The organism is Kitasatospora sp. NPDC036934, from assembly GCF_055608425.1.
The window spans coordinates 112211-224669 of sequence record NZ_JBVJQR010000001.1 but is presented as its reverse complement, the minus strand read 5'-3'; the positions used below and the strand labels follow the sequence as shown (position 1 = coordinate 224669).

The 112459-nt window shown below is 73.4% G+C and carries 106 protein-coding genes, 2 pseudogenes and 1 riboswitch (2 of these 109 cut by a window edge); of the genes and pseudogenes, 56 read left to right on the top strand and 52 right to left on the bottom strand.

Going from position 1 to position 112459, the window contains the following annotated elements; genetic code table 11:
- The 5 genes from ACZ7BZ_RS01045 to ACZ7BZ_RS01025 all read right to left on the bottom strand — a co-directional run.
- Positions 1–516: the start of a Wzz/FepE/Etk N-terminal domain-containing protein gene (locus tag ACZ7BZ_RS01045; protein ID WP_470356493.1), read on the bottom strand. It extends 933 nt beyond the left edge of the window; the window shows 516 of its 1449 coding nt (coding positions 1–516); the start codon lies at positions 514–516; its stop codon lies off the left edge, out of view.
- The gene (locus ACZ7BZ_RS01040; protein WP_470356492.1) at positions 513–1793 is read right to left on the bottom strand and encodes a glycosyltransferase family 4 protein; all 1281 of its coding nucleotides are present in this window, start codon (positions 1791–1793) and stop codon (positions 513–515) included. Before ACZ7BZ_RS01040 ends, ACZ7BZ_RS01045 begins: the two co-directional genes overlap by 4 nt.
- Positions 1783–3099, bottom strand: a complete 1317-nt coding sequence (locus tag ACZ7BZ_RS01035; protein WP_470356491.1) for a nucleotide sugar dehydrogenase — start codon at positions 3097–3099, stop codon at positions 1783–1785. The genes ACZ7BZ_RS01040 and ACZ7BZ_RS01035 overlap by 11 nt, the downstream gene beginning before the upstream one ends.
- Positions 3100–3175: 76 nt before the next feature.
- The gene (locus ACZ7BZ_RS01030; protein ID WP_470356799.1) at positions 3176–4663 is read right to left on the bottom strand and encodes a sugar transferase; all 1488 of its coding nucleotides are present in this window, start codon (positions 4661–4663) and stop codon (positions 3176–3178) included.
- A 634-nt stretch (positions 4664–5297) separates the two neighbouring features.
- Complete coding sequence (locus ACZ7BZ_RS01025; protein ID WP_470356490.1) at positions 5298–6023, bottom strand: hypothetical protein; 726 nt, start codon at positions 6021–6023, stop codon at positions 5298–5300.
- 113 nt (positions 6024–6136) lie between these two features.
- On the opposite strand from ACZ7BZ_RS01025, the gene ACZ7BZ_RS01020 reads away from it, so the two are divergent.
- Positions 6137–6571, top strand: coding sequence for a universal stress protein (locus tag ACZ7BZ_RS01020; protein WP_470356489.1), 435 nt, complete (start codon positions 6137–6139; stop codon positions 6569–6571).
- A gap of 155 nt (positions 6572–6726) precedes the next feature.
- Positions 6727–7941 (top strand): saccharopine dehydrogenase family protein, encoded by a 1215-nt coding sequence (locus ACZ7BZ_RS01015; RefSeq protein ID WP_470356488.1) that lies wholly within the window; start codon positions 6727–6729, stop codon positions 7939–7941.
- A gap of 43 nt (positions 7942–7984) precedes the next feature.
- On the opposite strand, the gene ACZ7BZ_RS01010 is transcribed toward ACZ7BZ_RS01015, so the two are convergent.
- Complete coding sequence (locus tag ACZ7BZ_RS01010) at positions 7985–8617, bottom strand: TetR/AcrR family transcriptional regulator (protein WP_470356487.1); 633 nt, start codon at positions 8615–8617, stop codon at positions 7985–7987.
- 209 nt (positions 8618–8826) lie between these two features.
- Here ACZ7BZ_RS01010 and ACZ7BZ_RS01005 point away from each other — a divergent pair, with 209 nt between their 5' ends.
- On the top strand, positions 8827–10563 hold the full coding sequence (locus ACZ7BZ_RS01005; protein WP_380455516.1) for an amidase: 1737 nt from the start codon (positions 8827–8829) through the stop codon (positions 10561–10563).
- Between the two features lie 139 nt (positions 10564–10702).
- On the opposite strand, the gene ACZ7BZ_RS01000 is transcribed toward ACZ7BZ_RS01005, so the two are convergent.
- Genes ACZ7BZ_RS01000 through ACZ7BZ_RS00985 form a run of 4 tightly spaced genes read right to left on the bottom strand, consistent with a single transcriptional unit; the run spans position 10703 to position 14432 of the window.
- A complete protein-coding gene (locus tag ACZ7BZ_RS01000) occupies positions 10703–11665 on the bottom strand; it encodes a 1-phosphofructokinase family hexose kinase (RefSeq protein ID WP_470356486.1) in 963 nt (320 codons plus the stop codon).
- The gene (locus ACZ7BZ_RS00995) at positions 11662–12582 is read right to left on the bottom strand and encodes an ROK family protein (RefSeq protein WP_470356485.1); all 921 of its coding nucleotides are present in this window, start codon (positions 12580–12582) and stop codon (positions 11662–11664) included. The genes ACZ7BZ_RS01000 and ACZ7BZ_RS00995 overlap by 4 nt, the downstream gene beginning before the upstream one ends.
- On the bottom strand, positions 12579–13451 hold the full coding sequence (locus tag ACZ7BZ_RS00990; RefSeq protein ID WP_470356484.1) for an SIS domain-containing protein: 873 nt from the start codon (positions 13449–13451) through the stop codon (positions 12579–12581). The genes ACZ7BZ_RS00995 and ACZ7BZ_RS00990 overlap by 4 nt, the downstream gene beginning before the upstream one ends.
- 54 nt (positions 13452–13505) lie before the next feature.
- The gene (locus tag ACZ7BZ_RS00985) at positions 13506–14432 is read right to left on the bottom strand and encodes an ATP-binding protein (RefSeq protein ID WP_470356483.1); all 927 of its coding nucleotides are present in this window, start codon (positions 14430–14432) and stop codon (positions 13506–13508) included.
- A gap of 309 nt (positions 14433–14741) precedes the next feature.
- On the opposite strand from ACZ7BZ_RS00985, the gene ACZ7BZ_RS00980 reads away from it, so the two are divergent.
- Positions 14742–16313 carry a sialidase family protein gene (locus ACZ7BZ_RS00980; protein WP_470356482.1) on the top strand — a complete coding sequence of 524 codons (1572 nt, stop codon included), beginning with the start codon at positions 14742–14744 and terminating at the stop codon, positions 16311–16313.
- 72 nt (positions 16314–16385) lie between these two features.
- Here ACZ7BZ_RS00980 and ACZ7BZ_RS00975 read toward each other — a convergent pair whose 3' ends face one another.
- Positions 16386–16922 carry a DUF3995 domain-containing protein gene (locus ACZ7BZ_RS00975; RefSeq protein ID WP_470356481.1) on the bottom strand — a complete coding sequence of 179 codons (537 nt, stop codon included), beginning with the start codon at positions 16920–16922 and terminating at the stop codon, positions 16386–16388.
- Between the two features lie 232 nt (positions 16923–17154).
- Here ACZ7BZ_RS00975 and ACZ7BZ_RS00970 point away from each other — a divergent pair, with 232 nt between their 5' ends.
- Together ACZ7BZ_RS00970 and ACZ7BZ_RS00965 are read left to right on the top strand one after the other, a co-directional pair.
- Complete coding sequence (locus ACZ7BZ_RS00970; RefSeq protein ID WP_470356480.1) at positions 17155–17661, top strand: RNA polymerase sigma factor; 507 nt, start codon at positions 17155–17157, stop codon at positions 17659–17661.
- A gap of 29 nt (positions 17662–17690) precedes the next feature.
- Positions 17691–18227 carry an SRPBCC family protein gene (locus ACZ7BZ_RS00965; RefSeq protein WP_470356479.1) on the top strand — a complete coding sequence of 179 codons (537 nt, stop codon included), beginning with the start codon at positions 17691–17693 and terminating at the stop codon, positions 18225–18227.
- 525 nt (positions 18228–18752) lie between these two features.
- Here ACZ7BZ_RS00965 and ACZ7BZ_RS00960 read toward each other — a convergent pair.
- Positions 18753–20732: an N-acetylmuramoyl-L-alanine amidase gene (locus ACZ7BZ_RS00960; RefSeq protein WP_470356478.1), complete on the bottom strand. Its 1980-nt coding sequence runs from the start codon at positions 20730–20732 to the stop codon at positions 18753–18755.
- A 236-nt stretch (positions 20733–20968) separates the two neighbouring features.
- Here ACZ7BZ_RS00960 and ACZ7BZ_RS00955 point away from each other — a divergent pair, with 236 nt between their 5' ends.
- Complete coding sequence (locus ACZ7BZ_RS00955; protein ID WP_470356477.1) at positions 20969–21244, top strand: hypothetical protein; 276 nt, start codon at positions 20969–20971, stop codon at positions 21242–21244.
- A gap of 95 nt (positions 21245–21339) precedes the next feature.
- Here the strand turns inward: ACZ7BZ_RS00955 and ACZ7BZ_RS00950 are convergent, their stop codons facing one another.
- Complete coding sequence (locus tag ACZ7BZ_RS00950) at positions 21340–22053, bottom strand: IclR family transcriptional regulator (protein ID WP_465743443.1); 714 nt, start codon at positions 22051–22053, stop codon at positions 21340–21342.
- 201 nt (positions 22054–22254) lie between these two features.
- A riboswitch (SAM riboswitch) is annotated at positions 22255–22397 on the bottom strand.
- 128 nt (positions 22398–22525) lie between these two features.
- Between ACZ7BZ_RS00950 and ACZ7BZ_RS00945 the strand changes: the two genes are divergently transcribed.
- Positions 22526–22783, top strand: a complete 258-nt coding sequence (locus ACZ7BZ_RS00945; RefSeq protein WP_470356476.1) for a hypothetical protein — start codon at positions 22526–22528, stop codon at positions 22781–22783.
- Positions 22784–22853: 70 nt separating this feature from the next.
- Here ACZ7BZ_RS00945 and ACZ7BZ_RS00940 read toward each other — a convergent pair whose 3' ends face one another.
- On the bottom strand, positions 22854–23645 hold the full coding sequence (locus ACZ7BZ_RS00940; RefSeq protein WP_470356475.1) for a class I SAM-dependent methyltransferase: 792 nt from the start codon (positions 23643–23645) through the stop codon (positions 22854–22856).
- A 278-nt stretch (positions 23646–23923) separates the two neighbouring features.
- Between ACZ7BZ_RS00940 and ACZ7BZ_RS00935 the strand changes: the two genes are divergently transcribed.
- The 15 genes from ACZ7BZ_RS00935 (at position 23924) to ACZ7BZ_RS00865 (ending at position 43833) form a co-directional block, all read left to right on the top strand.
- Positions 23924–25165, top strand: coding sequence for a hydroxymethylcytosylglucuronate/cytosylglucuronate synthase (locus ACZ7BZ_RS00935; protein ID WP_470356474.1), 1242 nt, complete (start codon positions 23924–23926; stop codon positions 25163–25165).
- 55 nt (positions 25166–25220) lie between these two features.
- On the top strand, positions 25221–26222 hold the full coding sequence (gene blsE / locus ACZ7BZ_RS00930) for a cytosylglucuronate decarboxylase (protein ID WP_470356473.1): 1002 nt from the start codon (positions 25221–25223) through the stop codon (positions 26220–26222).
- Positions 26210–27250 carry a CGA synthase-related protein gene (gene blsF, locus ACZ7BZ_RS00925; RefSeq protein ID WP_470356472.1) on the top strand — a complete coding sequence of 347 codons (1041 nt, stop codon included), beginning with the start codon at positions 26210–26212 and terminating at the stop codon, positions 27248–27250. Before blsE ends, blsF begins: the two co-directional genes overlap by 13 nt.
- 34 nt (positions 27251–27284) lie before the next feature.
- Positions 27285–28445 carry an arginine 2,3-aminomutase gene (gene blsG / locus ACZ7BZ_RS00920; RefSeq protein WP_470356471.1) on the top strand — a complete coding sequence of 387 codons (1161 nt, stop codon included), beginning with the start codon at positions 27285–27287 and terminating at the stop codon, positions 28443–28445.
- Positions 28442–29623, top strand: a complete 1182-nt coding sequence (locus tag ACZ7BZ_RS00915; RefSeq protein ID WP_470356470.1) for a DegT/DnrJ/EryC1/StrS family aminotransferase — start codon at positions 28442–28444, stop codon at positions 29621–29623. Before blsG ends, ACZ7BZ_RS00915 begins: the two co-directional genes overlap by 4 nt.
- Positions 29620–31026 carry an ATP-grasp domain-containing protein gene (locus tag ACZ7BZ_RS00910; protein ID WP_470356469.1) on the top strand — a complete coding sequence of 469 codons (1407 nt, stop codon included), beginning with the start codon at positions 29620–29622 and terminating at the stop codon, positions 31024–31026. Before ACZ7BZ_RS00915 ends, ACZ7BZ_RS00910 begins: the two co-directional genes overlap by 4 nt.
- Positions 31023–32363, top strand: a complete 1341-nt coding sequence (locus ACZ7BZ_RS00905) for an MFS transporter (RefSeq protein ID WP_470356468.1) — start codon at positions 31023–31025, stop codon at positions 32361–32363. The genes ACZ7BZ_RS00910 and ACZ7BZ_RS00905 overlap by 4 nt, the downstream gene beginning before the upstream one ends.
- A 52-nt stretch (positions 32364–32415) precedes the next feature.
- Positions 32416–34272: a hypothetical protein gene (locus ACZ7BZ_RS00900; RefSeq protein WP_470356467.1), complete on the top strand. Its 1857-nt coding sequence runs from the start codon at positions 32416–32418 to the stop codon at positions 34270–34272.
- Positions 34273–34294: 22 nt separating this feature from the next.
- Positions 34295–34972, top strand: coding sequence for a class I SAM-dependent methyltransferase (locus tag ACZ7BZ_RS00895; protein WP_470356466.1), 678 nt, complete (start codon positions 34295–34297; stop codon positions 34970–34972).
- 5 nt (positions 34973–34977) lie between these two features.
- The gene (locus ACZ7BZ_RS00890) at positions 34978–35463 is read left to right on the top strand and encodes a nucleoside 2-deoxyribosyltransferase (protein WP_470356465.1); all 486 of its coding nucleotides are present in this window, start codon (positions 34978–34980) and stop codon (positions 35461–35463) included.
- Positions 35464–35517: 54 nt separating this feature from the next.
- A complete protein-coding gene (locus tag ACZ7BZ_RS00885) occupies positions 35518–36882 on the top strand; it encodes a M1 family metallopeptidase (RefSeq protein WP_470356464.1) in 1365 nt (454 codons plus the stop codon).
- An 88-nt stretch (positions 36883–36970) separates the two neighbouring features.
- Positions 36971–38737, top strand: a complete 1767-nt coding sequence (locus ACZ7BZ_RS00880; protein WP_470356463.1) for an RNA ligase family protein — start codon at positions 36971–36973, stop codon at positions 38735–38737.
- A complete protein-coding gene (locus ACZ7BZ_RS00875) occupies positions 38737–41613 on the top strand; it encodes an RNA repair domain-containing protein (protein WP_470356462.1) in 2877 nt (958 codons plus the stop codon). The genes ACZ7BZ_RS00880 and ACZ7BZ_RS00875 overlap by 1 nt, the downstream gene beginning before the upstream one ends.
- Before the next feature lie 319 nt (positions 41614–41932).
- Positions 41933–42541 (top strand): ArsR/SmtB family transcription factor, encoded by a 609-nt coding sequence (locus ACZ7BZ_RS00870; protein ID WP_470356461.1) that lies wholly within the window; start codon positions 41933–41935, stop codon positions 42539–42541.
- Between the two features lie 32 nt (positions 42542–42573).
- A complete protein-coding gene (locus ACZ7BZ_RS00865) occupies positions 42574–43833 on the top strand; it encodes an MFS transporter (protein ID WP_470356460.1) in 1260 nt (419 codons plus the stop codon).
- 17 nt (positions 43834–43850) lie between these two features.
- Here ACZ7BZ_RS00865 and ACZ7BZ_RS00860 read toward each other — a convergent pair whose 3' ends face one another.
- A complete protein-coding gene (locus tag ACZ7BZ_RS00860; RefSeq protein ID WP_470356798.1) occupies positions 43851–43904 on the bottom strand; it encodes a hypothetical protein in 54 nt (17 codons plus the stop codon).
- Entirely contained in the window at positions 43892–44083 is a 192-nt protein-coding gene (locus ACZ7BZ_RS00855; RefSeq protein WP_470356459.1) for a hypothetical protein, read from the bottom strand. Before ACZ7BZ_RS00855 ends, ACZ7BZ_RS00860 begins: the two co-directional genes overlap by 13 nt.
- A 267-nt stretch (positions 44084–44350) precedes the next feature.
- Between ACZ7BZ_RS00855 and ACZ7BZ_RS00850 the strand changes: the two genes are divergently transcribed.
- The gene (locus tag ACZ7BZ_RS00850) at positions 44351–45748 is read left to right on the top strand and encodes a pyridoxal phosphate-dependent decarboxylase family protein (RefSeq protein ID WP_470356458.1); all 1398 of its coding nucleotides are present in this window, start codon (positions 44351–44353) and stop codon (positions 45746–45748) included.
- Between the two features lie 338 nt (positions 45749–46086).
- Positions 46087–46515 (top strand): PPOX class F420-dependent oxidoreductase, encoded by a 429-nt coding sequence (locus ACZ7BZ_RS00845; protein WP_470356457.1) that lies wholly within the window; start codon positions 46087–46089, stop codon positions 46513–46515.
- A gap of 156 nt (positions 46516–46671) precedes the next feature.
- Here ACZ7BZ_RS00845 and ACZ7BZ_RS00840 read toward each other — a convergent pair whose 3' ends face one another.
- Entirely contained in the window at positions 46672–48129 is a 1458-nt protein-coding gene (locus ACZ7BZ_RS00840; protein WP_470356456.1) for a sensor histidine kinase, read from the bottom strand.
- 1 nt (position 48130) lies between these two features.
- A complete protein-coding gene (locus ACZ7BZ_RS00835; protein ID WP_380458355.1) occupies positions 48131–48817 on the bottom strand; it encodes a response regulator transcription factor in 687 nt (228 codons plus the stop codon).
- Between the two features lie 63 nt (positions 48818–48880).
- Here ACZ7BZ_RS00835 and ACZ7BZ_RS00830 point away from each other — a divergent pair, with 63 nt between their 5' ends.
- Both ACZ7BZ_RS00830 and ACZ7BZ_RS00825 read left to right on the top strand, forming a co-directional pair.
- On the top strand, positions 48881–50080 hold the full coding sequence (locus ACZ7BZ_RS00830) for a UDP-N-acetylglucosamine--N-acetylmuramyl-(pentapeptide) pyrophosphoryl-undecaprenol N-acetylglucosamine transferase (RefSeq protein ID WP_470356455.1): 1200 nt from the start codon (positions 48881–48883) through the stop codon (positions 50078–50080).
- Positions 50081–50148: 68 nt separating this feature from the next.
- Positions 50149–51168 (top strand): SDR family NAD(P)-dependent oxidoreductase, encoded by a 1020-nt coding sequence (locus ACZ7BZ_RS00825; protein ID WP_470356454.1) that lies wholly within the window; start codon positions 50149–50151, stop codon positions 51166–51168.
- A 92-nt stretch (positions 51169–51260) separates the two neighbouring features.
- Here ACZ7BZ_RS00825 and ACZ7BZ_RS00820 read toward each other — a convergent pair whose 3' ends face one another.
- From ACZ7BZ_RS00820 to ACZ7BZ_RS00805, 4 genes are all read right to left on the bottom strand, one after another.
- Positions 51261–51518, bottom strand: a complete 258-nt coding sequence (locus tag ACZ7BZ_RS00820) for a hypothetical protein (RefSeq protein ID WP_470356453.1) — start codon at positions 51516–51518, stop codon at positions 51261–51263.
- An 89-nt stretch (positions 51519–51607) separates the two neighbouring features.
- Positions 51608–52399, bottom strand: a complete 792-nt coding sequence (locus ACZ7BZ_RS00815; RefSeq protein WP_470356452.1) for a putative protein N(5)-glutamine methyltransferase — start codon at positions 52397–52399, stop codon at positions 51608–51610.
- A gap of 239 nt (positions 52400–52638) precedes the next feature.
- Positions 52639–54741 carry an NAD-dependent DNA ligase LigA gene (ligA, locus tag ACZ7BZ_RS00810; protein ID WP_470356451.1) on the bottom strand — a complete coding sequence of 701 codons (2103 nt, stop codon included), beginning with the start codon at positions 54739–54741 and terminating at the stop codon, positions 52639–52641.
- 260 nt (positions 54742–55001) lie between these two features.
- Positions 55002–55730: a ScbR family autoregulator-binding transcription factor gene (locus ACZ7BZ_RS00805; RefSeq protein ID WP_470356450.1), complete on the bottom strand. Its 729-nt coding sequence runs from the start codon at positions 55728–55730 to the stop codon at positions 55002–55004.
- A gap of 360 nt (positions 55731–56090) precedes the next feature.
- Between ACZ7BZ_RS00805 and ACZ7BZ_RS00800 the strand changes: the two genes are divergently transcribed.
- Complete coding sequence (locus ACZ7BZ_RS00800; protein WP_470356449.1) at positions 56091–56582, top strand: ArsR/SmtB family transcription factor; 492 nt, start codon at positions 56091–56093, stop codon at positions 56580–56582.
- A complete protein-coding gene (locus ACZ7BZ_RS00795) occupies positions 56582–57076 on the top strand; it encodes an SRPBCC family protein (protein WP_470356448.1) in 495 nt (164 codons plus the stop codon). Before ACZ7BZ_RS00800 ends, ACZ7BZ_RS00795 begins: the two co-directional genes overlap by 1 nt.
- 52 nt (positions 57077–57128) lie before the next feature.
- Here ACZ7BZ_RS00795 and ACZ7BZ_RS00790 read toward each other — a convergent pair whose 3' ends face one another.
- Positions 57129–57533, bottom strand: coding sequence for a RidA family protein (locus ACZ7BZ_RS00790; RefSeq protein WP_470356447.1), 405 nt, complete (start codon positions 57531–57533; stop codon positions 57129–57131).
- A gap of 208 nt (positions 57534–57741) precedes the next feature.
- Between ACZ7BZ_RS00790 and ACZ7BZ_RS00785 the strand changes: the two genes are divergently transcribed.
- Positions 57742–58404 carry a C40 family peptidase gene (locus ACZ7BZ_RS00785; protein WP_470356446.1) on the top strand — a complete coding sequence of 221 codons (663 nt, stop codon included), beginning with the start codon at positions 57742–57744 and terminating at the stop codon, positions 58402–58404.
- Positions 58405–58462: 58 nt separating this feature from the next.
- Here ACZ7BZ_RS00785 and ACZ7BZ_RS00780 read toward each other — a convergent pair whose 3' ends face one another.
- A complete protein-coding gene (locus ACZ7BZ_RS00780) occupies positions 58463–58957 on the bottom strand; it encodes a MarR family winged helix-turn-helix transcriptional regulator (protein ID WP_470356445.1) in 495 nt (164 codons plus the stop codon).
- Positions 58958–59024: 67 nt separating this feature from the next.
- On the opposite strand from ACZ7BZ_RS00780, the gene ACZ7BZ_RS00775 reads away from it, so the two are divergent.
- Positions 59025–59435, top strand: coding sequence for a VOC family protein (locus ACZ7BZ_RS00775; protein WP_470356444.1), 411 nt, complete (start codon positions 59025–59027; stop codon positions 59433–59435).
- Between the two features lie 99 nt (positions 59436–59534).
- On the opposite strand, the gene ACZ7BZ_RS00770 is transcribed toward ACZ7BZ_RS00775, so the two are convergent.
- The 6 genes from ACZ7BZ_RS00770 to ACZ7BZ_RS00745 all read right to left on the bottom strand — a co-directional run bounded on the left by ACZ7BZ_RS00770 (position 59535) and on the right by ACZ7BZ_RS00745 (position 64217).
- Positions 59535–60077, bottom strand: a complete 543-nt coding sequence (locus tag ACZ7BZ_RS00770; protein ID WP_470356443.1) for a hypothetical protein — start codon at positions 60075–60077, stop codon at positions 59535–59537.
- Between the two features lie 138 nt (positions 60078–60215).
- Complete coding sequence (thrS, locus tag ACZ7BZ_RS00765; protein ID WP_470356442.1) at positions 60216–61484, bottom strand: threonine--tRNA ligase; 1269 nt, start codon at positions 61482–61484, stop codon at positions 60216–60218.
- Positions 61485–61712: 228 nt separating this feature from the next.
- Positions 61713–62447: a leucine-rich repeat domain-containing protein gene (locus ACZ7BZ_RS00760; protein ID WP_470356797.1), complete on the bottom strand. Its 735-nt coding sequence runs from the start codon at positions 62445–62447 to the stop codon at positions 61713–61715.
- Between the two features lie 206 nt (positions 62448–62653).
- The gene (locus tag ACZ7BZ_RS00755) at positions 62654–63172 is read right to left on the bottom strand and encodes an RICIN domain-containing protein (protein ID WP_380458329.1); all 519 of its coding nucleotides are present in this window, start codon (positions 63170–63172) and stop codon (positions 62654–62656) included.
- Positions 63173–63246: 74 nt separating this feature from the next.
- Complete coding sequence (locus ACZ7BZ_RS00750) at positions 63247–63690, bottom strand: hypothetical protein (protein WP_470356441.1); 444 nt, start codon at positions 63688–63690, stop codon at positions 63247–63249.
- A gap of 125 nt (positions 63691–63815) precedes the next feature.
- The gene (locus ACZ7BZ_RS00745) at positions 63816–64217 is read right to left on the bottom strand and encodes an SH3 domain-containing protein (RefSeq protein WP_470356440.1); all 402 of its coding nucleotides are present in this window, start codon (positions 64215–64217) and stop codon (positions 63816–63818) included.
- 186 nt (positions 64218–64403) lie between these two features.
- Between ACZ7BZ_RS00745 and ACZ7BZ_RS00740 the strand changes: the two genes are divergently transcribed.
- The 3 genes from ACZ7BZ_RS00740 to ACZ7BZ_RS00730 all read left to right on the top strand — a co-directional run bounded on the left by ACZ7BZ_RS00740 (position 64404) and on the right by ACZ7BZ_RS00730 (position 69128).
- A complete protein-coding gene (locus ACZ7BZ_RS00740) occupies positions 64404–67691 on the top strand; it encodes an AfsR/SARP family transcriptional regulator (protein WP_470356439.1) in 3288 nt (1095 codons plus the stop codon).
- Positions 67692–67776: 85 nt separating this feature from the next.
- Positions 67777–68430 carry a M15 family metallopeptidase gene (locus ACZ7BZ_RS00735; protein ID WP_470356438.1) on the top strand — a complete coding sequence of 218 codons (654 nt, stop codon included), beginning with the start codon at positions 67777–67779 and terminating at the stop codon, positions 68428–68430.
- Positions 68431–68582: 152 nt separating this feature from the next.
- A complete protein-coding gene (locus ACZ7BZ_RS00730) occupies positions 68583–69128 on the top strand; it encodes an RNA polymerase sigma factor (RefSeq protein ID WP_470356437.1) in 546 nt (181 codons plus the stop codon).
- Positions 69129–69190: 62 nt separating this feature from the next.
- Here ACZ7BZ_RS00730 and ACZ7BZ_RS00725 read toward each other — a convergent pair whose 3' ends face one another.
- Positions 69191–69574: an SH3 domain-containing protein gene (locus ACZ7BZ_RS00725; protein WP_470356436.1), complete on the bottom strand. Its 384-nt coding sequence runs from the start codon at positions 69572–69574 to the stop codon at positions 69191–69193.
- Between the two features lie 169 nt (positions 69575–69743).
- On the opposite strand from ACZ7BZ_RS00725, the gene ACZ7BZ_RS00720 reads away from it, so the two are divergent.
- The gene (locus ACZ7BZ_RS00720; RefSeq protein WP_470356796.1) at positions 69744–70943 is read left to right on the top strand and encodes a C40 family peptidase; all 1200 of its coding nucleotides are present in this window, start codon (positions 69744–69746) and stop codon (positions 70941–70943) included.
- Positions 70944–71160: 217 nt separating this feature from the next.
- Here the strand turns inward: ACZ7BZ_RS00720 and ACZ7BZ_RS00715 are convergent, their stop codons facing one another.
- Positions 71161–71712 (bottom strand): carboxymuconolactone decarboxylase family protein, encoded by a 552-nt coding sequence (locus tag ACZ7BZ_RS00715; protein WP_470356435.1) that lies wholly within the window; start codon positions 71710–71712, stop codon positions 71161–71163.
- A gap of 56 nt (positions 71713–71768) precedes the next feature.
- On the opposite strand from ACZ7BZ_RS00715, the gene ACZ7BZ_RS00710 reads away from it, so the two are divergent.
- Positions 71769–72752 (top strand): pirin family protein, encoded by a 984-nt coding sequence (locus ACZ7BZ_RS00710; protein WP_470356434.1) that lies wholly within the window; start codon positions 71769–71771, stop codon positions 72750–72752.
- A 748-nt stretch (positions 72753–73500) separates the two neighbouring features.
- On the opposite strand, the gene ACZ7BZ_RS00705 is transcribed toward ACZ7BZ_RS00710, so the two are convergent.
- From ACZ7BZ_RS00705 to ACZ7BZ_RS00695, 3 genes are all read right to left on the bottom strand, one after another.
- Positions 73501–73848, bottom strand: a complete 348-nt coding sequence (locus ACZ7BZ_RS00705) for a hypothetical protein (RefSeq protein ID WP_470356433.1) — start codon at positions 73846–73848, stop codon at positions 73501–73503.
- A gap of 374 nt (positions 73849–74222) precedes the next feature.
- Complete coding sequence (locus ACZ7BZ_RS00700) at positions 74223–74615, bottom strand: hypothetical protein (RefSeq protein WP_470356432.1); 393 nt, start codon at positions 74613–74615, stop codon at positions 74223–74225.
- Positions 74612–75013: a DEAD/DEAH box helicase family protein gene (locus tag ACZ7BZ_RS00695; RefSeq protein ID WP_470356431.1), complete on the bottom strand. Its 402-nt coding sequence runs from the start codon at positions 75011–75013 to the stop codon at positions 74612–74614. Before ACZ7BZ_RS00695 ends, ACZ7BZ_RS00700 begins: the two co-directional genes overlap by 4 nt.
- On the opposite strand from ACZ7BZ_RS00695, the gene ACZ7BZ_RS00690 reads away from it, so the two are divergent.
- The 3 genes from ACZ7BZ_RS00690 to ACZ7BZ_RS00680 all read left to right on the top strand — a co-directional run bounded on the left by ACZ7BZ_RS00690 (position 74997) and on the right by ACZ7BZ_RS00680 (position 78702).
- The gene (locus ACZ7BZ_RS00690; RefSeq protein ID WP_470356430.1) at positions 74997–75155 is read left to right on the top strand and encodes a hypothetical protein; all 159 of its coding nucleotides are present in this window, start codon (positions 74997–74999) and stop codon (positions 75153–75155) included. The two genes, ACZ7BZ_RS00695 and ACZ7BZ_RS00690, sit on opposite strands and share 17 nt — an antisense overlap.
- A gap of 145 nt (positions 75156–75300) precedes the next feature.
- Positions 75301–77409, top strand: a complete 2109-nt coding sequence (locus tag ACZ7BZ_RS00685) for an FG-GAP repeat domain-containing protein (RefSeq protein WP_470356429.1) — start codon at positions 75301–75303, stop codon at positions 77407–77409.
- 378 nt (positions 77410–77787) lie between these two features.
- Positions 77788–78702: a hypothetical protein gene (locus ACZ7BZ_RS00680; RefSeq protein ID WP_470356428.1), complete on the top strand. Its 915-nt coding sequence runs from the start codon at positions 77788–77790 to the stop codon at positions 78700–78702.
- Here the strand turns inward: ACZ7BZ_RS00680 and ACZ7BZ_RS00675 are convergent, their stop codons facing one another.
- Entirely contained in the window at positions 78703–78867 is a 165-nt protein-coding gene (locus ACZ7BZ_RS00675; protein ID WP_470356427.1) for a hypothetical protein, read from the bottom strand.
- Between the two features lie 246 nt (positions 78868–79113).
- On the bottom strand, positions 79114–79305 hold the full coding sequence (locus ACZ7BZ_RS00670) for a hypothetical protein (RefSeq protein WP_470356426.1): 192 nt from the start codon (positions 79303–79305) through the stop codon (positions 79114–79116).
- 300 nt (positions 79306–79605) lie between these two features.
- Between ACZ7BZ_RS00670 and ACZ7BZ_RS00665 the strand changes: the two genes are divergently transcribed.
- Both ACZ7BZ_RS00665 and ACZ7BZ_RS00660 read left to right on the top strand, forming a co-directional pair.
- Entirely contained in the window at positions 79606–80757 is a 1152-nt protein-coding gene (locus ACZ7BZ_RS00665) for a DNA gyrase subunit B (protein WP_470356425.1), read from the top strand.
- An 850-nt stretch (positions 80758–81607) separates the two neighbouring features.
- Positions 81608–82492, top strand: coding sequence for an LLM class flavin-dependent oxidoreductase (locus ACZ7BZ_RS00660; protein ID WP_470356424.1), 885 nt, complete (start codon positions 81608–81610; stop codon positions 82490–82492).
- Positions 82493–82560: 68 nt separating this feature from the next.
- Here ACZ7BZ_RS00660 and ACZ7BZ_RS00655 read toward each other — a convergent pair whose 3' ends face one another.
- Positions 82561–83010, bottom strand: coding sequence for a hypothetical protein (locus tag ACZ7BZ_RS00655; protein ID WP_470356423.1), 450 nt, complete (start codon positions 83008–83010; stop codon positions 82561–82563).
- A 76-nt stretch (positions 83011–83086) separates the two neighbouring features.
- The gene (locus ACZ7BZ_RS00650; RefSeq protein WP_470356422.1) at positions 83087–83584 is read right to left on the bottom strand and encodes a hypothetical protein; all 498 of its coding nucleotides are present in this window, start codon (positions 83582–83584) and stop codon (positions 83087–83089) included.
- A 548-nt stretch (positions 83585–84132) separates the two neighbouring features.
- Here ACZ7BZ_RS00650 and ACZ7BZ_RS00645 point away from each other — a divergent pair.
- Positions 84133–84288 (top strand): hypothetical protein, encoded by a 156-nt coding sequence (locus ACZ7BZ_RS00645; protein ID WP_470356421.1) that lies wholly within the window; start codon positions 84133–84135, stop codon positions 84286–84288.
- A 3-nt stretch (positions 84289–84291) separates the two neighbouring features.
- Here ACZ7BZ_RS00645 and ACZ7BZ_RS00640 read toward each other — a convergent pair whose 3' ends face one another.
- The 4 genes and pseudogenes from ACZ7BZ_RS00640 to ACZ7BZ_RS00625 form a co-directional block, all read right to left on the bottom strand.
- On the bottom strand, positions 84292–84789 hold the full coding sequence (locus ACZ7BZ_RS00640; RefSeq protein ID WP_470356420.1) for an RICIN domain-containing protein: 498 nt from the start codon (positions 84787–84789) through the stop codon (positions 84292–84294).
- Positions 84790–84926: 137 nt separating this feature from the next.
- Positions 84927–85082: pseudogene (locus ACZ7BZ_RS00635) on the bottom strand (transposase); the annotation flags it as partial.
- A gap of 22 nt (positions 85083–85104) precedes the next feature.
- The gene (locus ACZ7BZ_RS00630) at positions 85105–85761 is read right to left on the bottom strand and encodes a DUF6461 domain-containing protein (protein ID WP_470356419.1); all 657 of its coding nucleotides are present in this window, start codon (positions 85759–85761) and stop codon (positions 85105–85107) included.
- A gap of 385 nt (positions 85762–86146) precedes the next feature.
- Complete coding sequence (locus ACZ7BZ_RS00625; protein ID WP_470356418.1) at positions 86147–87103, bottom strand: proline dehydrogenase family protein; 957 nt, start codon at positions 87101–87103, stop codon at positions 86147–86149.
- Between the two features lie 134 nt (positions 87104–87237).
- Here ACZ7BZ_RS00625 and ACZ7BZ_RS00620 point away from each other — a divergent pair, with 134 nt between their 5' ends.
- Positions 87238–88197 (top strand): GlxA family transcriptional regulator, encoded by a 960-nt coding sequence (locus ACZ7BZ_RS00620; protein ID WP_470356417.1) that lies wholly within the window; start codon positions 87238–87240, stop codon positions 88195–88197.
- Positions 88164–88602 (top strand): annotated as a pseudogene (locus tag ACZ7BZ_RS00615) (ISL3 family transposase); the annotation flags it as partial. The gene ACZ7BZ_RS00620 and the pseudogene ACZ7BZ_RS00615, both read left to right, overlap by 34 nt.
- Before the next feature lie 30 nt (positions 88603–88632).
- Here the strand turns inward: ACZ7BZ_RS00615 and ACZ7BZ_RS00610 are convergent.
- The 6 genes from ACZ7BZ_RS00610 to ACZ7BZ_RS00585 form a co-directional block, all read right to left on the bottom strand.
- Positions 88633–89094 (bottom strand): hypothetical protein, encoded by a 462-nt coding sequence (locus tag ACZ7BZ_RS00610; protein WP_470356416.1) that lies wholly within the window; start codon positions 89092–89094, stop codon positions 88633–88635.
- A gap of 44 nt (positions 89095–89138) precedes the next feature.
- Positions 89139–89504, bottom strand: coding sequence for a cyclic-phosphate processing receiver domain-containing protein (locus ACZ7BZ_RS00605; RefSeq protein ID WP_470356415.1), 366 nt, complete (start codon positions 89502–89504; stop codon positions 89139–89141).
- A 253-nt stretch (positions 89505–89757) separates the two neighbouring features.
- Positions 89758–89928 carry a hypothetical protein gene (locus ACZ7BZ_RS00600; RefSeq protein ID WP_470356414.1) on the bottom strand — a complete coding sequence of 57 codons (171 nt, stop codon included), beginning with the start codon at positions 89926–89928 and terminating at the stop codon, positions 89758–89760.
- Between the two features lie 111 nt (positions 89929–90039).
- Positions 90040–90429, bottom strand: coding sequence for a MarR family winged helix-turn-helix transcriptional regulator (locus tag ACZ7BZ_RS00595; protein WP_470356413.1), 390 nt, complete (start codon positions 90427–90429; stop codon positions 90040–90042).
- 150 nt (positions 90430–90579) lie between these two features.
- A complete protein-coding gene (locus ACZ7BZ_RS00590) occupies positions 90580–90825 on the bottom strand; it encodes a hypothetical protein (protein ID WP_470356412.1) in 246 nt (81 codons plus the stop codon).
- Positions 90826–90896: 71 nt separating this feature from the next.
- Complete coding sequence (locus ACZ7BZ_RS00585) at positions 90897–91724, bottom strand: helix-turn-helix domain-containing protein (protein ID WP_470356411.1); 828 nt, start codon at positions 91722–91724, stop codon at positions 90897–90899.
- Between the two features lie 113 nt (positions 91725–91837).
- On the opposite strand from ACZ7BZ_RS00585, the gene ACZ7BZ_RS00580 reads away from it, so the two are divergent.
- From ACZ7BZ_RS00580 to ACZ7BZ_RS00570, 3 genes are all read left to right on the top strand, one after another.
- Positions 91838–92614 (top strand): alpha/beta fold hydrolase, encoded by a 777-nt coding sequence (locus ACZ7BZ_RS00580; protein ID WP_470356410.1) that lies wholly within the window; start codon positions 91838–91840, stop codon positions 92612–92614.
- Positions 92615–92675: 61 nt separating this feature from the next.
- Entirely contained in the window at positions 92676–92813 is a 138-nt protein-coding gene (locus tag ACZ7BZ_RS00575) for a hypothetical protein (protein ID WP_470356409.1), read from the top strand.
- A gap of 528 nt (positions 92814–93341) precedes the next feature.
- The gene (locus ACZ7BZ_RS00570; RefSeq protein ID WP_470356408.1) at positions 93342–94583 is read left to right on the top strand and encodes an IS110 family RNA-guided transposase; all 1242 of its coding nucleotides are present in this window, start codon (positions 93342–93344) and stop codon (positions 94581–94583) included.
- A 186-nt stretch (positions 94584–94769) separates the two neighbouring features.
- On the opposite strand, the gene ACZ7BZ_RS00565 is transcribed toward ACZ7BZ_RS00570, so the two are convergent.
- Both ACZ7BZ_RS00565 and ACZ7BZ_RS00560 read right to left on the bottom strand, forming a co-directional pair.
- Positions 94770–95372, bottom strand: coding sequence for a CBS domain-containing protein (locus ACZ7BZ_RS00565; protein WP_470356407.1), 603 nt, complete (start codon positions 95370–95372; stop codon positions 94770–94772).
- A 9-nt stretch (positions 95373–95381) separates the two neighbouring features.
- Positions 95382–96077, bottom strand: a complete 696-nt coding sequence (locus ACZ7BZ_RS00560) for a CBS domain-containing protein (RefSeq protein WP_470356406.1) — start codon at positions 96075–96077, stop codon at positions 95382–95384.
- Between the two features lie 161 nt (positions 96078–96238).
- Between ACZ7BZ_RS00560 and ACZ7BZ_RS00555 the strand changes: the two genes are divergently transcribed.
- From ACZ7BZ_RS00555 to ACZ7BZ_RS00525, 7 genes are all read left to right on the top strand, one after another.
- A complete protein-coding gene (locus ACZ7BZ_RS00555; RefSeq protein WP_470356405.1) occupies positions 96239–97687 on the top strand; it encodes an MBL fold metallo-hydrolase RNA specificity domain-containing protein in 1449 nt (482 codons plus the stop codon).
- A gap of 494 nt (positions 97688–98181) precedes the next feature.
- The gene (locus tag ACZ7BZ_RS00550; protein WP_470356404.1) at positions 98182–98412 is read left to right on the top strand and encodes a DUF1918 domain-containing protein; all 231 of its coding nucleotides are present in this window, start codon (positions 98182–98184) and stop codon (positions 98410–98412) included.
- 12 nt (positions 98413–98424) lie between these two features.
- Complete coding sequence (locus ACZ7BZ_RS00545) at positions 98425–100965, top strand: cation-translocating P-type ATPase (protein ID WP_470356403.1); 2541 nt, start codon at positions 98425–98427, stop codon at positions 100963–100965.
- Positions 100966–101698: 733 nt separating this feature from the next.
- Positions 101699–102574 (top strand): universal stress protein, encoded by an 876-nt coding sequence (locus ACZ7BZ_RS00540; RefSeq protein WP_470356402.1) that lies wholly within the window; start codon positions 101699–101701, stop codon positions 102572–102574.
- Between the two features lie 107 nt (positions 102575–102681).
- On the top strand, positions 102682–103527 hold the full coding sequence (locus ACZ7BZ_RS00535; protein WP_470356401.1) for a universal stress protein: 846 nt from the start codon (positions 102682–102684) through the stop codon (positions 103525–103527).
- Positions 103528–103618: 91 nt separating this feature from the next.
- Positions 103619–104152, top strand: a complete 534-nt coding sequence (locus ACZ7BZ_RS00530; RefSeq protein ID WP_470356400.1) for a flavodoxin family protein — start codon at positions 103619–103621, stop codon at positions 104150–104152.
- A 544-nt stretch (positions 104153–104696) separates the two neighbouring features.
- Complete coding sequence (locus ACZ7BZ_RS00525; protein WP_470356399.1) at positions 104697–105308, top strand: hypothetical protein; 612 nt, start codon at positions 104697–104699, stop codon at positions 105306–105308.
- A gap of 4 nt (positions 105309–105312) precedes the next feature.
- On the opposite strand, the gene ACZ7BZ_RS00520 is transcribed toward ACZ7BZ_RS00525, so the two are convergent.
- On the bottom strand, positions 105313–106467 hold the full coding sequence (locus tag ACZ7BZ_RS00520) for a Rossmann-fold NAD(P)-binding domain-containing protein (RefSeq protein ID WP_470356398.1): 1155 nt from the start codon (positions 106465–106467) through the stop codon (positions 105313–105315).
- A 128-nt stretch (positions 106468–106595) separates the two neighbouring features.
- On the opposite strand from ACZ7BZ_RS00520, the gene ACZ7BZ_RS00515 reads away from it, so the two are divergent.
- Entirely contained in the window at positions 106596–110162 is a 3567-nt protein-coding gene (locus ACZ7BZ_RS00515; protein WP_470356397.1) for a hydantoinase B/oxoprolinase family protein, read from the top strand.
- 207 nt (positions 110163–110369) lie between these two features.
- Positions 110370–112459, top strand: partial view of a cation-translocating P-type ATPase gene (locus ACZ7BZ_RS00510; protein ID WP_470356396.1) — the 5' portion only. Its footprint extends 868 nt past the window's final position; 2090 of the gene's 2958 nt are visible here — the first part of the coding sequence; the start codon lies at positions 110370–110372; its stop codon lies off the right edge, out of view.

Here is a 112459-nt window from a genome sequence, read left to right as displayed (position 1 = left end):
CCGCCCCGGGTCGGCCGAGGCCGCCAGGTCGGTGATCCGGCGGCTGGCCTGCACCACCAGCTGCCGCAGCGCCTCGGGCTGCGACGCCTCCGGGTCGCTGCCGTCGCCCGCGACCCGGGCGGCGAACGTGACGAACTGGTGGGCCACCTGGTCGGCGAGCTGCTGGGCGCGCTCCGGGGTGTCGGCCGTGCCCGAGATCTTGACGATGTTGCCGTCCGCGGCCGTGGCGCTCACCCGGTCCTGCAGTTCGGTGCCGCTGACCCCGGGCCAGCCGAGCGAGGCGGCCGCCTGGTCGAGCACCACCGAGCTGGTCGCGATCTCCGCCTGGGTCAGCAGCTCGCGGTCCTGCCACACGCCCGGCAGCAGCACCGACGCGGACGTGGTGTAGCTCGGCGGGAACAGCAGCGAGGTGCCGTAGCCGGCCAGCGCCCCCACCAGGGCGAGGACGGCGAGCAGCCGCCAGCGCCGGCGGAGGATCCGGCCGACCGCGGCCAGGCGTATCGTGTCGTCACTCAACGGGGCGGCCTTCTGCGCACCCGGGCCGGGCGGCCCGCCGCTGCCGGGGCGCCGTCACCGCAGGCGGCGGCGTAGGCGGCGAGCAGCGCCCGCTGGGAGTTGCGCCAGGCGAGCGGCCCGTTGATCCGTTCCTGGCCGATTTTGCCCATCCAGGCCCGCTTCTCCGGGTCGTCCAGCAGCTGCGCGACCAGCCCGGCGAACGCGGACTCGTCGTTGGCGGGCGCGTAGAGGGCGGCGTCGCCGGCGGAGACCCGGGCCTCCCGGAGGTCGAAGGAGACGATCGGGCGGCCCATCACCATGTACTCCAGGACCTTGTTCATGGTCGACACGTCGTTGAGCGGGTTGCGCGGGTCCGGGGACAGGCAGACGTCCGCGGTGGACAGGTAGCGCACCAGGTCGGCGTCCGGGACGCGCCCGGTGAACTGCACCTGGTCCGCGAGCCCGAGCCGCCGGGACAGCTCCACCATGGCGTCGAAGGTGTCTCCGCCGCCGACGAACACCGCGTGCCAGTCGGTCCGGCCGAGTTCGTCGCGCAGCTTGGCGAGCGCCCGCAGGGCGTAGTCGACGCCGTCCTGGGGGCCCATGACGCCCAGGTAGCACAGCAGATGGGGCTTGCCGCGCTTCAACTCCGGCTCGGCCGGCACCGGTCGGAAGCGGTCGGTGTCGGGCGCGCTGCGCACCACGAAGACGTCCTCGGGCCGCCTGCCGCCGCGGCGCAGCGCGACGTCCCGGTAGCTCTCGTTGGTGGCGAGCACGATGTCCGCGGCCCGGTAGGTCCGGCGTTCCAGGGCGCACACGGCGCGGTAGAGCAGGTCCTCGCCGCGGTCGAACCGGGAGAGGTACAGCTCGGGCACCAGGTCGTGCTGGTCGAAGACGAAGCGCGCGCCGCGCCGCTTGAGCCACAGGGCGGGCAGGAACAGCAGGTCGGGCGGGTTGCAGGCGTGCACCACGTCGACCGGGCCGACCCTGCGGGCCAGCCGGGCCGTGTGCCAGAGCGCGGATCCGTACTCCTGGAGGTAGCCGGCCGGGCCGCCGGTGGCCGCACGCAGGGGGTAGCGGTGGATCCGCACCCCGTCGATCAGCGCCTCCGGTTCGGTGTCCCGCTTGCTGCCCTGCGGGCAGATGACGTGGACCGTCCAGCCCGCGTCGCGCAGCGTGGTGCACTCCTGCCACACCCGCCGGTCGAAGGGGACCGACAGGTTCTCCACCAGGATCAGCGCGCGGCGGCCGCGCCCGTCGCCGCCGGCGGTCTCGTTGAACTCCGCGTCACCAAGCAAGGCCCGTGTACCCCGGTTCGGCCCGGCGCGCCTCGGCGTCGGGGAGGCGGACGAGATCGACGATCGCCGGACTGCCGCCGTGCGGCAGGGCCGACAGGACGGCCGGGTCCTTCGTCCCGACCACGCACACCTCGGCGTGCTCCAGCACCTCCTGGACGGAGTCCACGAGCAGCTGGGCGAGGTGCGGCAGCCTGGTCTCGATGTACTCGCGGTTGGCGCCGAGCAGCCGGGACAGGTTCACGTTGGGGTCGTGGATCCGCAGGTCGTAGCCCTTGCCGAAGAGCTGCTCGGCCAGCTCGACCAGCGGGCTCTCGCGCAGGTCGTCGGTGCCCGGCTTGAAGGACAGGCCGAACAGGCCGACCCGGCGCTTGCCGGTGCGCTCGACCAACGCGACCGCGCGCTGCAGGTGTTCGGCGTTGGACGGCAGCACGTGGGAGAGGATCGGCACCGCGACGTCGGCCCGGTGCGCCGCGTGGACCAGGCTGCGCAGGTCCTTGGGCAGGCAGGAGCCGCCGAAGGCGAAGCCGGGCCGCAGGTAGGCGCGGCTGATGTTCAGCTTGCGGTCGGCCAGGAAGACGTCGATCACCTGGTGCGAGTCCACCCCGAGGGCCTGGCACACCGCGCCCAGCTCGTTGGCGAAGCCGATCTTGAGGCCGTGGAAGGCGTTGTCCGCGTACTTGATCGCCTCGGCCGTCGGCACGGGCACCCGGAACACCGCGCCGGGCAGCCCCTCGTAGAGTTCCTCGACCACGTCGCCGCTCGCCGGGTCGAGTTCGCCGATGACGGTCTTCGGCGGGTCGAAGAAGTCCCGCACACTGGTGCCCTCGCGCAGGAACTCCGGGTTGACGGCCACCCCGAAGTCCACTCCGGCGGTGCCGCCGGTGTGCTTCTCCAGGATCGGAACCAGCAGGTTCAGACAGGTGCCCGGGAGCATGGTGCTGCGGAACACCACGGTCTGCCGCCCGCCCCGCTCGGCCACCGCGGCGCCGATCTGTTCGGTGACCCGCTCCAGGTAGTCGGTGCACAGGCTGCCGTTGGGCTCCGAGGGCGTGCCCACGCAGACCAGCGACACCTCGCTGCCCATGATCGCCTCACGGACGTCGGCGGTGGCGCGCAGTGCCCCGCTCGCCACCACCTCGGCGATGAGTTCGCCGATCCGCTCCTCGACCACCGGGGCCTTGCCGCCGTTGACCAGGTCGACCTTGACCTGGTTGACGTCCACCCCGATGACCTCGTGGCCCAGGCTGGCCAGGCACGCGGCCGACACGCAGCCCACGTAACCGAGCCCCAGGACACTGACCCTCATGACCCGTTCCTCCCCTCGGGCAGGCCCTTGTGGCCGGCCGTCCGCACGCCGTCCGGACGGACGGCGCCCCCACCCATCAGTAGGCCCCCTGCCCCTGGAGCACGGCCCGCAGCGTCTTCCAGAGGATCACCGTGTCCAGGGCGAGCGACCAGTCCTCCACGTACCGCAGGTCCAGCCGGACGGCCTCCTCCCACGGCAGATCGCTGCGCCCGCTGATCTGCCACAGGCCGGTGAGGCCGGGCTTGACCAGCAGCCGCCGCCGGATGTCCGGGCCGTACGCCGCGCACTCCTCCGGCAGCGGGGGCCGCGGGCCGACCAGTGACATCGAGCCGGTGAGCACGTTGACGAGCTGCGGGAGCTCGTCCAGCGAGTACCGGCGCAGCACTCCCCCGACCCTGGTCACCCGGGGGTCCCGGCGGAGCTTGAACAGCAGGCCGGCGCCCTCGTTGCGGTCCGCCAGCTCGGCCCGGGCCCGGTCCGCCCCCGGGACCATGGTGCGGAACTTGACCAGGGTGAACGGGCGGCCGTCCTTGCCGACCCGGTGCTGCCGGTAGAGCACCCCGCCCCGGCTGTCCGCCGCCACCAGCAGGGCGACCAGCAGCATCAGCGGGGCGAACAGCACCAGCAGGACGGCGGCGCCCAGCCGGTCGACGACCTCCTTGACGGCCCGGGGGCCGCCGGTGAAGGCCGGCATGCTGACCCGCAGCATCGGTATCCCGAGCACCGCGTCGACGTGCAGCCGTGGACCGGCCACCTCCATCAGCACCGGGGCGACCACCATCTCGGCGTCGCCGCCCTCCAGGTTCCAGGCCAGCCGCTGCAGCCGGTCCGGGGTCCAGTACGGGTCCGGGGTGACGGCGACGACCCGGTAGCCGTCCCGGCGGACGTGGTTGGCGACGTCCGCCAGTCGGCCGACGACCGGCACCCCGTCCAGCCGGTCGGCGCCCCGGCCGAGGGTGTACGGCGTGCACACCGCCTCCACCCGCCAGCCCAGGTGCGGGAACTTGCGGGTCCGGGTGATCAGGTCGCGCACGGTGGCCGGGCTCCCGGCGGCGAGCACCGGGCGCAGGCACCGCCCCTGGTTGCGCTGCTCGTGCAGCCACAGCCGCAGCAGGTACCGCTCGGTCATGGTGACGACCGTGATCGCCGGGATGGCGACGAAGATCCAGAGCCTGATGTTGTGCGAGCCGAGGGCGATCCCGCCGAGCGCCAGCACGACGGCGGCCGTGAAGAGCGAGCGCCCGAGCCGGCGGAACTCCTCGGCGCCCTGACCGAGCACGGCCGCGGCCCACGCCCGGCTCGTCGCCAGCGCCCCCAGCACCAGCAGTTCGGTGCCGAAGGCGAGGATGCCCCACTTCTCGTGCCAGTTGGCCGCGTCCCGGACCCCGAAGAACCCGCCGATCGCCGCCACCACGAAGGCGGTGGCCACGATGTCGCTGATGATCACGGTACGGCGGTACCGCTGCTCCCAGTCGCTCTCGGACCGGCCGATCGTCCCGTTCGCCACCGGACGCCTGCGCACCGAGGGCGACGGGCCGGCTAACTCTCCCTCCCCCTGCTCCACATCCCCCTTCAACTCACCGCTGGGTTCGACGTGTTCGCTCCACACGGTTCCTCCCCCCAGGAGGCTCGCGCCCCTGCCCTGTCCCTCCCCGGGAGACCCCGCCTCCCGTGTGCCGCGCTGTTCCTGACCGCCGGGAGACCCCTTCCCGGCGAATGGCAGATGGCGAATGCGAATGGCGAATGGCAAGTTGCAAACGGCGAATCGGCTCGGTGCAGCGCTACCTGAAACGTCCCACCCGGGCAGCGGCGGACTCGCTCGTCCTGCCGGATCCCCTGGGTGCGCGGGAGACCGTCGACGACTGCGCCCCGCACTCGTGGCCCCGTCCCGGGCCAGGATGATCACAGTCCGTCGTCACCCCGCTTCCGTCCGTGCGGGGCGAAAATCAATGTAGAGCATCCGGGCCGCCCAATGAGGGGGATGTGTGAAACGCGTGCTCCGAATCTGAACTGCGGGTGATCGAACAGCGGCTGCCCGTGGGCATGTTGGGGGTGCGGACGGGCACCGTGACCTGCCCGTACGGGAGTTCGGCGATCACCGGACCAAGCCGCCCCGGGAGATCGACCGACTGATCGTCAGGGTCGGTTTCACGCAACGGCGTTCGTATTCGGCCACCCGCCCGGCGACCGCTCCCCGCTCACCCGCTCGGCGGGTTCCGGTCCAGGAAGCGGAGGCCCTGCCGGAGGTGGGCGCGCGGGTTGGTGGTCAGGTGGCGCGCCCAGTCGGGTCCGGTCTCGCCCCGCCGGTGGGCGTAGCAGGCCAGTGCGTACCCGAGCATCCGCTCGCTCAGGTAGCCCAGCCGCGAGGTCGACCGACCCCGGCCGTTCCGGGTGAGGTCGACGGCGGAGTTGGCGGTGAACACGCCGAGGCCGAAGTGGACGGTCAGCAGGTCGGTGAGCGGCTCGTGGTCCCGCCGGACCGTGGTGATCCGCCGCTCGTCCAGCAGGCGGACGTGGCCCAGCTCGTGGGCGATGGTGGCGACCAGAGCGACCGGACGGGCCGCCAGGCGCCGGTCGATCGCGATCACCGGGCGCCCGCCCTCCCGCCGGTAGTGCCCGGTGGCGGAGCGGGACCGGTAGCCGAACCCGAGAGCGTCGGCCATGGCCCGCTCGCCGTCGTCCGGCTCGATCTCGACGGTCAGCCGCTCGGGCGCCACCTCCAGGTACCCGCAGAGCCGGGCGACCACCCGCCGGATGTCCCCCTCGGAGCCCGCGTACGGCCCCGGGAAGAACTCGGCGGTCGGCAGCACGGGGGCCCGGTCCAGCACCTCGCGGCCGAACTCGGCGGCCAGCCAGGCCATGGACTCCTCGATCCAGACCCGCTCCTCCGGCCCGACCGGGCACTTGGGTGCGAACAACGGCATGACCGCCATCATCCACCACCGCCCTCCGTCACCCGAGTGCCGGGCCATACTGGCGGCGGCAGCGCACTGCCCGCACCGTGGTCGGAGGGGCGATCAGCACAAGGACGGTCAACATGGGCACGAACGACTCCGCACCTCGCGTCGTGGTGGGTGTCGACGGCTCCCCGTCGTCGTACGCCGCACTGCGCTGGGCGATCCGGCACGCCACCCGGATCGGCGGCGTGGTCGACGCGGTGGGCGCTTGGGAGCCGCCGAGCCACTACGGCTGGTCGGCACCGGTGGTCGACACGTCCTTCGACAAGGACCTCGCCCAACAGCGCTTCGCCGACGAACTCCGCGACGTGCTCGGCCCGGACCGGCCGGTGCCGGTACAGGAGCGCCTGGTGATGGGCGACCCCTCCGACGTCCTGCTCGACGCGGCCCGGGGCGCCGAGCTGCTGGTGGTCGGCAGCCACGGCCGCAGCGGCTTCACCCGCGCCCTGCTCGGCTCGGTGAGCACGCGCTGCGCGCAGCACGCCGACTGCCCGGTGGTCATCGTCCGCGCGTAGTGACCCTCGCCCTGCTCCCTCGTCCTGTTCATCCCGCCCTGCCTTGATCGTCCTTCTTGTCGAGAACGCTCTCCGTCGGACGGCCGAGGCCGTTGACACCGTCAGGGCGGGCTCCTAGCGTGGCGCAATCGATTACCCATGAGTAGGGACCGTTGATGGCCGCGCCCCGCCCGTACGACCTCGTCCTGTTCGGTGCCACCGGGTTCACCGGCGGACTCACCGCCGAGTACCTGGCCCGGACCGCCCCTGAGGGGTGCCGCTGGGCCCTGGCCGGGCGGGACGAGGACAGGCTCGCCGCCGTCCGGGCGCGGCTGGCGCGGATCGATCCGCGGTGCGCCGACCTCCCGCTGCTGGTCGCGGACGCCGCCGACCGCGAGGCGCTGCGGGCCGTGGCCGCCCGGGCCCGGGTGGTCATCTCCACGGTCGGGCCGTACCTGCGCTACGGGGAGCCGCTGGTGGCCGCCTGCGCGGAAAGCGGCACCGACTACGTGGACCTCACCGGCGAGCCGGAGTTCGTCGACCGGATGTACCTCCGGCACCACGAGCGGGCGGTGGCCAACGGCGCGCGGCTGGTGCACGCCTGCGGCTTCGACTCGGTGCCGCACGACCTCGGCGTGCTGTTCACCGTCCAGGAGTTGCTGCGCCGGGGCGGACCGGCGGCCCGGGTCTCGACCGAGGGCTTCGTCCGGGTCGGCGGCACCTTCTCGGGCGGCACCTTCGCCTCGGCGATGACGGCCTTCTCCCGGCCCCGCGCGATGGCTCGGGCCGCCCGGGCCCGCCGGGCGGTGGAGCCCCGGCCGAAGGGGCGGCTGGTCCGCACCCCGGTGGGCTTTCCGCACCGGTCCCGGGCGGCCCGGGCCTGGGCGGTACCGATGCCCTCGATCGACCCGCAGGTGGTGTCCCGCTCGGCCGCCGCACTGGCGGAGTACGGCCCCGACTTCGGCTACGTCCACTACGCGGCGGTGCGCCGACTGCCGATCGCCCTGGGCGGCGTCGCCACGGTGGTGGCGCTCGCCCTCGCCGCCCAACTGCCGCTGCTGCGCCGGGCGCTGGGGCGACTGTGGCAGCCGGGTGACGGGCCGTCCGCGGAGCAGCGGGCGCGCTCCTGGTTCGCCGTCCGGTTCGCGGCGCGGGCCCATGACGGGCGGACGGTCCTGACCGAGGTGTCCGGCGGCGATCCCGGCTACCAGGAGACCGCGAAGATGCTGGCCGAGTCGGCGCTCTGCCTCGCGTACGACGATCTGCCGCCGGTGGCGGGGCAGCTGACCACGGCGGTGGCGATGGGCCGCCCGCTGATCGACCGGCTGATCGCCGCCGGCCTCTCCTTCCGGGTGCTGGACACCGCGCCGAAGGCCGCACCCGGCCGGTAGCGGCCGGGGAGAAAGGTAGCGGCGGTCGCCGCACGCCCCGCCGTCACGCCCCGCCGGTCGGCCTGAGTTCGCGTTCCAGCGCCGCGAGCGCGAAGGTGTACGCGGACATCCGCTGCCAGCGCGGCCGCCCGAACATCACGTCCTCGGACAGCCCGTTGAGCATGGCCACCGACCTGATGACGAACTCGGGAAGGTCCACCTCGGCGAACTGTCCCAGCGCCCGGCCCTCCAGGATGACGGCCTCCAGGCGTTCCTCCCAGGCGTCGGAGAGCGCGGTGAGGACGTTCCGTCCCTCGTCGTCATGGCGCTGGGCCAGGACCTGCGTCCACAGCGCGTAGCGTTCGTCGCCCGGCTGGCGGGGCAGGTAGAAGCGGACGTACAGCGCCAGCTTCTCGGCGGGGGACGCGGCCCCGGCCGCGGCCTGCTGGAACCGCGCCCCGAGGTCCGCCTCGCTCCACACCAGGACTTCGAGCAGCAGGCGGTCCTTCTTCCCGAAGTGGTACAGGATGTGCCCGGTGCTCATGCCGGCCCGCTCGGCGATGTCGGACATCCGCACGGCCGCGGCGCCCTTCTCGGCGATGGCACTGATGGCGGCCCGCATCGCCCGGTCCCGCGCCCCGTCGCCGCTGGGCGTGGCCAGCAGGCGCGGCGGCCGCGCGGGCTGGGGCTCCGACATCGCCATGTCCTCGTCTCGCTCTCACCGTCTCGACTGCCCAGACCGGCTCGACCAGCTCGGCCGTCTCGCTTCTGGGCATCTAGATCGCTAGTCTAGACTGAAAATCTAGTCAGCGAGACTGGGGGCCGCACGCCCGCACGATCGCCCGCACGATCGGCCGGACGACCAGCGGTCCGCCCGGCCCACCCGAACAGCCAGGAGGCATCCGCATGACGCGGGGATTCGACGTCGTGGAGACCAACATCGCCGACCTGCGCGCGGCGCTGGAGAAGGGCGAGACCACCGCGGTCGGGCTGCTCGACGCCTACCTCGCCCGGATCGACGCGTACGACCGGCCGGGCACTCCCACCGCGCTCAACGCGATGGTGGTGATGAACCCGAACGCCCGCGCCGAGGCAGAGGCCTCCGACGCCCGCCGCGCCCGCGGCGAGACGCTCGGCCCGCTGGACGGCATCCCGTACACCGCCAAGGACAGCTACCTCGCCGAGGGCCTGACCGCCGCGGCCGGTTCGCCGGCCTTCGAGCACCTCGTCGCCCAGCGCGACGCCTTCGCCATCGAGCGGCTGCGGGCCGGCGGCGCCGTCCTGATCGGCCTGACCAACATGCCGCCGATGGCCAACGGCGGCATGCAGCGCGGTGTGTACGGCCGCGCCGAGAGCCCGTACAGCGCCGACTGGCTCACCAGCGCCTACGGCTCCGGCTCCTCCAACGGCTCGGGCACCGCGACGGCCGCCTCCTTCGGCGCCTTCGGCCTCGGCGAGGAGACCTGGTCCTCGGGCCGGGCGCCCGCGTCCAACAACGCGCTGTGCGCCTACACCCCCAGCCGCGGCGTGATCTCGGTACGCGGCAACTGGCCGCTGGTGCCGACGATGGACGTGGTCGTCCCGCACACCCGCACCATGGCCGACCTGTTCGAGCTGCTCGACGTCATCGTGGCCGACGACCCGGAGACCCGCGGCGACCTGTGGCGCGCCCAGCCGTGGGTGGCACTGCCCGCGGCCTCGCAGGTCCGCCCCGCCTCCTACCCGGCGCTCGCACCCGCCGACCCGGCCGCGGCCCGCGCCGCGCTGGCCGGCAAGCGCGTCGGCGTCCCCCGGATGTACATCAACGCCGACCCCGAGGCCGGCACCAACCCCGAGGGCGGTATCGGCGGCCAGACCGGCCGGCGGATCGACACCCGCCCCTCGGTGATCGAGCTGTGGAACGCCGCCCGCCGCGACCTGGAGGCGGCCGGCGCCGAGGTGGTCGAGGTCGACTTCCCGGTGGTGTCCAACTACGAGGCCGACCGCCCCGGCGCGCCCTCGCTGTTCACCCGTGGCCTGGTTGGCCGCGACTTCCTCACCGTCGAGATCGAGGACCTCTCCGCCTGGGCCTGGGACGACTTCCTGCGCGCCAACGGTGACCCGCGGCTCGCCACCCTGACCGAGGTCGACGGCGCCCTCATCTTCCCCAAGCAGGAGGGTGAACTCCCGGACCGCTACGAGGGCTTCGACGACGCCATCGGCGAGTACCCGCGCTTCGTCCGCGAGCGCCCGTACGCCTCCTTCACCGACATGCCGCACCTCGAGGAGGGGCTGCGCGCGCTGGAGGAGACCCGCCGGGTCGACCTGGAGCTGTGGATGGACGAACTGCGCCTGGACGCCGTGGTGTTCCCCACCGTCGCCGACGTGGGGCCGGCCGACATGGACGTCTCCGAGGCCTCCGCCGAGCTGGGCTGGCGCAACGGCGTCTGGGTCGCCAACGGCAACCTGGTCCCCCGCCACCTCGGCATCCCGACGGTCACCGTGCCCATGGGCACCATGGCGGACATCGGCATGCCGGTCGGGCTGACCTTCGCGGGCCGCGCCTACGACGACAACGCCCTGCTGACCCTCGCCGCCTCCTTCGAGGCGACGGGCGACCGCCGGACGGTCCCGCCGCGCACCCCGCGCCTGCCCGCCGAGTGACCTGACGGCGCGCGGCACCACCGAGCGCGGTGCCGCGCGCCGTCGCGCCCATCCCTCCGGGCGGCCTCAGGCCGGATGACGTCGAAGGCGCCGACGCCGTGCCGGCCGAGGGCGGCCGGTCCGACGATCGAGCCGGTGGCTACGAGGGGCATGGTGCTCCTTGAGCGGAGGAGGGCGGGGGTGCCGGGTGCACCGGCCGGACCGTCACCTCGCCCAGCAGCCGCTGGTGGTCGGCCGGGGCGAAGCTGCCGGCGAGCGGGGCGAGGACGGTCGCCGCGGCCAGGGCCACGGCGTGGGCCAGGCGTTCGGGCCAGGGGGTGCCGGCCACCAGGCCCGCGGTGAGGGCGGCGACGACGGAGTCGCCGGCCCCGGTCGGGTTGCCGCGCACCCGCTGCGGGGGCCGGGCCCGCCAGTCGCCCTCGGGGCTGCTGAGCAGCAGCCCGCCGGGGCCGAGGGAGACGGCCACTGCCCGGGCACCGGCCGCACGCAGCTTGCGGGCCCCGGCGAGCGGGGCGACCGGGCCCGCGGTGGCGACGAGTTCGGCCGCGTTGGGCTTGACGAGCGCCGGACCGGCGGCCAGTCCCGCGAGCAGCGCCGGACCCTCCGCGTCCAGCACGGCGGGGACGCCCGCGTCGACCGCGAGGGCGACGAGGGTCCCGTACGCGTCCGGCGGGACGCCGGGGGGCAGCGAGCCGGACAGCACGACCGCCTCCGCGGTGCGCAGCAGTCGGCGGTACCGGGCAGTGAACCGGGACCATTCGTCGCTGCTGACGACGGGCCCCGGTTCCAGGAAGACGGTCGCGTCGCCGGCCGACTCCTCGACGACCGTCACGGTGCGCCGGGTCGTCCCCCCGATCGGGACGAACTCCTCGCGCAGCCCGGCCTCGGCCAGGTCGGCCCGCAGCAGGTGTCCGGTGGCACCGCCCGCGAAGCCGGTGGCGACGGCGTCGTGGCCGAGAGCGGCGAGCACCCGGGCGACGTTCACCCCCTTGCCTCCGGCCCGCTCGGCCACCGTCGTGACCCGGTTGCTGCCGTGCCGGGCCACCCGGTCCAGGTGGTAGGTGGTGTCGACGGCCGCGTTGAGCGTGACGGTGAAGATCACCGGGCACCTCCGGGGGCCAGGTCGAGGGCGAGCAGCGCGGCGCCCAGGCTGCCGGCCCGGTGGCCGAGTTCGGCCCGTACCAGGTTCGGCGGGGGCCGGAAGGTCAGCCGCTCGGCGAGTGCCCGGCGGAGCGGGCCGAGCAGGTCCTCGCCGGCCCGGGCCAGGCCGCCGCCGACGACGACCCGTTCCGGGTCGAGTAGGCTGGTGGCGGCGGCCAGTCCGTCGGCGAGCGCGTCGACCGCCTCGGCCCAGACCCGTACGGCCGCCTCCTCGCCGGCGCGCAGCTCCCGGTGCACGTCCTGGGCGGTGGCCGCGGGACGGCCCGTGCGGCGGGCGTACCGGCGGGCGACGGCGGCGGCCGAGGCGACGGTCTCCAGGCAGCCCCGGTTGCCGCAGGCGCAGTGCTCACCGCCGGGCCGGACGACCAAGTGGCCGAGTTCCCCGGCCGCGCCGAGTGCGCCGGTGACGGGCCGGCCCTGGTGCAGGACGGCGGCGGCGATGCCGGTGCCGACCGGGACGAAGAGGAAGGAGTCGCTGTCGCGGCCCGCCCCGAGCAGTGCCTCCGCCAAGCCGCCGGCCCGGACGTCGTGCCCGAACGCGACCGGCAGGCCGAGGTGTTCGGTCAGCCACGGACGGATCGGGACGTCGTACCAGCCCAGGTTGACGGCGCGCAGGACCGTCCCGGTGCGCTCGTCGACCACTCCGGGGACGACGATCCCGGCCGCCACCGGCGGGGTGTCCGCCCGGCGGGCGGCGTCGGCCAGTTCGCCGGCGCAGTCGAGGACGGTGTCGATGACGGCTCCGGGGCCCCGGTCGGCGCGGGTGAGCCAGCGTTCGGACCGGAGCACGGCGCCGTCCTCGGCCACGACGGCGCCCTTGATCTCGGTGCCGCCGACGTCCACGGCGACGACGGTCACGGCTGGGTGAGGATGATCGAGCGGGTCAGGTTGCGCGGCCTGTCGGGGTCGACGCCCCGGGCGTCGGCCAGCGCGACGGCGAGCCGCTGGGCGCGGATCAGTTCGGCCAGCGGGTCCAGGTCGGAGTGCACGACGGTCGCTCCGGTCGCCCGGACCTGGTCGAGCAGTCCGGCCGGCGGCTCGCCGAGGAACCAGACGACCCGGCCGGGGGCGCTGATGCTGACCGGGCCGTGCCGGTACTCCATGGCCGCGTAGGACTCGGTCCAACTGCCCGATGCCTCGCGGACCTTGAGGGCCGCCTCGTGGGCGAGGCCGGTGGTCCAGCCGGTGCCGAGGAAGGTGAACTGCTCGGCGGTGACCACGCCCTCGGGCAGGTCGCGGCGGAGCGCGAGCCGGGCCTGCTCGGGCAGTTCGGCGGTGGCGAGGCCGAGGTGGCCGCGCAGCAGGGCGAGGGAGGTGGTTGCGAACCGGGTCTGCACCACGGACTTCTCGTCCGCGAAGGAGAGGTCGACGATCGTGTCGGCCGCGCCGGTGACCGGGGTGTCGAGGTCGCCGGTGATCGCGGTCGTCGGGGTTTCCGAGGTGCGCCGGAGGGCGTCTAGCACCTCGGTCGTGGTGCCGGAGCGGGTGATCGCGAGCACCCGGTCGTAGCGGCGGGCCCGCGGGAAGGCGGAGGCGGCGAAGGCGTCGGTCTCGCCGAGGCCCGCGTCCTCGCGCAGGGCCGCGTAGGACTGCGCGATGTAGAGGGAGGTGCCGCAGCCCAGGACGGCTACCCGCTCACCGGGGCGGGGCAGGCCTTCGGGCTTCGCTTCCAGTGCCCGCGACCAGCATGCGGGCTGGCTGGCGATCTCCACGGCGACGTGTGACATGAAAACTCCTGCGCAAAGTTGCAGTGTTCTGCTTGAAGATGAGCACAACATAGACTAATCAATCAGAAATGAACACAGGCCCTCGACTGGCCCCAACCGCACCAGCCAACCGCGCAGTCGGTCGCCGAGCGTGTCGCTCGGAGAGCAGCATCCGCTTGGGGTACACCCGGTGCGCGGCCGGGACGGCCGGGTTGGTCGGGTTGGTCGGGACGGCAGGACGAAGACCACGCCGCGCAGGCCCGCCTCGGCCGCGGCCACGTCGACCACGTCGAAAGGCATGAAGCCGAAGACCTCCTTGCGGCATGCCTCCAAGCGGGCCCGGCGGCCCGGCTCGCCCTCGCCCTCGCCCTCGGGGCGGTCCCAGGGGGCGGGGCCTCCGGTGACCGGGGCACCGTCCACGGTGACCGGGTGCGGGAGGCGGGCGCCGTAGTGGGTGACCCGTTCGGTCACCGCCCGGCGGGTGAGCAGGTGCTCGCAGCCGGGCCGGGGCCGCAGGGTGACGGTGGTGCCGGTCTCCGGGCGCTGCTCGCCGGCGGGCGCGGGCTCCACCGAGTAGGCGCCGTCCGAGCGCCCGTGCCAGCGCACGGTGGGCCGGCCGGCCCGGCGAGTGGTGACCCCGGAGACCATGAAGCAGGACAGCAGGCCGATGCCGAACCGGCCCGTGAACTCGTGCCGGGCGAAGCCGAGGTCGTCGCGCTTGGAGCTGCGCCCGATCGTCGCCGGCAACTCGTGCACCTGCGCCTCGTCGAGGCCGATGCCGTTGTCGCTGACGGTCAGCGAGCCGTCGCCGGTCGCGTCACTGGACGTGATCTCGATCCGCGCGTCCGGCGACGCCGCGCCCGCGTCGCCCGACTGCCGGGCCGTGATCGCGTCCACGGCGTTCTGCGGCAGCTCGCGGACGTACACCTGCGGGCTGGTGCACAGGTGGTGGCTCAGGAGGTCGACGATCCCGCGCAGGTCGACGCGAAAGGTCCGGCTCAACGGACTCTCCCGGTTCGTGTCGGGAGCACCTGGAACGGGGGGTGCGACACCGCGGCCGAATATCCGCGCGAGCGGCGGCTGGGCGGTCGAACGACTGGGCGGCAATCCGACGGTGAGGGGATCACCGCAGGTCAGCGACCTGGTGATGGCCAATGGTTCGGACAGGGTAAGGAGCGCGCGCGGATCGTTGGCGCGCCCCCCGAGGCTGGATAGACTCGCCCGCCCGACCGGACGTCAGCTCCCGGCCGGCACCGGAGCGACGCCACACCACCCCGCAGGCACCTCCCGCCGACGACCATGGGGGTCTCCATGCAGTTCCGCACCAGGACGTCACTCGCCACCGCGGCCCTCGTCCTCGCCGCCCTCACCGGCGGCACCCCGGCCGGCGCGACCACCGCCGGCGCGCCGCTCGCCCTGATCTCACCCGGGGATCCGTACGCCGCCTGCAACCTCGCCGCCGACGGCCCCGGCACCAACTCCCCGGCGGCCGAGGACGAACCGTACGCCGCCGCCAACCCGCTCGACCCGACCAACGCGATCACCATCTACCAGCAGGACCGATGGTCCAACGGCGGCGCCCGGGGCCTGAGTTCGAGCTACACAACGGACGGCGTGCACTTCACCCAGACCGCCCTGCCGTTCACCCACTGCGCGCCGGGCGGGCTGGCCTACCAGCGGGCCTCCGACGGCTGGGTGAGCTTCGGCCCGGACGGCACCGCCTACGCCAGCGCCCTGGTCTTCGACGCCACCACACCGCGCGGCGCCGTGGCCGCCGCCACCTCGACCGACGGCGGGCGCAGCTGGCAGCACGTCACCGAGCTGATCGCCGACGACGACCCGGCGATCACCGACGACAAGAACGCCGTCACCGCCGACCCGGTGCACCCGGGCGTCGCCTACCAGGTCTGGGACCGGGTGGACCAGGCCGCCGGCCCGACGCCGGTCTTCGACGGACCGGGCTACCTCTCCGTCACCCGTGACCACGGCCGCACCTGGTCCCCGGCGAAGCCCTTCGTGATCACCGGCACGACGCCGAACACCCAGACCATCGGCAACCAGATCGTGGTCGATCCGCGGACCGACACCCTCTACGACTTCTTCGACTGGATCACCTTCACCGACGCCACCGCCACGACGGTCAGCGATGTGCACTTCGGCATGGTCAGCTCCACCGACCAGGGCCGTACTTGGAGCCGACCGGTCCGGGTGGCCGCCGACACCTCCGTCCCCGAGGTCGACCCGAACGCGCCGGCCGACGCCTCCAAGTCCCTCCGGGCCGGCGCCGGCCTGCCGAGCGTGGCCATCGACCCGACGTCCGGCGAGCTCTACCTCGCCTACGAGGGCTCGGAGTTCACCGGCGGCCGGTACGACGCGATCCAGCTGGTGCACTCCACGGACGGCGGCCGGACCTGGAGCGGTCCGACCCGGCTCAACCAGGCCCCCGGCTCCCCGGCGTTCACCCCGTCCATCACCGTGACCGCCGACGGCACCGTCGCCGTCAGCTACTACGACCTGCGCTACCTCACCCCGGGCAACACCACCACCCTGCCCACCGCCGCCTGGCTGCTCAGCTTCCCGCGCGGCGGCGAGGACAGCCCGGTCGAGCGGCAGATCACACCGGTCTTCGACTGGCTCCAGGCGCCCGACGCCGGGGGGCACTTCCTCGGCGACTACCAGGCGCTGATCAACGACGGCCGCCAGGTGCGCCCGGTGCTGGTGACCGCCAACAGCGCCGCCCCGCTGAACTCCACCGACGTGTACAGCGGCCGGTTCCAGCCCGGCACCCTGCGCAGCCCGGCCGCCGGCGTGCCGAGCGCACCGGACGCGCACGCCGCGGCGCCCACCACCACCGCGCGCGCCGTCCAGCACCTGCGGCGCTGAGCCGCCGCACCCGGCGGACGGACGGTGTCCTGCGGCCCGTGGAGCCGCGGGGCGCCGTCCTCGTTCGGGAGGTCAGGCCCGCACCGTCCGGGGCCGGTCCACGGGGGCGACCACCGCCGCCGGGTCCGCCGCCGAGAGCTGCCAGGCGGCCCGGCCGAGCAGCAGGCAGAGCGGGGTGTACACCAGCAGGTTGAGCCAGTAGAAGGTGTCCCCCGGGTCCGCCCAGGCACCGGTCACCCAGACGAGTCCGGCCGCGCCGCGGGCGAGCAGTCCGGCGGCCACCGCCCGGCTCGCCCAGCGCGGCAGGACGGCGGGCAGCCGGGCGGCCAGGGCCGGCAGCCGTCCGCCCTGAGCCAGCACCAGCGCGGCGCCGGAGAGGAGCGTCCCGGCGAGCGGCACCAGGACCTGCGGGGTGAACGGCACCTGGGCGTTGAGCACCAGCTGGGAGAGCCGGACGGTGCCGTCCACCGGCCAGGTCCGTCCGGTGGCCCAGTAGAGGTGGACCAGACCGTCCACCGCCAGCACCGCGCCGACCGCGGCGGCCCTGCCGCGGTTCCTCGTCGACTTCCCCGTCGAGTGCGTCGTTGCCGTCTTCGTTTCCGTCTTCATCGCCGTCTTCATCCCAGCCTTCATTGCCGTCTTCATCCCAGCCTTCATTGCCGTCACCTCGCGGAGTGTCAGGGCGCTTGGACACCCGGAGGAGCCCCCCGCCCGCCGATCCGTTCCTGTGACGAGGAACACTGCCGCCGGACGGAAACCGCGTGGAACCTTTCGCCCTCCCGCGGCCTCCCTCCACGGACCCCCTCGTTTGCCCGTCGACGGAGAGAGCGGAGAGCGCACCATGCAGGAGCCACCGCCCGGCCTTGCCGAGCTGGTCCGGGCCGCCCAGGGCGGCGACCAACTCGCGGTCGGCCGGCTGCTGGACCTGCTCACCCCGTACGTCCGCCGGCTCTGCGGCCCGATCGCCCTGGAGGACGGCGCGGACGCGACCCAGGAGGCGCTCATCGTGGTCTTCCGCAAGCTGCGCCAACTGGAGGAACCGGCCGCCCTGTTCGGCTGGGTGCGGGCCATCGCCGTCCGGGAGGCCGTGCGGTACGCCACCCGGGCGGCGCGCTCGCGGCCCGCCGAACTCGGCGAGGTGCCCGCGCCCGGCGACCCCCAACTCGGCGCGGACATCCGCGACGTGCTGTCCCGGCTCTCCCCCGAGCACCGCGCGGTGCTGCTGATGCGCGACCTGGAGGGCCTCGACGAACGACAGACCGCGGCGCTGCTCGCGGTCGCTCCCGGCACGGTCAAGTCCCGGCTCTCCAGGGCCCGGCTCAGTTTCCGAAAGGCGTGGCAGCAGTGACCGGTACCCCGACGCCGAAGGAGCCGCAGATGCCTCTGGTCCCTCCTGTGCCACAAGAGCCGAACGAGCCCCAGGAGCCCCAGTGGCCCGTCGCCGGCTTCGACCCGGTCCGGCGGCTGCACGTGATCGCCGCGACCGCGCCCGGATCGGCGCGGATCGGCGAGACCGTCCTGGACGCGCCGTTCGAACGGGTCTGGGCCCTCGCCCAGGACCTGGAGCGCACGATGCCGCTCTGGATCCCGGACGTCCGCACGGTACGGCTCTCCGCTTCCGAGCGGGCCGACGGCGCGCTGCTCCGAACCGCCTCGCTACAGGCCCGGATCCACGGCCGTTCCCGCCTCCGGGCCACCTTCGGCATCGACCTCGCCCCCGGCTGGTGCCTGATGCAGAGCCGCCTGGTCCTCGGCGGGATGGCGGCCCGCCCGGAGTCCGACCGCACCACCCGCTTCGCCTTCCTCGGCGGCCTGACCTTCCCCGGGGCGCGCCTGCTCGCCCCCGCGCTGCGCCCGTTCACCGGGGATCCGCTCGCCCGGTTCGCCGCCCTGCTGGAGGAGGCCGGGGCGTAACACCCACCACGACCACCGGACCGGCCCCGCGACCCGTCGCACCTCTCGTTCCTCGGCTTCCACCCGCTGGCCGGCCGTGGACAGGATGCCGTTGACGAGGGCGTCGACGTTCCGGCCTCGGGTCGATGCCCGAAGGTCGTGGGGCCGTGCGATCCGACCGGCATTCCAGGCCCTGTCCGCTCGCTCCGCTCCGCCTCCCAAGGGAGTTGACGATGGCCCCCTGTCTTGGGGCATGCGCGTTCTTGCCGCCTCCGCCGTCGCCGCGACGGTGGTCCTCACCCGGGCGGGAACCGCCGCCCTCCCCGCAGCCGCCCTCCCCACTACGACCCGTCCCACCGTGGCCCGCCCGTGGCCGGTCCGGACCGTCCGGACCGCCGGGGTTACCGCATCGTGGACCTCCGCACCCTCCTGAACGCGCCGGCCCCGTAGCCCCGCCGGGCCGGTCGTGGCCACCGTCCCACGGCCGGCCCCGCTCCGGCTCACCCCGCCGGCCTGCTCCGTCCCACCACCGGCCCCTGTTCCCGCTCACCCCACCCCCGCAGCGGGCGGGAGCACCTGGACGTCGGCGGCCCGCAGGAACGCGAGCCGGTGGTTGAAGCGGATGGTGTAGTAGGTGTCCTGACCGACCACCAGGGTCCGGTCGTTCGGCACGCTCCCGTCGATGGTGCGTTGCTGGAAGAAGTCGGCGGGCCGGGGCGTGCCGTCGACCGCGACGTACGCCTGACCGGCGGCGATGGACGCCCGCAGCGCCACCACCGGAAGCGGCCCGATGCCCGGGTACGGGGCGTACGCGGACGCCTCGGGGTAGGCACGGCCGTACACCGGGACCGTCTCCAACCCCGGTCTCGGCGCGAGCAGCGTTCGAACGGTTCCCCCGGGGCCGGACGGCGCGGCGGGCCACCGGTCGCGGCGGGTCCGGCGGCCACCCGGGTCGAGGAACCAGCACTTCTGCCCGTCGTACCAGATCGCCGTCCAGTCCCCCGTCCGGTCGGCGACCACGTAGCTGGCGCCGGTGACCGCCGTGTCGCTCCAGTCGTCGAGCGCGGTGCTCCCGCCGTTGACCAGCGGGGCATCGGCGGACGGTCCCGTGTGCAGCCGGACGATGGTGCGCGGCTCGCCGTTCGCGACCGGTGCGGACGGTGCGGACGGTGCGGACGGTGCGACCGGTGCGGATGGTCGGCCGGTCTCCTCGGTGGCCGAGGCGATGGTCACGGTGTCGCCAGGGCGCGGCGGACCCTGGTCGGGGCTCGTCGGGAGCGCCGCGCCGAGCAACTCCAGGTAGTGGTCCCAGTCCCAGAAGGGGCCCGGGTCCGTGTGCATGCCGGACACCGCCTCCTGGGTCGGCGCCGGGACCTCCTCGTGGCCGATGACGTGCTGCCGGTCCAGCGGGATCCCGAACCGCTCCGCCAGGTAGCGCACCAGCTCAGCGGAGGAGCGGTAGAGCTGCTCCGAGTACCAGGTCGGGCGGTCGGTGGGGAGTGCGAAGCCCTCGTGCTCGATCCCGATGCTGTGCATGTTGACGGTCTTGTTGCCCGAGTGCCAGGCGATGTCCCGCGTGCGCACCAGCTGCGCGACATGGCCGTCGGAGGCGCGCACGAGGTAGTGCGCGCTGACCTGCTCGCGCGGGTCCTGGAAGGTGTCCACCGCCGAGGTGTAGCTGCCCTCGGTGTCGTGCACCACGATGTGGCGGATCTGCAGACCGTCCGCCGGCCGGTCGACCGGGTTGTAGTTCCCGTACGAGGAAGGGTCCTTGGGATCGATCAACGCGTACGCGGCGGGCACGAACTCGCAGTCGAGGTGTTCGGGGCACTCGGCGGCCGGCCCGGCGGCTCGGCGCGACGGCGGTCGGGTCCGCTCCGGCGGCACGAGGTCCGGGTCGGCGGCCAGCCGAATCCGGGCGCCCTCGGCGGTGGTCCGCGCCGCGCCCGTGCGCATGGTCTCGAACACCCGGTCGGCGAGCAGACCGCCGCCGCCGCCGTCGCCGCCGCCGTCCGCTCCCCCGTCGGCCGGGGCGCCCCTCCCGAAGGCCGTCACCGCCCCGTACCAGTCGCCCGGCCCGCCGCCTGCCGAGCCTGCGCGGGTGCGCCGGAACGACGCCAGCAGGGCGGCGCCGCCGCGGAGGTTCTGCAGGGTGTCGCGCCTCAACTCCTCGGCCGGGCGGCCGATCAGCGCGGCCGCGGCGCGCAGCGTGTGCAGCGCGGGCGAGTCCTTGCCCCGGGCTGCCGCGAGGTCGACGTCGGTCAGGCCCAGGACCCCGTAGTTCCCCGTGGTGCTCGGCCTGCCCTGGTGGGACTCCCAGCGGCTCTCCTGGTAGGCCAGCGCCAGGAGCACCCCCACCGGCACTCCGAACTCCGCTGCCGCCGAGGCGAATTGCTCCTGCAATCGGATCTGTCGGCCGTCGCCCGGCACTTCGTGGGCCGCGCCCGATGCGACCTGCGGGGCCGCGCAGACGGTGGCGAGCAAGGCGGACAGGACGCCCAGGACGGGTCTCACGATGACAGTCACCACTCCGGTTTCAGCGGACCCTGAAGCTGCGCAGCACGCCGTAGTGCTCGCCGCCCGGGCCCAGGACGAGGGTCTGATGGGCGCAGTCCGCCCGGTCGTGCAGTCGGTTCTGCGGGCGAGGACGCCCAGTGTGCCGGCCCCGACCGGGCGCCGGGGGGCTGACCTCACCCGCGCTCCGGTGACCCCCAGATTTCTAACACGCGGCCGCGCCCCGCGGAGGCCCGCGGTGTCCCCGCGTGTCGGTCCTGGACGGCAGCCCCGGTGCGCCCGCATCTGCAACCACGGCTGGCCCCGTCCGCGCCAACCCCGGCACCGACGTGATCGTGGACCGGGTGCTCACCGGGGCCCGGACCGGCTCGATCGTCCTCAACCACGACGGCTTCCTCACACCCGAGTTCGTCCCGGCCCCGGGCGGACCGGCCGACCGCTCCCATACCGCCGAGGCCGTCCACCACTACCTGCCGCGGCTCCGCACGGCCGGCTACCGGTTCACCGTCCCCGGGGACTCCTGACACCCGCCTGACCGCCGCAGCGGAGCGGTGCACCGCAGTGCGGGACCACGGCGCACCGTCGCACTATGGCAGGTCGCAGCTCGCAGGTCGGCAGATCAGGGGCGGCGCAGCGCCTCGCTCAGCTGGCCGGCCGCCTCGACCACCGCCTGGGAGAGGCGGGCGCCGGGGTGCCGGGTGAGCCGTTCGATCGGGCCCGAGACGGAGACGGCGGCCACCACCCGCCCGCCCGGACCGCGCACGGGCGCGGCGACGGAGGCGACGCCGGGCTCGCGCTCGCCGACGGCCTGGGCCCAGCCCCGGCGCCGGACCCCGCTGAGGGCGGTGGCGGTGAAACGGGCGCCCTGGAGCCCCCGGTGGAGGCGCTCGGGCTCCTCCCAGGCGAGCAGCACCTGGGCGGCGGACCCGGCCTTCATCGGCAGGGCCAGGCCGACCGGAACGGTGTCGCGCAGGCCGAAGAGGCGCTCGGCCGCCGCCACGCAGACCCGGACCTCGCCCTGCCGGCGGTAGAGCTGGGCGGTCTCACCGGTGACGTCGCGCAGCTGGGTGAGGATCGGGCCGGCGGCGGTCAGCAGGTGGTCCTCACCCGCGGCCACCGACAGCTCGGTGAGCCGCGGCCCGAGGACGAACCGGCCCTGCAGGTCACGCCCGAGCAGGCGGTGGTGTTCCAGTGCGACGGCGATCCGGTGGGCGGTCGGCCGGGCCAGGCCGGTGGCGTCGACCAGGCCGGCCAGGGTGGCCGGTCCGGCCTCCAGGGTGCCGAGGATCGAGGTGATCTTGTCGAGCACGCCGACACCGCTCGTGTTCTCCATGGACGGGTACTCCAGTCTCAGATCCCGTGGCCGTGGATGGGTTCGGCTCACGGGCGCTCCGGTGGGGGGGTGGGAGCGGGGCGGTCAGCGAGGAGGGGCCTGCGAAGCGGGCCGATTGCCTGCGCCGGACACGAGATGGGTACGCGAAAGGGCCGGGGCGGGAAGCGCCCGGACGAAGGACAGCACAGAGAGCACCGTGTCTCCTCATCTTCCCCGCGCCACGTTGGCGACAGGCCGGAGTTGGCACTGACCCCGAACGGCACGGCGCGTACTTCGGACGCCGGGTCGAACGGGGAGTTGCCGGGGCTTCGTAGGGCCGGTCCCTCCACCCCTCTGGATGATTCGCGGAGAACCATACAAGATTTCCGGGGCATCCCGCCAAACCTTTCCCGCACCTCCACACCCGGAACCCCAGGGACCGACGCACCGGGACCGGTCGGCGGGGTGGCCGGGACGCGGAAGAATACGACGGGTGACCAGCACTCAGCCGCCTCCCCGGGGCCTCACCGCCCTGATCCCCGACGCCCGCGCCAGGGCCACGCCCGGTGAACGGGCCGCCTCCCAACTCCTGCACCTGCGCGAGGCGACCGTGCCGGTTCCGGTCCTCGCCGCGGCCGCCGAGCTGATCGCCCCTCAGCTGCAGGACCCCGACCCGGCCACCCGCGCGGCCGCCACCGCCGTGCACACCCGCCTGCTCGCTGCCATCGAGGACGCCGGGCCGGGCCGGTAGACCCTGCCAGGCCCGGTGACCGCCACCCGACCGAGCGACACCGGTCCCCGGGCCCGCCGGGCCCGGGGGCTCAGGGCAGGGCGCCCGACGCGCGCCGAACGGTGAGCATGTCCTGGGTGTGGCCGATCGCGTAGCTGCCGTCGGGCTGGGCGAAGTGCTCCCGGACGTAGGCGGTGAGGGCGGCCCGGGTGGGGAGGGGGTCCAGGGCGGCGAGGTCGGCGACGTTGACCATGAACTCGGCGACGTCGACGGCCTCGGCGAGGTGGGGCGTGCGGTAGTGGAGGTCGAGGGTCTCCAAGGCGTAGCTGTGGGCCGGGCGGTGGGCGCGCAGGCCGTCGAGGAGGGCGCTCAGGTCGTAGCGCACGCCGGTGAAGTGGGCGGCCATCCTCATGCAGGGGCTCTCGGGGTTCTGCAGGACGACCAGCAGGGTTCCGCCGGGGGCCGTCCACTCGATGGCGCGGGTGACGGTGGGGAGCCAGTCGGGCTCCGGGACGTAGTAGAGCACGTGGGAGAGGTGGACCAGGTCGGCCGGCTCGGACGGCTCGGCGCGGTCCAGCGGTTCGGGGAGGACGACGGCGCCCGGGCAGGCGGCACCGAGCTTCTCCCGCATGGCGGCGCTCGGTTCCACGGCGATCGTGCGGTCGAAGTACCGGGCCAGGTGGGCGGTGGTGCGGCCGTCGCCGGCGCCGAGGTCCAGCAGGACCCGGCGGTGCGGGAGAGCGGTGGCGACCTCGGTCAGCCTGGCGTGGGTGCGGGGCTTCTCGTCGGTGCCGGCGAGGAAGAGGTCGAAGGCCCGCCGGTAGTCGGTGCCGGAGGTCTCCAGCACGCGGACCGGATCGGTGTCGTCCGCCAACTGTTCCATCTGGTGCCCCTCCTGGGGATCGATACGGCCGAGGTGCGGATTTGGATGGGCGCCCATTGCAGCCCGCCGCCTCGACCATCGGGCGCAGGCACGTTCCTGCCCGCGTGTTGCGCGTACATCAGATTGACTGCCCGTCGTCAATTCACCGAAGACCAATTTCACCTAGTGGGGTGGTTAGCTTCCGTTTTTCCGTAGGTAGTCGAACCGACCCACGATCTCAGGCCTGGTACGAATACGGAACGACAGGAAATCAGGAACGGGCGGGGGAGTTGGTACGGATGACGACGAGAACGACGTCAACGACGGCGAGGACGGAGACCCGGACGGTCGCCGTGGCCGGGGTCGAGTTCGGCTGGGGCAGTTCCGGCAAGCTGAGCGCGGTGCTGTCCGCCCTCCGGGGCCGCGACGGCGACCGGCTGAGATTCATCGGGCTGGCCTCGGGGCTGGGCAGGCCGGTGCTCGCCGAGCACCCGGTGGAGCGCTGGTTCGACCTGCCGGAGCACCGGTCGGCGGAGGAACTGACCCGGATCGTCCGGACGCAGCGCGTGCAGGCGGCGCTGGTGGTGCTGGACGGCGGCCTGGCGAAGGCGCTTCGGGCCTGCGGGGTCCCGGTGGTGTTCGTGGACAGCCTGCCGTTCCTCTGGACGGACGGCGACCGCCCCGACCTCCCGCTGGACACCGAGGTCTACTGCGCCCAGCGGTGCGTGGCGCTGCCGCCGGAGGGTGCCCGGGTGCTGGCCGATGTCCACCGGCTCCGCTGGGTGGACGCCGTGATCGCCGACGGCGGAGCCGCCCGCGGCAGCCCGCCGACACCCCGCCCCCGGCGCGCCCTGCTCAGCCTCGGCGGGCTGCGCGCACCCCAACTCACCGACTGGGCCAGCTATCCCCAGCTCGTGCTGCCCGCGGCCCTGGAGGCACTCACCGCCAGCGGGGTCAGCGAGGTCCACATCGCGGGCAACCTGCCCGCCTGGCTGGCCGCGCAGCTGGTGGACTCCTGCGCCCACCCGGCCACCACCACCGTCGGCGCCCTGCCCCACGAGGAGTTCCTGCGCCGCCTCGCCGAGTGCGACGTCCTGCTCACCTCCCCCGGCCTCACCACCCTGCTGGAGGCGGGCCGGCTCGGGACACCCACCATCTGTCTGCCCCCGCAGAACCTCAGCCAGATCTTCAACGGCCGCTTCCACAGCCAGGCGCTGGGCACCGACACCCGCGTGCGCTGGCCGAAGGAGGTGTTCGACGAGGACGAGGCGCTGGCACTGCGCGCCCACGGCGAGGGCAAGGCCCTCGACGTGATCTACGGCGGCATCGCCCGCGCCGCAGACCTCGGCCGCCACCGGGCGGCGACGCCCGTACGGGAGGCCCTGGTCGAGCAGCTCGGGCGCCTGGCCACCGACCATCCCGGCACCGACTGGACGGCGCTGACCAGCGCGGTCGGCACGGCCGGCGCGGAGCAGGTCGCCGACGCCCTGGTCCGGCTGCTGGCCGAACAGCCCCCGGGGGCCGCCGATCCGGTCCGCTGATGTGCCCGTGCCACCGACGGAATCGATCCCAGACGGAAAGGCCCCAGGTGTCCTCGTGTCCCCCACCACGCATCCGCGCCCGCGCTACCTGTTCATCCGCATCCTCGAAGCCTGCAACGCCGACTGCTTCATGTGCGACTTCGCACTCTCCCGCGACACCTTCCGCTTCTCCTCCACCGACTTCGCCGAACTGCTGCCGAAAGCCCGCGCGGCCGGAGTCGCGTACATCCGGTTCACCGGCGGCGAACCGCTGATGCACCCGGAGGTGGTAGCGCTGGTCCGGGCCGGCACCGAAGCCGGGATGAAGATGTCGGTCATCACCAACGGCTCCCTCCTCCCCAAGTACGCCAAGGACCTCTCGGCGGCCGGGCTGGCCCAGGTGATCGTCAGCCTGGACGGCTCCTCGGCCGAGACCCATGACATCTACCGCCGCTCCCCCGGCATGTTCGAGGCCGGACTGCGCGGGCTGCGGCTGGCCGCCGAACTCGGCGTGCTGCCCCGCGTCAACACCGTGGTCGGGCCGCACAACTACACCGAAATGCCAGCCCTCCAGCGGGTGTTGACGGACGCCGGGGTCCGCCAGTGGGAGCTGTCGGCGCTCAAGCTGGACCGCACCATCCGCTACCCCGACCCGGACCACGTGCGCGCCGTCTGCGACCCGCTGTACCGGGCCGACCCGGCGGCCGTCCTGGTCCCGATGGGCAAGCGCTTCTACGGGGACACCCCCGAGGAGCAGTGGCAGTACTTCGAGGACTCCACCCCGCCCCGGGCCTCGCTGCCGCTCTGCCACGTCACCGACGACGTGATCTACATCGACGGCAAGCGCGGCCGGATGCACGCCTGCAGCTGCATCCCGCACCGGGACGACGGCGATGGCCTGGGCGGCGCACCGCTGCGCGAGGGCGGGGTCATCCTGCTGGACACCCCCGCCTTCCGGACCCACGCGGACCACTTCCGCGACCGCGGCCCGCAGGTGTGCAGCGGCTGTTCGACCACGGCGGCCGGCTACAGCGACGACGTCGCCCGACTGGGGACGGTGACGCCGTGGCAGTACTGACCGGCGGCCGCGCCGTCCTGCTCACCTGCCGCGAGGAGCAGCTGGACTCCCTGCTCGCGCTGCGCCGGATCGCCGCCCACCTCGGGGACCTCCCCCGACTCGGGCGCGAGGACGCCCGGCAGCCCGACGCCCGGCGGCCGGGTGCCGCCCTGGTCTGCGACGACGAGGCGGCCACCGCCCACCTCGTCCGCCTCGGGGTGCCGGTGCTGCACCTGTCCTCGGCCCCGTTCACCGCCGCCGGCCCGCCCGGTGCCCTCGCCCGCGCCCACTGGCCCGACTGGCTGGACCGCCCGCCCGGCGTCCGCCCGACCGGCCTGCTCGCCCCGACCAGGCTGACCCGCAACCGCGACCGGCGCGGTGCCCTGCTGCTGCTCTCGCTCTGGGGCGTCCCCGTGGCGGAGGCGGAGTCCTTCACCGCCGACCGGCTGCCGGCCCTGATCGACGAAGCCGTCCGCCGCACCGGCTGCTGCACCGTCGTCTGCGACACCGCGCTCGACCTGGTCCGCGCCGCGGCCACCGGCCGGCCCGGGGCGAGCGTCGCCCGCGCCGCCGACACCAACGTCGACGCCCGGCACGCCGAATCCGAACTCCTTCTCGCCTCCCCCACCATGGCCGCGCTGGCGCTGGCCCGCGCCCGCCGCGCCCCGCTCTCCTTCCTGCCCCCGCTCGGCCCCGCCCAGCGGGCCCTGGCCGGGCAGCTCGCCCGGCTCGTCCCTATCCCGACCCTCGACCAGACGGGCCTGACGGCACCGCCGCCCCCGACGCCTCCTGCGGGCCCGACGGCCCCAGCCGACCTGGTGAACCCAGTCGGCCGGACCGGCTCAACGGCACCGGTCGGCCCAACGGCACCGGCCACCTCAACGACACCGGCCGCCCCGGCCGGTCCCGCCCACCCGGCCGGTCCCGCCGTCTGGCTGCCGCCCTCACCCGAGGTCCAGTGGGCCCCGCTCGGCCCGGAGCTGGACGACCTGCGCGGCGCCCAGGCCGTCGCCCGTACCGTCCGCCAACTGCTGCTCGCGCCGCTCTAGTCGCCCGACACCCGCCTCCCCGTACGGAGCCACCGTGTCCCACACCGCCCGAACCGAACGAAACCTCAGCACCGTCGAGCCCCAGCCCACCCCCGCCGAATGGGACGACTGGCGCTGGCACATGCGCAAGCGCATCAACACCGCCGAGAAGGCCAGGCAGTGGATCAACCTGACCGCCGACGAGGAGCGCGCCATCGCCGGGGTGGCCGGCCGCTACCGCTGGAGCATCACCCCGTACTACGCCTCCCTGATGGACCGGGACGACCCGCTCTGCCCGGTCCGCCAGCAGGCCGTCCCGGCCGCCGAGGAGCTGCTGGAGTTCCCGGGCGCCGAGGTGGACCCGGTCGGCGACACCCTCTACCGGCGGACCAACCGGGTGGTGCACAAGTACCCGGACCGGGTGGTCCTGCTGGTCACCGAGGCCTGCCCGGTCTACTGCCGGCACTGCACCCGCAAGTTCCACACCACCGACCTCGAGGGCAGCTACTTCCGCGACGACGAGGGCGGCGCCTACGACGAGGACCTGCGTTACATCGCCGATCACCCGGAGATCCGGGACGTGCTGCTCACCGGCGGGGACCCGCTCTCCTACCAGGACGGCCGGCTGGAGGAGATCATCGCCGGCCTGCGGGCGATCCCCAGCGTCGAGATCATCCGGATCGGCTCCCGCTTCCCCGTCCTGCTCCCCCAGCGGATCACCGACGAGCTGTGCACCATGCTCGCCCGCTACCACCCGGTCTGGCTGAACACCCACTTCAACCACCCCAAGGAGATCACCCCCGAGTCCGCCGCCGCCGTCGACCGGCTGCTGCGCCACGGCATCCCGGTCGGCAACCAGACCGTGCTGCTGCGCGGCATCAACGACGACGTGCCCACCATGCGCCGGCTGATGACCGAGCTGCTGCGGATCCGGGTGCGGCCGTACTACCTGTACCACTGCGACAACGTCACCGGTGTCGCGCACTTCATGACCTCCGTCGAGAAGGGCTGGGAGATCATGGACGGCCTCCTGGGCCACATCACCGGATTCGGCGTGCCGCAGTACGTCCTGACCACGAAGATCGGCAAGATCCCGGTCTCCCGTCCCTCCTTCACCGAGACGCCCGACGGCGGGCTGCTGCTGCACAACTTCCGCGGCCAGCAGCTGCGCGTCGACGCCGCCACGCACCCGATCACGGAGGCCGACGCCCGATGACGCTCCACGACCGCCAAGGCCAGCGCTTCCTCCCGTACGGCGCCAACTACCTCGACTGGCAGGACATGGCGGAGCTGCGGGAGGTGATCGACCACCAGGTGCTGTTCCGCTACCAGACCGAGCAGGAGAGCATGGCCTCCCGGCTGGAGCGTCTGGTGAGCGAACGCCTCGGCGTCGCCCGCACCCTGGCCGTGCACAACTGCACCGAGGCGCTGCGGCTGGCACTGATCTCCACCCGCCCCTCGGTCGGCGACCTGGTGTACATCCCGGCGGTCACCTTCGTCGCGGTGGCCGGCGCGGTGCTCTCCTGCGGGCTGATCCCGGTCCTGGTGGACGCCGACGAGTCGTTGTCGATGGACCGCACCCTCCTCCCGGCGGACGCCCGGCGGGTCGTCGTGGCCCACATGGAGGGCTCGGTCGCCGCCCTTCCCGAGAACGTGCCGTACGTCATCGAGGACTGCGCGCAGACCCTCGGCGGGCGCTTCCCCGACGGCCGGGAGGCCGGCACGGCGGGCTACGCCGGGGTGTACAGCTTCCACCACAACAAGGTGCTCACCTCCGGCGAGGGCGGGCTGGTGGTCAGCCACGACGAGCAGGCCTGGGCGGCGATGCGCTGCTACCACGACCACGGCTCGGCGCGCGTTCCCGGCCGCTACCCGACCTGGGACCAGGACGCCTACTACGGCGAGAACTTCGTCACCAGCGAGGAGGTCGCCGCGATCCAGTGCCAGCAGTTCCGGCACCTGGACGAGGTGCTGGCCGGCCTGGAGCGGATGTACGGCCTGGCGATGGAGGCCCTGCCCAACCGCACCGACCTCCAGGTGCTCCCGCGCGCCCGGGGCGACGTCAAGGTCAGCCTGCGGTTCCGCTGCGAGTCCCGCGAACTGCGCGACGCCGCGGTGGCCGCCCTCACCGCCGAGGGCATCGCCAACTGGACGCTGGGCAAGTACCTGCTGCCCGAGCACCCGGTGCTGACCGGCCGCCGCTCGCTGTACGCCGACGGCTTCCCGTGGAACCTCGCCCCCGAGGGCCGGCCGCTGGCGCTCAGCCAGGACGGCTTCGCCCGCACCCGCGACCTGCTGGAGCGCACCCTGTGCGTGCCGCTGTCCCCCGAACTGCCGCAGGAGCAGCAGGCCGTGGCGGTCAAGGCGATCCGGCGCGTGCTGGAGGCGGTGTGAACACGAACCCCGCGAACCCCGCGACCGCAGCACCCTCCGCACGCGGCGCCCCGTCCGAGGCGCCGGTACTGCTCCTGGTGGACGACCGGCCGTCCTCCTTCACCCGGTACGCGGCCCGCACCCTCCCGGAGCACCTGGTGCTGCTCCGCTTCGAGGAGCTGCGCGGCGACCTCTCCGAGGACCACCTGCGCCGCACCGCGCACCTGCCCGCCTTCTGGGTGCGCGCCGACGTGCCCCTGGCCCGGGAGGCGGCGCGCTACCGCGCGTGGGCGGACGGACTGCCCGTAGCGCCGACCACCTTCTGCAACCCGAGCGAGCCCCGCCAGGCCCTCGCCCACCGCTTCGCCGAGCTGGCCGGGCTGCCGCACCTGAGCAGCCGGCAGGTCACCTGGGTGCGCGACAAGGCCGAGATGAAGCAGCGCTTCCGTGAACTTGGCCTGCGAACCGCCGAGTTCACGCGGGTCCGGACGGCCGCCGAGATCAACCGGTTCGCCACCGCGCACGGCTGGCCGCTGGTGCTCAAGCCGGTGGACTCCTTCGCCTGCGTGGACACCCACCGGCTGGACGGCCCCGGGTCACTGGTCGGCATCGACCTCACCTCCCGGGACTGGATGGTCGAGCAGTTCCTCAGGGGCACCGAGTGGGAGGTCTGCGCGATCATCCACCGGGGCGAGGTGCTGGACGCCTGGCCGAGCGCCATGCCCTGCCGCCCGCTGGACATCGTGGACGGCGCGATGAACGCCAACATCAGCGTCGGCACGGACGAGGCCCCGCCGGTCGACCTGCGCGCCCTGGTGCAGCGGATCGTCACCGGCATGGGCATCGACCACGGATACGCGCACATGGAGTTCTTCCTGATCGACGGCCGGCTCTACGCCGGGGAGATCGGCCTGCGGCTGGCCGGCTGCGAGATCCCGGCCAACCACGGGCACGCGTACGGCTTCGACGTCTTCGGCGCCACCCTGGACGTCTACCGGGGCATCCGCCCGGCCCTCGAGTACCGCCGCCGCCAGTGCGCCGGGGACCTCCTGCTGCCGCTACCGGGCTCCGGGACGGTCCGGCGGATCACTCCGACGGAGGAACTGCTGCGTGTCCCCGGGGTGGTCGAGGCCGTTCTCAAGGTGGGTGTCGGCGACGCGGTGTCCGCCCGGCGGGCCTCACACAACGCCTCGGGGTACGTCCATGTGGTCGGCGCCTCGATCGAGGAGGTGGAACGGCGGATGCGCGAGGTGCTCGGCGCGTTCACCATCGAGCTCGGCCCGGCGACGGACGGCCCGGCGACGGACGGCCCGGCGGCCGAGGGCGCTACGGCCGAGGGCCCGGCCCGGAGCGGCACAGCCGACGGCGACGCGGTCCCGGGCGGCGGCGCAGCCGGGAGCCCGGCGATGGAAGGCGCCCGGTGAGCGACACTCCGACCGACGGGACCGCACCCGCTCCCACCCCGCCGAGCCCGCCGGCCCCGGCGGGCGACACCCTGGCCCGCCGCCTCGGCGCCCTGCTGCACCGCCCCCACGTCCCGGCCGTGGCCGGGTGGAGCGTGGTGTCCCGGCTACCGGTCTACCTGATGTCGCTGGCCACCGTCCTGGTGGTGCGCGAGCAGGGCGGCAGTTTCGCCCAGGCCGGGCTGACCAGCGCGCTGTACACCGCCGGGATGGCGGCCGGCGGTCCGCTGGTCGCCCGGCGGCTGGACCGCACCGGGCGCCGGCCCGTACTGCTCGCCACCGGCCTGCTCTACCCGACGGCCCTCACCGCGTTCGCCTGGGCCACCAGGCCGGGCAGTTGGGCCCAGCTGGTCGTCGTCGCCCTGGCCGGGATCGCCCTGCCGCCCGCCAACGCCTGCATGCGCTCGCTCTGGGCCCGCCTCCCGCTGGCCGACACCGAGCGGGACACCGCCTACCTGTGGGAGGCGGTCCTCGCCGAGGTGCTGGTGATCGGGGCGCCACTGATGCTGGCCGCGCTGATGCTGGCCGGATCCGCCGCGCTGGCGTTGACCGTCGTGGCGGCGCTCGGCGGCACCGGCGCGCTCGGCCTGGCCCTGGTCCGGCTGCCCAGCGGGACGGACCCCGCGCCCTCCACCGGGCGCCGCGACCTGCTCGGCCCGCTGCGCAGCCCGGCCATGCTGGCGCTGACCGCCGTGATGGCGGCCTGCGCGGTGCCGATCGGGCTGCTCACCCTGGCCATCCCGGCCTTCGTCTCCGCCCACGGGTCCCCCGGCGGCACCGGCGCGGTCTACGCCTGCTGGGGCGTGGGCAGTGCGCTGGGCGCCGTCTGGCTGGGCCGCTCCCAGTCCGACGTCCCGGCGCCGGTGCGCTTCCCGCGCCTGGTGCTGGCGTACGCACTGGGCACCGGTCTGACCCTGGCCGCCACCTCCCAGCCGCTCCTGGCGCTGGCGCTGGCGGTCGGCGGCGCGCCGATCGCGCTGGTGTCGGCGGTCGAGATGACCCTGGTCGGCGCGGTGGCGGACGGCCGTTCGCTGGCGGAGGCCTTCACCTGGGCCTCACTGGCCACAGTGCTGGGCGACGCGGCGGGCCAGCAGACCGGAGGGCTACTGGTGGAGCCACTCGGGCCGCGCGGGGTGTTCGCGGTCGCCTTCGGCACGGCGCTGGCGGCGGCCGTCCTGGCCTTCGCCTGCCGCCCGCTGCTCTCCCGCACGACCGCCACCACCGCCACCACCGCCGGGGCCGACGCCGACGCACCCGCACCGGTGGGAGCCGCCCCCGAGCCGGAGCGCACCACCTGACCATGCGAGCCACCCTCCCCGCCCGTCCCCGAGGTCACCGAGGTCACCGACGATGAAGTCCGCAGGCCCGCTGTTCCGGCCGGTCAAGTTCGCCCAGTTCCCCACCGCCGTCAAGGAGTTCCTCGAGTTCCTGGAGTTCCGCGACGTACCCGACGATGCGCAGGTCCCCGTCCCGGTCGAGGGCCGGGACGACCTCGCGCAGAGCGTCGAACTCGCTGCCCGCCTCTACACGGCGCTCCAGCACCCCCGCGCCCTCGACCACGGAGTCCTTCTCGGCGCGGAGCAGCTCCCGGACGGCCTCGCCGACCTGGTTCGCCCGCTCGCCGACAACTGGCTGGCCGAGGAGCAGCTCGCCGACGCCCCGGCCTTCCTGCGCGACCACCCGGGCGGGCTGCTGCTGGTCGGCTGCTACGACCGACTCACCCTCGACCCGGTGCGCTCGCTGCTGCTGGCCACCTACCGCACCCGCACCCACGCGCTGACCCTGCTCAGCGGGCGCGACGCCGCCTCACTGGCCTGGAGCATCGCCAAGCAGTACGCCGTTCCGGACCAGGAGGTGGCGGCGCTGGGCCTGTTCACCGACACCGACCGGCCGCCGCACCTGCCCGGAGTGCAGGTCTTCGACGACCGGGACTTCGAGCGGGTGGACATCCAGTCCGCGATCCTCGGCAGCCGCTGGCGCAAGGTCGCCTTCCAGGGCCACGGCAAGGACGACAGCGTCAACCTGGGCGAGTTCACCATCTGCGGCCTCAACCCGGCCGCGCCCGCCCGGCCCGGCCTGCTGGGCCCGCGCTGCGCGTACGGACTGCCCTGCTACAAGCCGGAGGACAAGCTCGTCCCGCTGTACCGGGTGCCGGCCGTGGAGGTGGTGCTGAGCGCCTGCAACAGCGGGCCGCTGGCCGATCTCGCGCTCTACGACCCCAAGTACCAACTGCTGCTCAACGCACTGGACGGCCCGGCCCGTACCGTCGTCGCGGCGGTCTCGGTGCACGATTCCGACCGGCCGGAGAACGTCGCCTGGATGCGTTCGGCGCTGGTCGGCGGCGACACCGTGGACACCCTGAACGCCAGCCTGGCCGGCTCGCACCCGTACCCGGCCTTTCTGCGCTTCGGGCTCCCGGACCGGGCACCGGCGGCAGCCCCGCCCGCCTTCGCCGAGCACCGCCCCGATCCGCTGCTGCTCACGGTCGGGCGCCGGCTGACCGCCCTACTCGGCTCCGAACTGCTGCCGCACAACCACGCGTTGCGGCCGCGCCTGACCAAACTGGCCCGCAAGGTGGACCTCTGGGTGGCGCGCCCGACGCACCTCGCCGACCAGTCCGCCGAGGAGGTCCGCAGCTCGCTCACCGCCGACCTCCAGTCGCTCGACCACGTGATCGCCGGGCAGGTCGCGGCGAACCCCGAGGACGAGCTGATGAACTACCCGGCGCACTTCGGCGACCGCAGCTCGCTCGATCCCGAGGTCCGCGAGGTGACCTGCCACTGCGGCCGGCCCTCCCAGGAGTTCACCCGGCGCGGCCTGCTGCCGAACGTGCTCGACACCACCTGCGCGGTCTGCATGCGCTGCGGGGACGTCACCTTCCGGCTGCCCGAGGCGCCCGCCCTGCTCGCGTACGGCGCGGACGAGGTCCGGCAGGGCGAGGTGCTGGAGGTGCGCGCCGTCCTCACCGCCCCTCGCGGCGGGCCGGTCCGGCTCGGCCTGTTCGTCCCGAGCTACCTGCGCGAGGAGGCCACCGTCGAGCCGGAATTGGCGAAGGTGCGGGCGGTCGGCGGCCAGCCGCAGGACGTCGGCTTCCGGATCCGCTTCGCCCCGGACACCGCCCCGCAGGCGTACTACTTCACCGTCTTCGCCGTCCAGGACCTCGCCGTCTCCACGGCCCGGCGCCACTTCGGCGTACTGCCCCGCTGACCCCCGACCCGAGGACAGTGCCATGACCACCACCCCCGCCACGCCTACCACCCCCACCACGCCTACCACCCCCGCCACTCCCGCCTCCCCCACCGGCAAGCCGGAGATCCGACTCATCGAGCAGCACGGCGAGGTGACCCTCAGCATCGGCGGCGAGCAGGCCATGCAGGCCTGGGAGCGCGACCTGATGTGGGCCAGCGCCGACCTGCTGTGCGAGTACGGGCAGGACTTCTACGAGGTCGGCCTCGGCCTCGGGCTGTCCGCCCTGCGGATCGCCGGGAACCCGGGCACCCGCAGCCACACCGTGCTCGAACTCTTCGACGAGGTCGAGGAGTTGTTCCGGGCCCAGCACCCCGAGCTGCCCGCCAACCTGGCCATCGAGCGCGGCGACTTCTTCCGCCGGATCTTCGAGCTGCCCTCGGAGAGCGTCGACGGCATGTTCTTCGACCCCGCCCTGGACATGGAGGTGTGGACCGACACCGAGCTGTGGGCCCGCACCATGCCCGAGGTGGTCCGGGTGCTGCGCCCCGGCGGCGTGTTCATCCCGTTCTTCAGCACCAAGCCCGAACTGCGCTGGCAGTACACCCCGCACTTCCGCCGGATCCGGGTGGAGCGCCACCAGTACACCGCGTACGACACCACCGAGTACACCTACGGCACCAGCGGCGACGCCTACATCCAGTGCTTCCTGAAGGACTGAACGCCATGACCCGACCCACCGGCGCCACCCCGCGCTCCCTCTTCCTGGCCGGCCCCTTCATCCAGTTGCTCGACCCGGCCACCGGCGAGATGCCGGCCGACGCCCGAGCCCCCTTCGACCTGCTGATCAAGCACTTCGAGGCCCAGGACATCGCCGTCCACAACGCCCACCGGCGGGAGGCCTGGGGCGCCGAGCTGATGCGGCCCGAGCAGTGCACCGCGCTCGACCAGGACGAGATCCGCAAGGCCGAAGTGTTCGTCGCCCTGCCCGGCTCCCCGGCCTCACCCGGCACCCACATCGAGATCGGCTGGGCCAGCGCCTTCGGCAAGCCCATCGTGCTGCTGCTGGAGCGCGGCCGGGAGTACACCTTCCTGGTCCAGGGCCTGCACACGGTGGCGACGGTCGAGGACGTGGTCTACACCGACCTCGCCACCGCGCTGCCCGCCGTCGACCGGGCGGTCCAGCGGGTGCTGGCCCGGCACCGCGGCTGACCCCACTGCTCCACCCCGACCCCAACCGCCCTGCCACCGACAGGAGTTCACGGCGTGCGACGCCCCCTCCCGCTCTTCGCCGTGCTCGCCGTGCTCCTGTCGGTGGCCGCCGCCCCGGTAGCGGCGGCCCCGGCCGCTCCGGTGATCCCGGCGCCGCCCGGCCTCGCCGCCGCCGACCCGGCCCGCACCCCCGACGCCCCCGTCTACACCGTCGACCTGCGCAGTGACGCCACCGGCGCCCACTGGCGCGGCCACGAGCGGATCACCTTCACCAACACCTCGCCCGACCCCCTCCAGGAGCTGTACCTGCGACTCTGGGACAACTTCCGCGGCGGCTGCGCGACCCCGTCCGTCCGGATCACCGGGCTGGACGGCTCCCCCGAGGTCGACTGCACCGCCCTGCGCGTGCCACTGGCCCGTCCGCTGGCCCAAGGCGCCACCGCCACGGTCGAGTTCGACCTCGCCATCGACGTCCCGGACGGCATCGACCGGTTCGGCCGGGACGGCGCCTACAGCTTCGTCGGCAACGCCCTGCCCGTCCTCGCCGTCCGCGACGAGGCGGGCTGGCACCTGGACCCGTACAGCCGGCTCGGCGAGTCCTTCTACGGCCTCGCCTCCGACTTCGCCGTCACCCTGGACCACCCCACCGACGTGCTGGTCCCCGCCACCGGCACGGCCGTCGACACCCCCGGCGAGCCGGGCCGCACCAGCACCCGGATCGGCGCCCGGAAGGTCCGCGAATTCGCCTGGGCCGCAGGGCCGTTCCACCGGGTCGAGGGCCGCTCCGCGGACGGCGTCCGGGTCTCCGTCTACTCCGTCGCCAACGTCACCGCGGACGACGCCCGCGCGATGCTGGACCTCTCCCTGCACACCATCGACGACCACTCCGCCCGCTACGGCGCCTACCCGTACGGAGACATCGCGACGGTCCTCGACGACGCCTTCGAGTTCGGCGGCATGGAGTACCCGGGGCTCGTCCTGGACCGTATCCGCCCCTCCGCGGTGGTCCACGAACTGGCACACCAGTGGTGGTACGGCATCGTCGGCGACGACCAGTACCACGCCCCCTGGCTGGACGAGTCCTTCGCCGAGTACGCCATGGACGTGGAACTGGGCAGGACCAAGGAAGGATGCACCGCCGCCACCCCCTTCCAGAGCGCCGACGAGCGCCTCACCGGCCCGATGAGCTACTGGGACACCCACCCCGACCGCTACGAGGCCGTCATCTACGACCGCGGCTCCTGCGCCCTGCACGAACTACGCCGCCTGATCGGCCCGGAGACGATGTCCGCCCTGCTGCACGACTACGCCCGGGCGCACTGGTACGGCGTCTCCACCACCGCCGAGTTCAAGGCCGCCGCCCAGGCCGCGACCCGCGTCGACCTGACCCCGTTCTGGCGCGAGCACCGAATCGACTGAACCCGCCCCCTCTCCGTTAATCGATGGCCAGGCCCGTTCACCGGCTCCTACAGTGTCCGCCGGATCAAGGACGTCCAGGGAGCCTGACATGCGCGTGCACTACCCCCGGACGCCGCATCTCCCCTGGTCGCCGGGGGCGGCGGCGGACGACGTACGGACCGGGGACGTCTCCGGCCTGGCCGGGGCCGAGGTCGTCGTCACCGAGAAGCTGGACGGCGAGAACACCACGCTCTACGCCGACGGCCTGCACGCCCGATCGCTGGACTCCGCCCACCACCCGTCCCGGGCCTGGGTCAAGGGCCTGCAGCACCGGATCGGCGCCCGGATCCCGGCCGGCTGGCGGATCTGCGGCGAGAACCTGTTCGCCCGTCACTCCATCCCGTACACCGCCCTGGACAGCTGGTTCTACGGCTTCTCGGTCTGGACGGACCAGGACCACTGCCTGGGCTGGGACGACACCGTCCGCTTCCTGCGCCGCCTCGGCGTCCCCGCACCCCGGGTGCTCTGGCGCGGCCGCTACGACGAACGGGCCCTGCGCGCCCTGCGGTTGGACCTCGACCGGCAGGAGGGCTACGTCGTACGGACCGTCCGGGGCTTCCCCCGGGCCGAGTTCGGCGAGCGGATCGCCAAGTGGGTCCGCCCTCAGCACGTCCGCACCGACACCCACTGGATGCACGCCGCCGTGGTGGAGAACGGTCTCGGCCCCAACGCCGCGCTCTGGGACGTCCGTTCGGGCCGATCGACGGACCTCCCGCTGCTGGCCGGAGCCCTGGGCCTGAGTGCGGACGAACTCGACGCCAGACCGGAGGAGTTGGCCGAGGTCTCGGCGCGGCTGGACGAACTCGGCCGCACCGGCGACGCCCGGCTGGCCGGCGTCCTCGCCGCCGCGCTGCGCACCACCCCCCGGGACCCGCTGGCGCCCCAGCCCGCACCCCCGCCCGCACCTCAGCTCGCACCCCGACTCGCCGACCGGCTCGGCCTGCCGCTGGCCCGCCGGGTCGCCGACCTGGTCGGCCTCCACCCCGGCCTCCACCAGCCGTACCCGGACGAGGAGCGCCGCGCCGGACTGGTCCGGCTCGCCGGCGCCGCCGACCTCGGCGTGCTGCACGCGGTGGCCGCGGCCGCCGCCCCCGGGCGGGCCGAGCGCGAACAGGTCGCCTGGTCCGCCCTGCACGCCGAGGACGCCGGACTGCTCGAAGCCGACCCGCTGGCCTGGCTGCGCACCGGCCTGCGCGAAGCCATCGCCGACCTCGACCCCGTCGCCGCCGACCGCTGCTGGGCCCAGGCCCGCGAGGCGTACGCACTCGGCCGGATCAGCACCGTCGAGGAGGCCGTCGCCGCCACCTGGCGCTGGCGGGACGGCCGCTTCCCCCGGCTGGTCCACCTGAGCGGCCCGTCCGGCAGCGGCAAGAGCACCTTCGCCGCCACCCTGTCCGGCGTCTCCGCCCGGATCAGCCTGGACGACCTGCGCGCCGCCAACGGCTCCCGCGCCGACCAGCGCAACAACCCCGAGGTGCTGCGCACCGGCCTGGCCCGGCTGGACACCGCCCTGGCCGACCCCGCCGCCACCGTGGTCTGGGACGCCACCTCGCTCAACCCCGAGCAGCGCTCCCACGTCCATGCCATCGCCCGGCGCCGTGACGCCCTGCTCACCCAGGTGGTGCTGCTGGTCGGCGAGCCGGAGCTGCTGCGCCGCAACGCCGTCCGCCCGCACCCGGTACCGCCCGAGGTGCTCACCGCCCAAGTGCACCGCTACCGCCCGCCCCACCCCGGCCAGGCGCACCGCACCTGGTACGTCGGCCCGGGTGGCACCGTGGAGGACACGGCGGGCATGCTCGACTCCGAGGAGGAGTGATGCGGCCCATCGAGCAGATCTGCCAGCGCATCCGCTGGGACGCCCGCTTCGACCCGGCCCGGTTCACCCTGGGCGTGCGCCAGCGCGACGACCGCACCAAGCGCGTCCCACTGGAGGCCTTCACCGCCTCCGGCGAGATCCCCTGGCACCGGGTGCGCTGGGTCGAGGCCGACGGCGTCGTGGTGTGGGACCGCACCACCGGCGTGGACCTCCTGGACACCACCACGGCCGGGCACCGCACCGAACCGCGCCGACTGCCCTCGCCCTTCTTCACCGCCACCACCCCGTACGCCTGGCGGCCGGACGTCGGCTGGGGGCCCGGTGCGGCCGACACCACCGCCACCGGCGGGGACACCCTGCGCGTGGTCACCTGGAACACCCTCTGGGACCGCTACGACGGCGACCGGATCGACACGGCCCGACGCCGGCCACTGCTGCTCGCCGAGCTGGCGGCCGCCGACGCCGACGTCATCGCGCTCGAGGAGGTCGAGCCGACCCTGGTCGTCCAGCTCCTGGCCCAGCCCTGGGTCCGCGAGGGCTACACCCTCGGCGCCGACCCGGCCGGCCGCGACGTGCCCGAGTACGGCCTGCTGCTGCTCAGCCGCCTCCCGGTGCTGGAAGCCGGCCTGCACGTGCTGGGCCCGCACAAGGCCGTCACCGCCGTCACCCTCCGGACCGCCGACAACACGCCGCTCACCGTCGCCGCCGTCCACCTGAGCAGCGACCACTCGACGGACGGCCCCGCCCGTCGGCAGGCCGAACTCGCCCGGCTGGCCGAGGGACTGGCCGGCGTCGAGGGCGAACTGCTGCTGCTCGGCGACTTCAACGACGCCCGCTCCGGGCCGGCCGGCCCCGCCGCCGCCCTCGGACTGCGCGACGCCTGGAGCGAGGTGCACGGCCCGGCCGACGACACCCCCACCTTCGACCCGACGGTCAACCCGCTCGCCGCCGTCTCCTCGCTCACCGGCCGGCCCGGCCGGATCGACCGCGTCCTGAACCGCTCCGACCGGGCCCGCGCCACCGCCGCCGTCCTGCTCGGCGACCAGCCGACCACCGACGGCCTCCACCCCTCCGACCACTACGGCCTGGCCGTCGACCTCGCCCTCGGCGGCGCCCACGCCCCGCGGACCCTCGATGCCGCGCCCACCGCCCGCACCGCCGTCGCCTGGCTGCCGCCCGAGGAGCTGTGGCCACCGATCCAGCGGCTGCGCGCCGCCTACGACCCCCAGCTGCACCGCTGGCCCCCGCACGTCAACCTGCTGTTCGGCTTCGTGCCGGAGTCCGAGTTCGACCGCGCCCTGCCGCTGCTCGGCGCGGCCGCCGCCGAGGTCGCGCCGTTCACCGCCCGGCTGGAAGGCGTCCACACCTTCGGCCACCGCGAGGACGCCACCATCTGGCTGGACCCGGCCGCCGCCACGCCCGAACCCTGGGCCGCACTGCGGCACGCCCTGGAACGCCGCTTCCCCCGCTGCCGCGGCCGCGGCCTCGCCGAGGGCTACACCCCGCACCTGAGCCTCGGGCGCAGCGACGACCCCCAGCGGGTGGCCGCCGACTGCGCCGCCCGGCTGAGCGGCCTGGTCGCCCGGGTCGGCGAGCTGGTGGTGCTCTCCCGGCGGGGCGACGAGCCGATGCGCCCGCGTGCGGTGGTCACCCTGGGAACGGGCGAGGTGCGGGAGCTACCGGAGGAGCCTCCGGCGCCGCTGCGACCCGAGCCGGCCGAACGTACCGCCCGCGCCGCCGAGTTGGCCAGGCTGGTCGCCTCGACCCTGCCGGAGGGGGTGGTGCACACCGTCGGCTCACGCCGCTTGGGCTGCCAACTGGACGGCAGCGACCTGGACTTGGTGGCGGCCCTGCCCGGCCCGGCCGACCTGCCCGGGGTGCTGGCCCGGGTCGCGGCCGCCCTGCCGCAGGCCCGCCGACTGCGCGAGGTGCGCGGCGCCCGGGTGCCGGGGCTGCGGTTCGAGGCGGACGGGCTGACGGTCGACCTCGTCGTGGTGTTCACCGGCACCCTCGACCCCGCCCAAGCGGTGCCCCGACGCGCCGAGTTGAGCGAGGCGGCGGCCATCGCACTGAGCGCCGTCACGGACGCCGAGGCGATCCTCTCGACGCTCGGGGACTCCACGCTCGGGGACTCGACGCCCGGGGAGCGGCACGCCCGCTTCGTCCGGCTGGCCCGGCAGGTCAAGTCCTGGGCCCGAGCGCGCGGCCTGGACGGCGCGCCCTTCGGCCAACTGCCGTCGCTTGCCTGGTCGGTGCTCGCCGCCCGGACCGTCCTCGACGCCTCCGACACCGCCCCCGACACTGCCCCCGACACCGCCGCCGGGGACGATCTGTTCCAGCGCTTCACCGCGACCTGGGCCTCCTGGGACTGGCGCCAACCCGTCAGCCTCACCGGCGAGTTCGGCGATCAGCAGCCGGCCCCGCTGACCGTCCTCACCCCCTCCGCCCCCGTCCGCAGCTGCACCACCCAGGTCGGCCCGGACACCCGCGACCTGCTCACCGAAGAGCTCTACCGTGCCTGGGAGCTCACCACCACGAGCCCCGACCCGTGGCCCGCCCTGCTCACCCCACCCCCACTGCACCGCCGGCACGCAGCTTGGGCCGTGGTCACCGCCGACCCGGACTCCGTCGGCCCCGCCCGCGGCCGCCTGCGCGCCCTGCTCAGCGCGCTCGAAGAAGCCGGCGCCACCCGCCTTCACGCCTGGCCCCAGCCCTACCGCACCCGCGACAACCGGACCCACTTCCCGATCGGCCTCGGCACCACGCCACTCCCCCGCGCCCGGCTCACCCCCGTCGCCACCGGCTGGTCCCGCAGCCTGCCCGGCGTCCACGTCGAACACGTCGAGTGCGGCGCCGTCCCGACCCTGCCCCGCTGACGTCCGTCCGCCTCTTGGTGGCGCGGTGCGGGTGCGGCGCCGGGGGCCGGAGCAGGGGCGCGGAGGGCCCCGCACGAAAACCCTGAAGAACGTGGATTCGCGCAGGCGGATGCCGTCGTCGGCCAGGAACGGCGCGCTCCAGTTCAGGGGCTTGCCGAGGACGTCGATCCGGTAGGCGCCGGGCTCGCAGTTGAGAGCGGCCTGCGCGCTACTCACGGCGGCCTTGGGCAGCACGTCCGGTCACACACCCGGAGAGATCAGAAAGTTTCCTTGCGCAGTTTTCATTGCGCAACTTTTCTTTCGGACCTACCGTAGAGCCATGGACCAGCCGACCCCCCCGCAGCACGCCGAGACGGAGCGGATCACCGACCTCTCCCGACTCAAGGCCTTCACCAACCCGCTGCGCATGCAGCTCTACCGGCTGCTCTACGCCGCCGGCACCGCCACCGCCTCCCGGCTCGCCGAGCAGGTCGACCAGGCACCGTCGCTGGTCAGCTACCACCTGCGCAAGCTCGCCGAGCACGGCTTCGTCACCGTGGCGACCGGGCAGAGCTCCGACGGGCGGGAGCGGTGGTGGCAGGTCTCCTCCGAGGAGGGCTGGGGCTTCCGCGAGTCCGATCTGACCGGCACGCCGGAGGGTGCGGCCGCGGTCGGCGCGGTCACCCGGGGACTGGTGGACAGCCGGGCCGCCCAGTACCGCACCTACCTGGACCAGAGCGCAGCCTGGGGCGCAAAGTGGACGGACGCCGCGTTCACCTCCGAGTGGCTGCTGGACCTCACCCCGATCGAACTCGCCGAGATGAGCGGAGAGCTTCAGGCACTGGCCCGACGCTGGCGTGAGCGCGGCAAGGCTGCCAAGGCGGCCGGCGACACCGAGGGCCGCGAGCACGTGTCCGTGCACGTCTACGGCTTTCCCTTCCGGCCATGACTCAGCCGGCTTCCGACTCACTGGAGCGAACCATGGCCGCCCAAGAGACGCTCCTGCCCGAACGCGCCGCTCACCCGGCTCACCGGGACGGCATCGTGCTGCGCTGGCTCACTGCCTACACGGTCTCCCTCATCGGCGACAGCGTGTACTTCGTCGCCCTGGGCTGGTCCGCCCAGAAGGTCGCCGGTCCGGCCGAGGTCGGACTCGTCATGGCCTCCGGCGCGCTCCCGCGAGCGTTACTGATGCTCGGCGGGGGTGTGGTGGCCGACCGGTTCGACCCCCGGCGGGTGATTCTCGGCAGCGATGCGCTGCGCTGCCTCCTCATCCTGGCGGTGGCCGTCGGCATCGCACTGACGGCGCCCGCCCTGTGGCTGCTGGTGGCGGTCGCGCTGGTCTTCGGCGCCGTGGACGCGCTGTTCGTCCCCGCCGTGGGCGCCCTGCCGCCCCGGATCACCAGCCCGGACCAGCTCGCCCGGGTCACCGGCCTGCGCTCGCTCGCGGTGCGCCTCGGCCAGATCGCCGGCCCGCCGGTCGGCGGCCTGGCCATGGGCCTCGGCGGCCCGGCCGTCGCCTTCACCGTCGCGGGCGCACTGTTCGCCCTCTCGCTGCCGCTGCTGCTGTCGATACGGATCCAGCCCCTCGACCCGGCCCCGCACCCCGGCACTGCCGCCGAACCAACCGGCCCCCGAGCGGACTTGGCGGACGGCCTTCGCTACATCCGCCACCACCGCCTGCTCGCCCCGCTGCTCCTCACCGGGGCGGTCTGCGAACTCGGCCTGACCGGGACCCTCAACGTCGGCATGGTGCTCCTCAACGCCGAGCGCGGCTGGGGTCCGTCCGGCTACGGCCTGATCGTCGCCTGCTTCGGCGCGGGTGCCGCCGCCAGCGCCGCCCTGCTCGCCGTCGCCGGCCGGCTGCCCCGGGCCGGCGTCACCATGGCCGTGACCCTGCTGCTGGGCAGCGTCGGCGCGGCCGCGCTGGGCCTGGTCCCCGCCCTGTGGTCCGCTGCCGTGCTCGCCGCACTGGTCGGGCTGAGCGCGGGCGTCTTCGGCAGTCTGGACGGCGCCCTGATCCAGACCACCGCCGACCCGCGCTACCTCGGCCGGGTCACCTCCGTGGCGATGCTCACCATGGTCGGCCTCGCCCCGCTCAGCTACCCCGTGGTCGGCGCCGCCATCGGCGCCTGGGGCGCGGCCCCGGTCTTCGTCGGCTGCGGCGCCCTCTCCTGCCTCGGCGCGCTCTATGCCCTGACCTCCCGGGCGGTGCGAGAGGCCGAACTGCCCCGGCGGTAACTCCACCGCGCTCGTCGTCACTTGACCATGCGGAACTCCGGATGCCCGAGCCAGACGGTCAGGACCTCCAGGTCGCCGACGTGACGTACCAGCGACCGCCGCCGAAGGTCGCGTACGGCAGCTCCCGGATCCGGCCGGGCAGCGCGGACACCGAGGCGCGGGCCTCGCTCGGTGTCGCCGGGCTCTCCAGGCCGTCGAGCGGGACACGCGCGTAGAAGCAGAGGACCGGTTCGCTCGCCGCGCCTGGCACCGCATCGTCATGTCGCCCGGCTCCGCGTCGGCGGCGAGGTCGTCCCGAAACTCCGGGCAATGCTCGCCGACGGCGACTTCGACCGCCACTGGACCTTCCATCTGGGCCAAGAGCACCAGCCCAACCACCAGGCCCGCTACCAGCTCGCCGCTTGACCAACGAGTCACTCCCCGCGACCCGCCCAGGCCACCGGCACCGGATTGGCCTGCGACACCCGCTCCGGCCGGCACTAGCCTCGGCCTGACCACCGATCAACGGAGAACCACCATGCACCCTGAACTCGCCGCCGACCTCGACCGGTTGCCGGCCCTGCTGGAGGAGGCCCGGCAGCGGGCCGTCGGCTTCCTGGCCGGCCTCGACGACCGCCCGGTGATCCCGCCGTCTGCCGGCCACCCGACTCCGTCCGGGCCGCTGCCCGAGGACGGCGGCGGACTGCGGGCGGCCCTGGCGGAGTTCGGCGAGCGCTGGGAGCCGAGGCTGTCGGCCAGTGCCGGGCCGCGCTACTTCGGCTTCGTGACGGGCGGGGCGACCCCGGCCGCCCTGGTGGGCGACTGGCTGACCGCGACCGCCGACCAGAACTCCAACTCCTCGCTCGACCCGGCCGGCCAGCACCTGGAGCGCGAGACGGTCGGCTGGCTGCGCGAGCTGTTCGGGCTCTCCCCCGTGCACAGCGGCACCTTCGTCAGCGGCGCCACCATGTCCAACACGGTCGGTCTGGCGATCGCCCGGGAGTGGCTGGGCGAACGGCTCGGGGTGGACGTGGCCGAGGACGGGGTCGCCGCGCTGGGCCGGGTGCGGGTGCTGTCGGGCGGCGCGCACTCCAGCGTGTCCAAGGCCCTGTCCGTCCTGGGCCTGGGCCGTACCGCGCTGACCACCGTCCCCGCCCTGCCCGGCCGGGAGGCGGTGGACGTGGCCGCGCTGGAGCGGGCGCTCGCCGAGGTCGACGGCCCGTGCGTCGTGGTCGCCAACGCGGGCACCGTGAACACCGTCGACTTCGACGACCTCCGGGCGATCGCCGCGCTCCGCGAGCGCTACGGATTCTGGCTGCACGTGGACGCCGCCTTCGGCGCCTTCGCCGCGCTCTCCCCGCAGCACGCGGAGCTGGTGGCCGGGCTGGACCTCGCCGACTCGGTCTGCGTGGACCTGCACAAGTGGCTCAACGTCCCGTACGACAGCGCCGTGCAGTTCACCCGCCGCCGCGACCTCCAGGCCCGGGTCTTCCAGAACGCCGCCGCCTACCTCGGCCCGGTCGGCGACCACCCGGACCTGGTGCACCTGACGCCGGAGAACTCCCACCGGCTGCGCGCCCTGGCCGCCTGGTTCACCCTGCGCGCCTACGGCCGGGCCGGGCACCGGGAGATCGTGGAGCGCTGCACCGCCGGCGCCCAGGCGCTGGGCGAGGCGATCGGCGCGATCGACGGCCTGCGCCTGCTCGCGCCGGTGCGCCTCAACGTCGTCTGCTTCACCCTCGCCGAGGACCCCACGCCCGAGCGCCTCACCGCCCTCGCCGCCCGGCTCTCCGGCCAGGCCTTCCTCACCCCGACCCGCTACGCCGGCCGGCCCGCCCTGCGCGCGGCGTTCAGCAACTGGCGCACCACGGAGGAGGATGTCCGGCGGACGGCCGCCGCGCTCGCTGCGGCCGTCCGCACCCCGGAACCCGCCTGACCACCGCCCCGGTCCGACCCACGCGGGGGGCGCTCCCGACCACGCGGGGACGTCCTCGTGGTGCAGGTCGTCGGAGAACTCCAGCAGTTCCCGGGGCCGGTAGTCGGCAGCCATCGTGCGGTGCTCCCTCGGGTCGGACCGGCGCTGCGCTCAGCGCCCGGATCAGTGCTCGGTGACGGTTCGTCACACCCCGTCGTCTCCCGACCCCGGACCCCGGGCGGCGCCCGCCACCGGCGATTCCGCGATTCCTCATCTTTCGGGGTCAATCCGGCGCCGGCGCCGCAACACGTATGCCGCGCCTTGACCTTCACACCGGTGTGAGGCCCGATGATGCTCCCATGACCGCCACTGCTCACGACCCGTACGCCCTGCTCGCACAGAGCCGCCTCGGCATCCTGGCCACCATCAAGGCGGACGGGCGGCCTCAGCTCTCCCCCGTTCTGCCGTTCTATGACCGATCCGCGAACGCCATCCTGATCTCCACCCGGGATGGCCTGGCGAAGACCGCGAACCTCCGCCGGGACCCGCGGGTCAGCCTGGAGGTGACCGGGCCGGACGGCCGCTCCTGGGCCACCGCCGAGGGCATCGCCACCCTCACCGGCCCGGGCACCGACCCGGACGGGCCGGAGGTCGAGGCCCTGGTCGACTACTACCGCCGCGCCGCCGGGGAGCACCCCGACTGGGCGGAGTACCGCGCGGCGATGGTCGCCGACCGCCGGGTGCTGCTCACCGTCCCGGTCGACCACGTGTACGGCGCCGCGCTCTGAGCCGTCGCCCCGGCCACCGCGACGGGGGTGCGGTGGCCGGGTCGGCCCTCCTTCGTACGGTCTCGGGACCCGGCTTCGTTCGGGCTCAGGATCCGACCTCGTACGGCCCCAGGACCCCGGCTTCATCCGGTCTCAGGATCCCGGCTTCATGCAGCCTCAGGAGCCGGCCGGTAGGCGCAGCCGGAACAGCGCGCCACCGCCCGGGGCGGACTCGGCGGTGAGGGTGGCACCGTGGGCGTGGGCGATCTGGCGGGCCATCGCGAGGCCCAGGCCGGAGCCGGGGAGGGCGCGGGCCGCGGAGGCCCGGTAGAAGCGGTCGAAGACGTACGGGAGGTCTTCGGGGGCGATGCCGGGGCCGTGGTCGCGGACGGTCAGTTCCAGCCGGTCGTGCCCGTGGCCGAGGCGGACCTCGACGGCGGCGCCCGGGGGGCTGAACTTGGCCGCGTTGTCCAGCAGGTTGGAGCACAGCCGGACCAGTCGGGCCGGTACGCCCGCGACGGTTCGCTCGGCGGTGTCGTCGTCCAGGGCGAAGACGGTCCCCGGCCAGTGGTCGCGGGCGGTGTCCACGCAGTGGGCGACGAGCTGGCCGAACGCGACCTGTTCGAGCAGCGGAAGCGGCTCCTCGTCGCGGGCCAGTTCGATGAGGTCGTTCACCAGCCCGGTCACCTCGCGCAGTTGGCGGTGCAGTGCGGCCGCCGCCCGGTCGCGCTGGCTGTCGGTCAACCGGTCGGCGCGCGAAAGGAGTTCGGCGTTGGTGCGGAGCGCGGTCAGCGGGGTGCGGAGTTCGTGCGAGGCATCGGCGACCAGCCTGCGCTGGGCGGCCACCGACTGCTCCAGTTCGCCGAGCATGGTGTTGAAACTGCTGGCCAGTCTGGTCAGTTCGTCCTCACGGCGTCCCGGCGGCAGCTCGATCCGCAGCCCCGCGTCCCGGGTGGCGGCGATCCGCTCGGCGGTGCGGGTCAGCCGGGCCACCGGGGCGAGGGCCGTGCGGGCCACCGTGAGCCCGAGCGCGGCGGCCAGCAGCACACCGGCCGCCGCGACGGCCGCCATCAGCTCCGCGGCCTGCCGCACCGCCTCCTGGACACTGTCGGTGCGCAGCGCGACCTGGACGGCCTGCCGGGTGCCGGGCGGCGCCGCGATCATCGGCGTGGTGAGCATCCGGGCCGGGTGGCCGCCGATCGTCAGGTCGGTGAAGTAGCCGGCCCGCTGCCGCTCGGCGACCTGCCGGGTGGCCTGGGTGACGGGCAGCAGGTACGGCTCGTTCGGCGCCTTGGCGGGGTCACCGGAGACGATCTGCGTGCAGGCCGGGGCGGCGAGGTAGTTGCACTCGCCGTAGACGACTTGCGGGCCCTGGTTGCGGTACTGCTGCTGCACCTGGGTGGCCTGCTGGGTGAGGTGCTGGTCGAGCTGGTGGTTCAGTTCGTAGCGCACGATGCTGAACGCGGCCGCGCTGATGCCCAGCGTGGCCACGGCGACCGCGGCGGTGCAGGCGAGTGCGAGCCGGGTGCGCAGCGGCCGCCGGCGCCGCCAGCGGGCGTGCGCCCGCGAGCCCGCTCCCCTCGCCCGCGCCCGCGCCCTCGCCCTTGCCCGCGCCCCGGAGCTGTCCGCCCGCACCTCAGGCCCGGTCCAGTCGGTAGCCGACCCCGTGCACGGTGTGCACCAGTCTCGGTTCGCCGCCGGCTTCCAGCTTGCGGCGCAGGTACCCGACGTACACCGCCAGGGAGTTGGAGTCCGGGCCGAAGTCGGCGCCCCACACCCGCTCCATGATCATCTCGCGCGGGAGCACCTGCCCGGGGTGCCGCAGCAGGGCCTCCAGCAGGGCGAACTCGGTGCGCGAGAACTCCAGCGGCCGCCCGGCCCGGTTCCCGGTCCGGGTGACCGGGTCGACCTCCAGGTCGGCGAAGCGGTAGCCGGGCTCCTCGACCGGCGGAGCGCTGCGCCGCAGCAGGGCGCGCAGCCGGGCGGTCAGTTCGTCCAGGGCGAAGGGCTTGACCAGGTAGTCGTCGGCACCCGCGTCGAGGCCGTCGACGCGGTCGCTCACCGAGTCGCGCGCGGTCAGCACCAGGATCGGGATCCGGTCGCCGAGCGCCCGCAGTCGGCGGCAGACCGCCAGACCGTCGAGGACGGGCATCAGCAGATCCAGCACCATCGCGTCGGGCTGCCAGCCGGCCACCTCGCTCAGCGCCGCCAGCCCGTCGGCGGCGCCGCGCACCTGGTAGCCCTCGACCGTCAGCCCGTCCTCGACCGCGGCGCGCACCTCGGGATCGTCGTCGACGACCAACACCCTCTGCCCGTTGCTCATGCGGACAACCCTCTCAAAACGACTCTGAGAAGTCTCTTAGACGGCCTCAGCAGGGTTTACGGCATGCGGACAGAACACGGCCCTCACGGCCACCAGAACGACCGCCCCCTGTCGGTGGTGATCGGTGCCGGCGGCACCGGCGGGCACATCTACCCCGGCCTCGCGCTGGCCGAGGCGCTGCGCAGGGCCGACCCCCGGGCGGTGATCTCCTTCGTGGGCACCGAGCGCGGGCTGGAGACCACCCTGATCCCGCAGGCCGGCTACCGGCTGCACACCGTCGACATGATCCCCTTCGACGCCTCCCTCGGCCCGCGCCGCTACCTGCTGCCCGCGGCGCTGCTGCGCTCCGGGCGGGACTGCCGCGAGATCCTGCGGGCCCAGGGCGCGCAGGTGGCGGTCGGCATGGGCGGCTACCCGAGCGCGCCGGTGATCGTCGGCGCCCGGATGGCCGGGCTGCCCAGCGTGGTGCACGAGTCGAACGCGGTGCCCGGCCGGGCCAACCGCTTCGCCGCCCGGCTCACCCCGCACATCGCGCTCGCCTTCGACCGCACCCGCGAGCACCTGCCCGCCGGCCGGTCGGCGCAGACCGTCGGAATGCCGCTGGTCGGCGCCGTCGCCCGGCTCGACCGGGCGGCGCTGCGGGCCGAGGCCCGGCGGCACTTCGGCGTGCCGGACGACGTGCGGCTGCTGGTCTTCAACGGCGGCAGCCTCGGCGCCGCCCGGCTCACCGCGGCCGCCGTCGAGCTGGCCGCGCGCTGGCGCCACCGCACCGACCGACGGCTGCTGATCAAAACCGGCCCGGCCGCGCTGGCGCAGGTGACGGCCGCGCTGGCGGGGAACCCGACGGCGCACGCGGTCGCGTACCTGGACCGGATGGACCTCGCCTACGCGGCGGCCGACCTCATGGTGTGCCGCTCCGGCGCGGCCACCGTCGCCGAACTGTCCAGCCTCCGGATCCCCGCCGTGCTGGTGCCCTATCCGCACGCGCCGCACGACCACCAGACCCACAACGCGCGCGTCCTCTCCGACGCGGGCGCCGGCCTGCTACTGGCGGACGGCGACTGCACCGGCGACCGACTGGCCGCGCTGGTGGAGCCGCTGCTCGCCGACCCGGCCCGACTGGCCGCGATGGAGCGGGCGGCCGATCCGGGCGACCACGCCCGGGCCGCCGACCTGCTGGCGGCCAAGGTGCTACGCGTCATCGGCCGCACGCCGGCGCCCGAGCCCGAGCAGCCTTCCGTCCCCACCCCGTCCGTCCACTGACTCCCGACCGATCGACACCTGGCCGGTCGACACCCGGCCGATTCCGAACACCCTACGGAGGAACCCCCATGACCGACTTCGACACCCCCGGCGTGGCACAGGACTGGAGCGGGCGGAGCGTCCTCGTCACCGGCGCCGAGGGCTTCATCGGCAGCACCCTGGTCGACCTGCTGGTCGCCCGCGGCGCCCGCGTCCGGGCCCTGGTGCACTACAAGCCGTACGCCGAGCGCGGGTACCTGGCCCGCTACCTGGCCCAGCCGGACCCCTCCGTGGAGATGTACGCCGGTGACGTCCGGGACTACGGCCGAGTCCTGGACGCGGTCGCCGGCTGCGACACCGTCTTCCACCTCGCCGCGCTGATCGGCATCCCCTACAGCTACCAGGCGCCCGAGGCGTACGTGCAGACCAACGTCGTCGGCACCCACAACGTCGCCGCCGCCTGCCTGCGGCACGGCGCCCGACTGGTCCACACCTCCACCAGCGAGGTTTACGGAACGGCGATCACCGCGCCGATCGACGAGCGGCACCCGCTCCAGCCGCAGTCCCCCTATTCCGCCTCGAAGATCGGCGCGGACATGATGGCGCTGTCCTACTGGCACACCTTCGAGCTGCCGGTCGCGGTGGTCCGCCCGTTCAACACCTACGGCCCGCGGCAGTCCGCCCGCGCGGTGATCCCCACCGTGCTGGCCCAACTCCACTCAGGTGCACGGGAGGTCAGGCTCGGCTCGACCACCCCGACCCGCGACTTCACCTACGCGACCGACACCGCCGAGGGCTTCCTGGCCGTCGCCCGGGCCGACCGCGCGCTCGGCGAGGTCGTCAACCTCGGCACCGGCAGCGAGGTGTCCATCGGCGACCTCGCCAAGGCCCTGATCGTCGCCTCCGGCCGGGACGCCGAGATCGTCGTCGACCCGAGCCGGCTGCGCCCGGGCGGCAGCGAGGTCGAGCGACTGCTGTCCGACAACCGCAAGGCGCGCGAACTGGCGGGCTGGCAGCCGCTGGTGGGCCTGGACGAGGGGCTGCGGCGCACCTCCGACTGGGTCGCCGAGCACCTGCACCTGCTCGCCCCGAACCGCTACCAGGTCTGACGGCGCAACACCGTGCTCGGGCCCGCCGGGGTGCTTCCCGGCGGGCCCGACCCAGCACCGGCCCGGGCTGCGCCCGCTACGGGAGGCACCGGCTACGGGCCGGCCGCAACGCCTCCGCCCGCCGCGGCGTGGCGAACGCCCGCGAGGTACCCGCGCCGGGCGCGGCGCTCCCCCCGGGCCGCCGCGTTGCCCGTGCGCACCACCACCACGGCACCGAACGTCACCGGCAGCTTCATCTGGCCGATCCGCACCACCACCCCCGCCGACCCGAGGTACGCGGCACCCAGCGCGACGGTCTGCCGGTCGAACCGCGGCACCTGCCGTGCCGCCTCACCCGCCTCATCGGTCACGGCGCGACCGTGACAGCGCATTCAGGACGGTCCGCCACGGGACCGGGGACCACGGGCGGCGGCAGCGTCGAACGCGGGCGGCCGACTGGTCAGCTCCTCGTCGCCATGACCACGGTGGCGTCCAGTTCCTCCTCGCGCCTCACCTCCGCCGCCAGGCCCGCCGCCCGGGCCACCGCCAGGGCGGCGGCCGCCTGGCGCTCACTGGTCTCGAAGAGCAGCGCCCCGCCCGCCGCCAGCCACCCGGGCGCCGCCGCGGCCACCCGGCGCAGCACGTCCAGTCCGTCGGCCCCGCCGTCCAGCGCGGGCCTCGCCTCGTGCAACCGGGCCTCGGGCGGCAGCAGTTCGAGGTCGCCGGTCGGTACGTACGGGACGTTGGCGATCAGCACCACCACCCGCCCGCGCAGCGCGTCGGGCAGCGCGTCGAACAGGTCGCCCTCGAAGACCCGGGCGCCCGTGCCGGCGAGGTTGCGGCGGGCGCAGTGGACGGCGGACCGGTCCAGGTCGGCGGCATACAGCTCGACGGGGTGTCCGGCGCCGGCCGCCACGGCGGCGCCGAGGGCGCCGCTGCCGCAGCACAGATCGACCACCACGGCACCGGGCCCGGCCAGTCGGGCGGCCTCGGCGGCCAGGAACTCGCTGCGCCGGCGCGGCACGAACACGCCGGGGTCGACGGCGATCCGCAGCCCGGCGAACTCGGCCCAGCCGACGACGTGCTCGAGCGGCCGACCCTGGGCGCGGGCTCGGACCATGACGGCCAGTTCGGCGGGTGTGGCGGCGGCGGAGAGCAGGATCCGCGCCTCGTCCTCGGCGAACACACAACCGGCGGTGCGCAGTCGGGAGACGACGGAGGAACGGAGAGCAGCGGAGGCGAAGATCGGCAAAGGGAACCCCTTGGGCAGGACAGGAGGAGAACGGAGGACTCCGTCAGGGCTCCCGCCAGGGCCGACGCCGCTTCGGCGCGCCCGCGCTATCCGCGCGGTGCGCCCGCACGGCCGCGCTCCGGGAGCACCCGCTCGGACATACCGGTAATGGGTCTCACCTCCCTGGTTCGCAATCGTGTTCAGCGTCGGTCACCCTACCGCACCCGCAGCGACCATGATCGGGCCTCCGGCCGACGGCCTCACCCCAGGAAGTCGGCCACCAGGACGGCGAACTCCTCCGGGGTGGCGACCGGCACCCCGAGCTCCTCCGCCTTGGCACGCTTGGAGCCCGCCTTCTCGCCCGCGACCAGCAGGCTGGTGCGCTTGGACACCGAGGAGGAGGCCTTGCCGCCCGCGCGTTCGATCAGCTCGTTCATCTCGTTGCGGGAGAGGTCGGCGAGGGCGCCGGTCATGCTGCCGGTCACCACCACGCTCTGCCCTGCCAGCGGGCCGGCCGCCGCCCCCTCCGCCGCCGTCCGCTCCGCCGCCGGGCCCGCTGCCGCCGCCGCTGCCGCCACCGCGACCACCGGCTCGGTGACCTCCGTCCCCACGCCCTGCTCCGTCAGCCGGTCCAACAGCGCCGCCACCTCGGCGAGTTCGGCCACGATCACGGCCGCCTTCTCCGCCCCGATGCCGTCCACGCCCGCCAGCGCCTCGGCGTCGGCGGCCCGGATCGCGGCCATGCTGCCGAAGTGCGCGGCGATCCGGCGGGACATCGTCCGACCGGTGCCGCGGATGCCGAGCGCGCAGAACACCCGGTTCAGCGGGCGGGTGCGGGCGGTCTCGACGGCGGCGAGCAGGTTGTCGGCGCTGGTCTCGCCCATCCGCTCCAGGGTGAGCAGTTGCTCCTTGGTCAGGGTGAAGAGGTCGGCGAGGTCGGCGACCAGCCCGGACTCGACCAGTTGGACGGCCCTGGTGCCACCGAGGCCCTCGATGTCGAGCTGGTCGCGCCCGGCCGCGTAGATCACCGAGGCGACGGCCTGGCAGCCCCGGCCCCGCACGCAGCGCCAGCGCTGCTCGGCCCGGTCGATGGCGTCGCCGCAGCGCGGGCAGACCTCGGGGAAGGCGATCGGCTGCTCGACGCCGGTGCGCTCGTCGACCAGCGGCGCCTCCACCCGCGGGATGACGTCCCCGGCGCGGTAGACGAACACCTGGTCGCCGATCATCAGCCCGCGGCGCTCGATGTCGGCGGGGTTGTGCAGGGTCGCGTAGGTGACGGTGACGCCGTCGATGACCACCGGATCGAGCACTGCGCGGGGCGCGATGATCCCGGTGCGCCCGACGTTCCACTCCACCCCGAGCAGCCGGGTGACCTTGTGCTGGGCCTGGAGCTTGCGGGCAACGGCCCAGCGCGGCGCCCGGGAGCCGGAGCCGGCCTGCTCCTGGTCCACGACCGCGTCCGCCTTGACGACCACGCCGTCGATGCCGAACGGCAGCGCGGCGCGCAGGGCGGCGATCTCCTCGACCCGCTGCTCGGCCTCGGCGAGGGTCGCGCAGCGGCGGGGCGCGGCCTGGGTGGTGGCGGCGGTATTCGCGCCGAGTTCGGCGAGGCGGGCGAGCAACTCGGCGTGGCCGAGTCCGGGCAGGCCGTGGGCGTCGTAGCCGAAGAAGGTGAGTTCTACCCGGTAGGGGCGGTCCTTGGCGCGCAGGGTGCCGGCGGCGCCGCTGCGCGGGTGGGCGAACGGGGTGGCGCCGTGGGCGGTGCGGACCGCGTTGGCCTGTTCGAACTGTTCGTGGGTGAGCAGCACCTCGCCGCGCAGTTCGACGTCGAGTGGTTCGGCCAGCCGGGCGGGCAGGCCGAGCACGGCGTCCACCGCGTGGGTGATGTCCTCCCCGGCCAGGCCGTCGCCGCGGGTGAGCACCTGGGTGAGCCGGCCGGCCCGGTAGCGGGCGGCGACGGCGAGGCCGTCCAGCTTGGGCTCGACGCACCAGGCGGCGACCGGTCGGCCGAGTCTGCGCTCCAGCCCGGCGGCCCAGGACTCCAGCTCCTCGGCCGAGAAGACGTTGTCGAGCGAGAGCATCGGGGTGCTGTGCGGGACGTCGCCGACGGCCGCGCCGCCGGCCACCTTGCCGCTGGGCGACTCCGGCAGCACCTGGTCGGGGTGCTCGCGCTCGTAGGCCTCGATCGCCCGGACCAGCGCGTCGTACTCGTCGTCCCCCAGCGGGGTGGAGCCGTCGTCGTAGTACGCCGCGGCCGCCCGTACGGCGGTGGCGACGGCGTCGGCGTAGGCCTCCGACGTTGCGGGAGCGGCAGGAGTGGCTGGAGCGGCAGGGGTGGTGGCCGTGGTGGCTGCGTCCTTCATACCGCCATCATGGCGAGCCACACTGACATTCGACCCCTCGGCCGCGGACGGCCGCGGACGGCCTCAGGCCGGCTGGGCACCAGCGGCGGCCCGAGGTACCCGACCGAGGTACCCGGCGGCACGAGACGGGGCAGCAGCCAGCCCCCCAGAGCGTCCACCGCCCGCGAATCGTCACCCACCGCGACCAAGCCGGGGCAAACCGAAGGCGGCGTCGGACCCCTGTGGATCCCGCGCCGCCGCCAATTCGCCCGCCGGGCCGGTCAGCGCAGGCCGACCCCGCTCGCGACCGCCTCGACCTCGGCCCCCGACTCCGACTCCGCCGGCCGGCCGTCGCCGCCCTCCTCCGCCCGCCCGGCCGCCGCGACCTCGGCGACCACCTGGGCGCCACGGTCCGGCCCCATCTGCAGCGAGCCCAGCACCCCGGGCACCGCGACGCTCGGCATCAGGTGCTGGAACAGGCCGGACACCCGGAGTTCCAGGTCGGCCCGAGCGGAGAGCTTCTGCGACTGGATCTGAACTCCCGTCCAGGCCGCGGTGATCAGCCATGCCGTGTCGGCCGGGACGACGTGCGGCAGCAGTTCGCCGCGTTCGCCTGCGGCCACCAGCAGCGCCTCCATCCTGCTGATCCAACCGGGGATCGCACCGCCGCCGAGGTCCTCGAACACGTCCTGGCCGAGCGTGAGCCGGGCGCCCGCGCTGAGCAGCGGGTCACGCGGCATCAGATGCGCGACCACCATCCCGATATCCACGAACTCCTGGAGTTTGCAGCTGCGTTCGGGCACTCCGTCCTGGACGAACTGCTCCTCGACGACGCCGTGCGCGAGATCCCGCTTCGAGGCGAAGTGGAAGTACACCGCACCTCGCGTCACACCCGCCCGGGAGACCACCTCCCCGATGGTGGCGCCCTCGTAGCCGAACTCGTCGAACACCGACGCGGCGGCCTCCAGGATCAGCCGACGGGTCCGGAGCGCCCGTTCTTGCCGTACCACCGCAACCACCCCGCCCTGAGTTCCGGGAAAACAAAACCAAACACCCCGTATCTTAGCTGTGGGCCACCTGCGGGCGACAAGACGCTGTCGGGGAATCAGCCGGCTCCATCTCCCCTCCCCGCCCATCCCACATGTCCTCTCCCACGGGCCGTCAGATCCCGACCGGACGAACGGAAGTCGCATCTCCCCGGAGACCCGTCGACGAGCACGGCCGCCGCCGGTCACTAGCACCCAGAAACCGAACGATCGGTTTCCTTCTCCAGCGAGACATTCCACCCGAAACCCACCTCCATCCCTTCCACAACCAAACGGTTGAGGAAGGGGACGGGCCGGAGTAGCGTTGTCCTCAACCAATCGGTTGTGGATGAACAGAGGTGCGCGGTGGCCGTCGACCAGCTCTCCCGGGCGTTCGTCGCCCTGGCCGATCCCACCCGGCGCGACATCGTCGCCCGGCTCTCGGTCCGGGACGCGACCGTGGGCGAACTGGCGGAGTCCTACGCGATGTCCGTGCAGGCCGTCTCCAAGCACCTCAAGGTGCTGGAGGAGGCCGGACTGGTCAGCCGCAGCCGGGACGCCCAGCGGCGGCCGTGCCACCTGGAGCCGCAGGTGTTCGACTTGATGACGGGCTGGATCGAGCGCTACCGCCGCCAGTCCGAGGCCCGCTTCGGCCGCCTGGATGCCGTCCTCGCGGCCATGACCGAAGCCGACCCGGAGGTCGGCGCGGAGCCCGGCCCGGACACCGGCGCGTACACCAGGGCCGGCACCGGCGCGGAACCGAAGCCGGCCGGTCCGCACGCCCCGGACGCCTCCAGCCACCCCGACCGTCCCCGGCACACCGAAGGAGCCCCGTGATGACCTCCACCACCGGTCGCCAGACCCGCGTCGAGGCGGACCCGACGCTGCCCGCCATCCGGATCGTCCGCGAGTTCGACGCCCCGCAGGAGCGGGTGTTCCGGGCCTGGATCGAGCCCCAGCTGGTCGCCCAGTGGCTCGGCCCCGACGACCTCGACATGAAGATCGACGACTGGGAGCCCCGCACCGGCGGCCACTACCGCTACTCCATGTATCGCGAGGGCCGACTGATCGCCGCCTTCTACGGCTCCTTCCACGAAGTCCGGCCGGCCACCCGGCTCGTCCAGACCTTCACCTTCGAGGGCGTGCCGGACGGCGTCTCGCTGGACACCGCCGTCTTCGAACCCGTCGGTGAGGGCCGCACCCGCGTCACCATCCTGTCGGTGGTCGACAGCCTGGCGGCCCGGGACGCGATCCTGGCCAGCGGCATGGAGCGCGGCATGGTCGAGGGCTACCGGAAGCTGGACGCCCTGCTCGCCGCAGCCTCCTCCTGAGCCCAGGACCGACCCAGCCCCCGACCTCCTGAGCCCCGACCTCCCTGGCCCGTCAGGGCAGCACGGCCACCGCCTCCACCTCCACCAGCTGGTCGTGGTAGCCGAGCACCGAAACGCCGACCAGAGTGCTGGGGGCGTCATGCGCCCCCAGGTACTCCCGGTACACGTTCCAGACCTTCACCAAGTCCGCCTGATCGCCGGAGGCCACGTACACGGTGGTCCGGGCAACGTCCGTGACCCCCGCTCCCGCGTCCTCCAGCACGGTTATCAGATTGCGCATCACCTGGTGGGCCTGGCCCTCGTAGTCCCCGACGGCGACGGTGCGCCCCTCCTCGTCCAGCGGGCAGGCCCCGGCCAGCCAGAGCGAGCGCACCGGGGCGTCGACCACCGCCGCGTAGGCGTAGTCGACGGCCTGGGTCAGCCGGGTGTTGCGGACCAGCTTGACGGCGCTGTTCACGAGGCCTCCGAGGATCGTCACCGAACGTTCGCGCCCATCGTTGGCCTCTCCCGAACGACCGTCAAACCGTTTTCCGGTGAACTCCCGCTCCCGCCAAGGCCCGTGTGACCACGATTCACCGTTACGGGTGATGGCGGACGATGCCGCCGGACCGCGATCCTGGTGCGGCCCGTGCCCATTCCCGCGACCAGCCCAGGAGAGCCGACCGATGGAATCCCGACCGCCCGGCCACGACCAGGACTCCGGAGTCGCCCGCCGCCGCATGCTCGCCCTCGCCGTCGGCGCGGGACTCGCTCCGGCCCTCGCCGCCGGGGCCCAACCCGCCAGCGCCCTACCCGCCGGGGCCCAGTCCGCCCTCGCCGCAGGCTCGTCCGGCTCCGCCGCGGACCCACTCACCGCCGCCGCCCTCGGCCGCCGGGTCGCCGACGCCGCCGAGGCGCAGGTCGGCATCCCGTACGCCTGGGGCGGCGGCGACCGGCTGGGCCCGAGCCTCGGTTTCTGCGACGAGGAGAACGGCTACCTCAACGGCGTGTGCCTGGGCGAGAGCACGGTCGGCTTCGACTGCAGCGGGCTGTCCCTGTACTGCTGGTACCGCGCCAGCCAGGGCACCGTCGAACTCGGGCACTACACGGTGGCCCAGTTCAACCGGAGCGCCCCGGTCGAACGCGACGCGCTCGCCCCCGGCGACCTGCTGTTCTTCTCCCGCCCGGACGCTCCGCTGCACCACGTCGGCATCTACGCGGGCGACGGCGCGATGATCCACGCCGAGCGCACCGGCACCCTGGTGGCCCGGCTCGAGAAGGTGCTCGACCTCCCGCGCTGGGCGGGCGAGTTCGCGGGCGCCCGCCGCCCCGGGACGGCCTCCGGCTGAGGAAAACGCGCGGCCCGTGGAGTACGCGCGGCCCCGAGGAGCACGCCCGCCCTCGGGGTCACACCGGGCCGCGCCGCAACGCCGGCCCCTGACTCACCTTCAGCAGCAGCTCCTGCAGCAGCAGCCGCTCCGCCGGGCACAGCGGCGCCAGCACCTCGTCCTGAACCTCCCGTGCCTGCGCCTCCAGTTCGGACAACAGCGCCCGCCCGGTGTCCGTGACCGAGACGGAGACCCGCCGCCGGTCCGCCTGGTCCCGGGTGCGTTCGACGTACCCGGCCGCGCCGAGCTGGTCGGCGACCTTCGCGAGGTCGCTCGGGTCGATGCCGAGTCGCCGCACCAAGTCCCGTTGGGCGTGCGGCCCGAAGTCGGCGAGCGCGGCCAGCACGGCCATGTCCCAGAGCCGCAGCCCGCGTTCGGCGAGCTGCTCGGCGAGCCGGCCGCGCGCCGTCCGGCCGATCCGGGCCAGCAGGAAGGTGCTGAGGTCCACCAGGGTCGGCGGCAGTGCGTCGGTCGGGGCGGGGTTCTCGGAAAGCTCGGGGTGCTCGGAGACCATGGCGACATTCTATGGTTGCTCCCTATAGTGGGCGCCGACCCACTATTCTCTGCGCAGGAGTTCACCCGTGGACGCCCTCTACCCCCGCCTGCTCGTCACCCGCTTCGCCGACTGCTTCGGCTTCTACCGCGCCGTGCTCCCCACGCTCACCGGCGCCACCCTGGTCAAGGGCACGCCCGAAGGCCCGTACGCCAACTGGGACGTCGACGAGCAGGCCGTGCTGACCCTCTTCGACCGCGCCTCGATGGCCGCCGTCCTCGGCACCACCGGCCTGCCCGCCCGCCCCGAGGCCCCCGCCCAGGACCCTGCGATGCTGGTCCTGCGGGTCGAGGACGTCGACGCGGCCCTCGCCCTCTGCCTCGCCCACGGTGGCACCCTGGCCGCCCCGGCCACCGACCGCCCCGAATGGGGCCCCGGCCTGCGCAGCGCCCATCTGCGCGACCCCGAGGGCCACTTGATCGAGCTGCAGTCCTACTGACCGTACGGGGCGGTCGGGACCACCGGGACTACCGGGACTACCGGGACCGTGGCCGTCCACGGACGACCACGGCCATCGCCGCGATCGCGGTCGGACGCCTCAGCGGTGGAAGACCTGCAGCTCACGGACCGCGTCGTTGAAGTTCGCGCCCAGCTGGGCCGCCGGAAGGTCCATGGTCTTCTCCACGCTGAGGGTCGACCAGAGGTGGACGGCGTTGCAGTTGTTGTAGCCCTTCATCGAGGAGACGCTCAGCGCCACGTCGAAGTAGTTGACCAGGTGGTAGCCGGTGCCGTCGCAGCCGCCGGCGTCGCCGAAGAAGGAGTAGATGACGCCGCCCCCGTAGTCGACGTCCTTGAACTCCTCAAGCAGCAGCGTCCGGTCGGCCGGCTCCTCGGCCGTGCGGGTGCGGCCGTCGGCCCGGGCGAGCGCGTCGGCTCGGGAGTCCGACGAGCAGGCCCGGCCGAGCACCGGGGAGGCGCCGCCGGCGCCGGGCAGATGTCCGAGCACGGCGGCGCAGTACTGGACCTCAGGGATCGGCAGCGGGCGGAGCCCGGCCGAGCTCGGCGGGGCCGCTGCGACGGCACCGGCGAGGGCGAGACAGGCGGTGAGGACGGGAGCGACGAACCTGCGCGAGCCGCGCATGGACACCTCCGGAACGATGGGACGCACGGGGACGGCGGCGGCCGTGGACCGGCCCGCCGCGCCCATTCGACGGGCGGCCGCCTCCCCCGGCCCCGCCGACACACCGCTCACCGCACTAGTCGTACGTATGCTCCCGGCTCACCGGGCCGCAGCGTGCCGCCACAGCTCGGCGCTGCAATCGGCGACCAGCGCGCCGATCCGGCTCCAGGCCTCCTCGGCCGGCATCGGCTCCAGCCGGCGGCCGTCCCGTAGCCGCAGCGCGACCCGGTCGTCCGCCGCCTCCCTGGCGCCGATCACCGCCTGGTAGGGCACGAGCCGGGCCTCCCGGATCCGGGCGCCGAGGGTGCCGTGCTCGGGCCCGGCGACCTCGGCCCGCAGCCCGAGGTCCAGGCAGCGCTGCCGCAACCGCTCGGCCTGCGGAACCTCGGCCCCGGAGATCGGCACCAGCACCACCTGGGCCGGTGCCAGCCAGGCCGGGAACGCTCCGCCGTACAGCTCGATCAGATGGGCGACCACCCGTTCGACGCTGCCGATCACGCTGCGGTGCACCATCACCGGGCGGTGCTTGGCGCCGTCCTGGCCGATGTAGTGCAGGTTGAAGCGCTCGGGCTGGTGGAAGTCGATCTGCACGGTGGAGAGGGTGAACTCGCGCCCGGCGCCGTCGGCGATCTGCACGTCGATCTTGGGCCCGTAGAACGCGGCCTCGCCCTCGACCGCCTCGAACGGCGCCCCGGAGCGCTCCAGCACATCGGCCAGCAGTGCGGTGGCCCGGCGCCACAGTTCCGGGTCGGCGACGTACTTGCCGCCCTCGCCGGGCAGCGAGAGCCGGTAGCGGACCGGCACGATACCGAGCGCGCGGTGCGCCTCGCGGATCAGCTCCAGGGCGGCGACCGCCTCGTCGGCGGCCTGCTCCGGGGTGCAGAAGACGTGGGCGTCGTTCAGCTGGATCGCCCGGACCCTGGTCAGCCCGCCGAGCACGCCGGACAGCTCGGAGCGGTACATGCCGCCCAACTCGGCCATCCTCAGCGGCAGTTCCCGGTAGCTGTGCGGGCGGGAGCGGAAGATCAGCGCATGGTGCGGACACAGGCTGGGCCGCAGCACCATCTCCTCCGAGCCGAGTTCCATCGGTGGGAACATGTCCTCGCGGTAGTGGTCCCAGTGGCCGGAGATCTCATACAGCTCGCGCTTGCCGAGCACCGGCGAGTAGACGTGGCGGTAGCCGGCCCGGCGCTCCCGGCCACGGATGAACTCCTCCAGGGTGTGCCGGATCGCGGCGCCGTCGGGCAGCCAGTACGGCAGGCCGGAGCCCATCAGCGGGTCGGTGTCGAACAGGTCCAGCTCGCGGCCGAGCCTGCGGTGGTCGTTTGCGGGCCGGTCCTGGACGGGCTGGACGGGCTGCGCGTTCATGGTGGTCTCCACTCGGGACGGGTGGGCGAGTGGAGCCGGGAACGACGGAGCCCCGGGGCACTCGCCCCGGGGCTTCGGACTTGGTCAGCAGTCAGCGCGCCGGGACTCTTTCCGGCGTGGTCGTGGCGAGTGCAGCGCGCTTCATGCCTTCCACGGTAGCAGCTCGCCTGCGCCCGCGTTGATCTTTATCCGCGTCGATCTTCAGGGGCCGGCTCACATCAGGCCGGCTCACATCAGGACCATGCAGCCGCGCTCGGTGAGCGCCTCCATCAGGTGCTCCGGCACCTGCACGTCGTTCCACCGCAGGTCGAGCTTCTCCAGCGCGGGCAGCGCCGCCGGATCGGCCAGCCAGTCGGGCAGTTCGGTGATCCCGTTGGTGCGGAGGTCGATCCGGCGCAGCTTCGGCAGCCCGGCGAGCACAGCGGGCAGTTCGCCGAGGGCGTTCTCCCGCAGTTCCAGCTCGCGCAGTTCGGAGAGCAGCTTGAAGGAGGCCGGCAGGGCGGTCAACTCATTGCCACGCAGCCACAGTTCGCGCAGTTCACCGAGGGCGCCGATGGACTCCGGCAGGGCGGTGAGCCGGTTGTGCTGGGCACGCAGTTCAACCAGCTCGGCCATCTTGCCGATGGCGAACGGGAGTTCGGTGAGCCGGTTCTCGCCGACGTTGAGGTAGCGCAGCCGGGTGAGCCGGCCGAGGCCGTCCGGCAGACTGGTCAGCTGGTTGTCGTGCAGGTAGAGGAAGTCCCGGAGCCAGGTGAGCCGGGTCAGTTCGGCGGGCACCTCGGTGAACAGGTTGTGTCCGAGGTCGAGGGTCCTCAGCCGCATCAATCTGCTGATGCCGGGCGGCAGTTCGGAGAGCGCGCCTTCGGCGAGGATGAGCACGGTCAACTCGGTGTGCTCCCACGCCAAGGTGAGCGCCTCGGCGGCCACCGGGCCGAGCGGCTGCCGCCAGAGGTTGAGCGTCATGTCTGTCACGCCCGCCATTGTCCGCCCCCGCCGAACCGAACCGCGCCGGGCCGAACCGGGCCGAACCGCGCCGCGCCGCGCCGGGCCGGGCCGGGCCGAAACCGGCACCCGCCACACCCTGGGCCCCGACCCCCGTACGGTGCCCGGGGGTACGGGCCGGCGCCGGGGGTCGCCAGGGCCCCCGGCGCCGGACCCCCGGCGCGTGCTCAGCGCCAGGTCTGGTAGCGGTTGTAGGTGCAGGGCATCATGCGCAGGCCGTACTCGCTGTCGTCGAGGCACAGGCCGTTGGCCTGGTTCTCGAAGCTCACCTGGTCGCCCCGGGCGTGCACCCACCAGCTCTGCTCCTTGGAGGAGTCGCAGGCCCGGGTGTCCGGGTGGACGCCGGCCCCCACACCGCCGTAGATGCACCGGTTGGTGGCGATGTTGCGGAACTGGCGGGTGCCGTCCTCCTGCCAGATCCGCACGTTCCAGTTCTGGAAGTCGCTGTTGTTGCAGCCGAAGCCCCGGAAGCCGTACGCGAAGCTGTCGTCGAGGCAGCCGCCGGTCGCCATGTTGCCGAAGTGCTCGACCGCCGCCAACGCGGCGGCCCGGTTCCCCGTGGGCGACGGATCACCGGTCGCAGCCCCGGCGACGCCGGTCACGGCCGCGCCCAGGCAGGCGGCGGAGACGAGGACGACGGCCGTCCGGCGGAACCGCCGTCCGAGCGTCGGGTTCTGTGCGTTCATCGTGTTCCCTTTCCTGTGGCGCGTGGTGCCGCGCTCCTCGGTGCGCCTTGCTGCTGCCGGCCCCCAGGGCACGCCTACGGGTACTCGCAGTACACGGGGCTGGAGTTGGTCTCGACCGGCACTCCGGGCACCGGGCCGTCGTTGGAGCCGCCGCTGACGTACACGGCGCTCACCCAGCCCAGCCAGCCCCCCGGCGTCACGATCTCGACCCAGTAGTGGTTGTAGTAGGACCCGTCGGTGACGTTGCCGCCCCAGCGCTGGCAGAACGCCTGCACGTTGACATTGGTGAGCCGCTCCTGCGTGGCCAGTCCGCAGGAGGTGTCCGTGCACTCACGCACCCGCACCTGGCTGGCCCAGATGTGGACGGTCGAGTTCGTGAGACTGGCCGACGCCGACGCGGACGCGGTCGTCTGCGCCTGCGCGGGCGCCGCCGTCACCCCCAGCACGGCCGTCAGGCCGAGCACGGCGGCCCCCAGCGCTCGCAGCGGGAACAGGCGGGTGGTGGACTTTCCGGACACGATGGGTGCCCCTCTCGGTGGTTGGACGGAAGAAGACGGAAGAAGACGGAGGAACAGGACGCGTCACCCGGGAGACGGCGTCCGGCGGCCGTTCGTATGAGCGTCCGCACCGCCGTGGCTCCGGGTCAGTGGCAGTCGGACTCCAGGGACAGCCCCGGCACCGGCTGGTCGTTGTCGCCCCCGCGCACGTACACCGCGCTGATCCAGCCGACCGGGCCGCCCGCGTCCACCTGCACCCACCAGTTGTTGCGGTACGGGCCGTCGACGACCTCGGTGCTCTGGCCCTGGCAGAACGCCGTCACCCACCGCCGGCCGATCTGCGCGCCCTCGATCGGCGGGCAGGACGCGGAGGTGCCCGCACAGGCCCGGACGTTCACGCCGGTCGCCCACACGTACAACCGGGCATCCGTCGTCGTCGCGTGAGCCGCTCCGGGGAGCAGCAGGGGAAGCGTCGCCGCCGTCGCGACGACGCCGGCCGGGAGCGCGCACCGCAGTGAACGGGCGGCGGTGCGAAGGGATTTCGTCATGTCGACTCCTCGTTCGGTGAACCCTCGTCACACCGTCGACGGGCCGCGCTCACGTTCCGTATGAGCACCGTTAGCGAGCCGCCGTTGCCGGCGGGCTTCCGCCCGGGATTTCCCGAGGCCCTCGCCCGGCCCGGGGGATATCGTTGTCAGGTACCTTTCGCGCGGAGAGCTGCTTGACGGGGAACGATGATCGAAGTACGCCTGCTGGGCCCGGTCGAGGTGCGGGACGACGACAGCAGGCGGCTGCCCCTGGGCGGATCGAGACCCGTCGCGCTGTTGTCCGCGCTGGTCGTGCACCTGGGCGAAGTCCTCTCCACCGCTCGGCTGGTGGACCTCGTCTGGGAGGACAGCGCCCCCGCGACGGCGGGCGCGCTGGTCGCCACCCACGTCGCAGCCGTCCGCCGCGCCCTGGCACCGGCCGGCGCCGCCCCGGTGATCCGCACCCGGGCCCCCGGCTACCTGGCCGACCTCGCGCCCGGCCAGGTCGACGCCAGCCGGTTCGAACGGCTGCTGGCGGCCGGGCGGCGGGCCTCGGACGAGGGCCGCGACGGCGAGGCGCTCGACCTGTTCACCGACGCCCTCGCCCTCTGGCACGGACAGGACGCCCTGGAAGGCCTCACCCAGTCGTTCGCCCGGATCGAGGCCGCCCGTCTGAACGAACTGCGCCTGGTCACCCAGGAGCACCTCTACGCGCTGCGGCTGCGGCTGCGGCAGGACACCGAGGTGGTCGCCCCGCTGCTCGCCCACGTCGCCGCCCACCCGCTGCGCGAACGGCCGCGCGCCCAGCTGATGACCGCCCTGTTACGGGCCGGCCGGGCGCCCGACGCGCTGCGGGTCTTCCAGGAGGGCTGCGACATCCTCCGCACCGACCTCGGTCTCGACCCCGGCCCCGAACTGCGCGCGCTCCACCTCGCCGCACTGCGCAACGACCCCGCGCTCGCCGTCGGGCCCGCCGGGGCGACCGGAGCAGCGGCCACGACCGGCGGACCCGGCCGCACGCCCGGCGGTCCGGTGCGCCCGGTGGACGCGCACGTGACGACGCCCGCCGCTGCGGCCGGTCCCGGCAGCCCCTCGACCCGCAACCCCACGACCACCGGCCCCACGACCACCAGCCCCGCCGTCGGCCTGGCAGTCGGCAGCCGGACGGTCAGCCCGCCCTCCCACCTCCCGCCGGACGTCGCCGACTTCGTCGGCCGGACCCGCCAGGTCGGCTGGGTCACCACGCTCCTGGGCCGGGCCCGTGACACCGCCAGGACCGCCCCGCCCATCGCGGTCATCTCCGGCCGCCCCGGCATGGGCAAGACCACGCTCGCCGTCCACGCCGCCCACCGCGCCGCCCACCTCTTCCCCGACGGCCGTCTCTTCCTCGACCTGCGCGCCTCCGACACCGCCCCGCTCACCACCACCGACGCCCTCACCCGGCTGCTGCGGGCGCTCGGCGTCGACCCCGGTGCCGGAGCCGGCCCGGACGACCTGCTCGGCCTCTACCGGACCCGGCTGGCCGGACGACGGATCCTGCTGATCCTGGACAACGCCCCCAGCGAAGCCCGGCTGCGGCCCCTGGTGCCGCCCGGCCCCGGGTCGGCCGTGCTGATCACCAGCCGCCGACGGCTGACCGCGCTGGAGGGCGCGGTCCGGCTCGACCTGTCGGTGCCCGATCCCGGGGAGGCACTGCGCCTGCTGACCACGGTCGCCGGCCGTCCCCGCCCGCAGCCCGGGCCGGGCGACCTCGACGAGATCGTCTCCCTGTGCGGCCAGCTCCCGCTGGCCCTGCGGATCGCGGGCGCCCGGCTCGCCGCCCGGCCGCACTGGACCCCCGGGCAGCTCGCCGGGCGGCTGCGCGACGAGCGCGGGCGCCTCAACGAACTCCGCGCCGGCGACCTGGAGGTGCGCGCCAGCCTCGAACTGGGCTACGCCGAACTGGACCCGCCCGAACGCCGGGCGCTGCGCCGCCTCGCCCTGGTGGACCTGCCCGACTTCGCCGCCTGGATCGCCGCGCCGCTCCTCGACATCGACACCGCGGAGGCGGAGGAGGCCGTCGAGCGGCTCGTCGACTGCCACCTCATCGAGGCCGTGGGCACCGACGGCACCGGCGAGAACCGGTACCGGATCCACGACCTCGTCCGGGAACACGCCCGCGAGCGCTGCCTGGCCGAGGAGGCCCCCGCCGAACGCCGGCGCGCGGTGCGGCGGTTGGTCGCCTGCTGGCTGGCTCTCGCCGACCGCGCGGCGGTCCAGGGACCGGGCGGGGTCTCCTGGCTGCTGCCGCCGCCGCGCCCGGAGTACCGCCTCGATCCCCGGGTGCAGGACCGGCTGCTGCCCCGGCCCGCCGCCTGGTTCGCCGCCGAACAGGGCTGCCTGGTCGCGGCCGTCCACCACTGCGCCGCCCAGGGCATGACCCGGGACGCGCGCGAACTGGCGGGCGCCCTGATCGCCAGTTCCGCCGCCCTCTACAACCGCTTCGACGTCTGGGCGCAGACCCACACCGTCGCCCTGGACGCGGTACGCCGCGAGGGGGACGGCGAGGGCGAACCGTGGCTCCTCCTTGGCCTCGGCCAACTCCGATACGAGCAGGACAGGTTCGAGGAGGCGTACACCCTCCTGGACCGCGCGCGACGCCTGTTCGACGCACCGGCGCCGGCCACGGACGACACCGCCTGCCCGCGCGGCACCGCCGCACCCCCGGACCGCACCGCCGGCTCCCCGGACGGCACCGGGCGCGACGCCCTGCGGGGCAGCGCCACCGCCCTGGTCGCCATCGGCACCATCCGCCGCGAACAGGCCCGGTTCGGCGAGGCGTCCGAGGCACTCGCCGCCGCCCTGGAGCGGTACCGGACGATCGGCGACGACGCGGGGACGGCCCACACCCTGTACGGGATCGGCTACGTCCACCGCGAGCAGGGCCGCGGCGACCAGGCCCGGGAGGTGCTGAGCCGGTCCCTGGCGCTGTTCCGGCGGCTCGGCGACCGCCAGGGCGAGGCCATCACCCTGCGCTCGATCGCCCTGTGCGAGCGGGCCCGCGGCGCACTGACCGAGGCCACCGGCCTGCTCACGGAGGCACTGCGCGTCTTCACCGCCATCGGCGACACCTTCGGTCTGATGTACACCGAACAGGCTCTGGCCAAGGTCGAGTTGAGGCAGGGCCTGCTCGACCCGGCGGACCAGCGGCTCGACCGCTGCCTGACCGTGGCCCGGGAGCGCCGGGACCGCTTCGGCGAGGCCCTGGTGCTGCGCACCCGTGGCGAGTGGCACCTCGCGGCGGGGGACCCGGACGCCGCGGAGGCCCCGCTGCGGGAGGCGCTGGCCCTGTGGGAACGGCTCGCCCTGCCACTCTGGCGGGCCCGCACCCTGCGGGACCTGGCCGAGGTGCACGCGGCGCACGGCGACCGCCCGGGCGCCGAACTGGCCCGCCGCCAGGCGCACTCGGCCTTCCTGGCCTTCGGCAGCCGGGAGGCGTGGGAGGAGCGCGACTGACCGGCCCCGGGCACCGCCGGGGAGCCGCTCGGCACGTACAGAGCATCTACAGGGAATCTGCAGAGCCCCCGGCGAGCATCGTCGTGTGACCGACATCATCACTCTCGCCAACCCCCGCGTGGCGGCCGTCCCGCTGGACGACTGCGGGGAGCCGCTCGTCGACCTCCGGGGCGTACCGCAACTCCTGCTCGACGACCGGCAGGCCGACGACTCCGGCGCCTACGCCAGGGTCCGCTCCGGCGTCCTCGACCGGCTCCTGCGGGCCCAGGCCCTCCTCCCTCCGGGGACGCGGTTCCTGGTGGTCGAGGGGTTCCGGCCGCCGGACCTCCAGCGCAGCTACTTCGAGGCGTACTCGGCGACCCTGCGGGCCGCCCACCCCGAAGCCTCCCCGGCCCGGATCCGGGAGCTCGCCAGCGCCTACATCTCACCGCCCGAGGTCGCCCCGCACGCCAGCGGCGGCGCGGTGGACCTGACCCTGTCCACCCCGGACGGCACCGAACTCCCCCTGGGCACCGAGGTCAACGCCACACCCGAGGAGAGCCTCGACGCGTGCCGCACGGACGCCCCCGGCATCGACGCCACCGCCCGCGCCCACCGGGAGGCCATGCGCCGGGCGCTCACCTCCGCCGGATTCGTCAACTACCCCACGGAGTGGTGGCACTGGTCCTACGGAGACCGGTACTGGGCGCTGCTGTCCGGGCACCGGTCCGCCCGGTACGGCCCCGTGGCACCGGCCTGACCCGGACCGCCCTCGCTGGACCACTTCCGCACCGACTCCGCACCGACTCCGTCCGCACGTCCGGCCGGCGCCCTGCCCCCCGACCGGACCACCCTCAGCCCACCCCGACCCGACCGACCAACGACATCGCGTGCACCTGGGGGAATCGTCCGATGCGCATCACCGAGCCCTGCGACACCGTCGTCGACCGTCCGCTCGACGGCATGGACCCGGCCGAGTTCGACGCCGCCTTCACCGAGGCCATGCCCCGGCTGCGCCGCCGACTGCTGGCCCTGACCGGCAATCCGCACGACGCGGACGACCTGCTCCAGGACACCTACCTGCGCCTCTCCCACCGGGCCAGGCAACGCACCCTGACCGCCCAGCAACACCCGTACGCCTACGCCTCGGCGACCGCGCTCAACCTGCTGCGGGACTCCTGGCGGCGGCCGTCCCGCCGGGAGACCGCCACCGGCCGGCTGCCGGAACCGGGCTGGGACGGCGGGATGGAGCGCTGCGAGGCCAGGTGCGCGGCCCTGTCGTTGCTGGCGCTGCTGTCGCCGAAGGAGGCGGCGGCGGTGATCCTGGTCGACCTGGAGGGGCTCAGCCACGACGCGGCCGGGGAACGGCTCGGCGCCCACCGGGGGACGGTGCAGCGCAACCGGATGCGCGGCCTCGCCAAGATGCGCGCCGCACTGGCCGACCTCCGGACCCGCTGACCGGGCGGTGCGACACGGCGGGGGCGGGGCTCGTGCCCCCGCCCCCGCCGGGTCGCACCGACTCAGCACCTCGCATCGGCCGGCAGCCCCGCGTACTCGTCCCCCTTGAGGTAGACCGCGCTGGCCCACCCCTCGGTGAAGCCGATCCACACGTCGTTGGTGTAGCCGTGGTCCCGGACGGTCTCCCCGTGGGTCCAGCAGAGGGCGTCCGTACGGGTCTCCCCGGCCCGGATCCGGTCGAAGGCCCGGGAGGAGGTGTTCGGCCCGGTGCGGATGTTGACGGTCTCGTACGCCGTGACGCTGTACGGACCGAACGTGGGCGCCCCGCCGGCGGGGGCCGTCACGGCTCCGGCCGTCGGGGCGGTGGCCAGCAGCACGACCGCGGCGGCCACCACCACGGCGGCGGGCCCGGCGGCGGAGCGGCGGAGGAACGGGAAGCGGGACACAGCACTCTCCTCACACGGAACGGCTGACACGGAACGCCTCCGCCGCGCGGCGGGACATCCGGGAGACGGCGGACGGGCCCGGCGGATATGAGCGCCCATCCCTCCGGGAGGTGTGATGCACATCACTACGACCCGCGCATACCGCCACGTCCCCGGCGCGGTCCCCCGGATGACACACCGCCGACCGAGGACGTGCACCGTGAACACGACCACCAGGACGCGACGCACCGCCGGCCGTACGCTGGCCGCCGTCGCCGCCTTCGCCCTCTCCGCCTCCCTGCCCGTGACGGCGTACGCCGCGACGGCCTCCCCCGCCGCAGCCCCCGCCTCCGAGCAGGCCGCCTGCGACGTCCTCGCCCCGGGCGCGTCGGCCACCGCCGAGGCCGCCGTCCGCGCCGCGTGCGGCCAGCTCGGCGTCTGGTACAGCTGGGGCGGCGGCCACGGCGCCACGCCCGGCGCCACCTACGGTTACTACGACGGCGTCGACCCGGCCAGCCAGCACGACAACGAGCGGAAGGGCTTCGACTGCTCCGGGCTGACCCGGTACGCCTACGCCCAGGCCACCGGGAACGACCTGCTCAACGGCACGGCCGACGACCAGTTCCACACCTCGCACGCGTCGGCCAGGTTCTCCGCGGCCCAGGGTTCGGCGCCCCTCCTCCCCGGCGACCTGATGTTCTGGGGCAGCGGCCACGTCCACCACGTCGCCGTCTACATAGGCGCCGGACAGATGGTGGAGGCCTACCAGTCGGGCACCCACATCCGGGTCACGCCGGTGCGCACCGGCGGCGACTACGCGGGGGCCGTCCGGGTCGACGGCTCCGGCACGGTGCCGCCCCCGCCCGCCAACGGCGGCACCACCTTCGAGACCTGGGGCACCGGCGTGCGCACCCACTCCTCCCCCAGCGTCGGCGCGTCCGTCGTGGACACCTTCCCCGGTCCCGGCCAGGTGTCGGTGATGTGCCAGGAGCACGCCGAGACGGTCACCGCGGAGGGCTATACCAACGACATCTGGTCCCGGCTGTCCGACGGCTCCTGGCTGACGAACATCTACATCAAGGGCCCGGCGTCGCTGCCCGGCGTCCCGGACTGCGGCGGCACCTCCACCCCGCCGCCGAGCGGCGGCAGCAAGGCGTTCCAGACCTGGGGCACCGGAGTGCGCACCCACTCCGAGGCCAACGTGAACGCCGGCGTCGTGGACTACTTCCCGCAGCCGACCACCGTCAACGTGGTCTGCCAGGCCCACGCCCAGACGGTGACCGCCGAGGGCTACACCAACGACGCCTGGTCCCGCCTCACCGACGGCTCATGGATGACCAACATCTACATCAAGGGCCCGGACTGGCTGCCCGGCGTCCCCACCTGCTGAGTTCCCACCTGCTCACTCTCCACCTGCCGAGTCCGGCCGCCCCTGGGGCGCCTCGCGGCGGGAGCCCCGGCCGGTCACCAGCCCGGCCGGGGCTCCGGCGCGACGGTGATCACGGGGTGGAAGCGGGCGAGCTCAGCCGGCTCGTCGACGGGGCCTCCCACCAACGTAGTCACTACGCCGAACAGGGGATCCGACCGGCCGCCGACAGGCTCCGCGCTCAGACCCCCGGCGTCGGCCGGACCGGGTGCTTGCTCATGATCGACACCCGGTTGAAGGCGTTGATGGTGATCGCCACCCAGATCGCCGCCGAGATCTCCTCCTCGGTGAGCGCCGCGCGCGCCAGCCCGTACGCGGCCTCCTGCGCCGCTGCGTCCGAGGGATTGGTGGTCGCCTCCGCCAGCGCCAGCGCGGCGCGCTCCCGCGCGGTGAACAGCTCGGTGTCCCGCCAGGCCGGGAGGACCCCCAGCCGCTGGGTGGTCTCGCCCTCGCGCAGCGCGGCCCGGGTGTGCACGTTCAGGCAGTAGGAGCAGCCGTTGATCTGCGAGACCCGCAGGTTGACCAGCTCCACCAGCCGCCGGTCCAGCCCGGCCTCGGCCGCGACCTCCCGGGCCGCCTCGGCGGCGGCGAGCGCCGCCTTGTACGCCTTGGGGCTCTGCTTGTCGATGAAGACCCGCCGCTCCGCCGGAACCACCGTCACATCACTCACCTGTACTCCTCGACTCCCCGTACCATGATCGGCGCGCTGCCGTTCGACACTCTGCCATGCCATAATAGTTGAATCTAGAACTACCTGGTAGCCGAGACCTCCCGGGAGGGACCACCGCCGTGAGCAGCGCCGAGACCGAGCCGCGCCCCATCGCCGCACCGCAGGACCAGCAGGACCCGTACGAGGCCCCGCCCGTCGAGGTGCTCTCCCCCCGGGACGTCCCACTCGGCGGACCGCGCGCGATGACCGTACGCCGCACCCTGCCGCACAGCTCCCGCCGGCTCATCGGCGCCTGGTGCTTCGTCGACCACTACGGCCCCGACGACGTCGCCCGGACCGGCGGCATGGACGTCGCCCCGCACCCCCACACCGGCCTGCAGACCGTCAGCTGGCTCTTCACCGGCGAGATCGAGCACCGGGACAGCCTCGGCGTCCACGCCTTCGTCCGTCCCGGCGAGCTCAACCTGATGACCTCCGGCCACGGCATCTGCCACTCCGAGGTCTCCACGCCCGAGACCACCGTGCTGCACGGCGTCCAGCTCTGGGTCGTGCTGCCCGACGAACACCGCGACACCGCAAGGGACTTCCACCACCACGTGCCCGAAGCCGTCGCCCTGGACGGCGCCGAGGTCCGGGTCTTCCTCGGCACCCTGGCCGGCCGCACCTCCCCCGTCCCCACTTTCACCCCCCTCCTCGGCGCCGAACTCACCCTCGCCCCGCACGCCACCGTCACCCTGGCCGTCGACCCCGCCTTCGAGCACGGCGTCCTCGTCGACCACGGCGAGGCCCGCCTGGCCGGCACCGACCTCCACCCCGGCGACCTCGGCTACCTCGCCCCCGGCCCCACCACCCTGACCGTCACCAACACCGCCGACGCCCCCGCCCGGCTCGTCCTCCTCGGCGGCACGCCCTTCGAGGAGCAGATCGTCATGTGGTGGAACTTCATCGGGCGGTCTCACGAAGACATCACCCGAGCCCGCGAGGAATGGATGAGCTCCGACAACCCCTCCCGCTTCGGCGCCGTCGAGGGCTACCCGGGCGACCGCCTGCCCGCCCCGGAGCTCCCGGGAATCCCCTTGAAGCCTCGCGGAAACGTGCGCTGACCTGCACATTAGAGGATCGGGGGTGTGGCGGCCCGAGCCACCACACCCCCGCCCCGAAGTACCGCTGCGCTCACCTCGAAGCACCCCCGTCGGCACTCGCTTCCGCACTCGACACATGACACGGTTCGACCATCCGCGACAGCCTCTGGCAGGACCGATGCTGACTCAATGCTGAGTTTGCTGACGGTCCATCAGAATCGACCTGGACGCTCCCGGAGTCCGGGAAGTCGTCATCGGGTGCCACCGCGAGAACCACGAATGCCCTGACGCACCCCCTCGCCGGCTGCCGAAGGACGGTCACCACCGAAATGGGCAGGCCGGAGAAGACAGCCACCATGCCGCCCGCGCCGCCACCGACGATCTCGCTTCAAGCCAGTTATCAGACCCGAGACCCCTGCGGGGCGTTCCGAGCCCCTCTGCTGGCAAGAGCCCGCCACACCGGCCCCGACCCGGCGCTGGGGTGACCTCATGGCGGACGCCCCGGCGACAGCAGCACCCTCGGTCGTGGCGCTGGACGCCCTCGTCGACCGAGCCTGCGAACCGCCGACCGGCATGGCCCGGGCAAAGCAACTGCGCTGGGTCGCCGGCGAACTGCGCACCGCCCTGGAGCGAGGCGCGATCGTGCCCACGGCCGCCGACTCATTCACCACGCTCCTCGCGCCGGACACCCTCGCCTCCTATCTCACTGCCGCCGAGCGAGGCCTGTTGCGCCGCCGTCGGCCGACGGATCAGGCGTTGGATGGCGCCCTCAGTCGAAGTTCTGGATCACCGCACTGCATGCCAGGCCACACATCACGCTCACCGCGGAGGCGACGAAGCGCCATGTAGCCCAGCGCGCCCGGGGCGGCAGGACCCAGGCAGTCACGATGAGCACCACCTGTACGGCCATCAGGCTGTGGGCAACGTCGTACTGAAGGCCCCAGTCCCGCCCGCAGGCACCCCGTGGCGCACACTGGTCGACCTCGGCCCCGCGCACCAGCGCGAAGCACCGGTAAAGGATCTGGCAGACCGGCAGCAGAACAGTCGCGATGAGCGGAAACCTCCACGCGTCGCGGTCATGCGGTGGCGATGCGGACCCGGCCGCGATGTTGTCCATGAACCGATTCCACCGTGCCGCCCCGGACCGACCTCCAGAACGTCCTCCACGGCGGCCTGACGGCCACCCAGCGGCCCCCGGACGCAGCGGCCCCGGTTCCCGGGCTCACGTCAGTCTGCACAACGCGCGCCACCCCAAAGAGCCACCCCAAAAACCAGGGATCCCGCCAGGTACTCGGCCGCTCGACGAACTCAATAATGGGTGGTGTTCCTCCGGCCAGGCCGGAGGAACACCACCCGCAACCGCGGGCAGGGCCCTGGGTGCCACCAGAACCCCGCCCAGGGTGCAGAGGCGGGGCCGGCCGATCACATCCCGGCCGGGCCTGCCTCACAGGCCACAGCCTTCCAACCGGTCCCATCACCGTCCGCGCGCTGCTACCGCGCGAACTGCGCCACACACGCCGCGATCGGACTCACCGCACCGAGCACCGCGATCAACACCTGCGCCCGCACGTCCGGATCCAGCCGCCTACCCCGGCCCGGACCCCTCGCCCGCTTCCGCATGTCCACCTCCTCCCTTGGAACGACGCCAGCAGACCGGCGCGCGCCGGCCACACACCGCAGCGCGGCCACGCCCACCACACACCCGACCGCCACTGGCCTGCCTGACTGGCGACCCCTGGCAAAGAGTGGCGAATGCCCGTCGGCGACGGCGCGCAGCACCGCAATCTGCAGCGCGAGGCGCAAGAGTTCCTCGTTGGTGCGCTGGGAGCGGAGGTCGGCGACGGCGGGGAGGTTGAGGAGCTCGCGCAGGTCCTCATCGGTCACCATCGGCACGAGAACCGGTAGTCGGCGAGGTAGCCGTGCTCGATGCCTTGTCCGAGCGTCCAGGTGAAGCAGGTCTTGCCGTAGATCTCCTCCGAGTCCATGGAGCAGAGGACGGGCAGCTTCTCCGCGCCTTCGGCGGCGGCGAGGTCGGCCAGGCCGTCCTTCGCCCGCCGGTCGTCCGCGATCCGCGGGGTGGCGGTGAAATACAGCCGGCGCTTCGCCGGGATCTGGGCGTCGTCGTGGACGGCGGCCCACGCCTTGCCCTCCGAACCGGCCATGCGGTGGACCTCGTCGATGACCATCAGGTCCCAGGCCGGCAGGCCGAACTGCCGGTGGGCCTGGACGATGCGCTCCAACGAGGCGTAGGTGGCGTACAACTCGATGAGCCAGCTCGTCACGCCCGGTGACCTGAACGCCGACGGTATCAACGACCTGGTCGCCAGGGACGAGAGCGGCGACCTCTACGCCTACCCGGGCACCGGCGCCCTCAACGGCATGAACACCCTCGGCGCCCGCACCCAGATCGGCACCGGCTGGTAGTCGAAGCCGACACATCGTCAACTCTCCCCAGAGGCATAGGGTCGGTCACGGCATCACCGATGCACGGACGGCCCTGTGCGGGCTTCCGCAGGACGAACTACCGGGCCGACGAAACCTTCCAGGCACGGTGAGAGGACGAGCCCCCATGACCACCCCGCCCCGCCGCAAGACACGAGTACGAAGTGCCGGCGCACTCGCCACGGCACTCCTCTCACTGACCGTGGGAGCCGCGAGCAGCCCGGCCTCCGCCACCACCGCGACCACCGTCCCCGACGGGGCCGTCGCGACCTACAACACGGTCACCCGAATCGGCACCGACGGGCTGGGCTTCCAGTGGGACAACGGCCGGGAGGCGGCCCGAGCAACCACCTTCGAGTCCGCGCACCCCTCACTCAAGCGCACCGGCATCAACGGCGTCCTCGCCGCCACCGACACCTCTGCCCGCGCCCTGTGTCACCCGTCCAACATCACCGGCGCCCAGGGCTTCTGCTGGTCCGCCCAGGACGACGGCACCTCGTCCTGGGTCCCGCAGGGCCTCACCGGCTCCGGCGAGTCACCCCAGGCGCAGACCCTGGTGAACGGCCGCAAGGTGCTCATCGCCAGCTGGCACGGACCCTCCGACAGCACGGAGCGGATCACCTTCACTGATGTCACCGACCCGGCCCATGTGACGTACAAGCACGCCCTGCTCGTCGGCCTCGCCCAGGACGGCACCACCTTCACGGCGCTCGGCGGTCACGCCAACTCCGTCGTCTGGTCGGGCAACCGGCTGTACGTCGCGAGCAGGGGCGACCGCCTCGACGTCTTCGACCTGAACGACATCTGGCAGATGGACGACACCTCCGACACCGCGGTCGGCCTCGACGCCAACGGCAGGACACACGCCGCGGGCCACACCTACGCCCTCCCGCGCGTCGGCGCCTACACCTACACCGGGACGGGCTCGCCCGGCGACTGCGGCGCCTACGCGGGTGTCCCCCAGCGCCCCTGCCTCACCTCGGCCTCGCTCGACCTCACGGGCTCCCAGCCCGCCCTGGTCACCTCCGAAGGCGACCCGCACAAGGTGGAGGGGGACTTCGGCAGGGCGAGTGCGCCGATCGTCCGCTGGCCCATCGACCCCGTCACCGGCAAGCTGAAGGCCGACGCCTCGGGCCGGGTCCAGGCCTCGGACGCCTTCGCCTCCCCGATGGGCGGCGTCCAGGGCGTCGCCATGAACAACGGACGTTTCGTCATGGCGGGCCCGTGCCCGGAGTTCGTGGACGCCTCGCACGGCGGCACCAACATCCCCAGCTGCCTCTACCACGCCCGTCTCGGCGAACCGGTGCGGCTCGTCACCCGTACCGGCGTCAACATCGAGAACCTCTCCTACTGGCCCGGCACCGACGAGCTCTGGATGGCCAACGAGAACGACTACAACCGCATCGTCGTCCACACCGCCTGGCCCGCTCAGCCGGCCCCGGCGGGCATGGTCAACCTGACCTCCGCCGACTTCACCGGCGACGGCAGGAGCGACCTCGTGGGCACCGAGGCCGCCACCGGGAAGCTGTGGCTCTACCCGGGCAACGGCAACGGCTTCTTCGGAGACCGCATCCAGATCGGCTCCGGATGGGGCTCCATGGGCATGATCGCGGCCGGCGACGTCACCGGCGACGGCAAGGCCGACCTGCTCACCGTCGACACCGGCACCGGAAACCTGTACGTCTACCCCGGCACCGGCACTGCGGCCGGAATGAGCACACTCGGTGACCGGACGCAGATCGGCTCCGGCTGGAACGGCATGCGGGAGGTCACCGTCCTGGACGTCGACAACGACGGCAAGCCGGACGTGCTGGCCATCGACCGCAGCGGCGCCCTGTGGGTCTACCCCGGCACCGGAGAACTCAACGGCAGCTCAACTCTCGGAAACCGTAGCCAGATCGGTGCCGGCTGGGACAGCATGTCCGAACTCGCCAGCCCCGGCGACCTGAACGCCGACGGCAAGGCCGACCTCGTCGCGGTCGACCGCGACGGAGTGCTGTGGGCCTACCCGGGCAACGGCTCCATCAACGGAACGAGCACTCTGGGCAACCGCGTCCAGATCGGCACCGGCTGGGACAGCATGCGCCAACTCGTCGGCGCCGACTTCAACGGCGACGGCAAGGGCGACCTCGACGCGGTCCAGGCGCCCACCGGCTCCACCGGCGGCCTCTACTTCTACCCGGGCACGGGCAGCACGGCGTTGGGAGCCCGCACCCAGATCGGCCAGGGCTGGTAACCGGTCCGAGAGCCCCCTTCACCGGACTCGACATCGCCACGGCCGACGACGGCACCGACGTTGGGGACCTCCGATGGTCGCCTCCGCCCTCGCACAGGCTGGCCACCTCATCCGACCCACCGTGACGGGGACCAAGCCCACGCAGGCCGGGGAACCTGTGGCCGGGTACCACCGGGCCCGCCCTGCACGTTCCGCCGAAGGAGCTCGGCGCCCTCACGGCAGGGCGGCGCCAGTTGCCAGCCATCGCGTCGACCGAGAATTCGACCTTCTCTGCCATGGCCTGCACGGCTCGCGATCGCAAGCTGCCTTTACTGCTCCAACTTATGACATTCCGTCAACTCTGATCCCAGTTGGTCGAACGCGGCTACGATGTCGACGGTGAGCTTGAAGCCGTACCAGAGCTGGGCAGAGGTCCACCGGGACCGGGCGCTGCTGGCCTGGCTGGGCCTGGCGGGGGCCGAACCCGCACGCTACGTCGCCCCGGAGGTGGTGGTCCGGCAGGCCGGGATCCCGTGGGAGGTGCTGGAGGCCCTGGTCGACGGGGGCTATGCGGAACGGGCGCCCGCCGATCCGCGCATGCACGTGGCCACCGTCCCGTGCCGGCTCAGCATCGTCGGATTCCGGGCCGCCCAGCAGTTGCGGACCCTGTCGCAGGACCGGGGCGCGCGGTGGACGTACGCCGAAGAGGTGATGTTCCGCTGGGTGGACCGTGAGTCGGCGGTAGGGGGTTGGGCCGTTCCGAAGGGCTACTCCACCAACCCGGCCTCCTGGTTCTGCGGCACCGAACTGAGCCGCGACGAGCGGGCCATGGCCGTGGAGGCCCTGATCGGCTACGGCTTCGTGATCTTCGACCCCCGCATCACAGGGAGCCGCCTCTCGCCCGAGGGCCGGCTGCTCGCCCGATCCGGAAAGACTGTGAGGGAGTACATGGCAGAGCAGAAGCAGCCCGGCGCCGTGAACTACACCGTGGGCAACGTGACCATCGGCAACGTGGGCGGCTCCGTCACTCTCGGCAACAACAACTACACGGGCGGCACCAGCGCCGAAACGTCGGACCTCGCCGCACTGCTGGCCGAACTGCGCAGCATCGCCGACTCGCTGCCCGCGCGGGAGGCCGAGGAGATGCGGGGTTACGCGAGCGACCTGGAGGGGGCCGGCGAGGACCACGGTCGGGCTGCGCGGGTCTGGGGCGGCATCCGGCACTTCTTCGGCACGCTGGCCGCTACGGTGACGCCCGACCGGCTCGGCACGGCGATCGACCTGGGGGAGCGGCTCTACCGGCAGCTGGGGTGATCAGCGCCGGACGACGTCCTGGGCGGTGGCGAGGTTGCGGGCGGCCAGTTGGGCGAGCTGCCGGTCGCCCACCGCGCGGAAGAGGGCGGCGGCCCCAGTGAAGGCGTCGACCGCCTCCTCGTACCGATGCTCGTCGTACCGGGCCTTGCCGAGGCAGTTCAGCACCCCGGCCTCGTGATGACGGCCACCCCGGCCGAGGTCAGCTGTGGACAGCGGTGCCGACGACGCAACAGCGCGCCCGAGCCAGAGGTCACCGGCTGGGGCGCGCTGCGGAAGGGTCGGTCAGAACTGGCTGCGGCGCCTTCTGGTCACCGCCGTTCCTCCTCAACGCGCACGATCCGGTACAGGCCGTCCACCAGTGGAGCATCCGGTCGGCCGGCTCCTCGTCGGCCAGCGCCGGGTCGGTGCTTTTCACCTTGATGCGGACAGCTCGCGGTAGCGGGGGATCTTCGCGGCGCCGTCGGCCGGCGTCATGGTGGAGCGGTCGACCTCGACCATCAGGACCGGTACCCCGTTCTGAGGGGCCTGCCACACCCCGTCCGGGCGCACCTTGCGCTTGCCGCCCGGCAGCAGGAACCCGACCTCGGTCGCCCAATCGGCCACGGTGCCCACCCCGTCCGCGGCCCCCGGTGCGCTGCCGCCGCGCACGAACGCAGCGATCGTCTCGCTGACATCCGGATTCTTGGAATTCGTGGCCCAGCAGCCACCCGAAACAGTGCCGCAGACGGTCCCCAAAGGGCCGCGGCGGGATTGCGGTGGCAGTGCGCACCTCTCCCGGCCGGGCGCTCCCGATTGCCCCTCAGGAGCCCGTCCACGGCCTCACCAAACCGGCCCTGACCTGGTGTTTTCTCAGAAATGCCCTAGGCTGGGGAAGCTCTGTCGGACACCCTCGGAGGGGGCATCATGAGCGAGGAATCCACGGCGTACGACGCCAGCACGATCGTGGTTCTGGAGGGCCTGGAAGCCGTTCGGAAGCGGCCGGGGATGTACATCGGATCGGTCGGTGAACGCGGCCTTCACCACCTGGTGTTCGAGGCCGCCGAGCGGGCGCTGGGCGAGATCCTCGGCGGCACCGCCAGCCGTGTCGAGATCACCCTCACCGCCGACGGCGGTATCCGCGTCGCCGACGACGGCACGGGCGTGCCCGTCGAACTTGCCGGCCACGGTGACGGCCCTGCGCTGGAGAGCCGGCTGGCCGTGCTCTGCTGCGGGGCGCAGCCTGTCAGCCGGCGCTCGTTGTCCGATAGCTTCGTCGGTGTGGGACTGGCCGTCGTCAACGCACTGTCGGGCCGTCTGACGGCCGAGGTACGGCGCGACGGCGCCCGCTGGGTGCTGGAGTACGAGCGAGGCGTAGCCGTCGCGCCGCCGGCCTGCACCGGACCGGCCGACAGCAGCGGGACCGCGATCACCTTCCGGCCCGATGCCGAGATCTTCGAGACGCTGGCGTTCTCGTTCGACACACTGGCCGATCGCTTCAGGGAACTGGCCTTCCTGAACCGTGAGTTGGACATCACCCTGGCCGATGAGCGCGACCCCGCGATGCCCCGGGCCGTCCGCTTCCACTTCCCGGGCGGAGCGAGGGACCACATCGCTGAGCAGAACACCCCCCTCCACCCGGACGTGATCGGCTTCGAGCGCGAGTACCCCACAATGGAGGGCACCGTCGAGGTGGCCCTGCGCTGGTGCGACTCCGCCGAGGAGCGGGTCTCAAGCTACGCCAACAGCCGGCCGACCACCGGCGGCGGCACGCACGAGCTCGGCTTTCGTGACGGCCTGGCGGCCGCGGTCAACGCCTACGCCCGCGAGCAGCAACTGCTCACCCCGTCCGACCCCGACTTCACCCCCGCCCGGCTCGGCACGGGCCTGATGGCAGTCGTGTCGGTGAAGCTCGATCACCCCGAGTTCGAGGGGGCCATCCGCGACCGACTGGGCAACGGACCCGTCCGCGCCTGCGTCGCCGAGGCCGTCCGAGAACACCTGACCGCCTGGCTCCGCACCCACCCGGCGCAGGCGACGGCCGTCCTCACCCGGATCTCGACGACCACCCGCCACTGACACCCGAGGCGCGCCGAACGGACACCAGCTCGCGCTTGGTCGGGGGCGGGCAGCACCAGCGGACCCAAGTCCTTCGTGGTGCGGGCCCGCACACACCCCGGGCACTCCAACCGGTGGGGGCCGGCCTTCTTGGTCAGCTCCAGCAGCGAGTCCTTCTCCCCGTCGGTGGAGCCCCAGCCCGTCCAGCACGCGCGCAGCGCGGCGTTGGCCGCGCGGGCCGCCTCCAGCTGGGTTGGGGCCCTGGCCTGTCGCCCCTCTTCCTGCCGCTGCTGGTGCTTGTCGTGGCAGGGCCAGCAGCGGCCGCCCGGGCAGCGGGTCCACTCCATCTGTCCCTCGGGTCCGTACTCCCAGCTGCTCTCCTCCTTCGGGACCTGGCCGCAGTCGGCGCGGGCGGGGGTGCGCATCAGCTCGCGGTGCACCTGGCGGGTCTTCTTCTCCCGGGCCTTCTGGCGCTCGTCGTACGCCTCGCGGGTGTCCGGGCTGTCCAACGCGTCCAGCAGGGAGTGCCGGCCTTCACGGCCGTAGCGCCACCAGACCGGGCCAAGGGGGCCGTGCTCGGCCAGCAGCTCCAGCGTGGTGGCGACGACCGGCACCGCGTCGTCTGCTCCCGCCGGCCGTCCCCGTCGTCGTCGTACCGCGTGACGGTCCACCAGGCGCCGCCTCAGGTATCGGAAGAGAGGACAGCGCTGGTCGCAGCCCCCCACATTGTTCGAATGGACGTCGAGTGCGGTTGCCTGCAGTGCGGTCAGGAGGCAGCCGGGACGCAGGACGCTCCCCGCCTCCGGCCGGGGCGTCGCCGACGTACCCGGATCGATGCCCGGCCCCGGCCGGGCCTCGCTACAGTCGGCGCATGCGCCTCAGCACCGTGATCCTCCCCGTCCACCGGTGGAGCGAGGGACAGAAGCTCTGGCGGCGGGCCGAGGAACTCGGCTTCCATGCCGCCTACACCTACGACCACCTGTCCTGGCAGTCGTTCCGCGACAAGACCTGGTTCGGTGCCGTCCCGACGCTCACGGCCGCCGCCACCGCCACCGAACGCATCCGCCTCGGGACCCTCGTCACCAGCCCCAACTTCCGCCACCCCATCACCCTAGCAAAGGAGTTGATGACGCTCGACGACATCTCGGGCGGACGGCTGACGGTCGGAATCGGCGCCGGGGGCACGGGCTTCGACGCCCAGGTCCTCGGCGGCGGGGACTGGACGCCGAGACAACGGGCCGACCGCTTCGCCGAGTTCGTACCCCTGCTGGACGACCTTCTGCGCCAGGACGCGACGACGCGGGCCGGCCGCCACTACACGGCCGTCGAGGCCCGCAACATCCCCGGCTGCGTCCAGCGTCCGCGCGTGCCGTTCTGCGTGGCCGCGACCGGCCCGCGCGGACTGAGGACCGCGGCACGGTACGGCCAGGGCTGGGTCACTTGTGGGGACCCAGCCGACCCGGACGTTCCGGCGGAGCGGGCCCCGGGTGTCGTGGCAGCGCAGGCGGCGGCGCTGACCGCAGCCTGCGAGGCCGAGGGCCGGGACCCGAGCTCGCTCGACAAGCTGCTCCTCCAGGGCTTCACCCGCGAACGCCCGCTCGCGTCACTCGCCGCGTTCGCCCAATGGGCTGGCACGTACCGGGAGTTGGGGATCACCGAACTGGTCGTGCACTGGCCCGTCCTGGACTCGCCTTTCGCAGCCGACCCTACCGTGTTCGAGCGGATCGCCACCGAGGGCCTGGCGCAATTGGATTGAGAGGGTGGCGGAACCGGCAGCAGCAGCTCAGGCACCCGGGTGGGCCAGGAGCGTGCCGCCCGCCTCGGCTACCGGCTGCCAGGCACCCGGCTAATTACGTCACACAGCAGTTGGACCGTGCCCTCGGTGAGGACGGTGCAGTGTTCCTCCGCCAGGGTGAGCAGTTCGGCGGCCTGTGCGAGGCCGGCGCCGAGGGCCGGGACCGCGCGGGTGAGCCAGGGGTGCGGGGTCAGTTCGCGGATCCGTGTGGTGGCGTCGGTCCGGCCCGGGGCGGCGAGCCGGGGGTGGGTGTCGCCGCTCGCGAGGACGGCTGCGCGCAGCGCGGTGAAGCGGTCGCGCCGGCTCAACAGCCGGTAGCCCGCTCGCCGGACAGCCGGCCGCTGCGGGGCGGTGAGCATGTCCCAGAGCGGGTCGGCGGGCAGGTGGGTGGCGCTGGGGAGGAGGGTCGCAGCGGCCTCCTGGACCACCGCGGCGGAGTCGTCCCACAGCAGCGCCGTGACCCGGGGCACGGGCACCACGTCGAGGCTCCGCAGGGTCCGCAGGACGTGGGGACCTCCCGGCGCCCGGGCGGAGCGCACTCTCGGGGCCGGGCCGTCAGGACAGCGGGCCGGCCAGTAGTTGGGAGGCCAGGTCGTGCAGTTCGGCCACCAGCTCCTCCGTCAGCCCGCCGCTGTGCTCCTGCTGGTCCTCCGCGCGGTACAGCCATCCACGGACTGGAAGCAGCGGCGAGCCGGAGTCGTCGGCGGGGCACAGCTCGAAGCCGATCCGCTCGGCCGCCGCCAGCGGATCAAGGCGGCCATCCAGCAGGTCCCGCAGGCAGTACCGGGCCAGCTCCCGGTCGCGGCACTCAACGGTGGCGGGCAGCCGCAGCACCGGCCAGAGTTCCTGCTCCACCTCGGCCAGCAGACGGCGCGCCTCCAGGACCTCCCTGTCGGACAGCACGCCGAGCTCCCACAGACTCGGGGTGTCCACCCCGCCGGCCAACGCCGCCCAGGCAGCCTCCACCGCCGCAACGACCGACTCCGGACAACCGATGGTGCGTCGCTCCAGCAGCACCCGGCGCAACGGTTCCAGTGCCTCATCCAGCTCCATCGCGCGAGCGTAACCACCCACTCCAGCCCGGAGCGACCCGTTTTGATCCGACGGCAGCCGGGGCCCTCCGGCCGGCAGCCATGAGGCCGCCCCAGCCGTGTCCCAGCTCCCTCGCGAACCGCCCCCACCAGGCGAAACAGGGGTGGACCGTCCCAGGAGAGGCCCAGATCCGCCCCAGCAAAACGTCCGAAACGGACACCCGGAGACGAGGGTAGGACAGGGTTGGGACACCCCCGCCCCCACCGGAGCCTGGGCGCGCGAGACGCAGCCCGGCCAGGTCCCGGGGAACAAGGGGATGTTCCGCAGGACCCGGCCGGTGGGAGGCCAGCCGTACCTGGGTCACGGCACGGCTGCGCTGGCCGGCGACCCGGCGCCGCTGTGGCGGGGCCGCCGTGCTGGGAATGCCAGGCCTCGGACGCCGTGGTGAACAGTGCCCTGACCTGGGATTTTCCGGCCGCGAACATGTCATCCGGAGGGATCTGCCCCTCCAATGGACCGGTGGTGTCGAAGGGGATGTGCCCCGGCCGGCGACGCGCCACGATGACGCGATGAACGACAGCATCCCGGCGATGGTCGACCTCCTGCGCGAGCGCTACCGCACCAACGTCGGCACCCACGAGCGCCTCTTCTCCGCCTTCGCCAACGGCCAGATCGGCGCGGACATGGGCGGCACTATCGAGAGCCGCAGGCGCTATGAGCGCTGATTCCTAGTACAGGATCATGGTCCAGTCCTGACCGGTGGCCCCGGCCGCGCTCCACTGCTGGACGCGGGCGCCGTTCTGCCGGCTGGAGTTCTCGATCTCCAGGACCTTGCCGCTGTTCTTGTTCTGGATGTAGTAGCCGCTGCCGTCGGGGAAGTCCAGAGTGCGCCACTTCTGGGTATTCGCGTTGACGCAGTCCCACTGCTGGGCGGGGGCGCCGTTTTCCGTACGGGAGTCGGCGATCTCCAGGCACTTGCCACTGTTGCTGTTCACGAGCCAGTACCAGTCGCTTCCGACGCCGCCCGAGCTAGGCTCGAAGATCCGGAGCCACCTGGCGCCCGCCTGCCCGACGCAGCCCCAGCTCTGCGCGCGGGCGCCGTTGCTCTTGCTGGAGTTCTCGATCTCCAGACACTGAGTACCCTGGGACAGGCTGATGCCCGAGTCAGCGGCACTCGGACCGGCCGTCATCACGACCGTGGACGCCACGGCTGCAGCCAGCGCCATGGCCTTCGGAATGTACTTGCCCACAGGGCCCCCTTGTCCTTGTTCGCGCGGATCACGCGAAAACGATCAAATCGTATGTGTACGTCTCGGCCGCCGGCAACCTTGCTGCAGACACCTGACGATCAGTCATGAAGTCGCAGGTCCCGCCAGGGCGAGCACGTGCGGTACTTCCACGCGATCGCCTCCAGAGTGCGGCGGTGGTTCGCCCACCGCCGCCCGCGGACCGGATCGGCCGGCATCAACGGCTCGATCCGGTCCCACACGGCATCACTGATCACCAACCGGACAGACACATCCGATCAACAGCTCAACCCATCAAAGATTCATGCTCTGGTCGGCGAGCAGGACGGCCGGCAGCGGGGCCTTCAGCACCATGTCCCGGGGGAGTGTCAGACCGAAGTGCCGCTCCAGCACCCCCAGGACGGTCCGGTGCACATCGCGGCCCGCTCGCTCCTCGTCCGGCAGACCTTCCGCACTCAGCAACTCTTCGACCTTACCCGCGACTTCGGGGTCTCCGACGACCTTGCCGTTGCCCCAGGAGTCGTCCAGGTGCAGATTGAACGAGCACACCGTCCGGCCGTCCCGGTGGTAGTGGAAGGTCGGCGGCACCGGCTTGCCGTTCTCCTCCTCGTACTCCACCAGGAAGACCTCGGCCCCGCCCGCGGAGATCGCCGGATCATTCTCGAACTCACCGAACCAGCCCCCGTACGCCACCGCGAAGGTCCACCCGCCGCTCACCCCCAGCCGCAGCCCGATCCCGTCCCAGGCGTCCCCGAACTCCTCCTCCAACGCCTCGACCAGCCCGTCCCCGGTGAGCTCCCCGACCGGCTCCACCGTCCGCTCCGACCACTGGGCCGACGCCGCGATCCGCGCCGCCAGCGCCTCGACCTCGAGCCCTCGGGCCAGCGTCACGCTGTAGCCGCCGAAGGCGATGCTCTGCGGCTCCGCGAGCCAGGCGATTCCGTCCGTCATACAGGTGATCCTGCCGCACCACACCGACACACCTCCGCCCCGGGCCGCCGGCCTGCTCCGACCCGGTCGCCCACCCGGCCCGACAAAGAGACAGGCCCGGTGCCGCGATGCCACCCGGCGTCAGCTCGGCGCGAAGTGCCCACACCTCGCCGAGGAGAAGCACGGCACGTTGATTCTGTTCACAACAAGGGACAGGGTTTTTCACCGGTTTGGACAGCAGACGCCACTGGTAGCTGGTTCGAAACGTTCACGAGTTTCGACAGCAGCGACAACGACACCCGGGTGTTGTCGTCCCGGGGTGGGATGGCCCTTGTCGTCGGGGGGGGCTGGCCGGCGGTGCGCACGGCAGCGTGCCGGGGCACGGTGGCGTCCGTCCGGATCGGGTTCATGCGGCCGCGTCGACGAGGGCTTGGAGCAGGCGTTGGGGGTCTTCGGCGAGTCGGTTGCAGATGTAGAGCCACCATTCCGTGCCGAAGACGATGTACTCGCGGGTGGGGTGGCCACGCTCGGCCATTGCGTCGAGGCGGTCGGGCCCGAGGCCGAGGAGGGTTTCGAACTCCCAGGGGGCGGAGCCCTGCTTCTTCCTGCCGACGTAGTGGTCGATACGGTCGATCAGTTCCCAATCGTGGGTGGCGAAGGAGCACAGGTGACCCGAGTCGGCCAGCTGTTGCGCGTACTTCAGGTAGGCGGTGGTCAGGGCCGGTGCTTCCCGGTGGTGGGCGATGGTCTCGGGTTCGAGGAAGGCGCCCTTGACCAGGCGGATGCGACCGGGGCGGGTGAGCAGTTCCGGTAGGTCGTCCGCGGTGCGGTGCAGGCGCGCCTGGACGGTGATGCCCACGTGGTCGAACCGCTCGCACAGCGTGCGGTGCAGGGCCAGGACCGCGTCGGTACGGTCGGAGCCTTCGGCCGAGATCATCATCTCCCGCCCGGTGGCGGCGGTGGCCTGGGCGATGCGGGCGGCGTTGGCCAGCGCGAGCTCCGCGTCGACGGCGAGGCCGATGTGGGACAGGTCGAGGGAGATCGAGCACTCGGGCGGCAGCAGCCGGGCGGCGGCGAGGAATGTGTTTGTCTCTTCGGTGGCCCGCTGCGGGTCGCGGCAGCTCTCGCCCATGTACTCGACATTCACGCGGTGGCCGGCGGCCAGGATCTGCTGCGCGCGGTCCAGGGCGTCGGGGAGGGTTTCGCCGGCGACGTACCGCCGGGCGACCTTGCGGGCCAGGGGGCCCAGGACGGGGTCGCCGGGGATGCGCCACTTCAGCTCCTCGTCGAGCGCGAGTGCGCGCAGGATCTGGGCCGTCTGTGACGAGAGGGCGGCGTTGGTGGCGGGAGTGTGCGTGGTCATCCGGGTTCCTGGCTGTTCGCGCGGTTGAGAGGGAACGCCTTCGAGCCTTCCAGGACGGAGCACCCGCTGGGAGTGGCAGAAACGACGGATAGGCTGAAGTTCCTGCCACCGTCGTGAGAGGAGATCGGGAGCCGGTGCTTCGCGATGTCGCCGTCCTGGCCCTTCAAGGCGCCCACGCCTTCGAGCTGGGTGTGTTCTGCGAGGTCTTCGGCATCGACCGCAGCGACGATGCCCTCCCCGTCTACGACTTCGCCCTTGTCTCAGGAACCGGCGACAGCGTGCCGATGCGGCACGGCTTCGAGGTGCGGACCCGGCACGGCCTGGAGCGGCTGGCCTCGGCGGACCTCATCTGCGTCCCGGCCTACGACCCGTACGTGCGGCAGCCGGACAACCTGGCGGAGGAACTACGGGCCGCCGTCGAGCACGGCGCCCGCGTCCTGAGCATCTGCACCGGGGCCTTCCTGCTCGGCGAGGCCGGGCTGCTGGACGGGCGGCGCTGCACCACCCACTGGCGCTACACCGACGAACTCGCCCGCCGCCACCCGCGCGCCCGGGTCGAGTCGGACGTGCTCTACATCGACGAGGACCCGGTCATCACCGGCGCCGGCACCGCCGCAGGCGTCGACACCTGCCTCCACCTCATCCGCAAGGAACACGGCAGCGCCGTCGCCAACGCGATCGCCCGCCGCATGGTCGCGCCCCCGCACCGCGACGGCGGCCAGCGCCAGTACCGCGAACGCCCCCTCCCTCGGCACGGGACCGGTTCCCTTGCCCCCGTCCTGGCCTGGATCGAAGCCAACCTCGACCAGGACCTGACCGTCGAGGCCATGGCCCGCCAAGCCCACCTCTCCCCGCGGACCTTCGCCCGGCGCTTCCGGCAGGAGACCGGGACCACCCCGCTGCAATGGCTCACCGGACAGCGCGTCCTGCTTGCCCAGCATCACCTGGAGACCACGGACGAGCCGGTCACCGTCGTCGCCCACCGCGCGGGCTTCGGCAGCATCGACACCCTCCGCCACCACTTCGCCCGGCGTCTCGGCACGACGCCGCAGGCCTACCGGCGTACCTTCGGAGCCCCGCCCACCAGCGGATGACCCGCCCAAGTCCACAGCTCCACCGGACCGTGGCCGGCTGGATCCTCCGCCGACCCGAATCCCTGGCTGAGGCCGAGCACCTGCAGCTCAAAACCGTCCTGGCCAAGTGCCCCGAACTGGACGCTCTTACCCGACACGTCCGTTCCTTCGCGGCCATGCTCACCGAACGCCGCGGCGAGCGCCTGCCGGAGTTGGCTCAACGCCGCCTGGCAGGACGACCTGCCCAGCCTCCACCCCCTTGCCGCAGGCATCGACCGCGACCGTGACGCCGTCATCGCAGGCCTTACCCTCCCGTGGAACTCCGGCGTCGTCGAAGGCCACATCAACCGGATCAAGATGCTCAAGCGCCAGATGTTCGGCCGCGCCGGCTTCGACCTCCTGCGCAAGCGTGTCCTGCTCGCATGACGAGGCCGCACCCTCGAACCGCAGGAGCAGCTACACCGGCTCCTCGTACAGCTCGATCTCGGAGGGTCTGCGATCACGCAGCAGCGCGAGACGCCCCTCCATGGCAGCGAACCACTCATCAAGGTCGGCATCGGCGGCGTGGAAGAACCAGGAGTCGAAGCTTCCCAAGGCATCCAGGTCCGGTTCGGGCTCGTAGCGAAGTTCGCAGTGAACCTGCACGTAGTGGTCGTGCTCACCGTCATCGTCGGTAACGTCGAACTGCCGTGTGAGGTCCACGGTGAACATCGGTCGCCCGCTGAAGGCATACGTGCCGTATTGAAAGAGCAAGCCGTCGGAGTCGGGCGTGGGCGCTGTGTCAAAGCGCCTCCGCCCGAAACGTACGAAGGCGAGCCATGCACCCCGAGTGGTCCACCCGGTCATCTCCGATTGCCCGGTCGCCAGCTCAGCCCGCAGGACGTCGAGGGCTTCCTGCAGCCGTGGTCTGTTGGGCACGTCGGCTTCCTTCGCTCAGTGAATCAGCACCCCATGATCTCTCATCACTTGATCAGCTTTGAAGACGACTCCTGGGCCGTTGCCCGCCGGACACGGTAGTTCCAGCGGGCGAGTGACCTGACGACGGCTTCGGCACCGATGGGGTTGGCGCTGTGGACGAAGACAGCTCCGATCTGAAAGGGCTGTCCGTTGAAGGCGGCTTCTTCCATGAGGGCCACCACCGGCATGATGGTGTCGTCGCCGCCGAGATCGTGGTCGAGCCACAGCTCGTCGATGAAGCTGTTGCGGTGCTCTTCCAGAAGCTGGATACCTTCACGGCTGGTGCGGGCGATCCGCGTGGCCCGGGGAAGGGGGCGGAGGTCGTCTATGCCGAGGACGACGGGCATCGGCGAGGCGGGGGCTTCTTTCACTGGGTGATTGTCACAGTAGGCGGGCGGGATAACCACGGAGTATTGAGGCTCCGCGGTGCACGCGGTGTCCGCGTACTCGTGGAGGTGGAAGTACGCCGACAGCTGGCCAGGCTGTGCTTCACGTGGCCGCGCTCCGCTCTATCGGGAGACCTCAACGGACCGGGCGGGCCCCACGGGGCATCACACCCCTGGCGCTCGAACGGCCCGGCGGCAATCCCGGGCTCCCACCAGCCGCTGGCAGGGAATCAGGGCATCACCGGCCCCACCCCGCAGGCTCGTGTGGATCTCCCGCGCGCTTCCCGGCTGCGACGCGCTCTGGCGGCAGGGCGGCTTCGGTGGCGCCGGCGCCGTAGAACACGCCGATGTGCAGGCTGACCGCCTCCAGGCCCTCGGCGGTGAAGGCCAGTTCCTCCTTGGTGCGCATCGCGCCGACGTGCCGCTGCAGCTACGGGCTCCGCCGGACGGCCCGAACGCGGCGCCGTCCTCGGTGGGCGGGCGACGTGGTCGCCGCCGCCTCCGGGTCGGGCGTTCGTGGTCAGCGGGGCCGCGGGGCGAGTTCGAGGGCGGTGAGCCAGCGGTCGAGTGCGTCGACGGCGTCCTCGTCGACCGCGCCGCTGATCCATGCCTGCGCCCGTTCCCAGGCGGGCTGGGCGTCCGCCAGCGCCTGGAGGCCGGCGTCGGTCACGACGACACGGGTCGTTCGCCCGCTCGCCGAGGTCTCTGCGGCACGGACGTATCCGAGTTGGGCGAGCAGGTCAAGGTTCCGGCTGATCGTGGAGCGTTCGATGCCGAGCCAGCCGGCGATCTCCGACGGGCGGACGGGCTCGCCGCAGGCGGCCATCTCGGAGAGCACTTCGACCTGCGGCAGGGTGAGTCCCGACTCCCGCAACTCCGCCTCGAAGCGCCGCGAGACGAGCCGGTGCAACCTCGCGATGCGCCTGCCGAGACACCGGTCCGCCATCCACAGGGCTTGCCGCTTCGCTTCTTCCGACCCATGGTGTTGCATACGCACCTCCTCGTGTAGTGCAGCCGACGAGTTAGACGTCGCAGGTACACCACATGGAGGAACCGTGTCTCACTTCGACGAGTTCTTGAAGCGCAACCAGGTTTTCGCGGCGAACGTCGACCTCGCCCGGTTGGCGATGCCGGAATCGATGCCGGAGCGGCTGCCGCTGGTGCTGGTCTGGATCCGGCCGCGACGGTTCGGCGCGACGTCGAGAAGCTCCTCGCCGACCCGCTGATGACCGGCGAGGTCCTCGCGTCCGTGTCGGGATACGTGCTGCGACTGGAGACCGGGCTCGTCGAGACCATCGTCGAACACGTCGTCGGGACCGCCGCCGAACCCGTTGCGCCGGCCAGCAGGTAGCCGAGCGGGAGGTGAGCTCCGACGGGTCAGTCGAGGACCGTCGCCGTCTGCCAGGCGCCCGGCCGCAGGCCCGTCGCGTTCAGGAAGAAGAGCGAGAAGTTCGACGGGTCCGGGAACCCGAGTTCGCCCGCACACCGCGCCGCGGTGACGCGTTCGTGGGCCAGCAGGCGCTTCGCCTCGAGCACGATCCGTTCCACGATGTACGCCTTCGCGGTGAGCCCGGTGACCTGCTGCACTGCCCGGGTCAGGGTGCGCGGGGCGAACCCGAGCGCGGCCGCGTAGTAACCGGCGTCGTGGTGGGTCCGGAAATGCTCCTCGACGCTCGATCGGAACAGTTGGAACGTCGGGTTCGCCGAGCGCGCCTCGCGATGCGGGGGCTCGACGCGGGTGATCAGCGCGGACAGCAGGATCGCGGGCAGCTCCGTCGACGGGTCCCCGGCCAGGGCGGCCGCCTCTAGGACAAGGTGCCTGCGCGCCGCGTCGGCGAACGGCCAGGCCTCGGCCGGCACCGGCCACCGGGCGACGAGATCGGGAGAGGCGACCAGCTCACGAGTGCGGTGCGTCACCGGCGCGGTCGGGACGAAGAGCACCAGGTGTCCCGCGACGCGGGTGATGTCGTCCCAGCGGTGCACTGCGCCCGGCGGGATCCACACCGCGGTCCGCGCCGAGAGCCGGTGGGAGACGAAGTCGACCGTGACCTCGCCGTCCCCTTCGTCGACGAGAGCGAGGACGTGGAAGTCGGCTCGCTGCGTGCCGCGGTCGTTGATGTCCCGGAGCCGTTGGAACGTCATCACCTCCACTGACGAGGCCCCGCGGTCGACGGGCTGATAGCTCATGTGCCGGATCGTTGCCACGAGTCCAGTTTTCACCATCGGCCGTCCAGTCGTGCCGATGTCCCGTTCCGCGCTCGGCGGTCCAATGGAACCAAGGCAGAACCAGCCGCGAGACGAGACCGAAGGACCCCCTCATGACCAGCACGCAGCACCTTTCCCTGCCCGCGTACGACCATCACAGGGGCACGGGCCCGACCCTGGTCTTCCTCCACTACTGGGGCGGGTCCGCCCGCACCTGGGACCTGGTCGTGGACCGTCTTCCCGGCCGCGACACGCTCGCGGTCGACTTCCGCGGGTGGAGCCGTTCGAACACGCTCCCCGGGCCCTACACGCTCCGCCAACTCGCCGATGACACCGTCGCCGTCCTCGCCGACGCCGGAATCGACGACTACGTCCTGGTCGGGCACTCCATGGGCGGCAAGGTGGCGCAACTCGTCGCCGCGACGCGACCCGCCCGTCTGCGGGGGGTGGTCCTCGTCGGGTCCGGACCGGCCAGGCCGGCCGCGGAGATCACCGCCGAGTACCGCGAGTTCCTCTCCCACGCCTACGACACCGAGGAGTCCGTCGCCAGCGCGAGGGACACCGTCCTGACCGCCACCGACCTGCCGGCGCGAGTCAAGACTCAGATCGGCGCGGACTCCCGGGCCGGCGCCGAGGCGGCGCGCACGGAATGGCCGCTGCACGGGATCGCCGAGGACATCACCGAACACGCCCGCATGATCAGCGTCCCCGTCCTCGTCGTCGCCGGCGAGTACGACCGCGTCGAACCCGCCGACGTGCTGCGCCGCAACCTCCTTCCCTACCTCTCCGGAGCGCAGTTCGCGGTGATCGCGAACAGCGGGCACCTCATCCCGCTCGAAGCCCCCGACGAACTCGCCGACGCGATCACCGTGTTCGCACCGGCCTCCTGACCGGCGACCCGCCCCGAAACGGTTCCGCAGCAAAGAAGTCGCACATCACGCAGCCGCCACCGTGCGGGGATGGGACCGGAAGCCGACCTGGTACCTCGTCTCCAACGACGACGACTCCATCCCGCCGCAGCCGCAGCGGGACATGGCCGACCGGAGGCACGCGCACACCGGGGACATCGACGCCTCCCACACGGCCTAATGGGGCGCGAAGCCAGCGGATCGCTTCCATACTCCTGGTCCGGCGAGACCTCGACGAAGACCGCGGCCGCTGGCTTCACTTCGGTGGTGATCAGCCAGCATCCGGTGAGCCATGCGGCACCCCTGGGCCTGGAGCACTCGGACAAGACCTGGCCCCGGGTGCCGGCCGACCGCCACCGAAGAGCACGGTCGTGAGGGCACCCGGCGCCAGGGCCACTCCTGCGATGTGCATGAGGCGTGACCTCCAGCAAGAGACCGGCGGGCCCTGGCGTCCGACGCTCTCACGACCGTGACCGATCACATGATCGAACCGTTGGTGCTCGTGGTCCGAGCCCTCCGCGGGGAACACCTCTCACTTCACCGGGACGCCACCGAGCTCCTGCACAGACCGAGGACCCCGCGGACAACTGGGGTCACGAACGACTAATCGGATGACGGGCCTTGAGCCCTTCCATTAGGGAGTCGCGTGCCTCTGCACGGCTTTGACCAGCAGAAACGTAACCAGATCGGAAGGATGTGAGAGACGCCCATGAGGGTGTTCTGCGGGATCGACTGGGCCAGCGACCACCATGACGTCGCCCTGGTCGACGCCGACGGCAAGCTCGTCGGCCGGGCCCGGATCGATGATGACGCCGCCGGCCTGCAGCAGCTGCTCGACCTGTTAGCCGAGCACGGGGACAGCCCGGACACGCCGATACCGGTGGCGATCGAGACCTCCCGAGGTCTGCTGGTGGCCCGCCTGCGAGCGACCAGCAGACCGGTCTACTCGATCAACCCGATGGCCGCGGCCCGCTACCGCGAGCGCCACACCGTCGTACGCAAGAAATCCGACCACCTCGACGCGATGGTGCTGGCCAACATCCTGCGGACCGACGCCGACGCCCACCGGCAGCTGCCCGTCGACAGCGAGCTCGCCCAGGCCGTCGCCGTTCTGGCCCGAGCCCAGCAGGACGCCGTCTGGGACCGCAACCAGGCCGGCAACAAGCTCCGCTCCCACCTGCGCGAGTACTTCCCCGGCTACCTCGCAGCCGTCCAACCGATCAGAGAAGGCCTGTGCTCGCCGATGGCCCGCGAGCTCCTGGCCGCCGCGCCGACCCCGGAGCAGGCCGCCCGGCTCACCCGCACCCAGCTGCGGGCCGTGCTCAAGCGGGCCGGCCGCAAGCGCGGCATCGAGGAGGAGGTCGAGCGCCTGCACGCCGCCCTGCGCGTCCCGCAGATGCGCCAGCTGCCGCTGGTCGAGGAGGCGATGGGCCGCCAGGCCCTGACCCTGCTACGGAAGCTGGATGCGGCCTGCACCAGCGCGGACGACCTCGCCGAAGCCTCGGTGGAGTCTTTTGAGAAGCACCCGGACGCCGAGATCATCACCAGCTTTCCAGGGCTCGGGTCTCTCACCGGCGCCCGGGTGCTCGCCGAGATCGGCGACGACCGATCCCGCTTCGCCGACGCCAAGGCACTCAAGGCCTACGCCGGCTCCGCACCGGTGACCCGGGCGTCGGGCAAGAGCCTGACGGTCATGGTCCGGCGGGTCAAGAACCAGCGCCTGGCCGCCGTCGGCTACGTCTGGGCCTTCGCATCCCTGACCGCCTCACCCGGCGCCAGAGCCCACTACGACCGCCGACGCGAAGACGGAGACCGCCACTCCTCCGCCCAGCGCAACCTCTACAACCGACTCCTCGGCTGCCTCCACCACTGCCTCACCAAGCGCGTCCACTACGACGAGAGCACCGCCTTCCCCGCCCAGACCAAGCCCGCCCTCGCGGTCGCAGCTTGACCCGCTAACCGCATCGGATGTCTTCGTCGCACATCCCAGGCGCGTCGCCGGCTTCGTCGAGCGCGCCACCAAGGACTCGCCGAGTACGGCTCCCGCTCGTCCGGGCGGGCTCCGGCCGTGGCCTGGGTGAGGCCCCGGGCGGCGAGGGTGCGGGCCATCCGGTCGAGCGCCGAGGGGCCGCCACGGTCAGGCCGGTGCGGCGAGCCGCAGTTCGACGTCGGCCACGCCGGGCACGGAGCGCACCAGGCGCTCCAACAGGGGCGCGGAGACGGTGTCCGGGAGTTCGCCGGCCAGGGTGATCCGGCCGTTCTCGGAGCGGACGTCGGTGTCCACTGCGGCGCTCGGGCCGAGGGTGGCGACCAGTTCGAAGCGGACCCGGTCGGCAAGTTCACGGTCGTCGCCGAGGTAGACCTTCAACAGGTCGCCCCGGCTGACGATGCCGACCAGGTAGTCCTCCTCGTCGACCACCGGGAGCCGCTTGAGGTGGCCGCGCGCCATCGCCCGGGCGGCCTCGTTGAGCGGACTGCCGGGGTGCACGGTGACCGCCGGGACGGACATCATCCGCCCGGCCGTCAGCGCGTCGGCGCGCCCGCCGTCGCGGTCCCGGGCGGTGAGCAGGTCGGCCTCGGAGACCACCCCGATCACCCGGCCGTCCCCGGTCAGCACGGGGAGGGCGCTGACCTGCCAGCGCTGCAGGGTCTCCGCGATCTCGCGGAAGTCCGCGTCGCGGCCCACAGCCACCACGGCATGGGTCATGACGTCGGCGACGGTGCTCGGTGCGCTGCTCATCGTGGCCTCCTACGACGTCGCGCGGTAGGCGCGGGGGTGTTCCAGAGCCCGGTCGGTGTCGTCCTCGGTCCAGTCGAGGGCGGTGTGGACGGCGACCACGCCGTCCACGGCGCGGCAGAGCTGTTCGGTGATCGGGACGAGGCTGCGCCGGGGCAGCCTCCCCTTCAGCGTGACCACGCCCTCGTGCACGGCGACCTGGACGTCACCGGGGGCGAGCCAGAGGGTCTGACCGAGCACGTCGTGGTTGATCTCGTCCCGGATTGCCGCGTCGTGCCGCAGGAAGACCTGCAGCAGGTCCCGACGGCTGACGATGCCGACCACCCGGCCGACCTCGTCCACCACGGGAAGCCGCTTGACCCTGTGCTTGCCCATGGCGCGAGCGGCCTCGGGCACCGACCAACCCGGGCGGGCGGTGACGGCAGGGCTGGTCATCAGCCCGCCGGCGGTCTCGGCCTCGGCCCGGGCACGCTCCCCGGCGTCCAGCCAACGGCCCGGGAAGCGGCCCTCCGGGTCCGGCAGCACGGCCGCCTTCCGGAGCAGGTCGGCCTCGGACACCATGCCGAGCGGGCGCCCCTGGTCGTCGATCACCGGGATCGCGGTGATGTCGTTGCGGTGGAACAGCGCCGCAACCTCCTTGAACGGCGTGTCGGGCCGGGCGGTGACGACCTCACGGGTCATCACGTCGTTGACGCTGCGGTGCTGCATCGTCCTCACTCCTCCTCGGGTGGTCCCGCCCTCACTCTCCGCCCGTCGGACGCCGACGGACAGGGCCGGACGGTCCCCGCCGACAGGGCCGGACCGGCCCAGGACAGCGCGGTCGGTCGGCAGGACGATGAGAGGGACCTCGCACACCGCTGGAGGCGGCCATGACGACGGACCCCACGACGAGCGGCACCACCGACGCCGGCGCATCCCGACCGCAACCGCGACCAGGCCTGCTGACCTTCCTGGGCGGCGTGGGCACCGTCACCGGCAGCAAGTTCCTGGTCGAGACCGACCACGCCCGTCTGATGATCGACTGCGGCCTGTTCCAGGGCCTCGCCGAACTGCGCCGCCGCAACCGCCGCCCACTGCCACTCGACCCCGCCGACATCCAGACCGTCGTGCTCACCCACGCCCACCTGGACCACTGCGGCTACCTGCCCCGGCTCGTGCGCGACGGCTTCCGCGGGCCGGTGCTCACCACCCCCGACACCGCCCGGATCGCCGAGCTGATCCTGCGCGACAGTGCCCACCTGCAACAGGAGGAGGCGGACCACGCCAACGAGCACGGCTGGTCCAAACACCGCCCCGCCCAGCCGCTCTACGACGAGAAGGACGTCGAGAACGCGCTGCGGATGTTCGACCCCGTCCCGCTGGACACCGACATCGAGATCACCGCCGGCATCCTGCTCCGGCTGCACCGCGCCGGGCACATCCTCGGCTCCGCCTGGGCCCACCTCACCCTGGAGGACGGCCACACCCTCGCCGCCAGCGGCGACCTCGGCCGCCCCGTCCACCCCCTGCTGCGCCCGCCCGAGCCGTTCACCGGCGCCGACGTGCTCCTCATGGAGTCCACGTACGGCGACCGCCACCACGAGGAGACCGCCGCCCGCGAGTGGTTCGCCCGGGCACTGGAGCGGACCATCGCCCGCGGCGGCACCGTCGTCATCCCGTCCTTCGCCGTGGACCGCACCGAGGTAGTGCTGCACCAGCTCACCGAACTGCGCAAGGCGAACCGACTGCCGGCCGGCGTGCCCGTGTACGTGGACAGCCCGATGGCGCTGGCCACCCTACAGATCTACCGGGAGGCCTTCGCCGCCGGATCCGGCCAGCTCCGCCCGGACGTCCTCGCCCAGGGCCCGACCGCCCTCGATCCCGAGCCGTTCACCCTGATCCACTCGCTCCAGGAGTCGCTCGCCCTCGACCGCGCCCACGGCCCCGCCGTCATCGTCTCCGCCTCCGGCATGGCCACCGGCGGCCGCGTCGTCCACCACCTCGCCCGCCTGCTGCCCGACGCCCGCAACACCGTCATCGTGGTCGGCTACGCCGCCGAGGGCACCCGCGCCCGGAACCTGGTGGACGGCGCTCGCACGCTCAAGATGTACGGCAGCTACGTGCCGGTGCGCGCCGAGGTGGTCAACGTCCCCGCCTTCTCCGCACACGCGGACGCCGCCGAGGTCATCGAGTGGCTGCGCCCCGCCCCGCCGCCGAGCGCGGTGTACCTCGTCCACGGCGAGCCGGAGGGTTCGGAGGCGCTGCGTGACCGGATCGACCGCGAGCTCGGCTGGACGGCCGTGGTCCCGCGCTCGGGCGAGCGGGTGCTCGTACGGTGAGGACGTGCCGATCGCGACGGTCGGACGCCTCATCGGCTCCGGCCAGGGCCGAACAGCCGGAGCCGAACGACCAGGGCCGAACAGCCCGGGGCCTGCGGCGGCAGCGAACTCGTCGAGCGCCTCCTGATACTTCGACGCCTCCGGTGGTTTCGTCTCGGGGGCCTGGATGCCCAGGACGTCCTCGCCCGGGCCGTTGCCGGCTTGTGGTCCCGGCCGGTGGCCCGGCGGACGTGCCCGCGCGGGGAGGTGCGCGAGCCGGGGTGCCTGTGTGCGGTGGCTGCGGCGGACATGACGCGCCTCCTCGGTGCCGGGGGGCCGCTTCTGCTCCCACCGGTCAGCCTTCCGAGCCCACGCGGTCCCCCGAGGGCCGGACGGGCCCGGCAGCCGGGTCCGTCCGGCCCCTGCCAGGGCCCTCGTCCGGTGGTGCCATGGAGGTACGAACGGCCAGGGCAAGGCCCCGGCCCCGATCCCGGGAGGACGGTATGAAAGCCGCCGTGGGAGACCGCATCATCGTCCAGGGCACCCGGCCGGGTGCGGCCCGCCGGGACGGCGAGATCGTCGGCCTGCACCACCCGGACGGCAGCCCGCCGTACGACGTGCGCTGGTCGGACGACGACCGGGTGACCGAGTACTTCCCCGGGCCGGACGCCCGGATCCACCACTTCGGTCACGACCCCGAGGACACCGGGACCGCACCGGTCGCTCCGCACCTCTTCGCCGACTGACCGGCCACCGCCGTGACTTCCGCCGTCCGCACCCACGTGTGCGGACTGACCACCGCCGAGGCCGCGCGGCTGCTCGCCGAGCACGGCCGCAACGAAGTCTCGGTCGACCGCCGGGTGCCGCTGTGGGCCCGGGTCGCCGCCCAACTGCGCGACCCGCTGATCACGGTGCTGCTCGCCGCCGTCGCGCTGACGCTGGCCATCGGCGACCACCCGGACGCCGTCGTCATCGCGCTGGTGATCGCGGTCAACACCACCGTGGGCGTGGTCCAGGAGGTCCGGGCGGAAGGCGCCGTCGCGGCGCTGTCCCGGCTCTCCGCCCCGGCCGCGCGAGTGGTGCGCGACGGGGAGCAGCGCAAGGTCTCGTCGGCCGAGATCGTCCCGGGCGACGTGGTGGCGCTCGCCGAGGGCGACATCGTGCCGGCCGACGCCCGGCTCGTCGAGGCAGCTGCCCTGCTGCTCGACGAATCGATGCTGACCGGCGAGTCCCTCCCGGTGGCCAAGGCGGTCGGCACGGGGGCATCGGACGGGGAGGTGCTGCGGGCGGGGACGGTCGTCCTGCGGGGACGGGCCCTGGTCGTGGTCACCGCCACCGGCACGGACAGCGCGCTCGGCCGGATCGCCGCCCTGCTGCGGCCCCGGCCCGAACCCACGCCGCTCCAGCGGCGGCTGGCCGGGCTCGGCCGGGTCCTGGCAGCGGTGGCGGTCGGCCTGTGCGCCCTGGTCTTCGTCCTCGGCCTGCTCCGGCACCAGCCGCCCGGCGAGATGGGGGTGACGGCCATCAGCCTGGCCGTCGCCGCCGTGCCGGAGTCGCTGCCCGCCGTCGTCACGCTCGCGCTCGCCCTGGGCGCGCGCCGGATGGCCGCCCGCCATGCCGTCGTACGGCGGCTGCCGGCCGTGGAGACGCTCGGCTCCGTCACCGTGCTGGCGACGGACAAGACAGGCACCCTCACCGAGGGCCGCATGGTGGTGGAGCGCCTCTGGACGCCGCATTCAGCGGCCACCGTGACCGGCCTCGGGTACGGGCCGGGGGGCGAGGTCCGCCTCGACGGGGCTCCGGACGGCGAGGTGCGGGGCCTGCTCACCGCCGCCGTGCTGTGCAACGACGCCGCCCTGGGCCCGCCGGCCGACACGGACGGCGAGTGGCGGGCGCTCGGCGACCCCACCGAGGCCGCCCTGCTGACGGCCGCCGGCAAGGCGGGCCTGGACCACGAGCAGCTGCGGGTGGCCTTCCCCCGGGTCGCGGAGACGCCGTTCGACAGCACCCGCAAGCGGATGAGCACCATCCACCGGAGGCCCGGCGGCGGCCTGACGGTCTGCCTCAAGGGCGCTCCGGAGGCCGTCCTCGGCCCCGCCGTCCTGTCCGACGCCCCGGAGCTGCTGGAACAGGCCCGGCACGCGGCCGCCGGGCTCGCCGCCGAGGGCTTTCGCGTGCTCGCGGTGGCCGAGCGGCACCTCGACCACCTCCCCGAACCGACGGAGGACGCCGAGCACGGACTGCGCCTGCTCGGTCTGGCCGCGATGGCCGACCCGCCCAAGCCCTCGGCCGCCGCCACCCTGGCCGCCTGCCGCCGCGCCGGCATCCGCCCCGTCCTGGTCACCGGCGACCACCCGGCCACCGCCCGCGCCCTGGCGGTCCGGGTCGGGCTGCTGGAGGCCTCCTCGGCGCCCGGAGCAGTGGTGAGCGGGCAGGCCCTGGCCGATGCCGGTGACCTCACGAAGGTCCGGGTGTTCGCCCGCACCGACCCCCGGCAGAAGCTGGACATCGTCCAGGCCTGGCGCGCCCGGGGCGCCGTCACCGCGATGACCGGCGACGGCGTCAACGACGGACCGGCCCTCCGCCAGGCAGACATCGGAGTAGCCATGGGCCGACGCGGCACCGAGGTCGCCCGCCAGGCCGCCGACCTGGTCCTCGCCGACGACGAACTCGCCACCGTGGTCGGCGCGGTGGAGGAGGGCCGCCGGGTCTACGACAACATCCGCCGCTTCCTGGTCTTCGGCCTGGCCGGCGGCGCGGCCGAGATCCTGGTGATGCTGGCCGGCCCGCTGTTCGGCCTCGCGCTGCCGCTGCGGGCCGGCCAGATCCTCTGGATCAACCTGCTGACCCACGGCCTCACCGGCGTCGCCATGGGCGCGGAGCCGGTCTCCCCCGGCGCGATGGCCCGGCCTCCACGCCCGCCGCACCAGCACATCCTCGGCTCCGGCGTGTGGCAGCGGGTACTGCTGCTCGGCTGTGTGGTCGCGGCAGCCGCCCTCGGCTCCGCCGTCCGGGCCCACGGCGGCGACCGCCCCTGGCAGACCGTCCTGTTCCTCGCCCTCCTCGCCGCCCAGCTCGGCGTCGTCCTGGGCCTGCGCGAACGGCTGCTGACCCGCGCGAACCCCTTCCTCCCGCTGGCCGTCCTCTCCTCCGCCGCGCTCGCGGCCGCCGCCCTCTACCTGCCGTTCCTCCGCGACGTGCTCGACACCGTGCCGCTGTCCTGGAGCGACCTCGCCGCACCCGCGGCCGCCGGGCTCGCCGGTTTCGCGACGGCCAGGCTGTGCAAGCAAGGGATCTGACGCCATCGCCGGTCGGGGTGTGGGCGGACGCCCGTACCTGGACGCCGCGTACAAGCCGGTCGAGTACGACGGGCGGCCGACGATGAAGCTGTCGACGGGGAGGGCCACGGCGCCGGGGGCGAAGCAGGTGCGCCGGGCACCCGGGATCTCCGACACCATCGCGCTCCGGAACGAGCCCGCCCCGCCGGGATGTCGCCGCTGCTGCGGACGGTGATGACGGGCGGCAGGCGGACGGACCCACCGGGCGCACTCGCCGACGCGCGGGCCGCGTTCCAGGCCGACCTCGTCGACCTCCCGCCCGGCGCACGGAGGATCAGCTCACCGCAGATGCCCGCAGCGTGCGTTTCCGGGCCGCTCGCCCGGTCGGCCGTCATGGTTCGGCGGAGCATCGAGCAGCGGGTCCGCGGCGCTCAGTAGGGCAGCCGGCGGCCGGACGGCGTCCGCAGGTCCAGCGGCGCGGGCTCGTGGGGGCGGGTCGGCCGGGTGACGACCTTGATCCGGACCATCACGGCCACCTCCTCGTTCGGTTCGGCCTTCCTCGTTCAGCTCGACTTCCACCCTGCCGTCGGGAACCCGCGGGGCCCCAGGGCCCCGCGGGCCGACCCTCGTCGCCGGTCGGGGGCGCGCCGGGCGGGCCGCCGGGCTCGGGGCTCTGGGCCGGTCGGCCCTCGCGGCCGGGACGGGGCCCGCCTAGCGTGGGGACAGGTTCCGGTCGCACGACCGAGGAGGAGCTATGACATCCGACAGCCCCTACCGTGGGACGCATTCCGTCGTCCTCGGCGTCGACGCGCGCGACACCGGCAGCATGACCGCCGCCTGGGCCGCCGACGAGGCCGACCGGCGCGGTCTTCCGCTGCGGCTGGTGCACGCCGTCCCGTCGGTGTTCCGCGAGTTCCGGCCCTTCGACGAGGGCCGCTACCACAAGGCTCTGGTCGAACGCGCCGGGCAGGCGTTCGACCGGGCGTCCGCCGTGGCCTGGGAACGCCACCCCGGTCTGGCGCTGACGACGGACCTCGCCGAGGACCTCCCGGCACCGGCGCTGTGCCGGGAGTCCCACGACGCCGCGCTGGTCGTCCTCGGCTCCCGTCGGCTGGGCCGGACGGCGGAGGCGTTCAGCGCCTACTCGGTGACCGTCCCGGTGAGTGCCCAGGCGCACTGCCCGGTGGTCGTGGTCCGCGATCCTGAGCACACCAGCCAGGAGCCGCCGTACGTCGTGCTCGGCGTGGACGGAAGTCCGTCCTCGGAGGCCGCCGTCGACTTCGCCTTCGACCTCGCCGCGGAACGCCGGGCCGCCCTGCGCGTCCTCTGGGTCTGGCAACGCCCGCTGGTCGGCAACTTCGACGGGCCCGCCACCGACCAGATCCTGCGCCGGCTGCTCTTCGAGGCCACCGCGGGCCGCCACGAACGCCACCCCGACGTCACCGTGACCCACGAGCTGGTCCACGGCCACCCGGTCGAAGAGCTTGCGCGGGCTTCCGCGCACGCCCTCGCCGTGGTCGTCGGCCGCCGGGGCAGCGGCGGCTTCACCGGCATGCGGCTCGGCTCCGTCCCGCACGGCCTGCTGCACCACGCACGCTGCCCGGTCGTGACGGTGCCCGCTCACCCGTGATGAACCGGACCGGCTCCGAGAAGCACCGATCGCGGTCACTGCCGACCCCCGGCCCGCCGCCCGTCGCAGCTGGGGTCCGGATTCACCACCAGGCCGAGGAGGACGCCGTGACCGGACCCGTGGTCGTCGGCTTCGACGGCTCGCCCGAGAGTCTGGCCGCCTCCGAATGGGCCGTCCGCGAGGCCCGGCGCCGCGAACTGCGCCTCGACATCGTCCAGGCCTGGCCCTGGCCCAGGCGGGACGTGGTCGGCAGCGACGAGACCTACCGCCTCGCCCTGTCACGACTCGCGGAGCGCGAGGCCGCGTTGCGTGCCCTCGCACCCGAGGTCCCGGTTTCCTCTTCGACCGTGTCCACCGAACCCGCCGAGGCCCTGGAAGCCGCCGCCCGGAGCGCCGCCGTGCTCGTGCTCGGCTCCCGTGGGCTGGGCACGATCCATGGTTTCCTGGTCGGCTCGGTGAGCCAGGAGGTGCTGGGCCGAGCCGACTGCCCGGTGGTGCTGGTGCGGGCCGGTGGCGGCGGGCACGACGGTCCCGTGCTGGTGGGCCTTGACCTCGCACACCCGGCGGACGAGGTACTCGCCTATGCCTTCGAGGCCGCCGCGGTCCGCTCGACGCCCCTGCGCGTCCTGCATGTCTGGGCGCCCCCGGCAGGCAGCGAGTACACGTCCTTCGATGCCGTCAGGAGTACGGAGAAGGATCCCTCCGCAGAGGAGAGGGCGTTCCTCGCCGAGGTCCTGGAGCCGTGGCATGCCCGCTACCCCGGGGTGGAGGCGAGGGCCGAGCTGGTCCAAGGCGGCGCCGCCGCGGCAGTCGTGGGCGCCGCGGCAACGGCCCGGCTGCTCGTCCTGGGCCGCCGAATGCGGCGGGGACCGCTCGGAGCCCGTCTCGGGCCGGTGGCGCACGCCGCGATCCACCACGTCGGCTGCCCGGTCGCGATCGTCCCGCACAGCTGACGGGGCCGTACGGTGACCCGATCCGGGCCGAACGGCCCACCTGCGTGGGGAAGTTCCGGAGCCAGGCTGGGGGTGACGAAAGGTGGAGACCATGCACACCGTGATCGTGTACGAGAGCATGTACGGCAACACCCGCGAGATCGCCGAGGCGATCGCCGAGGGCGTTCACCGGGCCGTTCCGGGGGCGGCCGTGGACTGCCTCCCGGTGGCCGAGGCGGACGCCGACCTCACCCGGTCCGCGGACCTGCTGGTGGTCGGCGGACCGACCCATATGCACGGCATGTCCTCCGGACTCAGCCGCCGGATGGCCGCAGCAACCGAGGCGCACAAGGAGGGCCGTGAGGCGGCCGCGGCCGAGGCCAGGGAAACCGTGGAGGGGCCGGGACTGCGGGCCTGGTTCCACGGCCTGCCGCAGACCGAACCCGGCACCCACGCCGCCGCGTTCGACACCCGGGTCGACATGCCCCGGGCAGGCGGCGCGGCCAACGGCATCGCCCACCGGCTGTCCGGCCACCACTACGACCTGGTCGTCGAACCCGAGGGCTTCATCGTCGAGGACAACGACGGACCTCTGCGCGCCGGCGAACTCGACCGCGCCCGCGCCTGGGGCGCTGGCCTGGTCTGAGCGGGGAAGGAGCAGGCGCCACCGCACCGTGCTGGGACCCCACCGCTGAGCTGAACGCCACCAGCCCACGCAGGCTCCGTCCGGAACCGTCCACACCGACGATGACGGGTCCGGTCATGGTCGGGGCTCCGCATCAGCCGTACTGGTACCCACCCGGCTCGCGGCCGGGCACGTCGGGCCCGACCCCTGCCTTCGTGCACCGCCCCCACCGCCGGACTCGCCCACGCAACCGTCGACAAGGCCGTCCCGGCCCGGGCACCGGGGCCGTTCTCCTCCGCCCGGAGGCCGGACGGCCCCGGCGCCCCGGGGCGTTCAGCCGCTGCCGGGCACGCGGCGGCCGGGCAGACTGGAGACCGGGAACCCACCAGGAGGTGGCGGCCATGATGTCAGCACTGCCCCAAGCGCTCGGGTGGTTCACCGCCCGGAGCCCGTTGCGAGCGCCACAGGCGTGACCGCCGCGACCGTTGTGACAGCTGCGGCCGGGACGGCCCGTCGGCGATGACGCGAGACCGGTCGAGGGGGCCGGAGGACAGGAGTGAACGGGATGTCTGACGGCGGAGGCGGCGAGTACCGCGCCCTGATCGGCGAACTGGCCGGTCTGGTGCGGCTGGCGCACGCCGCTCTACGCGGCGCGACGGCCGTACTGACGGGCCCGGGCGACGGCGGGGACGGGATCCCGGCCGCGGAGAAAGCCCTGGCGGAGCTGCTGGCGCGGATCGAGGAGGACGCCGCCCGGGCGCCCGGCGGACGCGCCGGGATCGTGGTGGGCGTCCACGTGGGGTGCGAGGTGGAGGCGCTCGGGCGGCTGGCCGAGCGGCTGCTGGAGGCCGCTTGGGCGCGCCAGGAGCGGGAGCCGTTCGGCGAAGAGCTTCGGACTCCGCTGCACGGGCTCGCGGGGGCGGCGCTGGACCTGGTCCCACGGTCCGCCGACGTCCTGGAGTCCGGGGCGCCCGAGGGCGTCGCGGACGTGCTGGCCGAGCTCCACGAGGTCGGGCAGCGGCAGCGGCTGCTGTACGAGCTGCTGCTCCGAGCGGAGCGGACGGACCAGGTCGATGTCACCGATCTCGTGCTGCTGTCCTGCTGCTACCAGCAGTGCGCCGACCGTGCGGCGGCGATCGCCCGCCACGCCGGGCTGTTCTCGCGCGCCGGCGTCTGAGGTCCTACGGAAGGCCGGCTGCGGCGGTCGCCTCCATCAGCAGCAGGCTGGTGGGTTCGTGCCGCACCGCGCCCCGGTCGGTCACCAGCATCGGGCCGAGGACCGGGTCTCCCGGAAGCGATCGGGCCTTCGACAGGCGGTCGAGCAGCGCGAGCGCGTTGTGGGCGTACGCACGCGAGGCGGTCCCGGGCGCTTGCGCCGCCAGTTCCCCTGCGCCGATCACCGTGATCCCGTCGCCGACCAGCGTCGTGGTGTCCGGCAGGACGCCCTCGATGTTGCCGCCCTCCGGACCGGCCGCCAGGTCCACCAGCACCGAGCCGGGCCGCAGCCGCGCCACCGTCTCCGGATGGAACAGGACCGGGGGCATCCGGCCGGGCAGGGTGAGGGCCGTCACCACGACGTCGTACCGCACCACGGCCTCGGCGAGCCCCGCCACCCACGCCGAACGCCCGTGGTCGAGGGCTTCCCGCAGCTCCCGGTCGTCCGCCACCGGCTGCAGCCCGGGCAGGTCCAGCAGGTCGGCCCCGAGGGCGGCGGCCGACGCGCGCTCGCGGTGCCGCAGCTCGACCGCGCCGACCTGCGCGCCAAGGCGCCGGGTGGTGTCGACCGCCTGAAGGCCCGCATGGCCGGCGCCGACCACCAGCGCCCGAACCGGGTCGAACAGCCCGTCCGTCGTTCCCCAGGGCGGCAGGCACCGGCCCAGTTGCCCGGCCGCGAGCAGCACCGCCCGGTATCCGGCCACCCTGCTCTGGGAGGCCTCGGCGTCCAGCGGGTAGGCGGCGGGCAGATCGGGCGCCAGATCGAGGCCGATCGTCGTCAGGCCCCGGTCCGCCCACTGCCGGACCAGGTACGGGATCCGCTGCGGTCGAAGCAGTGCGGCCAGCACCTGCCCGTGGCGCAGCTCGCGCATCAGGTCGGCGTTCGGCGGGTGGATGCCGAGCAGGACGTCCGTGCGGAGCCGCAGCTCGGCGCGCCCGGCCACGAGCGCGCCCGCGGCGACGTAGTCGGCATCGTGGTGGCCGGCGAGGGCGCCCGCGCCGGACTCGACCAGGACCGTCGCACCGAGGCGGCCCACGGCCGGAACCAGATCGGGCACGAGGGCCACCCGGCGCTCGCCGGGTGCGGTCTCCCGCAGCACTCCCACCGTCGTGGCCGTCATGGCTGCCTCCAGCGTCGACGCTCACGCCCAGTATGTTCCGTTTGCCCCGACAGTTCGCCCGGCCGGATACTCGTGCGCGGGGCCACTCACGCACGGAACGCCACGCGGCACGGCGGAGGGAGCCGGTCATGGCAGCCAGGGGCTGGCAGTTCTGGGTGGACCGGGGCGGGACCTTCACCGACGTGGTCGCGCTGACGCCGGACGGCCGGCTCGTGACCCACAAGCTGCTCTCGCACGACCCGGCCCGCTACCGCGATCCAGCCGTGGCGGGGATCCGGGCCCTGCTGCCACCCGACGCGGATCTCGAAGCGGACATCGACTCCGTCCGGATGGGCACCACGGTGGCCACCAACGCCCTGCTGGAGCGCACCGGCGAGCCGACCGTGCTGGTCATCACGCGCGGCTTCGCGGACGCGCTGCGGATCGGCTACCAGAACCGGCCGCAGATCTTCGCCCGGGAGATCGTCCTGCCCGATCCGCTGTACGCCCGGGTGGTGGAGGTGGACGAGCGGATCACGGCCGACGGCGAGGTGCTGCGGCCACCCGACCTCGACCGGCTCGCCGAGGACCTGCGCGACTGTCTGCGCGACGGCATCCGGTCCGCCGCCGTGGTCTGCCTGCACAGCTGTCTGCACCCGGCGCACGAGCAGGACATCGGCCGGCTCGCCGATCGACTCGGCTTCGACCAGGTGTCGTTGTCGAGTGAGGCGAGCCCACTGATGAAGCTGGTGCCGCGTGGGGACACCGCCGTGGTCGACGCCTACCTCAGTCCCGGCCTGCGTCGCTACGTCCGACAGGTGTCGGACGAACTGGCCGGTGTCCGACTGATGTTCATGCAGTCCAACGGCGGGCTCGCCGAGGCCGGACACTTCCGCGGCAAGGACGCGATCCTCTCCGGTCCGGCCGGCGGCATCGTCGGCATGGTGCGGATGTCCCGATCGGCCGGCCACGAGCGGGTGATCGGCTTCGACATGGGCGGCACCTCCACGGATGTCTCGCACTTCGCGGGCGAGTACGAGCGGGTGGTGACCACCCAGGTCGCCGGTGTACGGCTGCGGGCGCCGATGCTGGCCATCCACACCGTCGCGGCGGGCGGCGGCTCGGTGCTGCGCTTCGACGGCGAACGCCTGCGGGTCGGGCCGGACTCGGCAGGGGCGGATCCCGGACCGGCCTGCTACCGGGGCGGCGGGCCGCTGACCGTCACCGACGCCAACCTACTGCTCGGCCGCATCCAGGCCGAGCACTTCCCGCACGTCTTCGGACCGTCCGGCGGCCAGCCGCTCGACACCGACCTGACGAAGCGTCAGTTCGATGAACTGGCATCGGAGATCGGCGACCGGACGGCCGAGGAGGCGGCCGAAGGCTTCCTGCGGATCGCGGTCGGCAACATCGCCAACGCGGTCAAACGCATCTCCGTCCAGCAGGGCCATGACATCACCCGCTACACCCTGACCACGTTCGGCGGCGCCGGCGGTCAGGTCGCCTGCCCGGTGGCCGAGGCACTCGGCATCCGTACCGTCCTGGTCCCGCCGATGGCCGGGGTGCTGTCCGCCCTCGGCATCGGCCTGGCCGACACCACCGTCCTGCGCGAGCACGCCGTCGAACGGCCGCTGGCCGCACAGGAGATGGCCGCCGTACGGTCCCTCGCCGACGAACTGGCGGACGCCGCCACGCGCGAGCTGACCGACCAGGGCATCCCGCAGGAGCAGACCCGGCTGACGCACCGGGCCCGGTTGCGCTACCAGGGCACCGACACCACGATCGGCGTCCCGCTGGGCGAACCCGCCGACATGCAGGCCGAGTTCGAGGAACAGCACCGAGCGACCTACTCCTTCCTGATGGACCGCCCGCTCGTCATCGAGGCCCTCACCGTCGAGGGCACCGGCCTCACCGAGCAACCGGAGCTCGACACCCTCTCCCCCGCCCCCGAGCACCCCGCGAAACCCACCACCGTTTCGCTGTACACCGGCGGTGAGCGGCGCCAGGTCCCTCTGCTGGAGCGTGAGTCGATGCCGGCCGACGCGACCGTCACCGGCCCGGCCGTGATCGCCGAGGCCAACGCCACCACCGTCGTGGACGACGGCTGGAAGGCCACGGTCACGTCAGCCGGACACCTCCTGGTCGAGCAGATCAGGGCATCCGCCGAGGAGGCTGTCCCGACCACCGCCGACCCGGTCCTGCTGGAGGTCTTCAACAACCTCTTCATGGCGATCGCCCAACAGATGGGCGCCCGGTTGGAGGCCACCGCCCAGTCGGTCAACATCAAGGAGCGGCTGGACTTCTCCTGCGCGCTCTTCGACGCGGACGGCAACCTCGTCGCCAACGCCCCGCACATCCCCGTCCACCTCGGCTCGATGGGCACCACCGTCAAGGAGGTGCTGCGCCGGCGCGGCCCGGAGCTGCGCCCGGGCGACACCTACGCGGTCAACGACCCGTACCACGGCGGCACCCACCTGCCCGACATCACCGTGGTGACCCCCGTCTTCGACCCCGACGTCAACGAGATCCTGTTCTTCGTCGCCTCCCGCGGCCACCACGCCGAGATCGGCGGTACCGCCCCCGGCTCGATGCCCGCCGACAGCCACGAGATCCACGAGGAGGGCGTGCTGTTCGACGACTGGCCGCTCGTGGAGGACGGCCGGCTGCGCGAGGCCGAGACCGTGCGGCTGCTCACCGAGGCGCCGTACCCGTCCCGTGACCCCGACACCAACCTCGCCGACCTGCGCGCCCAGATCGCCGCCAACCGCAAGGGCGTCGACGAGGTCAACGCGATGATCGACCACTTCGGCCTCGACGTCGTCCAGGCCTACATGCGCCACGTCCAGGACAACGCCGAGCAGGCGGTGCGCCGGGCCGTCGACGGCCTGACCGACGGCACGTACCGCTACGAGACCGACTCCGGGGCCGTGATCGCCGTCTCGGTGCGCGTGGACCGCCGGGACCGCAGCGCCGTCATCGACTTCACCGGCACTTCGCCGCAGCTCGGCAGCAACCTCAACGCTCCTTCGGCCGTCGTCACCGCGGCCGTCCTGTACGTCTTCCGCACCCTCGTCACCGACGACATCCCGCTCAACGACGGCTGCCTGCGCCCGCTGCGGATCGTCGTGCCGCCCGGCTCGATGCTCGCCCCGGAGTACCCGGCCGCCGTCGCCGCCGGCAACGTCGAGACTTCGCAGGCCATCGTCGGCGCGCTCTACGCGGCACTCGGCGTGCAGGCGGAGGGCTCCGGGACGATGAACAACCTCAGCTTCGGCAACGAGCACCACCAGTACTACGAGACCATCGCCTCCGGCGCCGGCGCCGGCCCGGGTTTCGACGGGGCGGACGCCGTCCAGACCCACATGACCAACTCCCGCCTCACCGACCCCGAGGTGCTGGAGTGGCGCCTGCCCGTCCTGGTCGAGGAGTTCGCCGTCCGCCCCGACAGCGGCGGCGCAGGCCGCCACCACGGCGGCAACGGTGCGCTCCGACGGCTGCGCTTCCGCGAACCGATGACCATCAGCCTGCTCACCGGCCACCGGCGCGTCCCCCCGTACGGCCTGGACGGCGGATCCCCCGGCTCCCTCGGCGCCAACCGCGTCCTGCGCGCTGACGGCACGGTCCAGGACCTGCCCGGCTGCGGCACCGCCGACGTCGCGGCCGGTGACGCCCTGGAGATCCGCACCCCCGGTGGCGGCGGCTACGGCCGGCCGTAGCCGCGCCCGGGCCCATGAGGTGCGCACCGGCCCCGGCCGAGGGGGCCGGTCGGCCCTGCTGCCCGGTCGGGCCGCGTCCCTACGGTGATGGGGAGGCAGGCCGCACCACCCGGTGGAGGACGTGATGACAACCGCCAGCGAACACCCGGCAGGGGCACCCGCAGCCCGCGCCTCCGGGCCCGGGCCGACGAACGACCGGAACTGACCGTGACCGGCGACCGCCAGGCCACCCTCCGGCCCGGCCCACCGGGTACCGGTGAGGAAGCCCCGGACCCGCGCGAGCCCATCAGCCTCCTCTTCCGCGACCTGCGGACCTCGCCGGACGGCCTGACCGAGCGCGAGGCCGCCCGGCGGCAGACCGTGTACGGACCCAACGCGCTCGCGCGCCGGGAAACCCGCCGCTGGCCGGGCGAGCTGGCCCACCAGTTCACCCACCCCTTGGCGCTGCTCCTGGCCTTCGCCGCCGTACTGGCGGCCGTCAGCGGAACTCCGAACTTGGCGGGCGCGATCGTGGCGGTGATCGGGCTGAACGCCCTGCTCGCCTTCGCGCAGGAGCGGCAGGCCGAACGGGCGGTCGAGGCACTGGCCGGCTTCCTACCCGAAGAGGCGACGGTGATCCGGGGAGGCCGCAGACGGCCGGTCCCGGCGATCGAGCTGGTGCCCGGCGACGTCCTGGTGGTCGAGGAAGGCGACCGGGTCCCGGCCGACGCCCGGCTGCTGTCGGGCGGAGTCGAGGTCGACCTGTCGGCGCTGACCGGCGAGTCCGTGCCGGTGTTCCGCTCGGCCGAGTACGCCGACGGCGCCGGCCCCCTCCTGGACGCCCGCGACGTGCTGTTCTCCGGCTCCGCGTGCACCGGAGGCCAGGCCCTGACGGTGGTGACGGCGACGGGCATGCACACCGAGCTCGGCCGGATCGCCGCACTGAGCCAGCGCACCCGGCGTGAGGAGAGCCCGCTGGAGCACCAGGTGAAACGGGTCGCCCGGCTGATCGCCGTGATCGCGGTCGGGGTGGGCCTCGCGTTCCTGCCGATGGGCCTGGCTGCAGGTCTCTCGCTCACTGCGGCGGTGGCCTTCGCCGTCGGCCTGCTCGTCGCCAACGTGCCCGAGGGCCTGCTGCCGACGATCACCCTCGCGCTCGCCACCGGGGTGCGCGACCTCGCCCGGCGCGGCGCCGTGGTCAAACGGCTGTCCGCCGTGGAGACCCTCGGTTCCACGACGGTGATCTGCACCGACAAGACCGGCACGCTGACCGAGAACCGGATGAGGGTCACCGAAGTGTGGACTCCCGACAACGGGAGCACGGCGGAGGGGACTCCGAAGCAGAGCGGTGAGGTCCTCGCGCTCGCCGAAGCAGCCGCCACCTGTACGACCGCCGACCCGGTGGCGGGGCACGGCGACCCGACCGAACTCGCCCTCCTCGACCTGGCCACCCGCCTCGGCGCCGACCCCGACCCCCGCCGACGGGATCGCGAGCGCCGGGCGCTGTTCCGCTTCGACCCGCACGTCAAGCTGATGACCACCGCCGACGCGCGCGACGGCACGGTCGTCCTGCACACCAAGGGCGCCCCCGAGGAGGTGCTCACCCACGCCACCCACCTGCTCGACCACGGCGCCGAACGCCCGCTCACCCCGACCGACCGCACCGAGGTGGTTCGCGCCGTCGGTCGGCTGGCGGAGCGCGGGCTGCGCGTCCTCGCCGTGGCGCGACGGCCGCTCCCGCCCGGGCAACCGCCTCCGAGCCGCCGCGAGGAGGCCGAGCACGACCTCTTCTTCCTCGGTCTGGTCGCCATGGCCGACCCGCCCAGGCCCGAGGTGGCTCAGGCCATCCGGCAGGCCCACCAGGCCGGTGTCACCGTGCACGTCGTCACCGGGGACAACGGCCTGACTGCCGCGGCCGTCGCCGAGCAGGTCGGCATCGGCCACCGCGGCATGCGCATCGTCACCGGCACCGAACTCGACGCCATGGGCGACGACCGCTTGGACGCGCTGCTCGCGCGGGGGGAGGAGGTGATCTTCGCCCGCACCTCCCCCGAGGCCAAGCTGCGCATCGCCGACGCGCTGCGGGCCGAGGGCCACACCGTCGCCATGACCGGCGACGGCGTCAACGACGCGCCCGCCCTTCGCCGCGCGGACATCGGCGTCGCCATGGGCCGCTCCGGAACCGAGGTCGCCCGGGAGGCCGCCACCATGGTGCTCACCGACGACAACTTCGCCACCATCGTCGCGGCCGTCGAGGAGGGGCGGCGCACGTACGACAACATCCGCAAGTTCATCGTCTACATCTTCACCCACGCCGT

Excerpts from the sequence above, each read along its gene's own strand:
- ACZ7BZ_RS00650 (WP_470356422.1), bottom strand. The coding sequence starts at position 83,584 with ATGGAGCTGGATGAGGCACTGGAACCGTTGCGCCGGGTGCTGCTGGAG.
- ACZ7BZ_RS00875 (WP_470356462.1), top strand. The coding sequence starts at position 38,737 with ATGCGGCCCATCGAGCAGATCTGCCAGCGCATCCGCTGGGACGCCCGC.
- ACZ7BZ_RS00980 (WP_470356482.1), top strand. The coding sequence starts at position 14,742 with ATGCAGTTCCGCACCAGGACGTCACTCGCCACCGCGGCCCTCGTCCTC.
- ACZ7BZ_RS00950 (WP_465743443.1), bottom strand. The coding sequence starts at position 22,053 with ATGGAGAACACGAGCGGTGTCGGCGTGCTCGACAAGATCACCTCGATC.
- ligA (WP_470356451.1), bottom strand. The coding sequence starts at position 54,741 with ATGAAGGACGCAGCCACCACGGCCACCACCCCTGCCGCTCCAGCCACT.
- ACZ7BZ_RS00835 (WP_380458355.1), bottom strand. The coding sequence starts at position 48,817 with ATGAGCAACGGGCAGAGGGTGTTGGTCGTCGACGACGATCCCGAGGTG.
- ACZ7BZ_RS00970 (WP_470356480.1), top strand. The coding sequence starts at position 17,155 with ATGCAGGAGCCACCGCCCGGCCTTGCCGAGCTGGTCCGGGCCGCCCAG.
- ACZ7BZ_RS00900 (WP_470356467.1), top strand. The coding sequence starts at position 32,416 with ATGAAGTCCGCAGGCCCGCTGTTCCGGCCGGTCAAGTTCGCCCAGTTC.
- ACZ7BZ_RS00690 (WP_470356430.1), top strand. The coding sequence starts at position 74,997 with ATGAGCCAGCTCGTCACGCCCGGTGACCTGAACGCCGACGGTATCAAC.
- ACZ7BZ_RS00525 (WP_470356399.1), top strand. The coding sequence starts at position 104,697 with ATGTCTGACGGCGGAGGCGGCGAGTACCGCGCCCTGATCGGCGAACTG.
- ACZ7BZ_RS00730 (WP_470356437.1), top strand. The coding sequence starts at position 68,583 with ATGCGCATCACCGAGCCCTGCGACACCGTCGTCGACCGTCCGCTCGAC.
- ACZ7BZ_RS00830 (WP_470356455.1), top strand. The coding sequence starts at position 48,881 with ATGCGGACAGAACACGGCCCTCACGGCCACCAGAACGACCGCCCCCTG.
- ACZ7BZ_RS00580 (WP_470356410.1), top strand. The coding sequence starts at position 91,838 with ATGACCAGCACGCAGCACCTTTCCCTGCCCGCGTACGACCATCACAGG.
- thrS (WP_470356442.1), bottom strand. The coding sequence starts at position 61,484 with ATGAACGCGCAGCCCGTCCAGCCCGTCCAGGACCGGCCCGCAAACGAC.
- ACZ7BZ_RS00890 (WP_470356465.1), top strand. The coding sequence starts at position 34,978 with ATGACCCGACCCACCGGCGCCACCCCGCGCTCCCTCTTCCTGGCCGGC.
- ACZ7BZ_RS01025 (WP_470356490.1), bottom strand. The coding sequence starts at position 6,023 with ATGCCGTTGTTCGCACCCAAGTGCCCGGTCGGGCCGGAGGAGCGGGTC.
- ACZ7BZ_RS01035 (WP_470356491.1), bottom strand. The coding sequence starts at position 3,099 with ATGAGGGTCAGTGTCCTGGGGCTCGGTTACGTGGGCTGCGTGTCGGCC.
- ACZ7BZ_RS00515 (WP_470356397.1), top strand. The coding sequence starts at position 106,596 with ATGGCAGCCAGGGGCTGGCAGTTCTGGGTGGACCGGGGCGGGACCTTC.
- ACZ7BZ_RS00640 (WP_470356420.1), bottom strand. The coding sequence starts at position 84,789 with ATGGCGCTGGCTGCAGCCGTGGCGTCCACGGTCGTGATGACGGCCGGT.
- ACZ7BZ_RS00850 (WP_470356458.1), top strand. The coding sequence starts at position 44,351 with ATGCACCCTGAACTCGCCGCCGACCTCGACCGGTTGCCGGCCCTGCTG.
- ACZ7BZ_RS00530 (WP_470356400.1), top strand. The coding sequence starts at position 103,619 with ATGCACACCGTGATCGTGTACGAGAGCATGTACGGCAACACCCGCGAG.
- ACZ7BZ_RS00625 (WP_470356418.1), bottom strand. The coding sequence starts at position 87,103 with ATGACCACGCACACTCCCGCCACCAACGCCGCCCTCTCGTCACAGACG.
- ACZ7BZ_RS00975 (WP_470356481.1), bottom strand. The coding sequence starts at position 16,922 with ATGAAGACGGAAACGAAGACGGCAACGACGCACTCGACGGGGAAGTCG.
- ACZ7BZ_RS00770 (WP_470356443.1), bottom strand. The coding sequence starts at position 60,077 with ATGCGCGGCTCGCGCAGGTTCGTCGCTCCCGTCCTCACCGCCTGTCTC.
- ACZ7BZ_RS00825 (WP_470356454.1), top strand. The coding sequence starts at position 50,149 with ATGACCGACTTCGACACCCCCGGCGTGGCACAGGACTGGAGCGGGCGG.
- ACZ7BZ_RS00940 (WP_470356475.1), bottom strand. The coding sequence starts at position 23,645 with ATGGAACAGTTGGCGGACGACACCGATCCGGTCCGCGTGCTGGAGACC.
- ACZ7BZ_RS00720 (WP_470356796.1), top strand. The coding sequence starts at position 69,744 with ATGACACACCGCCGACCGAGGACGTGCACCGTGAACACGACCACCAGG.
- ACZ7BZ_RS01005 (WP_380455516.1), top strand. The coding sequence starts at position 8,827 with ATGACGCGGGGATTCGACGTCGTGGAGACCAACATCGCCGACCTGCGC.
- ACZ7BZ_RS01020 (WP_470356489.1), top strand. The coding sequence starts at position 6,137 with ATGGGCACGAACGACTCCGCACCTCGCGTCGTGGTGGGTGTCGACGGC.
- ACZ7BZ_RS00865 (WP_470356460.1), top strand. The coding sequence starts at position 42,574 with ATGGCCGCCCAAGAGACGCTCCTGCCCGAACGCGCCGCTCACCCGGCT.
- ACZ7BZ_RS00685 (WP_470356429.1), top strand. The coding sequence starts at position 75,301 with ATGACCACCCCGCCCCGCCGCAAGACACGAGTACGAAGTGCCGGCGCA.
- ACZ7BZ_RS00780 (WP_470356445.1), bottom strand. The coding sequence starts at position 58,957 with ATGGTCTCCGAGCACCCCGAGCTTTCCGAGAACCCCGCCCCGACCGAC.
- ACZ7BZ_RS00715 (WP_470356435.1), bottom strand. The coding sequence starts at position 71,712 with ATGGCATGGCAGAGTGTCGAACGGCAGCGCGCCGATCATGGTACGGGG.
- ACZ7BZ_RS00740 (WP_470356439.1), top strand. The coding sequence starts at position 64,404 with ATGATCGAAGTACGCCTGCTGGGCCCGGTCGAGGTGCGGGACGACGAC.
- ACZ7BZ_RS00845 (WP_470356457.1), top strand. The coding sequence starts at position 46,087 with ATGACCGCCACTGCTCACGACCCGTACGCCCTGCTCGCACAGAGCCGC.
- ACZ7BZ_RS00965 (WP_470356479.1), top strand. The coding sequence starts at position 17,691 with ATGCCTCTGGTCCCTCCTGTGCCACAAGAGCCGAACGAGCCCCAGGAG.
- ACZ7BZ_RS00795 (WP_470356448.1), top strand. The coding sequence starts at position 56,582 with ATGACCTCCACCACCGGTCGCCAGACCCGCGTCGAGGCGGACCCGACG.
- ACZ7BZ_RS00645 (WP_470356421.1), top strand. The coding sequence starts at position 84,133 with ATGAACGACAGCATCCCGGCGATGGTCGACCTCCTGCGCGAGCGCTAC.
- ACZ7BZ_RS00565 (WP_470356407.1), bottom strand. The coding sequence starts at position 95,372 with ATGAGCAGCGCACCGAGCACCGTCGCCGACGTCATGACCCATGCCGTG.
- ACZ7BZ_RS00755 (WP_380458329.1), bottom strand. The coding sequence starts at position 63,172 with ATGAACGCACAGAACCCGACGCTCGGACGGCGGTTCCGCCGGACGGCC.
- ACZ7BZ_RS00935 (WP_470356474.1), top strand. The coding sequence starts at position 23,924 with ATGACGACGAGAACGACGTCAACGACGGCGAGGACGGAGACCCGGACG.
- ACZ7BZ_RS00665 (WP_470356425.1), top strand. The coding sequence starts at position 79,606 with ATGAGCGAGGAATCCACGGCGTACGACGCCAGCACGATCGTGGTTCTG.
- ACZ7BZ_RS00660 (WP_470356424.1), top strand. The coding sequence starts at position 81,608 with ATGCGCCTCAGCACCGTGATCCTCCCCGTCCACCGGTGGAGCGAGGGA.
- ACZ7BZ_RS00705 (WP_470356433.1), bottom strand. The coding sequence starts at position 73,848 with ATGGACAACATCGCGGCCGGGTCCGCATCGCCACCGCATGACCGCGAC.
- ACZ7BZ_RS00630 (WP_470356419.1), bottom strand. The coding sequence starts at position 85,761 with ATGACGGACGGAATCGCCTGGCTCGCGGAGCCGCAGAGCATCGCCTTC.
- ACZ7BZ_RS00880 (WP_470356463.1), top strand. The coding sequence starts at position 36,971 with ATGCGCGTGCACTACCCCCGGACGCCGCATCTCCCCTGGTCGCCGGGG.
- ACZ7BZ_RS00895 (WP_470356466.1), top strand. The coding sequence starts at position 34,295 with ATGACCACCACCCCCGCCACGCCTACCACCCCCACCACGCCTACCACC.
- ACZ7BZ_RS00785 (WP_470356446.1), top strand. The coding sequence starts at position 57,742 with ATGGAATCCCGACCGCCCGGCCACGACCAGGACTCCGGAGTCGCCCGC.
- ACZ7BZ_RS00555 (WP_470356405.1), top strand. The coding sequence starts at position 96,239 with ATGACGACGGACCCCACGACGAGCGGCACCACCGACGCCGGCGCATCC.
- ACZ7BZ_RS01015 (WP_470356488.1), top strand. The coding sequence starts at position 6,727 with ATGGCCGCGCCCCGCCCGTACGACCTCGTCCTGTTCGGTGCCACCGGG.
- ACZ7BZ_RS00745 (WP_470356440.1), bottom strand. The coding sequence starts at position 64,217 with ATGACGAAATCCCTTCGCACCGCCGCCCGTTCACTGCGGTGCGCGCTC.
- ACZ7BZ_RS01010 (WP_470356487.1), bottom strand. The coding sequence starts at position 8,617 with ATGTCGGAGCCCCAGCCCGCGCGGCCGCCGCGCCTGCTGGCCACGCCC.
- ACZ7BZ_RS00540 (WP_470356402.1), top strand. The coding sequence starts at position 101,699 with ATGACATCCGACAGCCCCTACCGTGGGACGCATTCCGTCGTCCTCGGC.
- ACZ7BZ_RS00915 (WP_470356470.1), top strand. The coding sequence starts at position 28,442 with ATGACGCTCCACGACCGCCAAGGCCAGCGCTTCCTCCCGTACGGCGCC.
- ACZ7BZ_RS00570 (WP_470356408.1), top strand. The coding sequence starts at position 93,342 with ATGAGGGTGTTCTGCGGGATCGACTGGGCCAGCGACCACCATGACGTC.
- ACZ7BZ_RS00600 (WP_470356414.1), bottom strand. The coding sequence starts at position 89,928 with ATGCGCACCAAGGAGGAACTGGCCTTCACCGCCGAGGGCCTGGAGGCG.
- ACZ7BZ_RS00520 (WP_470356398.1), bottom strand. The coding sequence starts at position 106,467 with ATGACGGCCACGACGGTGGGAGTGCTGCGGGAGACCGCACCCGGCGAG.
- ACZ7BZ_RS00990 (WP_470356484.1), bottom strand. The coding sequence starts at position 13,451 with ATGTCACACGTCGCCGTGGAGATCGCCAGCCAGCCCGCATGCTGGTCG.
- ACZ7BZ_RS00760 (WP_470356797.1), bottom strand. The coding sequence starts at position 62,447 with ATGACGCTCAACCTCTGGCGGCAGCCGCTCGGCCCGGTGGCCGCCGAG.
- ACZ7BZ_RS00870 (WP_470356461.1), top strand. The coding sequence starts at position 41,933 with ATGGACCAGCCGACCCCCCCGCAGCACGCCGAGACGGAGCGGATCACC.
- ACZ7BZ_RS00560 (WP_470356406.1), bottom strand. The coding sequence starts at position 96,077 with ATGCAGCACCGCAGCGTCAACGACGTGATGACCCGTGAGGTCGTCACC.